Below are 115,343 nucleotides of genomic sequence, written 5' to 3' on the forward strand. Positions count from 1 at the left end.
TGGCTGGTGTGATTATTTTGATGGCATACCCGTCGACCTGGTCTTAGCTCCGGTAGAAACCTCCCGCCATCCCGGGGATCCAAAGGAAGCCTGGCTTGCAGCAGCATTAAAGGACATTACAAAAGACGAAAATCTCACAGCAATTTCATCGGTTACTTATTTTCCGTTGCCAGCAGACGAAAATTTGCTACTTAAAACAAACTTTAGGTTAAAGTAGTTAGGAGCAATCCGAGTTTAGATGTTAATATTAAAAATGTGATTATCAGTATGGAAAATCACATTCCGCATTACCGGCTCAAACCAAAAGGAGGACTTAATTTTTAAAATAAACAGAGTATAAAACTGACATTCCAGCAGATATGGAATGAGACTTAACTTCATTTAATCTAGTAAAACTTATATGGCCATCATTGTAATACAATTTATCTATTCCTTTGCCAATATTGTTATAGCTAGAAAAACCAGTAAAAACGCCAATCTTTAAAAAATTAGTGAGCCTATAATTAAGCCTAACTTCATTATCCCATTCCAAGATAGGTATATCATGCTCAAAACTTTTCGGATGAGCAAAATCACTTCTTAAATTCCAATTTGCATCCGCATTATATTGGCTCATTCTAGCTTGAAAGAGGACATTGAAGTCAAAAGAACCAGAAAATGGAAGAAAAAAAATTGCTCCGATACCAGCGCCTAAAATTCGGTTATTATAAGTACTAGATAATTTCTCCATTTTATCAATAAGGAAATAACTGTTTTTTTGTAGTTGCATAACAGCGTAAATATCTAGCTCTTTACGCTGCATGTGTACATTATGCCCTAGCTTTATATTAAAGGTCTCTCCATTTCCCATATCGCTATCATAGGTTTCATTACTAGTTATTCCTTTGCGATTATCTGCAGAGTAATCGATATCCGTAACTATTCCGGATCTAGTTTTTGCAAAACCATAAGTAATTTCAGCTGTAAATTTTCTTTTTAACTTAATCCCTAATTGCAAATCAGCGCCAACACGCATGTTATTTTTCCATAACAATTCTGACAAAATATTTGGCTTCTCACCTTGGGAATTGCCAGCAATATTCCACGAGAAATTTTCGCGAGAAACTTTAGGCCTTAATGAGTAATCTAAAACTACTTGTGAAAAAGAATCTTTCCAAGTTATATTCATTAGGAGAAAACAGAGTAATATTCTAACTATCATAACTTGGAAAGATGGACAATTTAAAGCTTAAAAAGATTTTCCTATTGTAGCAGTTCCTGTACTAGAAATCTGCTTTAAATATTGTTTACTAAATCCATATCGAGCGATGTCGGCATCCGCAATTGGATATAACTTTTCAATAAAATTTTGATAATCATTTGCATTAGCCTTAGTATACTGTCTCCAACGAACATAGTACTTATTAGTAGAAGTAACTTTTACGAGATCAATTCCCCAATCTTTTTGAGGGTAGATATTAGGTTTCCACTCATTCATTAATGCAGTCGTTCCACTGGAAAGCAATAACTCTTCCCATCTATCCCAAGCTAAATTTCTTTGTACATCATTAGTACTATATTCGTTTGTCAAGAAATCATATGGCACGAGGCCAATAAGCATCGGATCAAAATAATGGTTTTTCACATTTACATCTCCACATAACTCAAATTTGCTATAATATTGTTTGTTAATAGTATACTCTCCAAACGGAGCTTTAACAACTCTGACAGATGCCTCTCTATCACTTACTGCAACTAACCTAATTCCATCCGGGAAGTTCAACAGCAAAAAATATTTCCCATCAATCCAATTATTTTGGTATATAAAGTCTCCTACATTAAAATAATCTAAGCCTAGCTTTAATTTATTGATATTCTTCATAAAATATTCTTTTACCAACACGCCTTTATAACCTGGTACTAGCTCATATATTGGTATTAAACCATCCTGTGCTATATCAATTAAATGGGAGTTATCTAGGTCAACACTATTTTGCCAAGCCGTTAAATCTATTGTAGGAGTCGTAGTTCCCGGAGCTAAATTTACAGTACCAGCAATATTTATTGAAGGGTTTCCACCCACTGCAGAATAAGTTAAGGTTTGATTTTTATTTTCGGTCAATTCACTCTCATTAATATTTGTACCACCCCCGACGGACATTCCTAAGCCAAAAACTTTAAATACACCAGCTTTTACACCAATTTCTACTTTGTGCTTTTTGTCACTACTACTTATTTGGGATCTATAGGTCGCAGAAATTTTCCCCCCTAATGTAATATCACGCAATACATGTGTCCCATAATATTTAATAATATCTTGCGGGCTCATTGTCTCACAGTCACTCAAAAAATTGGCAGAGAGATAATTACTTTTTATTTCGTCAAGCCCCATAATAATAGCCAATTTCTTTGTAATTACTAACTTATCAACCGAAGCATAAGAATAAGTGGTTTCTGTAGAATCATAATCCGTAAATGTGCTTCTCAGCGTTGAGCTAAATAGTAAATATTTCGTATCTATATTTATTTTAGTTAATATATTCTTAATATATGTTCTTGAGTCTTCAGCCGAATTGACATTAAAATTTTGATAGCTTAATGTCCCTACTTCAATTCTATTCGCTTGTTCAGACCTGATTTTCTTTACATCAATTACCAATCCTTTTCCTTCCTGCTCATTAGCAAATCTACCTAAAGCATTATATCCATGCCCTAATAAATCAAGATCTTTATCCCCTGCAGACCGTTGGCTTGTTCCAATTACATCACTAGGAATGTCCTTTTTACAAGAACTAAAACATGATAGCATAAGCAATGCTACACCAAAAAATATCCTTTTCATTGTTTAAATAATTATATGTTAACTTGGTCAAATACACACTTATTTATAATTATTCCAATTAAAAATTAAATTAAAATAACATTAAATATCACACAAATTTAATAATACTAAAAGATACATATATATATCCTATTTTATTAAAAAAAATAGTTTATTAAAAATAAAAACTCTCTTATATTAATAACATCGAATATATAACAATAATATTTCCAATTTAAATTAAAAGCGTTTTTCATAGATGATAAAGCAGAAAACAGCATAAATTTGTGGAAATAAATACGAATCTTTGTATAGAATCGTTATAAATAAAAATAAGAACATGTTAAGTCAACATATCAAAGAGCAAACGCACGCAGCTCACCAAAACGTAGAAGGAACGATCGTGCGCCAATTGAAAAATATTCGTTCTGAAGCAGATTACGCAGAAGTATTGAAAGGCTTTTATGCTTATTTCCGCGCCGTAGAAGATAGCATCGCTCCTTTTGTAACCGCAGAAGTATTGCCCGATTTGGCCGAACGCCGCAACTCATCTTACATCAAAAGCGATATCGAAGCTTTGGGTGGTAACGTAGATAACTTGCCAGAAGCAAATGCTCCAGCTGTAGCAAATATACAAGAAGCACTTGCATCATTATATGTTTTGGAAGGTTCAATCATGGGTGGTCCGTATATCGTGCAGATGCTCAACAAATATGGCCTTACCAAAGGAACTTCTTTCTTCGAAGGTTATGGCGAAAATAGCCGTGAGATGTGGGCTGGATTTACAGCGGTATTAAACAAATATTCAGAAGATCCGGCGACTTATGATCGCGCAGTAGAAATTGCAAACCAAACTTTTTATAACTTTGGCGAAGTATTCACTCCTATTGCCAGTGCGAACTAAAATTGGAGTGTTCGTGTTTAATCCCATAAATGGAGCAAAAAGACAACAAATCTAAATGGCTTAAGCGTGCCGGAATTGGAGCATTTCTCTTCTTTCTGGCTAAAGGACTCGTATGGCTCGCTGTATTCTTTTTCGCAGCGAAGTCCTGCAGCATATCTATTTAACACAGAAAAAGAAGCATTCCTCTATCGCACAAAAAGTGCATCAGAGGAGTGCTTCTTTTTTAGCCCAGACTAGCTTGTGTTTTTTTTACCTCGAGCGCTAATGTCTTCGGGTTGTGTTCGTACTGTGTTCGGACCACCTTCGGAGCTCAACAATCTGGTGATCATTATTGACCAAATTCCGACCAGTTAATTCCTGTTCAGGGTCTGTACGATAGCTGTACAGCACCTGTACAATATCTGTATCGCATCCGAATAAGGTACGAAGCAGGTACGAAGCAAGTACGAATCTGCTCCATACCGCCTGCCCTCTTACCTTATACTTTTGTAACCACTGTCCGATAAAGCTCCATCCCCTCATGGCTGATAACCTGACAAGCTATTTCTTCGCTACTGATCGAGAAAGAGAAGAACCCGTATTGATCTTTCGCAAAACGACTATACGGCAGATCGGTTTTTACAGGCGTTACCTCTGATCCTGCTCCGGAGATAAACTGATGAAACTTCTTGCCTTCTACTTTTAAGTGCTGCAGCGAATGTTCATGTCCTGAAAGGTAGATATCTACTCCCCGTTTTTCAAAGATAGACTCCAAGACTTTTCGAACCGCCAGGGTGTCGTAATTCGTCGTACGCGGCCCCGCCGTATACAGGGGATGATGACCGACGACAATTTTCCAATGGGCATCCGAATTTTCCAGTAGCTGATCTAGCCAGGCCAGCTGTTTCTCGGGTTGCTGTCCCGCAACATGTGGCCCATACGCGCTGTTACTGTAAAATTCAGGAATCATCGGATTAGTATCGATAAAGGCCATCAGTACTTTTTTTCCATCCTTAAGTGCAATTGTCTTGCTGTAATAACGCGCAGGCATCTTCCAACGTCTGCTGATCGTACTATAACGTACCTGTGCATCGGGATCTGATTTATAATCGTGGTTTCCCAAAATGGGATACCAGTCCCATTGCAGCGAAAATGCGGTATAGATATTTTCAAACGAATAATGCCACAGGGGATCATGTTCACTGACCACTCCGGAAGGGTAAAAATTATCACCGGTAGAAATGATAAAGTCATTGGGATGCTGATCGGCCCATTGACCCATCTGCTCCGCTACAGCCAACTGATGGTCGGCACCATTGCGGCCCCAGTCGCCTACAGCCATAAAATTAAGATCATAGGCATCTCTGGGTTTCAAAAGCTGTTGTATATCTTCGCTTTCAAGTTGCGTAGGTTTTGTCAGACCGAAACTACTGAGCGTAATTCCGCCCAGGCCGGCTGTAATCGCCGTGCCCAGGGAATTTTTCATAAAAGTTCTACGTTTCATCAATAGATTTTAATAACCAGGATTCTGTTGCCAGTGGGTGTTTACGTTTAATACAGTTGTTGGTACAGGGAAAATACGACGGAACTTCTCGCTCATGCCGGCAGGATACAGCGATCGGAATCCCCAGTTATCTTCAAATTTTCCGTAACGGATCAGGTCATTTCTACGCCAGGACTCATCAGCAAACTCACGTGCCCGCTCATCCAACACATCCTGCAGACTTGGGGCAGCCGTGAGCACAGGTGCATTGACATAGGCTCGGATCTGATTAACCAAAGATTGTGCGGTCTGACCATTGGTCGCGGTAGCCCCACGGAGTATAGCCTCCGCTTTCATCAACAGGATATCGGCATAGCGAAATACAGGTACATCATTGCTCTGATTACGCTGATTGGCTGATGTAACGGCTACGTCCATATAAAACTTAATGGATCTGTACCCCATTGAGCGCCCCTTTTGGTCGTTACCCACATTCAGCGTGGCCGCACCATCCGAACGCAAAGTAATTTCTTTAGTGGTCTCCAGTTGCCAATCAAACTGCGCATCTGCATCCGCAGCATTATAATCCTGATCTATGCCGCGTTTGGAAGTTCTGATCAGAAAAGGACGAGTCTTATCTTCTGTATAATTTGACCAATAATATTGCTTACCACCGATGTATGAGGCATTCCTTTCGTCGCCTGCCAGATTAAATTTCTCCAAATAACTCGGTAATACACGAAAAGTCCCCCCAACACTTTGAGGCAATGTTGCAAACTGATTTTGGGCACTGCGATGTATCCAGAAGCGCGAATAAGTCATACCCTGCTGTTTTTCACGATCATAGGGTATGGCAAATATAAAATCCTTTATCTGATAACCATTATCGGGGCGAAACTTGGCCATAAACTTGTGGCTTGTCAGGTTAAACTGTCCTGAGGAAATAATCTGGTCGCACATCGCAACCACATCATTTAATTTTTCATTTTGTGCACTTGGATTGTAATTGGCCACATCCGCAGCCGTATAAACAGCCCAGTTGAGGTACAACTTAGCCAGTAACGCTTCGGCCATATATTTCGTTGCTTTTCCATAGGTTGCTATAGAAACTGTAGTAGGTAACAAATCCTTCACAGCAAGCAATTCGGCCTCAATAAAACGGCAAATTTCAGCACGGCTTGAACGTGCGGGGACAGCATCAACAGGCCCTGTGATTAACGGGGCACCGCCAAAATTATCCATCAGTATAAAATAATAATAAGCACGGATTGCGCGGGCAGGTGCCGTCAGCTTTTCTTTATCTTCCCCGAATAATGCAATGGCATTATTGGCTAAGGTGATTCCAGTGGAAGCATCGTTCCAGATACTTGGTAAGAGGCCGTTGTCTGCATTCCAATTGTGCAGATGGAATTCGCGGTATCGACCGCCATCAAACCAGTCTGTCCCCATGGAAACACTCACTGCCTCATCCGCCGAGAGTGTTTGGGCCATCCAATGATCGCGCCCCATTGCGCCACGATAAGCGGCATATACATCGGCAAGAATTGCCTCGGCTGCACGTTCCGAATCCGGAAATTCCGTCAGCTGTGATTTTATATCAACATCCAGATCGGTACAAGATCCCAGCGAAAAACTCAATGCTGATAAGGTTAATAAACGAATTATTAGTGTTGGTTTCATATAAATTATTTCTTGTTCTATAGGCCATGTGGCATGCTCCATTTATGTCAACAGGATTGTTTCGATAAGAAGTTTTCCATCCCACAGGTCTGTCTTATAAATTAAAGTTAAGGCCAAACATAAACGTTCGCGTCCGTGGGTAGGTCTGGCGGTTATCAATTCCCGGAGTTAGGCCTCCCAAGCCCACCTCGGGATCAATACCTTTATATTTCGTCAGCACAAATACGTTGTTCATCGTTGCATATACTCTTAGGTTTTTAATCGGTATATTTTTCATCGGTATCGTATAAGCCAACGTAACATAAGCCAAGCGCAGATAGCTTCCATTCTCCAGGTAACGATCGGATAGGTAATGTGCATTGATATCCGTCATGCGTTCGGTTTCCACAACGCTGGCAAGCACGTTTTTCTGCCCAGCATTACCAACAACATTCGAATGGCGCGCCCGGGTAGCGTTCATAATTTTCTGTCCAAAAGCACCTTGGAACATTCCGTTTAAAGAAAAATTCTTATACGAAAAGCTATTGTTCCAACCCAGTGTCAACTTGGGCTGTGGACTTCCCGTCACAGCCTGATCTTTCTTCTGTGGCGTTGTGGTTGTTTCGCCTGTACGTTCGCCTGTTTTCTCATCTCGGGTATAGAATACCGACACACCTTCATCGTTATAGCCTGCCCATTCCCAGGTATAGAACTGACCTATAGGTGCTCCCGGTGTCAGCCTCTGCTGAAAAACATTGGTCTGCCCTGCCCCACCCAGATCCGACAATTCGATATAGTCCTGCGTAAACTGCTCGTTGGCAATGCTCACCACCTTATTGGTGTTGTGTGATAGCACCAATCCGGTATTCCATTTGAAATCCTCTTTATCAATGGCCTTTGCATTCAGACTCAGTTCAATCCCCTTGTTCTCTATTTCACCAACATTGGCAGTCAGCGTTGGATAAATATATTTCGATTTGCTTACCTGATAATCATAAATCAGGTCACTCGTTTTCTTTTTATAGACCTCCAAAGACCCTGTCAGGCGATTTTTTAGAAATCCGAAATCCAGGCCTAGGTTAATCATACTGGTTGTTTCCCATTTGAGGTTCGGATTGCTATTGCGCAGCACCATCAAAGTACGTAATGGGCTTACCTGGCCATCGGCACTTACATAATCGAAAAACTTGGATGAGGCACCACGTACAGACTGCGCGGTAAATGCGTCAAAGCCCAATGAGTTGCCACTCACCCCGAAACCAGCACGCAGCTTTAAGTCATCAAAAATTCCGGTTTCACGGATGAATGATTCCTCCGAAAGGCGCCACGCTGCAGACACCGAAGGAAATGTCGCCCAACGATTGTTGGTTCCGAAAGCCGAGGAACCGTCGCGTCTTACCGTCGCCTGTAGGAGATACTTGCTATTATAGGCATAATTCACACGGCCATAAACAGATATCATACGCAAGGTGGAAAGATAATAGTTCCCAAAGCCCAACAAATCAACTACATTGGCCATACCCGGGTTATAATAACTCAAATCGTCACTGTAATAATCGGAAGTCGTCAATTGAAAGCCATCGTTATTGTTGTTCTCTTCCCATGAATAACCTGCCAGTGCAGCTACCTTATGTTTTCCGGCGAATGTCTTTTCATAACTCAGGTTCATTTCCATCACTTTCCGTTCATCTTCTACAGCTGCACGGATAGATTTGCCATTCTGACCACGTGCTGCCATCGAAAACATGGAATAGTACTGTGCATTGTTAAACTGCCTATTTTGCAGCGAAAGGTCAATATTATAGGTCAACCCGGGCAAGATCTCATAGCCCAGTTTTGCATGCGCCTGGAGCACCTTAGTTTTAGAAAAATTTGTATTCTCTTCAATTAAAGAAAGTGGATTGGCATATTGCGAACGGTCGGCTTTTTCAAACCAGGAACCATCGGTATTTCGGACCGGCGATACAGGCAGGTAATAATACATCGCATCATAAACGCTGAGTCCCTGATCCAAAGCAAGCACATCATTCTGCTTGGTGATACTTGCGTTGATATTGAAAGAAGCCGTCAGCCGATCATTCAGCGCCTTGGTCTGCAAAAACGCTCGAGCAATCTGCCGCCCCATATCAGTCCCTTTGATAACGCCATTGTTTTTGATGGTATTGAGACTGATGCTATACTGTGTTTTTTCTGCTCCTCCAAGAATGGATATATTATGGTTGTTCGATATCCCTGTCCGCTCAACAGCTCTTTGCCAATCGGTATCTGCCCCCAAGTCGTCCGTTGGCTCCATCGAAAATCCATTATCATTGACATAAGACCGGTATTGCGCCGCATTCATCATCTCATAATGCTTAGCCACTTTATCGATCGCCAGATAGCCGTTGTAATTGATATTGGTCTGCCCTGATTTTCCACGCTTCGTTGTAACGATAATAACGCCATTGGCCGCTTTTGAACCATAAATTGCGGTCGCTGAGGCATCGCGAAGCACGTCAATAGAGGCAATATCATCGGGCGCTACCAAAGCCAGCGAAGCGCCCGGGACCCCATCGATCACATAGTAGGGTTCCATCGCTTCACCACTACGTAACGTTGAAGCTCCCCGGAGGCTAACGGAAGGCGTCGCATTGGGATTACTGTTATTGCTCGAAATCGTCAGGCCGGCAACTTTCCCCTGCAGCATCTGTGCTGGTGAAGTAAATACACCGACGTTCGCATCTTCTGCTTTGATGGTACTGATGGAACTCGTCAAATCCTTTCTGGATACACGGCCGTAACCAATGACGACCTCATCCAGTTTAACGGCACTCTGCTGAAGCTTCACACTCAACGACAAAGGCTTTCTTGCTTCAACGACATAACCCGATAACGTATCGGACTGAAATCCTACCGCCGAAAACACAAATCGATACCCTGCATGTTCTACTAAATTCTGAAAATGGAATAGCCCCTGGCTATTCGTACTGGTGGTCACACTTGGACCTCCATTATCCTGAATGGCCTTAACGCTGACTCCAGGGAGAAACTCGCCCTTCTCATTTTGTACAGCCCCTTTTACTTGTTGCTGCTGCGCATGTACATGGGTAAGTCCAGCGGAAAGCAACGCAAAAATAAGCAGGTTCTTTTTTTGTGGATTTTTCTTGTTGAGCATATCTGTTAGTTGTTTAGATGTTCAGTAATTGTATTTTCCTGTTTGTATAGCGTATAACTTCCATCCGCATTGGCGACAAAGCGCAATTCATTGATCAAGCAGATTGTTGTCAAGATATCCTTCAATGAATCGTGATGTACATCAATCTCACCTGTATAATGGATGGCGGAAATACCCTTGTCACCCAAATGGATCTGTTTTTTAAATGCTGTTTCTAACGCCTTTAGCACATCAGGCATCGGTGTATTTTTCAGATTTAACAAATCTGGGGCAGCCAGACCTGGCGTGTTCAATGGCTGTTTTTTATTGACGGCTTCAATTCTTGTTGCACCTCGTGAATCAACCGTCAGCTTTTGGCCCGGGTCAGCTAAAAAAATCTGTTTGAAACCGTTTGTAAGGGAGGATACAAGCACCTTACCTGTATGTAATGCCACAGTCACAGCCTGACGCTTCAATTTGGTATTAATGGTAAAGGATGTACCAAGCGCCGTTGTTTTAGTCCCGCTGGCAAACACCGAAAATGGGCGTTTCGGATCCGATGCTACATCAAAGTAGGCTTTACCGCTAAGTTCAATATCACGGGCATTGGCAACAAAATTTTTCACATAGCGAATATGGCTTTGTGCGAACAACCGCACATGGGATCCATCGGGTAGATCCAGCGTTATACTATAGGGATTTTTATTTTCTATTGAAGTCCAGGCTGTATCTTGATGCGCTATAACAGGTTTAGCTGCAGACCGCTGAGCATCTGGCTGTACAACTGAATCTTTTGTCCACCAGGTAACAAAATGGAAGGAAAAGAAAAAGAGAACTGCAGCTGCGGCACTGTATCGCAGTAGCTTTACCAAACGATATCGATGTAATGCCTTTCGATCCTGCGCTTTTTCCTGATTTTGAATGGCAGTCTGTATAAGCGTTTTCATCGTTTCAGTAGGCACAGGCTCCTCCATTGCTGTGCTATCAAATTTATCCCAATCTTCGTCCTTGAAAAGTTCGTTCACGAGGAAGGGCATTTTCCAGATCTTCTTTTTGATCTGATGCTGCTTTTTATCATGCTTCATACTCCTATTACGCAGGCCAGCACGACATCCCTTAGTTCTTAACAATTATTTAATAAAGGTCGCCGATACTTAATATAAAGGACTTATAGCATAATGGAATAGAGATGTTGTTTGAGTTGAAGAAGTGCTTTACTGATATGCTGTTCCACGGTTTTTGTGGAAATTGAAAATTGAGCGGCAATCTCTTTATGGGAAAGACCTTCTTTACGGCTCAGTTCAAAGACCTTCCGACGCATCGTCGGCATATTCTGGATATCTTTTTCCATCATACGCAAAAGGTCTTTATTTTCAATTGCCCGGATCAGACTATCGGTAAAAGGTGTCACTGCTGTCTGCCCTTCATATTTGAAACGTGTAGCCTCCTTGCGCAGCAGATCGATCATGACTTGCCGCGCCATACCGAAAAGCTGCAACAGAATACTGACCTGCTCGTCGAGCTTCTCTCTTTGGTTCCAGAGTTTGATAAAGGTCAGCTGCGTTACCTCCTCTGCAATATAATCCGATTGCGTACGCTTGAGTACAAAACCGTAAATCTGTCGATGGTACTTTTCGTATACGAGATTGAAGCTTTTCTGATTGGAAGATTTGATAGGCTGAATGTGTTCCATTGCGCTGTCAAAAATAAAAGCACAAGGTTTCCTCAGTATTAAGTTAAGATCAATATTAAATTAAACAAATTGAATATATAACCTCTTCAATTAGCAGAATTCATTTCTAATTGTACAAATTTTATTATAAAACAAGCAGAAAACTCCCTATAATTGCAGTCGGGAATATTTCATTTCATAGTGAAATCCCCAACCAGACATGACCATAACAGGTAAAACGTTACGCTATCAGCAACATGTCATATCAATAATTATATGAAATAACGATACGATGAAAAGGAATATCTTTTTTATTTTAATATGCTTTGTATTAATGGCTAACCTGGCCATCTGCCAAGAAAAAGACGTCGATTTTAGCAAAGCCTATATTGCCCAAAACGACGGTAAGACAACTGTTGAAATTAATGAGGCACAGGAACTCATCTATATTATCTTTGCGATAACTGACTTTGGTAAGGAAAATCCAAACATGACCAAGCAGAATACGGCGTATTTTGAAGAGGTCAAAGCGCATTTCACCCCATTTTCCAATCTGCCTATCGTAAAGAAATTTGACCAGCAGCTGCGAGAGAATCTAACCAACTATTTCCTCTTAGCGGCCAATGTATATGGCTTTAAGTTCAAAAACGACCAATTAGTACCTACAAACATCTATATTTTTCCAGCAAGAGGAGTTGGAAATTATCAGGTGAAATCTAATCCTATACCCGCTTACAAAAACGACCTGGAAGAATTCGCCAGACAGAGCGGATACCGGGCATTCTACAAAGAGCATCAAGGCTATTACGACAGCCTTCGTACAGCATATCAGGAGTATGCTTCCATTGCCGAGCAAAAAGAATGGTTAGAAAAGAAATTCGATTATACAATCAATAGCTATCGTGTATTGACTTCCCCCCTGATTGCCGGGATGAATGCGACCCACACCTTCAAGTACAAAGGTTTCAAAGAAATTTTGCTTTTTTTACCCACCCTCCGCGAAGACGAATCCTGGAGCCCCAAATTCAAAAAAGCACTCAATACACGCATTATTTTTACGGAGATAGACCACAACTACGTAGGTCCATTGAGCGAAAAAAACAAAAAACAGATTGATACAATATTCAATAATAGGGACTTATGGGTCGATACAGAAAACAAAAGTACAGTTCATTATCCAAGTCCGGTAAAAGTATTTGATGAGTATTTAACCTGGGGACTTTTCATCTTATATTGTTACGATAAGTTTGGAGATGATCATGATCTTTTTGGCCAAATTGTTGAAAACGTCAACGATATGATGGTCAATAAAAAAGGATTTCCCAAAGCAGATGAATTTAACGCCGAATTGTTCCGCCTGTATAAAGACAATAACCCGAAAGATATTCAGAGCTTATACAAGCCACTGCTGGACTGGTGTGAGAAAGAAAATTAGTGCCATCCCGATAATATTTAGTAAATTAAAGCTGAGAAGGAAATAAGCCGCTAGAAATGTGAATGTATACGACCATAAGGAATTAGCATAGCACAAGGGGATGATCGTCGAAATATATTTAAACACAATACGTACGGAGAAAGAATTATGAACATTAGATTTATCGGTTCTGGCAGTTATATTCCACCCCATAAAATAACCAACGCAGACTTCGCCGACCATCTTTTTTTGGATGAAAATAGGCTGCCGTTCAAGGAGCCTGCTTCTGTCATTGAAAAATTTAAGGCAATCACTGGCATTGAGGAACGTCGCTACGCCGATCCTGACCAAGTGGCTTCAGACCTTGCTTTCCTAGCTGGTCAACTTGCCATTGAAGACGCAGGTATAGCTGCGGAAACATTGGACTATATTATTGTCGCACATAATTATGGCGATGTGCAAGCTGGCAAAATCCAATCGGATACTGTACCAAGTTTAGCAAGCAGGGTGAAGAAAAAACTCGGGATCAGCAATCCAAAATGTGTGGCTTATGATCTACTATTTGGTTGTCCGGGTTGGAACGAAGGCGTGTTGCACGCCAACGCTTTCATAAAATCAGGTATGGCAAAGCGCTGTATGGTCATTGGCGCAGAAACGCTTTCCCGTGTTATAGATCCTTTTGACAGAGATTCGATGATCTATGCGGATGGCGCTGGCGCTGTAATCATCGAAGCCACCACGTCAGAGCAAGGGCTCCTATCGCATGAAAGCGCAACTTATGCGCTTGAGGAAGCGAACTATATCAATTTCGGAAGCTCTTATCAACAAGAGCAGGACCCTGATATACGGTATATTAAAATGAAAGGACGCAAAATCTATGAGTTTGCACTCAGCAAAGTTCCTTTAGCCATGCAGGCTTGCCTTCAAAAAGCGGATATCGATATCACGGCAATCAAAAAAATACTGATCCACCAGGCCAACGAGAAAATGGACGAAGCCATTCTGATGAGATTCTATGCACTATACGGTACAGTACCCCCGCCCGATATTATGCCAATGACCATACATACATTAGGAAATAGCAGCGTGGCAACCATTCCTACCCTCTATGATCTCATTGCTCGTGGTCAGATAGACAATCAATCCCTACACGAAGGCGATATCATCCTATTTGCGTCTGTTGGCGCTGGCATGAATATCAATGCTTTTACCTATCGGGTCTAATGTAATTTTGCGACTATATCGTGCAGCTATTAAGCTAATACAGAGCCTAGATGGGATTTATTTTATAAAAAATAACAAAACACTGTATATATCAATATTTTATACTTAAATTTGTATTATAATCGGCTCCGCCTTTGCTTATCTGAAATCGTCAAGTTATACTTACAACTCAGTTTTCGCATTTTCAGAAGCTTTTTTGTTAGCAAAACGGAGGTAAAGACCTTTTTGGACTTGAGTCAATTCAAGATCATCAAAATCAGATCCTATTTCTTGCAAAAAATCGATTAGCTATTGTTGATATTCATTTGTCACAATAATGTAGTACAGATTACTTTAATATAATTTATAAAACAATGCAAGAAGGAACTATTAAATTCTTCAACCAAACAAAAGGTTTTGGTTTTATCACGCCTGCTGGTGGTGGAGACGACATTTTCGTACACGTATCTGGTTTAATCAACGAAGTACGCGAAAATGACAGTGTAACATTTGATGTAGAAAACGGTAAAAAAGGCGTTAATGCAGTTAACGTACGTATCGCATAATTAAGTAAACACACAAGAGGATAATTTATTTATCTTCTTGCGAAGTGTAACGGGCAGCCGTTACACTTTTTTTTATCCATTCCATACCGAAGTAACGCCAAAAACCAGACGATCTATCGGTCCGGCATATGGAAGACTTTTACAATCCAGCCAACATCACTTCTTCCTGTCGCAGAAAATATGGACTGCTATCTTTGAATCTCCCACGCTTCCTGGAATACTTTCTGATGATATCAGCAACAATATCATCGGTGAGTTCATGTCCCTCTAACGTCGGAAAACCCTCCCAGCGTACAATGCCATCCGGATCTACTAAAATACAGTGTGGGATTCCCTGTACTTCGAGCTGTTTCTTCAACTTCGCTTTCGTATCGATCGCTGAGAAATAATCTATTTTAATCTCCTTCGCCTTTTTAATGACCTCTGCTTTTTCATCCGAAAGGCCTATGATCACGAGTTTATCACCATACTTCTTATGCCATTCATTGAGTTCGGGAATTACTTTCCGGCAGGGTCCACACCAAGTAGCCCAAAAATCAATAAGGATAAACTTACCCTTTGTATCAGGCACATCTGTGAGCCACTGCTCAACCTCAAGTTTTGGCGCCTTTTGATTCAAAATTGATTTTGCCCACAATTTCTTATTGTTGTTGCTTTCCTGCGTATGACCGATTACATAGATCAGGCAAAGCGCAAATAATAAGAAAGCTTTTAGGATAACTTTTACATTCATAAAACAGCTTGTTTAGTTCCCCTAATTTATGGATTTTTTTCCACAATCATTTCATCCTTTCATCCCACACATCGACTTTTCAAAGACACCTTAGCGGCCTTTATAAGGCAAAACAAAACCTATACTTTTAATTGACATAAAACGCACAATACACTGTATATAAACACTTAGTATATTTATTAAAAACACAAAACCTCCAACTTACTTGTTGTACGGCTCATGATTTTCCGAATGGAGCCATACCGACATCCTTATAAAATAACAGCACACCATCGACATTTTTACCACGAAAACAATACCCTAATCCCTCCTAACAAAAGCTAAATTGGGGCGCTCAGCATACAAAAACAACAAAGTGGGCCTCACCTTTATCCTATTCGTCAAGATAATGCACAAGTTGACCGCATTCTCCTGTAGAAAAGTGTAGGATACCCCTATTTACAGATTCCGCTTTTTAGAATTACAATAACTTTGTAGGGCCTATTGAGCACCTAAGTATGCAGCTGACAAACTGACACATCATCAAAAACAACAAAACATAAATCTATATTAATAAGATATTTATATAATCTAATATAAACAGATAATTAAATATCATAATCTTTATAACACATCAACTTCACCCATCGGATACCATCCATCTGTAGTTCGCCCTGCGATGGCAATATGAACTTTTGCCTGGCACCCCCTCATCTTTCCACTTCTGCATAACCCAGCAGACCTCCAGACTTATTGGAGCCTTTCTCCAGGCGTCCTGTATACCGAAACCAACAATTCCCTGTGGATAATAGTCATACATATGGGACCAGTTATCGTCAAAACCGCCCAAATCACCCAAACAATCAATACACCAGCCCACAGGTCTTTTTGAAAGGGTATATTGTTGGGTTTTACGATCGGTCAGTAAGGTGATTAACGGGGTTTCCATAAAGTTGTCGGTGTATGCATCGACCAGGCTTTCGCGCGTAGCCTTGGATAGCTTATCTTCTTGTTCTCCGAAGTAAACTATTTTTAGTATTTCTATTTTTGATAAGTTAAGATGAATGCCCTTTATAATCAGATGGCGAAAAACCCGTGATGTTTTTAAAGAATGTAGAAAATGCCGATAAAGATTCAAACCCCAAATGAAATGCAATCTGCTTTATACTTTTATCTGAAAATTTTAAGAGCCCCTTGGCCTCTTGTATTATTCGCTGATAAATTACGTTGGAAGCAGTAATATGGAGGTGTTTTCTGCACAGAATATTCAGATAATTACTCGTTACATGTAATCTCTCCGCATACCAAGTCACTCGTTTATGGGCAGCGAAATTTACATTGACAAGATCCCAAAAAGAGTCAATAATTACATTTGAAGTTCCAAGAAGATTTTCCTTTAAATAATCTCCAGCTTCCTTTTTTATCAAAGAAACTAGAATATCGATTCTTAAGCGCACTATTTCGTTCCACTTTCCATCCGATTCTTGCGCCAAGAGATCGCGTTGGATATTTTTCATTTCATTGAATATGACCTCAAATAAAGCTGTACTGAGTTTAAAAACGGGGTGCAAATTGTGACGAATGAAATAAATCTCACTAAGACTGGAGAAAGTTTCGAATACTTTCTTTCCCACGACAATTTTCTGCGCATTCGTTTCCGGACCGGTAATCCAGTGGTGATGCTGCCCTGGAAATAAAAAATGAAGCTGGTTCCCCTTGATCGGATATTCCGCAGCGTCAATGTAATGCGTACCACTTCCCTCAGAAAATAACACCATCAAAAAGTAAGTGCATTTTGTTGTCTTATTATATTCCTCGGTACCAATTATTTCTTTGTAAAACACCCCCTCTTCCGTGAGCGTAATTGGCAGTTTTTCTGTTTTCATTAAAGGTAAAATTAAAGTAAGTCTAAGTGTTTGCAATCAGCTAAAACACCACTATTATGTAGTCTCACTAGACTATTTTAGGTAGTCTCACTAGGATTATTTCTGCAATTTAAATACCAATTATATTGCTCCTAGCGTACAGGTATCTCCTCTTTCTCCCGAAAAGCACCTAAAAATTCGCTATTATATCACTATTTTCTCATTCCACATTATAGTCACAACCAGTCATCTCAATAAACTGATCCTAACTAACTGAGTCAATATTTTGCACAGACTGTAAAATTGAAGGGATAAAAATAGGGGTAAATTCCAATTTTTCAAACGCGGAAATATTAGCAACAAAATCGTAATACCATTGATCAGTATTGAATTGATGGTTGGTTAAAGATAAAAGTTTCGATTTACAGTATAGAAACGACCTTTTTCAACACAAAAACTGTAACCAACTCATTTACTGAACAAAACAAAGGTTCACCATCCGATATTTTTTAGATCGTAAGACAAGACATTGGCTGCATAAAATAAATACTGAACCTAAGATGAAAGGCAAGATGTTCAATTTTAGGCGTTATTCAGTTATAATTTTATAAAGTGATTTAATAATTATATAAAACGTTTTTTACATCAAATCTGTATCAGGCTCTTAGGGTCATCCTATCATAGCCATAATTTCTTTCTATTCGGCATTTAGCGATAGAAAAGCAACATCGAAACCGATATTGCCATCATAAGTATTGACCTGGGATATTGTCCGCTTATTATAGTGGAGATTACATACAAAAGGCCAAGAAATTATCTTGGCCCGATGCAACATATTATTTGGGGTGTTTTCGTAGCCCTATATAGCAAAAATACTGCCGAAATTACAAAATCACGCCCATTAGCTTATTTTTTCTAAAGAGTTTATGCTGCAGAAAAATAAAAAACGGCTAAAATCACTTATTCCGCGGCAACTGGGCAAGTACAGCTTTCATTTCAGGAGAATTTATAGCTCCCTGGAATAACAGATTGTCCTTTATCCTAAAATCCAAGTTAGGTATTCCCTTCCAGCCTGTAGCCACAGGATCCACAAATAGAGGCGGATAAGGAAATACTTATTCGGTATGGTTTACAACAGCAAACCGAAGTGTTCCTTGAGCGCTGTACGTGCAGCATGATATCCGCACATGCCATGCACCCCACCACCCGGAGGAGTCGATGATGAACAGAGATAAATCGTGTCGACCGAGGTTCGGTACGGATTTAGGGCCAAAATGGGCCTACTGTACAGCTGCGAAATATCCATAATACCGCCATTGATATCACCACCGATGTAATTTGGGTTGTACTCTTCGAGCTCCATGGGAGAAAAGGTATGCTTGGCCAAAATGGTTTCTTTAAAACCCGGCGCAAAGCGCTCAATCTGATTTTCGATCGCTTCGGTATAATCGACCTTACTCCCATTAGGGACATGGCAGTACGCCCATCCTGTATGCTTGCCTTCGGGAGCACGACTGGGATCGAACGCACTCTGTTGCGCAAACAGCACAAAAGGCTTATCCACTTGCTTTCCGAGATGGCTCAACCGCTCGCTTTCGGCAATTTCGGCGTAGGTATTTCCCAAATGTACTGTAGCGGCCTGCTGACAGCGCAGATCTTTAAAAGGCGTCTTTTCTGATAATGCCCAATCGACTTTAAATACCCCCATTCCCTGCCTAAAGCCTTCGAGGCGTCTGCGGTAGCCGCTAGCAAGACCTATACCTTTGAGCTGCAACAACTGCCGGGGTGTGATATCACAGAGTAGGACTTTATGGGATGGTAGATCGCGAACATCCTCTACCCAAAAGCCCGTTTGGATCTCACCGCCCAACGATTGATAATAGCCTAACAGCGCATTGGCAATGGATTGCGAGCCGCCAATCGGTATCTGCCAGCCATATTTGTTGCCTACCGCCGCTAGCACAATGGCAATTGCAGAAGTTGTCCAGTTGTTTAGGGGCTGAATTCCATGGGCTGCCATCCCGGCCCATAAAGCCTGTGCCTGCACGGAAGTAAAGCGCTTTGCTGTCCAGCTTGCCGGCTGAAGTGCATCCAGCCCAAACGAGGCTAAAGACAAAGGATGCTTCGGAAAGGATAATGGCCCCATAATATCGGCCGCAAGGCCCTCCCAATGTGTCACGACCTTTTCAACCAGCTTACGATAACTTTCGCCATCCACCCCCAACCCCTCTACCGTTTCGGCAAGACTATGGTAGAGAATTCCCGTTTCCCCTTCGTCCAAAGGGTGTGCCGCCGCATACTCAGGCTTAACAAAAGATAGCCCAAATGCTTCCAAAGGTAAACTCCTGAAAAATGGCGATGCCATAGCCATGGGATGAATCGCCGAACAGACATCATGTTTGAAGCCCGGAATTGTAAGTTCCTTGGTTCGCATTCCCCCACCGATTGTATCGGCACCTTCAATCAGCAGCGTGCTCAGCCCCTGCTGCTGAAAGGTAATGGCTGCAGCCAGTCCATTTGGTCCCGAACCAATAATAATTGCATCAAATTTTCGCATAAGCTGGTTTTTAATCACTCCTAGTCGCAGCCTGTATTGGGTTGTTCCTTTTTTGAACGCTTTGACGAAGTAGAATCGGACAACGATTTGCTATTATCCTTTTTCTTACCTGCAGATCCGCAGGAGACTGTAAATGTCGTTAAAACAAACGCTAAAAGTCCAAGATTGATTATTTTTTTCATATGTTATCCATTTAATTTTCGATGATGTTGATGTCGTGTGGTCTTATATCGTGTGTTCATCCAAAAAATATGCGCGATACCGTTGCTTTAGCTCCTTTCGCTGTATACTATCAAGCTTGATTTTCGGATCGGTCTGTGAAACGACCGTAGAAACAACCTTATGCACGCCTTTACCTTTTTCAATAAATAATACCGTCGGCGAAGAAATCCGTTTAATGGAATCAATCCCCACAGCTGTATAAGGATTTAGGACATCGTGAAATTTTGCCAATATAGCTTCATACCCCGGGCTCCCGGCCTTGGTCGTGATCACTTTGTCGTCCTTATCTTTCTCCTTAAGATCCCGGATATCGTGAATATTGAGGTAATAAATAGCCGCCTTTTCTTCCTGGGCAAATTCCAGCAGCGGCGTTATGGCATTCCGAAACCAGGGACAGCTGGGCCATCCAAAAAGGACAATACCGTTTTCAAGCTCCAGCACATCCTGTTCGGTCGCATAGACGATCCGCGGATTGTCGGGAATTTGTACCGGCACTTTGTTCGTTTTATTCAGGCTTTCAAGTTCCTGTTTAAAGCGAACTCCTTCTTGCTTTTTAAACGAAACCTGACTATTTTTTACGGCTTCCTTCGTATCCTGCCTGGATTGGCAGTTAGTCACATTGAGCAACACCGCTACCGCTAATAACATGCTAGCCAATAATTTTAAATCTTTCATATCATTTATGCATTTAAGTGTAATCCTCTTGTTAATTGACCGATTGCTTGTAGCTTTTAATATGTTCACCGATATCCCAGACCTGCGCTTTTGGCACCCATTCACTGATGAGGCTGCTTGCAATGGCCGAGCGATAACCCGAAGCGCAGTGCACCACGATAGGTTTATCCACTGGTAGCTCGGCAATATGCGCCTTCAATTCGGCCAGCGGAATATTATGTGCCCCTTTGAATACAGGCTCAGTCTTAGCTTCCTCGACCGTACGTACATCCACTATAAAATATTGATCTTGCGCCCTATCAAAAGCGGTCTGGTCAAAAGCTGTCGAAGGCTGCCCCGCGAAATCCCCATACAACACGATACCTTTAACAAACTGCTCATAGCCAATTTTGGCCAGCTTTTCGAGCTGCACCTGCCCCTGTTCTTTGGTGTCTACGGCGAGATAAAAACCGTCTTTCGGTTCAATAAAAGTTCCTACCCAAGATTCTGACTTGCTACGTTCGGGAATATTAATGGCCTCCGGAAAATGTGACGTCCTAAATTCTGAAGCGGGGCGGGTATCGAGGACAGTGCTCAGTGTATGGGGCAGCGCTGCTGCCGAAACCACTGAAATACCCGACAAAGAAGCCAATAATGGCTTTGCTCCCCGACGATTCAATTCTACATTATAAGGGAAGTAGATCGGTACAGGCGGACGATCTGCTAGAATCTGCTTGACAAACTCTTCTTCCGATTTTTGCTGAAAGGCCAAGTTGTGGGTTCTTTCCGCGCCAATGGTACTTTGCTTAGCACCCTTTATTGCATTTCCGCAAAGTGATCCAGCGCCATGTGCCGGATACAAAAGCACCTGATTGCCTAACGTTGCATAGATATCATGAACGGTATGGTAGAGCTGCCGCGCCAGTTTTTCGCGCTGCGTAGCCTGTTCTCCCGAGTACTCGCGCAGATCGGGCCTTCCAACTCCACCAATCAATACCGCATCCCCCGAAAAGATCGCCACATCGCGACCATTTTCTTTTAACAAAACAGATATGCTATCTGGTGAATGTCCGGCTGTATTGATGGCATGCAACACAATTTGGTCCGAAATCTTTAAGGTATCGCCATCGTCAAAAGTATGGTGGGGATAGGTCGCACGGACAAGCTTGCTGACATAAACCGGAACTTTCAGATCCTGATGGATCTCCAGATGGGAACTCACAAAATCAGCATGCGGATGTGTTTCCACAACCGCGATAATTTTCGCTCCCTGCTCCTTTGCATAAGCGTAATAGGGCCTTGGATCACGGGCCGGGTCTATAAGCACAATTTTCTTGTCGGCCAAGATCGCATAGGAAAACTGTGCCAGGCCTTCATCTTCAAACTGCCTGATGCTGTAGCCATTCGCAAAATTATTGGTATTTCCAAAACAGGATACCCCCTGACCTGCCGAAGCAAGGGTAAAAAGGACAGCTGAACGGTGGATAAATGATCTTCTATTCATAACATTCTTTCTTTAAGACAATTAGTAGGCAAAGAGTGTATTTTTCATATACCATTCTTTACCGGTGAGATAGGATTCTTTGACGCGATTGAGGGTAATTTCGAGGTTATTGCCACTGGCATCCAGCCCTTTGAGTTTGATCTGTTCTGCTGTTGGTCGTTCGTAAGCCCATTTCAGCACATGCAGGCTGTCGCCCTGCGCTTTTCCATACAGGGCTTTCAGTCCCACATCTAGTTTTTTATCTAGTTTTTTACGTTGTTCCTTGCTGAATTTCTGATTTTTATCGATCAGATACAGTGCATGTTCTGTCGAGTCTATTTCATAGTAGAGGTAGTTCTTCCCTCCGGCCCGGCCTGTAAACTCGTAAGTTTTGAGCACATCATTTAAAGCTGGGGTACCATTGCCAAGATCGATCGAATTGGCTTTATTGACCTTGTAGACCAAGGTTGAGTATCGTTCGAAAAAGGCCTCATGCCAGCGTACCGAATCGGCAGGTGAATAAGCCTGAGACTTTCCATTCAGCAGAAAACTCGAAACTTCATAATGTCCTGCAGCTTTTGCCAGTCCAGGAAGCACAGGCTCCTTTAGACGCCCTTCATCGTAGAATCGCTCATAGCGATAAAAGCCGTAAACGAAAATAAACAGGACCACAATGGTCGCCTTTAGGCCAAAATAAAATGGCTTATTCCACTTCCCGACAAACTTGGGCACATAGTAATAGGTGCTTACTGGTTCGCGCAGGATAAAAAGCTTCCAGATCGCAGGCAGATACTGCAGCAATAGAAAAAGGGAAAGCAATACAAAATATGAACTGTATACATGAACTGCTCCATCGTAGGCAATATTGGCGTGGGCAATGTTAAAGAGGACTCCAGCATTGATAATGGCTCCTATTACGACCGTGGGCCGAAAGAAGAGCAGGCTTCCCGCCGCTATCTCCAAAAAGCCTAAAAAGATCTCATATTTATAGGATACACCGACGATTTGCCAATACAACTTAAAGGGGGCATATTCACCGATATCGGTATTCAGATTGGCAAGGGATGGAAATGGCATCTGCATGGGAAAGAACTTGATAAATCCGAAGGCAATAAGTCCCAGTGCAATGCGGTAGCGTACCAATACCCGCAACCAATAGTACAGCGCATCATAGCGTTGCACCTTACTATTTCGGGCCAATATCGTCCAGATGGAAGCACCCAGCACAGCAATCAGGCCATTGAGCCACCAAGACGTATACGATGCGAAACCCCATTTGCCACTTTCGCTGTCTATTTCTATCCAACCCGTACGCGCCCCACCGGCGATCGTTGCCATCCAATCATATAATGATTCGGGTTTAAATACTTTTTCGTACCATTCCCAATCCAGGGGTACCACCATCAGGATAAAGAAAATAAAGGTGAATCTAAATCCTACTTTCTCCCAGTACTTCCAGCCTTGCTCCTGCTGGCTGGTAGGAATGCTTTCCAAATATTGAATCGTTGCCATAAACTTAGTCTAAATTTGAATCGTTAATAAATACGGATCGGTTTTCTGCGGCCTTCCTGCAACAGATATTTCTTGTTCACTTTCTCCAGCCGCACATGCAATGAGTCGCCCAGCTGGTTGACTCCATCAAGTAAAACTGTCCGTTTGTCGGGTCTTTTGACAATAAAGGCAAAAGTGTGGCCTTTACTCACTTTTCCGGTAAGTTTGATTGTGGTTGTACTCTTATCAGTTCCCTGCTTGCTCGTATAGCCAAAGAATTCACGCCCACCATTGCCCAGGTATTCGTAGTTACGCTCGCGATTGAAGGCGATACGCGGTTTGAGGCTATCGACCTTTACAGAACGGTTTCCACGGATGCTGAGCGTATTCCATTTTTCAAAAACCACATCCTTCCATCGCAATGTATCGGTTAGCGAATATGGAATAGTATCTCCTTTCCAGACGAAGTCTTTTACATCGTATACGCCTGCTGCTCCTTCCAATCCCTTTTCATCGGGAAATGGGTAATCGGAATTCTTCCAGCTCAGGTAAGCCTGCACGCTAAATACGGCAATCAGCAGCAGAAACAAGGCCTGCAGATAAGGGCGAATCCCCGCAACTCTGCGGCCATAGACAGGCCAAAACCCGTCGGGAATAGTTGCTGCCTTTTTAATCAAAAGCTGATAAAAACGGGGCCAGTCGTACGAGAAGATAACGACCGCAAGCAATAGTAAAAACGAACTATAGACCTGTTCACCGATCTCGTATACATAATTAACGATCACGACATTGAGCAATACGGCAATAAGTAATCCCGAACCGATGATTGCTGTACGGCGGTTCAGTAAAAAGAGTCCACCCACAATCTCTAGCGTACCAATTACCGGTAAATATCCCGCGGTTGCAATGCCGTTGGTCAGGTAATAGAGCTTCCAGAGCAGGAAATCACCGTATTCGGTATGCAACTCGCTAATGGTCGGCTCGGGAAGTTGTATAGGGATAATTTTGACAAGACCTATAAAAGTAATGGCCAATGCTAAACGATAACGCAACAGCACGCGGAGCCAGTAAAATACACGATCGTCATCGGCCTGAAAATTCTGCCTGATTTTACGGCCAAAGGCCCAAAATAACAATAGCGCGAGGGCCAGGGCGATTGCCCAGTTGTAGTATCCGCGCACATCGCTACCGACGAAAGGGCTTTCGGCGATAAAAGAAGTGCGGTAAGTCGCCAATCCAAACCAGTTCTCCAATGAAAACAAGTCAGCAAATGAACTCCCCGTGAAAAGATTGGGGTCATACGGGATGCTGAGTATCAAAAAGAAGATCAGGCCGATGTATAAAATAGCTGAGCGATAGCGCTTAAAAAAATGAGAGTCTGCAAATGTTGTCATTTCAATCCGATTAAATAAAAAAACAAATGATTCATCCGATCAATCCAAACCTGGATTTTGTTGTAGATTCGGGTCTATCGAAACCTGAGCGTACGGTATCGGCAGCAGTAGCCTATTCACGGAGGAAATATTGAGTACCTGTTGCGCGCGTCCTGTCCGCAGCAGATCATACCAGCGATGGTTTTCCAGGGCAAATTCAACGCGATTTTCATCTTCCACGGCCTGCAGGAGCGCTGCCGCTCCGAGACTTTGCAAGGGTTTGATGTTGGCGCGTGAGCGTATGGCATTTAAGTCGGCCAAAGCAGCTGTCAGATCGCCAGAGCCATTCCGTTGCGCCAATGCTTCGGCGCGGATTAGGTAAAGCTCAGCCGTACGGATCAAAAAGACGGGGTCTGTTCGGTCTGTTCGGTAATACAGATTGCCGATCAGGATATTCGGATCTGTGGATGAAGAGGTCTTGGATACCAATGCCGTCCGATCCCCACCAACAGCTGGATCTACCAGCAGGTCATAGATGGCCTGAGAAGGTCTGATCCAAGCGGTCCCCCCATTATTGCCCGACAACCATTGACTGGCCTGACCACTAGTATTGTTGATATCAAAGACCAATTCGAAGACCGATTCTTTGGTATTGGAGGTATTGTTGGCATAAAACGAGCGATATGGGCTCACCAAACTATAATTGGTATTATCATCAATAATATACGAGGCATATTTTATGGCTTCAGACCAGTTTTTCTGATACAGGTAGAATCTTGCCAGCAGTGCACGTGCGGTCTTTTTGGTCGCACGGATACGGTTGGTTTCATTGGGAAGCAGCTGTTCGGCCTTTTGCAGATCCTGCAGCACCTGTGCGTAGGTGTCAGTCAGGGAGCTCCTTTGGACCTGGGGCAGACTGCTGGCCGAAGTCGTTGGCTGCAGCACGATCTGTACACCACCCCAGGTTCTGGCTAGATCAAAATAGGCCAATGCACGCACGAAATAGGCCTCCCCAACAAGCTGGTTGCGATAGGCTTCGGTAAAAGTGGTCGTCAGCGCCAGATTGGGTACTTTGGTAATCACATGGTTGGTCCTATTGATGGTGGCATAGACCTGGTTCCATGCCGTAGCAAGCACAGCGAGGTCAGATTTTACCGTATGATTGGTCAAGGTCTGATGGACAGTTTGGCTACCGCGATACACGATATTGTCTGCCGAAAAGAATCCCAGTAGCTGAAAGCTATAGCCATAATAATCGTTGGACCGAAGTGCTGAGTAAATACCGCGCACGGCTGTTGCGGCAGAACTCCCGTCAACGATAGTCACTTCATCAGACACTGAATTCTTGGGCTCGACCTCCAAAAAAGAGCTGCAGCTACTTAGCTGAAAGGCAAGAAGCGGAAAAAGGAAATATATAATTTTTTTCATGAGCTTTACGGATTAAGGTTAACGTTTATAGGGTGACATTGAGCCCAAGCTGAAACGTGCGCGGCTGTGGTGGAGTTCCGAAGGATCCTATCCCCTGTGCATTTGGGTTGCTGGTCACATTCGATTCAGGATCACCGGTGTATTTGCTCCACACAAAGAGATTAGACCCTACAAAATAGATACGTGCAGCAGTCAATTTTGCCCGCTCGACCAGCTCTTTCGGCAATTTATAACCAAAAGACAGCTGTCTGAGCTTTAAAAACGAGGCATCTTCCAGATAGCGGCTATTGGCATCGATGGTATAGTTGAGTCCTTCCGATGTCAGTCGAGGCACATCGGTGATATCACCGGGCTGTTGCCATCTGTTTAGCACATTTTGAAATACGCCACCGCTGCTCGGGTTACGCTCCCGAAAGTAGCGGTTGAGGTTAACGGCATAGTTGCCATATTGGAAACTAAAGTCTACACCCAGATCAAAGTTTTTATAGGTAAAGGTATTGCCTATACCTCCATAAAACTTGGGATAAGCATTCCGAAAAACTTTACGTGCCGAAGTAGGCAAAGAACCATCGCTCAGCTGTCCGTCAAACACGGCTTTTCCGGTCTGTGGATCGACCGACAGCTGTTCGTAAAGCCAGAATGAGTTGAGCGAATAACCTTCTTTCAGGATAACCCAATCGCGGGTATACTGGGTAATCTGCGTGGGCAGTTTCTCTATTTTATTCTTATTTCCAGAAATGTTGAAGCTTGTATTCCAAGCAAAGTCTTTTGTTTTCACGTTGAGTGAGTTGATCAACACTTCATAGCCTTTATTGCTGATCTCGCCCACATTGGCCCAGTATTTTGAAAAACCAGAACTGCCAACAATAGGTCGCTCGAGCAGAAGATCGGAGGTATATTTATGATAAAGATCTACGGTAATGGACAGGCGGTTTTTAAATAGCGCCACATCCAGCCCAAGGTCTGCCTGCGCTGTTTTCTCCCAGCGCAGATTTTCGTTGCCCAACTGGAAAGGACCTGTACTTGGCAACACCTTGCCATAGCTGTCGGCATATTTTTCATTGCCCGACCAAAGACCTCTAGCGGCAAAATTGCTGATTCCAGCCTGATTGCCCGTCAATCCATAGGAAGCCCTAATTTTCAGATCGTTTAACCAGGTTTGATCTGCCAGAAAGGCTTCTTGGCTAATCCGCCAGCCTGCCGAAAAAGCCGGGAAATAGCCCCATCGGTTGTTGGCACCGAACTTGGACGAGCCATCTGCCCGCAGGGTTGCCTCCGCAAAATAACGGTCTGCATAGCTATAGCCTACTCTTCCAAAAAAAGATGCAATCGTATATTTAGTCCAATTGTCGGATGCAATGATATTGGCTGCCGATGAGATCTGTTTAAAGGAATCATTGGCAAAACCATTCCCCTCCAGGTATTTGTAATCAAGTACGTTGCTCTGCAAGGTATTTCCCAAAATAGCATTCAGGCTATGCTTGCCGAAGGTATTTTGGTACGTCAGGGTTTGCTCGTTTATCCAGGTAGCATTTCTCGATATTCCCGAGGTCGCCTGATTGTTATTCGCAATGCCGATACTGGTTTTACTGTTCCAGTATTGTGATTCATCGTATAGGTTATAGTCGGCACTAAAACTGGATTTGAATTTCAGTCCTTTCACTAGATCGATTTCCGCAAAGGCACTTCCTACATAACGCAGACTTGTGGTGTTGACATCGTAGTTGTCCACCAGTGTATAGGTATTATCGGTACCATTGAGCGATCCATCGGTATTGAATATCGGGACATTCGTTGCCGAAGAAACTGCGGAATTGAAAAGACTTACCTGAGGGCCATCACCTGTACGCGCCTGATTGCGGTAGGTTCTGGAAAAATTATTTGTTAGGCCGATCTTGACACGATTACTGATCTGATGGTCGAAATTAAATTTGAGATTGGTACGGGAGAAATCAATGACCTTTATAAAAGCTTCCTGTCCTGTGTAGCCTGCGCCGATATAGAACCTCGATTTGTCACCGCCCCCCTGGATACCGATGTTATAATCCTGCAGCTTCCCATGGCGTAACAGGAAACCAAGGCGATCATAGGTAGGCTGATCTTCAGGATTTCCTTTCCCGCCTTCCGAAACTGGACGATAAGGCCTGTTGGCGAAAGTCTGTTTCAATGCCGGATTGTCCAATCCGGAGTTTATCCACCACTCGTTGGCGAGGGTTGCCGTTTCGGGACCTGTAGCCAATTTTGGCAACAAGGATTTATTGGCTTCGGCCCAGCCCCCCTGCAGGTTGAGGTCAATTTTGGTACGGCTACCATAACTTCCTTTTTTTGTGGTAATGATGATGACACCATTGGCACCACGGGAACCATAGATTGCGGTTGCCGAAGCATCCTTCAGCACTTCAATAGACTCGATATCTGCTGGGTTGATATCCGTGAGCGGTGAACTGGTCCGTCCACCAAGCCCGATATTTTGGAGCGAAGTATTATTTAAGAATACGCCATCAATAATATATAAGGGATCGCTACTGGAGTTGATCGATGTCGTTCCGCGAACCCGCAGGAAGATGCTTTCTCCGGGAACTCCTGAATTGGTGGAAACCTGCACACCGGAAAGCTTGCCCTGCAACTGGGCATCAAAACTTGCTACCGGAATTTTGTTGACTTCGGCTGCGTCGATCTTGGCAACTGCGCCCGTTAGATTTCTTCGCTTTTGTACACCGTAGCCTACGACGACCACTTCATCGAGATCAGAAACGCTAGGTTGAAGCAAGATCTGAATCTGCGCTTCCCGTGCGGTTATCTTTCGACCTTTGTATCCCAAAAATGAAGTTGAGAATGTCAACGGAAGTCGTTGCCCCGTGACAAACTGAAATCTTCCCGACGCATCGGTCTTTACTTGATGGGTAACACCTTCGAGCTTTATGGTAACGCCTTCAATAGGTCGATTGGTAATCGAATCCAATACAACACCTTTTAAGGTTGCGTTAATAAGTGGCTCAGATTGCTGCGAAAATGCAGGCAATAGCAAACCATGTGACAAAAAAATCGTCACGGCGTACTTCCATACGCTATTTTTCATAGGTAAAATTTTAACAGTGAATATTTACAAGTGCCAACGCCAATTGATTACTTGTCAGAAAAGCTGCTTTTATGGAAAGAAATACTTTCCCCTAGACTTAGCTACACATTCGCCTATTGAAATCAGAACAAAAGGATTTACAGTTGCGCAGATTTGCGCTCGATTGGGAAGGGTTAAAATAAAAGTTGTAGTTCATAAATAACATATTAAGTTAAAAATTATGATGATTACTCATGGAAGAGGTTGCCTTATTCAAGCTTGTCTCCTAGGTTGATGAAACAAATATAGTAAACATAAAATAAAATCTATAATATTAGTAGACTTTATTTTTAACTATGTTTTCTTCCATAAAAAAATCGCAAGTAAATCGGCCCAGAAAAGTTGGTGGAAATATGTACATTTGAGTGCAGTCAATTACCTTTAGATCATGCAGCTATTTCCTCCAGAAATTTTATCGCCCTACATCAAGCACTATCTTTTTTTGGAAAGTGGCGGTGATCAGCACAAAAAACTGCGGTTATTTTCCGATGGCAACACTGGAATGGTATTTCTTCTCAATGAAGGCCACCTGTCCATCAACAAAAGTCAGCAGCTTCCCGCTTCATTTTTGTATGGTCAGATCAGCCATTTCCAGGATCTCGCGCTGCTGACACAGACTTCATTTGTTATTATTGTCTTCCAACCCGATGGGCTCTATAAGTTACTCGGTATCGCTGCCCATACACTAAAAGATCAAATTATTGTTACGCAAGATGTATTTGGACAGTCCGTTATCAGACTATATGACAGCCTGATGCATGCGAAGTCCTCAACTGAAAAAGTACATGCATTAAATGCCTTCTTTTATGCATATGCAGTCCGACAGAAGTCTCCAAATCAGGGATCACTATCTGCAATTCTGCAACATATCACAGCGCAAAAGGGAATGGTTACTGTAAGACAAATCGTCCAATACAGCGGTTACACCGAACGGCATATGGAAAGAATATTTGCGGAACAGGTTGGAATGAGCCCCAAAAAATTTGGCAATATTGTTCAATTCCATTCCTTTTTGAAGTTACTTCGCAACAAAGCAGCTGAAACGAACTTAACGACAATCAGCCACGAAAGTGGGTATTTTGATCAGTCTCACCTCATCAGGGCATTTAAAAAATATACCGGTATCACACCTTCGGAATATTTAAATAATACAAATCGGCTAGCGATCAACTTTATGGAATTTAAAAGCAAATCGGACCGCATGTCGGGTTTATACAATTTCAGCTAAGGCCCCGCGTGTAGCTTTGTCTATAGATCAATCAAAGAAATATGGACAACTTAAAAATTTCTACGGCACAATTTGAGCACAAAAGTGCGAACAAGGCTTATAACCTAGCCATTATCGAACGACTTGCGCAAGAGGCCGCCGCACAGGGTGCTGAGGTAATTGCATTTCACGAATGCTCCATAACAGGGTATACCTTTGCCCGAAATTTAGATAAGCAGCAAATGCTTGCGATCGCCGAACTTGTTCCCGACGGCGAAAGTACACAAAAGCTGATTTCAATAGCCGCTAAGTACAACATCACTATCCTCGCGGGCCTGTTTGAAAAGGATGAGGACGACAACCTATACAAACCTTATATCTGTGTAGACAAAAATGGCCTAATTGCAAAGCATCACAAGCTTCACCCCTTTATAAACCCCCATTTGCAAGCAGGGCAAGGCTATACTATTTTTGAAATTAACGGTTGGAAATGTGGCATTTTAATCTGTTATGATAATAATGTCATCGAAAATGTACGCGCAACAAAATTATTGGGTGCCGACATCATCTTTATGCCCCATGTAACCATGTGTACCCCTTCTTCCCGACCTGGCGCAGGTTTTGTAGATCCGCAGCTTTGGCAAAATCGCGAAAACGATCCAACCAGCTTGCGCTTAGAATTTGACGGAATGAAAGGACGCAGCTGGCTGATGAAATGGCTGCCAGCCCGGGCCTATGACAATGCGCTCTATGTTGTTTTTTCAAACCCCATCGGCATGGATGACGATCAGTTAAAAAATGGATGTTCCATGATCCTAGATCCTTTCGGGGATATTCTGACTGAATGCCGTACATTTGAAGATAGTTTTACAATAGCCACCATTACGCCCGAAAAACTGATTCAAGCCGGTGGATATCGTTACATAAATGCTCGAAGGCCAGATCTCTATGGTGACATTATCGGCCAACAGCATGAGTCCCAACAAAAAGTGGTCTGGTTGCATACCGACAATCGTTAGTTCCGCTAAACCGAATGGCTACTTTAAGACCTTTTCACATGGTCTTAAAGTAGTTGCTCCAATAATGTTACCGATCAACCTCCAGATGTTTGCCCGACGACAGCACGTCCAACTACCTTAAGAAAAGTACTTGTCTTTTCTCATAATACAAACGCCAAAAAGCCATTAGAGACCGACAAAAAAAGACATAATGGGCTATAAAAATAGGTATCTCTTACTGCAAAAGAAGACTTTCTGTACTTCTTAAAGATGCCGACAAACTTCATATCGCCAATAAATCGGAGAAGGAAAATACCACTGATCATATACATTCCATAGCGGATATACTTTGCGTCTACCGGAACATCCAAAACTCCGATGGCACATAGATTTACAAACGCAAAAATCAATAATCCGATAGCAACCAGCAAAGTGCCTACCCGGGTGGGATTAAATATTCTTCTGCCATTCATATCGGTCGGAACGGCAACATTCATTCCCCAATGTCCACCGAGCAGCCAGAAAAAATGCAACAAAGCCAAAAAAATAAAAATAGTGGCGATAACGATTGAAAGTACAAACTCCATAAGGTAAATATAACGTATTTTAACTTGCCTGTGTCAGGGTTTCTCCTGAAACAGGCAAGTTATGCAACAGCAGGAATGCGAATTATTAAATAAACAATTCATAGCATATCTTGGAAAAAATAAGTAGGACAAAAAAAGTAAAAATAAAATAACCTCAGAGCGTATGACCTCTGAGGTTATTTCCTATTGTACTAAGCAAAAGTTTAAAAACAGGTTTCTCTATTTCACATAACTCCAGCTGAAATCTTTCCCATGGACATCCACTTCGAGATGCCCAGGCGCAGTCCCCTCAAAAGCTCCATGCCACCAATTGCCCGATACTGCTCCTGCTGTAATAAACTGTACCCCTTTCACTTTAATCTCTTCATACAAATGCATATGCCCCTGCAGGACCAGCTTTAGGCTGTGGTCTTTAAAAAGATCAAACACCTGCTTTTGGTTTGTAAAAGTATCTGCAGCTGTATAACGCCCCTCCAAAACCGGATAATAAACCGATAAAAAAGGGACATGGGAGATAATCACCAAAGGCTGATCTTTGCCTGTTTTTTCGACAAGATCTTTTAGCCAAGCCAGCTGCTTGTCACCAATAACATAGTGGTTATCTTTGGTTTCCACACTATTCAACACGATAAACCTCCAGCCTTTATGGTCAAAACTGTAATAGGTCTGACCAAATGCCTTTTCAAAGAGCGCAAAGTCATTAGTGCCGTCGCGCAAATCGCGCGGCAAACGATCGTGATTGCCTATAGCCATGTGGTAAGGCTTTTTAGTGCGGTCAAAAAGTCCCTTCAACGACTTGATTCGTTGCTCGCCAGCCGATAGATCAGCCGATTTCAAATTGTCAATATCCACATTATCGCCACCGCTTAGCAGCAGTTCCACCTGAGGTGACAGCGATTTTAACCGTAGCTCCACTTGCCCCAGTGTAGAATCGCTATGCACATGCAGATCGGTTAAAAATGCAAACTTAAATTCCTGTGCAAGGATCGTATCAAGGCTACATAATGTGAGCAACAGAAAACATAAAGCCCTTGTCATTGAATTTTTCATTACCATCCAAATATTTGTTTAAGATTATCATTTAAAAGTATTTCCCCTTGCGGTATGGGGCGATAGTAGAATTTAGGCACCTCAAAGGTTCCTGTATTTTCGATCGTTTCGACTGTACCATTATTCCCTTCCGATAGGAATACGCCTACATCCTGCCCAAAACGGCCAACGCGATAATACTGCAATTCTCTCCCCAGACTGTTTTTCTCTTTCACCGCCGGAATAGACGATGAGGAAGCTAACAGTACGATATCCGGAATACCATCGCCAGTCATATCATGCTGCCCCAATCCGGAGAAGTAAATGCCCTCACGTTTGTTCTTCAACAATTCACCTACATTCCAACGCATCAGATCCGTGAAACGGAATCCCTCAAAAGCCAGCTCAACGCGACGCTCGCGTCTGATCTCCAGCACGAGATTACGCTGGTTGCTTTCGACATTGGAGTAACGCGCCGCCATAACGGGATCGATACCTACGCTTACAACCATATCCGGCATACCCGCACGTCTACGCAACAAATTGATACTACGATCAAGATCGGCTTGCGTCAACTGTCCCAGCTCGGCCTTTGCTTCGGCAAAATTCAATAAAACCTCCGCATAGCGATATAAAGGAATATCGAGATTATTGCGCGCTTCCAGACTGAGCGTATTCTGAAATCCTTTAATCTGATGGTAGCCCGAGAAATTTTTGGCCAATTGCTGCACATACAGTCCCGCCCCTTGCGCATAGGTATGCGAATAAATCAACTGCCATCCCGGATAAGCATACGTTTGTGCCAGACGTGGATCGCGGTTTTCGAACTCTTTGACGAAGGTGTTTTTTTCATAACCTGGCTGGGCCGCATAAAATGAACCATCTTTCATCAGGTAGGCCTGCACAAGATCACGCAAAGGATAGTACTCATAATTACCAAACATACCCGGCCATGAATCCGCATTGAGTACATTGTTGGCATAAAAGCGTCCAAGTACGATCTCTTTGTTGTTTTCAAGATTTTCACTAAAAAATAAAGTGCCGTAGTCCTGATTGGGCTTACCGGTATTGTATATACTGAAACCACCCTCGCGCATCTGCTGATCACTCAACGCTTGTGCTTTGTTCAAAAATTCAGTCGCCGTGGTTTTCAATTCCAGTTCGTTGTGGTATTTCCGGTAAGTTCCTTCATACAGGGCAAAGCGGCCATATTCCTGCAGCACCACCCACTTGTTGACAGTACCCAATTTTATTCGGGGCTGTACGTTTTGTGCAGCAAACTCAAAATCTTCCATGATTTTCTGCACGACTGTCGCACGCGGATCGCGCTTGGCAAAAAGATAATCGGTATCCCCAACTTCCAAGGCCTTATCTACCCACGGCACATCTGAGAAACGCTGCACTTTCTCTACGTAAAACCGAGCGCGAAAATAACGGCCTAGCCCCTCATAATGTGCCTTTTCACTCTCACTGATCTTAGCCTTGCCCATATGCTGTAAAAAGAAATTTATTTTGCGGAGCTGATCCCAGTTCCAGCCTCCTGAGATCGTCGCCGCAGAGGCATTACCGGCCATAATGGTTTTGATCTCCGTATTGCCTGTTGTACTTGCATTGTCTGTAGTAGCATCCGATTGATAGATCCCTATTCCTGAAAAATTGTACAATCCATTGATATACAACTCCAGGTCGGTCGCTGTATTGAAGAAATTTTCGTTATTGATCGCAGTCTCTGGAACACGATCCAAGTAGTTGTCGTTACAGCTTCCAAGCAGAGAAAGACCTGAACATACAACGGCTAATTTTATATATTTATTTATCATGATAAGCAATTAAAAGGTGACTTGAATACCTGCAGAAAAACTTCTTTGAAATGGATAAGTAAGCCCATTACCTACACGGTCCGAACCTGCAGTTGGATTGGTATACGTATTTTCGTTCAGTGTCTCCGGATCAAAATAGCGCTTCACAGCAGACCATTCGATGATATTTTCACCACTTAGATAAACACGTAGGTTACTGATCTTGGCGCGTGAAGTAATAGATTTGGGTAAGGTATACCCTATCGTTAGGTTTTTCAGACGTAGATAGGCCGCATTCAGCAAATAATTGGTCTGTGGAATGGCCAGTCCTTGGGCCTGATCAATCCGGGTACCCAAGTTACGGTCGGCAAGCCATGACTGTAAGATCGGATAAGCCGCATTAAGGTTTTGATCGGCCAGTCCCAAATTCAAATAAGCTTGCGAATGTTTCGCACGGTCAATGTCCGAATCACTTCCCGGACGGTAGAAATCAAGCAAGTGCCCATAAAAGTTACCATAAGGCTGTTGGTATGTCCCCCAATACAGGTAGTCCAACGGATAATAATCGCGTTTACCAATGCCTTGAAAAAATGCCCTAAGATCGAAACCTTTCCAATCTGCAGACAGGTCTATACCAAATTGATAACGTGGCGTGGAGTTACCAATGATCTTGAGGTCTTTGGTATCGCCAAGTGTATATCCTTTTTCAATCTTACCATTACCATCCTGATCCACATAGGTAGGCCATCCCGGTACAATCGACAAAGCGCCCCAGGGAATGATCGAAGTCTGGTCCAGCTTGGCAATCTCTGCCTCGTCTTTGAAAAGTCCGTTGCTTTGCAAACCCCAGATCTCCCCCATTTGCATGCCTTCATAATATTGCAGAATGCTTTTATTGGGGTTGTCAAAACGTGTAATTTTGGACTGTGAGTCCGACAGCAATAATTTGGCATTGAAGCGTAATGGTGCGTTAGCCAACTCGAAACGATCCTGAAAATTGACAGTCAATTCCCATCCATTGGTCTTTAGATCGGCAGCATTCTCAAGTGGCTCACTTGCGCCCAAAATATTGGGAAGATCTCTGCCCAGTGTCAACATCCCCAAGGTACGTCTGGAGTAATAATCAAAACTTGCCGAAAGTTTATTTTTGAGTACCGCAACATCCAAACCAAAATTTACGGTATTGACCTTCTCCCAGGTATAATTGGGAGAAACCAAAGGTGGAACACCAATATAGATTCCCCGTTCACTTCCGAACAAGTAATCGGCATCCTTTTTTTCCATCGAAGGAAGATAACCGTAGTTCGACACCGACTGATTACCCAATTGACCATAAGATACCCTCAGCTTTAATAAATCCAGTCCAGCGACAGACGACATAAACTTTTCACGGTCTATACGCCAGGCAGCTGAGCCCGAAGGGAAAAAGCCAAAACGCTTACTTTTCGGAAATCGGGACGAGCCATCGTAGCGACCATTGAATTCAACAATATATTTATCATCATAAGTATAGTTCAACCGATAAAATGCACCACGTAAGGCATAAGTATCAATAGCTTCACCCATTTTCATTGTTCCTGTTGCAAACTGAATGGTTGGAAAGGATTCTGAAATAAGTCCGGCACGTTCTGCAGTGATCACTTCATACCGATAATCCTCCTGGTTAAAACCCAGTACTGCATTGACCTGATGTTTATTAAAAGATTGCAAATAAGTACCGTAAATATTATAAACGTTGTAATAGGAAAAACCCGCTTCACGATAAGCCCCTGTTGTCCCCTCTTTACGGACATCTTCCGGACCGTATCCGATCTCGTATTGCTTGGTATACCAATTGCGGTTCAACGAATTACGTTGGAAAGTATAATCTGCATTTACTTTGAATTTATTACCAAAAAAGCGGAGCTCAGTATTGAAGGTAGATTGTACATCCAGACGTTTACGATCGCTTTTACCGCCATCAACCATTTGTGCGGCAATGATACCTGCCGAAGAATTGGCCCATGTTCCATCCGGGTTCTTATCAAAAGAAGTTGGAAAAATATTGTAGATATCGGGCAAACTCATCTGAGAAGGCGTAAGCCTACGTGTACTTCCGATCACTGTATTGTTACCAAATGAAATAAAATCGGAAAGCCTATAGTTTACTTTCGAACGCAGGTTATAGCGGTCAAAATAATCCTCTGCTAGCTTAACAGGCGAATTTTGTCGGTTGTAGCTACCACTGATATAGTATTGTACTTTTTCATTTGAGCCCGAGATTGACAGGTCGTGGGTATTGGTTGCATTCCAGTCGGATAAGAAATAACGTGTCCAGTCCCTGTTGCCCATATATTCCCAGACCTTGGAATCTGAAGGATTGATACGCACACCGGCAATGGAAGGGTTGTCAGATCGCTCTTTTGCATATTGATAAAACTGGTCCGAATAGTTGACATTATCCCAGGGTGTATTATCGGTTGACGTCTCCAATAGCCTTGAAAACACATAAGGATCCGTTATTTTATCGGGCATTACTGTCGGGGTATTCCACGTAAAGTTATTTGAATAGCTAACTTTCACATCGCCTTTCCCTGTTTTTGTCGTGATGATCAGAACCCCAAAGGAGGCACGGGCCCCGTAGATCGCCGCAGCCGACGCATCTTTGATTACCGTAAATGATTCAATATCCTGCGGCGCAATCCGAATCAATTCGGCTGCCGAAATAGGCACATTATCTACCAAAATTAATGGATCGCCGCCATTGATCGATGTAATTCCACGGATATTGATTTTAGGTTCCGCTCCCGGTGCTCCGGAGTTGAACTGTATATTCAAATTGGGTGAGATCCCTTGAAGCCCCTGCGCAGCATTGGAAATAGGCCGGCTTTCGAGCACATCGCCACTAATCTGATCTACAGCACCAGACAGGTTGGTCTTTTTCTGTGTACCATACCCCACAACGACCACCTCGTCCATTTGATTTGAAGCTGCGTCTGTGAGTTGAAAGACCACGCTCGATCTTTTACCGGAGGTAACAATATACTGGCACTCCTCTTTTGGCAGTAGTCCTGTATAAGTCACCAAAATACAATAGTTGCTATCCACCGGCAAATTATTGAACATGGCTTTCCCCTGCTGATCGGCCTGACCGGATCGTTTCAGGTTGCTATTCTTGTTTTTTATGGTCACCGTTGCATTGGCCAAACCTTTTGACTTCGCATCCTGCACGATGACAACAAGTTCCCCGCTTTGTTGGGCAAAACCCTTTTGGCCAAAAGCAATTGCTAGTAGCAGTAATAAAGCCCCCTTGGCTGGCCTTTTACCTGTTGAAAATTGTTGCATAGTTTTCATTAATAATTGAGCATAGTTTTCCCAGGCCTCCCTAAAAAGGGAGGCTCAGTAGTGTTTTTTTATGGATTTTATTGACTGTTTTTTACGATCGTATAGGTATTTGTTTCGGTATTAAACTTGAGTTCGAGCTCATTTGCAATACAGATCGTTTGCAGAATCTGCGCGACCTCATTTTCTATTGTATATGTACCGTAGAATGATAGTCCTGACACATCATCCGGAGAAAAGAGAATCGTTGTACGGTAGAAAGACGCCAAGGCAGGAAGCACTTCCGCCAGAGGCTTGTGGTGAAATTCCAATGTCGTTGGTACGATCTCTTCCACTGGTTTTTCTAGTTTCAAAACAGGTTCTTTTTTGGGTTGTACAACTTTTTCCGCCCAAGTTTGCCCTGGAGTCAAATAGGCAAGAAGCTTATCTTCCCCATTTTCGCCACGCTCCTTAATGGAAACTCTTCCTGTGATCAGGCGCACACTAGGCTTCCTATTTTTGGCTTCCTGCACAACCCAAAAAGAAGTTCCTAAAGCCGTTGTCAGGATATTGCCCGATAGAACTATAAATGGGCGCGATTTATCGTGTGACACCTCAAAAAAAGCCTTTCCTTGCAATTGAATCGCGCGCTGCTTTTCTGGAAAGGGTTGCATCAAGGAGATTGAAGAATTTGCCAAAAGACGGACTTTACTGCCATCTTCCAATACAATCGTGCTATCCTGTACAACAGCATAGGTTATCATTTTGGACTTATCGACCGTTTTTTCTACCTTAACGGACTGCTTGTGTTTGGCATCCCCGCCACTATTCCGGTCGAGTAGATACCATCCAAATGAAAAACAAAAAAGAACAACTGCGGCAACCTTACCCCATAACAGCCAAGGTGGATGTGCGATTTTAGTAGGTGTTTCGGTGCTTAGCAGACGGAGGTCTATCTTTTCTTTCATCCGCGTTTGAACCCCTTCCATATCAGTTTTGTACCCTTCTAAGACATCAAGTTCCTGCAACCAACGCATTAAATGTGCCCGTTCCTCATCCTTTATCTGTCCTGATGAATACTTTTGGATCAATTCTTCCAATTCCCTTTTTCTGTCTTGCATACACCCTATAGTTGCTCAAATTGGGTGATCGTACCATCGAAAAACCGTTAAGTTTATGTAAAGTTTATATTAAAGAATTTAATTAAGAACACCTTGGGTAAGGATTAAAAGAAGAGTAGAAAAGATAAGGACACGAAGACTGTCGGATTTAGCTGTTGCTGCTGCATGTGCTGGCGCACAAGATTCAACGCTTTACTTAATTGGTTTTTTACAGTTTGAAGCGATATGCCAAGTTGTTCCGCAATTTCATGATTACTGAGACTACGTTGGTATTTCAAATTAAAAACAACGCGCATACGGTCGGGCATTTCTACCATAGACTGTTCAATCGCAATCAGTACGCCTGTGTAATTTTCTTCATAGTCCACGATAGGAAAAATATCATGCAGACCATCTTGTACCATTAAGCTATACTGTTCAATATGTTTTTCATGCACACCTTTCTTTCTGAAATACTGAAACAACTTATGGTATAAGGCCGAAATAAGATAGGCTCGCAATCCGCTATGAATATTGATCATGGCCCTTCTTTGCCACAGATCCACAAAGAGATCCTGAACAAGATCCATAGCCACATCCACATCGCCTAACTTCTTAACTGCAATACGGAAAAGTGTGCTCCAATGATGCTCATAAATCTCATCAAAAGCACTGTAATCTGCATTTACCAGACGTTCTAATAGGATAGCGTCTATCGTTTTCACAAGCATACTCTCTAGATCAATAATTCTTCGTCAGCTGTAAAGATCATGCTTTAATACAACTACAATATTAAGGACAGGTAAAGAATACATTAACAACAAAAGCCTGTTATTTATGCATCTCCCCGACTTGGAAAGCTCCACCGAGCTATTATATAGCTCATTAAAGTGAATATATTACATATAATGTTTAAAAATGACAGTTCGTGTAGGAACCAGGCCATCGCTTCGATATAACGTGAATGTGCAAAAAGTAAAGACTCAATAAATGCAGTTTAATGTACATTTATTGAGTCTTTACTTATAAATTAACAGTTAAACAACCTATTGAGCCGATCAGAACATATAAAAGATACTTAACTGCGCCACGCTATTCTTAAAATCAGATTTTAGTGTCGTAGAATTAAACTTACCTACATCCATAAAACCCTGGTAGTATCTCGCTCCCAGGCCCAAACCTTTAGCTGGACCTTTCGTAAATTCATAGCCCAAACCTGCAACAGCGCCCGCATCAATTTTATCCGCAAAATCTACAAAGCCTGTATTTTTCGCGTCTTTTATCAATAGATTGGCCTGCGCCCCAACTTCCGCATAAAGACCGATAGCCGATCGATATTTTACGAGGATCGGAACGGACATATAGGATAACCTCAGGTCCTTATGCGTTCCGAATACATTGTCTGTGATTTTTGCACCCTGCGTTGAATACAGAAATTCCTCTTGAACAGACCACTTGTCTGTAAGCTTAAAATTGACAAGAAGTCCCCCGTTGAATCCTGCGAGTCCTTCAGTATCGAAGTTCGCACCTGTAAAGTTACTGTAGTTTCCCCCAGCCTTTAAACCAAAAGAGAGCCTTTGAAAAATTCCGCCCAAACCTTGAGCAAAGGATACCTGTGCCATTGCCAAGACCAATCCAATTAATAATAGTTTTTTCATCACGAATAATTTCATTTAAAATTTATGTGACAAATGTAGATGCATTTAAAGAGGCTGGAAAGCTCTATAAGAAGGCTAAATTGTCCAAAAAGTCGTTTTTTCAATATAAAACAATACATTTGAATAACAATACTTGACTATTATGGAAATGACGTTGCCATTTACGCACAATAAAAACTTGAAACAGCATAACCATCATGAGGATTTCATTTTATTGGAGACACCCACGATTGAACGACTTAATTTTCCGGTGAAATTGGATGTCACCATAAGTATTATTTGCTTTGAAGGTCATTTGAAAGGGCATTCAAATATGCGCTACTTTGAAACGGGTGCCCCCTCTCTTATTGTACTCCTCGCGGGGCATACTGTAACCATAGAAAATGTGAGTGCCGATTTTTCTGCACTTTTTATAGTCATGTCAAAGACATTTACCTCAAGTCTTAATATCGAAGAGCATCTACCCGTTTTTCTTTCTTTGCATAATCAACCTTTTATTGCATTAAAAGATGCAGAACTAACGAGTTTGGCTGATTATTTTAAAACAGTGCAAAAAGTGCTGGAAACAGATAATCCTTATACCACAAAAATTCTTCAACACCTAACAAAAGCCTATTTTTACGGGTTTGGTTACAATGCCCATCACATCGAACGTCATACACAACAGGAAAAAAAGCCCCGATTGGAAGAACTGGTTGAAAACTTCCTAAATCAGGTACAGGACAATTTCAAACAAGAACGGGGCATAGAATTCTACGCAGATAAGCTATGTGTAACTCCAAAGTACTTATCCAAGGTGATCAAAGAACACAATGGTCTGTCTGCCAAGCAATGGATTGATGACTATGTTGTGTGGGAAGCTAAAGCACTGTTGAAGTCTACGCCTATGACTATACAGCAGATCAGTAATGAGCTTAACTTCCCTTCACAATCTTTTTTCGGCAGATACTTTAAGCGATCAGTCGGATTGTCTCCGCTCGCGTATAGAAAAATGTAGAAATTTTCGAAGGTAGTAAGCACACTTGTGCAAACCCATCAAAAATTGGCTAAAAGGAATGCGACAGACTCAAATTGAGACGAGTTCCATTGCCTTTCACATAATTCATATTATTTGACTGCCATTGCGAGATCACCGTATAATAATCCTTATTGAATATGTTTTCGATTCCCAGGCGTATTAGCGATCGTGTGTTGATCTGATATTTACTGGAGAAATTGAAGGTTGTGAATGATCGGATAGGTCCTGTTCCATAGCTGTACAATCCATTAACAGGTTCAAAACGATTTCGGCCCGAAGTAGCGATCATTTGCGTTGTAAGCGACCATTTTTTCATTGGATTTACGGTAATAGAGCCCGTTATCTTAGGCGGATTGATGCGATCCCCACCAAGATATACACGACTTCCGTCCGTTAATTCCCTTTTCCCTTCAGTATATGAATAGCTCGCACCAAAATCGAGGATCGGATGTACGCGATAGTTTGCGGACAGCTCAAAACCGTAAATTTTCTCCGGAGAACGCGCAATCTGCGGATTTCCATCGACAAAAACATAAGATGCCCCCAATGTCGAAGTACTATAGTACGTTGCCGCTTCATAGGAGAATCGCCCAATATCACCTGAAAATCCGAACTCATAATTATTGGCTTTAACAGCCTTAATGGACGTACTACTGACTGTATTTTCCTTTGCTGCACGCAATACAAGTCCCAGATCGGCGACACTGAAACTTTGAGAAAAACTCACAAATGGTTTAAAGAACTGTATTTTGGTGTAACGCAGTCCTGCATTGAGCATCAATGCCGTAAAGTTCAGGTTCCCACCGTTGACCGCTACTCCACCGCCTACGTAATTTCCATTGACCGCATTTAAAATTCCTATCGTTGTAAAGTTCGGCACCTCAATATGTACATTTTCCAATCGGCTACCGGCTTTCAAGATAAGATCTTTGCCGATGTTTGTCTTCAACTGAAAGTAAGGGGCTAGATTACGCATATCCATATTCGGGATAACCGTGCGCCCATCTGTAAGCGTTGTGTTGGTTTTATCGGACAATAAATCCAAGCCGTAGGTAATTTCACTGGATACCACATCAGACCACTTAAAAGGACTATTGAAATTTAGGCGTAAACCTAGCTTTTTACTCCTGGTACCGGGCTGACCGTCTCCTTCAAAAAAATTGCTATAGTTGATCAAGGTCTCATAATCCTGAAAATAAATATTCGCATCGAAATCTGTTCGCCCAATTAATTCCTGTGCCGTGTATTTTAAACTGGCATTATGGTTATATGGCGTACCTTCCGGCTCTCCCGGTCTTTTCCCCAGGATACCCGTTGTCGGCGAATTAAAATCGCCATATTTCCCAGCCTTGGCAATGTAATCAGTATACTGTGTGCTTTTAAAGAAGTTGTACATCAGTTCCAGACGATTTTTAGCATCGATACGATAACCTATCTTGGCAAAAGCATTCCAATTTTTAAGATCATTCATGCCATATTCGGGCGACAATACCACACCGTCAGCGTCCTTGTAAAGACCCGTTTGTTCGTACCTTCCGCCTACGACATAATCCCAATGCCCCTGACTTCCGTTAAAAAGCTGGCTAACATTAAAGCCTCCCGTTTGCCCCGGTTTCACCAAAGAAAAATTACTACCTATTTCGGTGGTTCCACCAAACCTTCGGTCTACATTTGCATGTTTAGTGATATAATTGATGAGTCCACCATCGGCACCATTACCGTAGATTGCCGTTGCGCCTTTGATTACCTCAACCCGCTCGATTACACTTGGATCGAGCGAACGGATATCGCGGGCTCCATCTCTCAGCGGTGTAGATTGGGGAATGCCGTCAATCATAATAAGCACGCGTCTACCCCGAAGTGTCTGTCCCAAATTTTGCGTACGATTGGTCGAAAAACCAAGCCCAGGTACGGTATTCGCCAAGATATCACTTAGATTATTGCTAATACTGCGTTGTGATTCCAGTTGCTTTTGCGAAAGCACTGTTACCGAAGACGGTACCTCATCCAAGGATTCAATACGCCTGGAAGCAGATACAATCACCTCATTGATCCGGTTATTCGACCGAAGTACAGGTGCAATATTGAGGCTATCATTAGGTTGAATAGTGAGTACTGTATCGAGCATCTGATAACCGATTGCAGTAAACTGAAATCGGTGTGTTCCCGCAGATAATGACGAAGAAAACTTACCGAATGAATCGGTCTGCAGTTTTTTTGTAAGATCTATTTTCACCGTTACATGTGAAATTGCTTCTCCCTCCGCAGTACGGACAGTTCCCGACAGATGACCGTCTTGCGCATACAAGGTAGTTGTCGATAATAAGATCAGTGCTAGCGAAGAAATTATTTTATTGTTATTTGAAGGAAGGCTATTCTTGCTATCGGTTAGATCGAATGAAATAGATTTTCGGTTGTTTTTCATGATGCACAAATATATTATTATTTATAACAATTCTAAATAATTAATATAAAAGTTCTACCACTATTTTACCGAAGCCAAATACTTCTTTTAAATCGTTATCAAGTCCCCATTTTGTCTCCCGTTGTATTCAACAGGAGACAACGATACTTCCTCAAAAAAGCTGTTTATAGCTGCGTAAGCCATTCTAAATAGCAATCCATATGCCTTATAAATATAAAAAGACGGCCAAAATCTACCGAGTGACATTCATTTACGTTTCAATAAACAAAGCCGTCTGAATTCGCTCAAACGGCTTTGTGCTGCACGATATTCAGCATGGAGAAAAAAGTCAACATAGCGCGGATTTCTCCTACCAGTCGATAGCCTCTCTCCTCAGTTAGGAATTATTTCGGATATGCACATCGCGCTGCGGAAATGGAATTTCAATCCCAGCCTTATCCAAAGCTTCCTTACAGTCAATGATCAGCTGTTCCTGCATGGTCCAAAAGTTTTCATTGGAGGTTGTGACGCGTACAGAAAGGTTGATCGCACTGTCGCCAAGTTCTGTCACCACCACCTGTGGCGCAGGCTCTTTAAAGGCAAATTCATTGTTTCTAACGATGTTGAGGAGTATTTCTTTTGCCTGTTTCAGATCAGCATCGTAGGCAACGCCAATGTCAAACCATGTGCGGCGTGTTCCAAGTTTTGTATAATTGGTGATGCTACTATTTGACAATACCCCATTTGGAACAACCACCTGCTGATTTTGCGGTGTATTTAACTTGGTATTGAAGATATCAATTTCTGTCACCGTACCCGCGATATTTGTAGTGGAGGTTATGTAATCGCCCACGCGGAAAGGCTTGAGGAGTAAAATCAGTATACCGCCGGCAAAATTGGACAAGGATCCCTGCAGGGCCAGACCTATGGCCAGACCTGCTGCACCGATAATGGCCACAAATGCAGAGGTCTGCACCCCCAATTGTGTAACGACAACGATAAATAATAAGATATTTAAAATCCAGCTGATGAGATTGCTTAAAAATCGCTGCAGGGAAACATCCATTTGTCGCCGCTCAAATGCCTTGTCTATCATCCGTTTGATTAAGCGGATAATCCAGGATCCGATCAGATAAATAAGTAAAGCAGAAATTACGGCAGTAATAACACGGGGCGCCCAGGCGATGGCAGAGGAAATAAAATTATTCCAATGTTGCTGGACATCGTTCAATTCTAAATTGTTCATAGCAGTATTTATTTTATTAAAAATGTAAGGTTTAGAAACAAAAAGGGTATTATGTTGCTTTTATTCTAATTTAAAGCACATTAAATTACATTTTCTCTAATTTAAACAACTAAACAGTAGAATTGTTCTTAGGAAAATCAAACAATATGGTCTTGTATCATTCCGTATATGGAATCTGTGACAAGAAAAATAAACAAGAAAGACGCCGCAGTTGGCTAGATAAAATCATAAATCCCATTTTTCCAGCCCAATATTTTGGTGGAATCCGCATCAAGCCAGTTTTTCAGCAGTGTTGCGTATACTTTTCGAAAATCTTCCGTATACTGGAGATCCCCTTCATTGAGCTGGGTTAGGTCAGGCAAAGCATTGAGCAGCCCCTGTTTTTTCAAGCCTCCGGATAGAAAGAAAAGTTGGTTGGCCGTACCATGGTCAGTGCCATTGCTGGCATTCTGGGCCACCCTGCGACCAAACTCCGAAAAGGTCATCAGCATGACATGCTGAAAAAGCCCATTTTTCTTGAGGTCGTCCACAAAAGCCTCCACGGCATCGTTGATGGTGTGGAATAAGCTCTCTTGCCGCTGCTGCTGATTGATATGCGTATCAAAACTACCAATCTGCAGATAATATACCTGTGTATTGATATCTGATTTAATCAACGAGGATATCGTCTTCAGATCCTTTCCAAGCACCGAATCGGGGTACGCTGCCGCGGTCTTCCTAGCTTTACTCTGTTCAAAAATATAGTCGGCATTGTTGATTGTATCACCCAGGGTCTGATACAGATAGGATACTGTTTCTTCTTCATGCTGATGCTTATGTTCCTGATAGAGTGTATTAAAGTACTCTTCACGGCTGGTCTGATAAAGCTTCTTGGGGTCTTTAAACGCAAACGCTTTTTTCTGTTTTCCCTTGAGAGCAAGGCTCAGCATATCATTCACTTCGAGAGCCTGCGTCGGATGACCGCAGTCGTAACAGGCCTGATCGAGGTAGCGGCCTATCCAGCCGCTCTCCAGGTACTCGTCGCTTCGGCTCGCACTATGCCATATATCCATGCTGCGAAAATGCGATTTATTGGGCTCGGGGTAACCGACGTTGTTGAGTACAGCCAGTTCGCCACGATCATAAAGTGTCTTGAAAAAAGGTAAGGCCGGATGAATGCCCGCTTCAGCTGTGAGGGTTAGTGCATTATCGACCGCAATCGTCTGCCGTTCCCGAAAATAGATATCATTGTGCATCGGAACAATAGTATTCAGCCCATCATTGCCACCACTAAGCTGCAAGATGACCAACACCTTATGTCCCCTTTCCAGCGCTTCGGGCAAGGACATGGCTTTTAAGAAATTGGGCAGCAGCAGGGATGCTGTTGCGAGTGAACCTGCTTTGAGAAATTGGCGTCTTTTGATGATCATGGCTTCCTATTTACGATTAACAGAGTTGATATTCGGGGATACTCATTACTTCAATAATAGTCCTACGGCGGCTTCCCCCAGCGTAGCTATCGCGCAGTGTCTTACCAAAGGAAGGTTGCTGCTGCAGCAAGAGCTCAAAGGGATCCCGATCTGCAAATGCAGCCTCAACCCCAGCCCAGTCAATGGATATTTTCGGATTTTTGTAGGCCTTAGCCAGGGCCCGCGACTGCTTCATCCCCATATCGAGGTCGTCGTCATTCTGCGCGTCAAGGTCCAGCGGCCGCAGGCCGGTCCATATCTGTGGTATCTGCATCCGGAGCAACAAGGTAGAGCTGTCGATCCAGGCTTTTCCAGATGGCCATCCCGCCACATTCGGCGGATACAAGAGCATCTGCCCCAGCAACTTTTGATAAACAATAAGGTTTTCGGGATTCGCGATCTCCATGGGCAGCATGCGCATGATACCGGCCATGAGTTCCACCGGTGACTTTATTTTGTTGCCCACATTTTTGGAGTCGTAAAACCAGGCGGCCGTAAATACACGGTCTAGCAACCGCCTGACATCATATCCTGAATCGAAGAAATCTTTACTCAGCGTGTCGACGATTTTCTGATCCACTTGTTCGTTGACCAGAAAACGGTAGAGTTTATCGGTGATAAATCGGGCCGTAGCGGGCTGCTCCAGGATAATGTCCAGGATAGCATTGCCGTCGAAATTTCCGGTTCTCCCCAAAAATGTTTTGCTGCCGGAGTCATGAAACTTTTTACGTTCCAGGAACTGGGCATCCTTGTCATACGACCAACCCGTAAATGCGCGCGCAGCCTCCCTAACATCCGATTCAGTATAGTTGCCACGTCCCATCGTGAAGAGCTCCATCACTTCCCGGGCAAAGTTTTCATTGGGATGGCCTTTCTTATTCTGCTGGTTGTTGAGGAAATTGAGCATAGCCGGAGCTTTGGAAACGGCGAACAGCAGATCCCGGAAATTTCCAAGCGCATTTTTCCTGATTTCGTTGAGGATATGAGCGCTAAAATTGGAATTGATAACCCGGCTTGCAAAATGTCCGTGCCAAAAAAAAGCCATCTTCTCCCTGAGCTGATCCTCGCTATGCACCATTTCATTCAGGAAATTAAGGTTGATTTCAATATTACGCTTTCGGTTGAGCTGCTGAACCTGCTTTTTGTCTGTGGCATTCAACTTGGAAAGCGCAGTATAGTCGATGTCGGTCTGCTCCGTATTGAAACTGATGGGATGAAATTCATGTTGCTGAGCATATTGCTTCCAGAGGACTGCGGTAGACTGCTGTTCAAAAGCCGGAATCTGCTGTAGGCTCATCCCAAATCCAGCGCGATTTGCCAGGTGCATATTTTTTTTAAAATCGGACATCATCAGTTTCCATTTATACCTAAATAACGAATTATTTATAAATGTTTGCCTAGGGTAGATTCGATTTAACAAACATTAAGCTAAATTAACAAAGTGACTACCAGCCCGATACTTTTCAAACTCCGATTTTTTTCATTAAATTTAATCATATATAGGCACGCAGAGCCCCTTGTTGACGTTGCATACCTGTTTCACAAGCTACAATCATCAGTTGATAAACCTTTAAAACGAAATATAAGATGGCAAAATTAATCTACGTTTGGATTTCAGTATTCATTCTGCTCGTTTTTGTGCAATGCCTAGGAATTCAAAATGAGCCATCCGAAAACTTCGACTGGTTATTGGGAAAATGGCAACGTACCAACGAAGCCAAAGATAAACGGACTTTTGAATATTGGCAGAAAATCAAAGACACTGAATATGCAGGTTTTGCTTTTACCCTGCAAAACCTAGATACCATCCATCAGGAAAAAATGCAATTATTAAAATCCGACGGCGACTGGAATTTATTGGTTAAAACTCCCGAGGAGAAAGATTTTATCGCATTTGAGATAACCATGCTAAAAGACGGCCTGTTCGAGTGTAATAATGATTCGCTGCCCTTTCCTAAAAAGATCACCTACTGGCGTGAAGGTGAAAAGCTGAAGGCTAATGTCGCTGGCGACAGTCTCCAGATTCCCTTCGAATTTACCAAGATTTCAAAATAACAGGAAAGCCTCCCTTTTCATGAACAAAGCCGCCTAGGACTATCCAGGCGGCTTTGCATTGTGTTGAACACAGTTGTGGATAGAAAATAATCCGATGTCATTTTACTCAATCAGGAAGCTGGCGCCGCTGCTTTCATCTTCTTTCGAACGACCAAAGCAACAACCCAAACGAGGAGTAATAGGCCCAAAATAGCACCACTTTTCCCATTTATAGCCGGAAAAAAATTGTTGAGCGAATGAAATGCACTAACTGCAATCAGCGAGCCAGTCGTATCAGCAACTTTACCTATTCCCCAACTTCCCAATATCAAAACCCCAAAAAAGAAGAATTGTACAGGTGTGAAATCAAAATTCAGATGCCATAAAAACCATAACAAAGACAGTAAGAGTATGCTGTAAAGTGGCTTCAATGCTTTAAATTCTTGGTAGAGAAAGCCACGCCAGCCGATTTCCTCCAGTAGACCATAGATGAGTACCGAGGAAACAGCTAAATAGGGAATTTTACCTTGTGTCAAATACGATACGGTATTTATTAGAACGACAGGAAATACCCAATAGAGGATAATTGGCAAAATCATACTTTTGTAGTTTCCCCTGAGTGACAGCGCAGGTTTTATTTTGAAAACCAAAAACACAAAGACTGCTCCTAAAGCCGGTCCAGCGCCTGTAAGAATAGATTTTAAATAGGGGTTTTCAAGCGTGCTTAGTAATTCCGTTTTGTTGGTTAAATACCGGCACACTATCGCGATGATATAATAAATGACGACTGCCCAATAATTGACTTTTCTTTTCATAATGTTGATATAGCTTTTTTGCAATGCCCAAAAATAGCTGCATTAAAACCAAAAATACTTGACGAAAGTTAAGAAATCTTTTTCCGTATTCTGCTGAGGCTCTCAGGTGCAATACCCAAATAAGATGCGATAATTTTCAAAGGTGTCCGCTGAAAAATCTTCGGCCGCTCTTTTAATAATTTAAGATATCTTTCGGTAGGTGATAATGTCAGTAGATTGATTTGTTCGGACTGCTTTGCCGTAAACATGATATCCGAAATCGCTTTGCCAATAAGCAGCGATCGGTCCGATTTTCCGTAAAGTCCCTGAAGATTCTGATAGCTTACTGACCAGAGTTCAGTGTATTCTATGCATTCGGTTTTGATGACCGTTGGTTTCTGTGACACAAAAGAAAGGTAATCGCTGAAAATCTGGTTTTCATAATACAGATTGATACATATATCTTTATGCTGATAGGGTACAAAATGACCTACAGAACCTGAAACCAGTATATTAATAAACCGCTCGGTCCGGTCATAATCTTTAACAACTTCATTTTTAGTAAAAGTACGGCATTCCACAACTTTTGAAAATTCAACCCAAAATTTAATATCAACAGGGTAATAGGCATCAAATATCTCCTTGATGTTTTCGGGACTTGGAATTTTCATATTCAATATCGGCGATCAGTCGGCTTATTGTGTTCAAACACCTAAGATAAGGATATAGCCAAACTAATCATAGTTTACCGCAGAAAAAAAGACGTAATCCCGGATTAGCTCATCGGTCGAGCCATTTCTTAAATTCCGCCACTTTGTTTTTGCTGATCAGGATAGGCGCTGTACTTTGCGGTTTTGTTTGAATACGAAGCTGATTGCGACCGTATATCCATATACTTTCAATAGCATTGACATTGATAATATACTGCCTGTTGGCCCTATAGAAGATCAGATTGTCCAACTCTTTTATTAAGTCGTCCAGGCTGCTGTTGACGGTATACTCCTTCCCTTCAAAGGTAAGCACTGTAACAATGTTTTCATTCAAAACAATATAGGCAATGTCCGCTGTATCAATCCTTATAATCTCGTCTTTCACGTAGGTTATCAGTCGTTTTCTGTTTTTTTCCTCTAAGGAAACTATAGGTACTTCAGGCTTTTGTCTTAGCTCCAGCTGTTTATTCAGTATGGTAAGGCTGTTAACCTCAGCATTTAGTCCTCCTATCTTCAAATCGATGGCAAGCTCATATTTACGGTAAAGCAATCGGATCAAAATGTAGCAGCCTGCGGTAATGAGCACGATCAACACGATTGCACCTGTCAAAAACTGGCGGTAAAGATTTTGCAGCTGTTTTTGCATCACGTCGATATTGGTATGGCTAGCCAACATCCAGTCCGTTCCTTTGACCGGATATACACTGACAATTTCGGAACTACGGTTCATCTTCTCGGGAAATGCACGTATACCCGAGCTTCGCTGCCCCGATTCCAATACCTGCTGAAAACGCTGTTCACGTGCAATATTCGAAAAAGTAGAATTCCCGGCATCAATTTTCTTACCGACAAATGCCGGATCGGGATGACATAATTCTATTCCCGCCCTGTTATACATGCATACAAATTCACTTTGCACATCGGTATTTAATATGCTCTGCTGCAAATTGGCGATCACTTTCTCCGGCGGCAGACCGACCTCAAGTTGCTGTTCCAACAGCATACCCAGTTCACGGATCTCGCGCTGTCCCGACTGAATTTTCTGCTCGTTAAGCGTTTCTTTAGCCTGCGTATAGAAATAATGCAGGGTGGCCATGGTTGCCAGCGAGCATAGCAGCGCAATCACCGCAAAAGTGAGGATATATAATTTCGTTTTATTCACCTTAAAAAATCAAAGCTTAAAAAATCAATACGACTAAAATAGTGCTTTTAGGGCATTCATTCAAGCTAGATTATTCCCTTTTACGGGCTATTTTTCCCCTCTCATCAACATGTCTATCATCTTATCGATTCACCAACGCTATGTTTGTGTAGATAAATCTTAATGGAACAATGAAAAAAATCAGATTCGTATTATTGTCTATCGCGGTCATTATAGCACTTATGCAACTCATCAGACCCAAACAGCCGAGCAATACCCCCAGCAGCGACCTGCCCGGCATTCCGCAGGAAGTAAATGCAATCCTCCGGAGCTCCTGCTTCGATTGCCATTCAAGCCAGACGAACCTACGCTGGTATGATCAACTGACACCGGTCAATTATCTTGTCAATGACCATATCATACGCGGCCGAAAGGCTCTGGATTTTTCAAACTGGGGCCAGCTCCCGCCAGCTGTACAAAATACCAAACTCTATTATTCACTCAATAAAATCCTATGGGGCCAGATGCCATTGCCCTCCTATTTACTGGTCCATCCACAGGCTGCACTGTCCGAAAAAGAGATCCGTACCCTTAAGGATTTTGTGCGCAGCCGTAGGGCAGCCATTGGGATAGATACGATCAAAACGGACAAAATCAAACAGCAGTTTGCCGATTTCGTACAGCAGAAAATGGGGCAATCCAATCAAACCATACTGCCCGCACCAAATGGCATTCGCTATATTTCCGACTACCGCAATTGGACTATCATTAGTATAACCGACCGTTTCGACAATGGCACGCTACGCATGATCTACGGCAATGACATCGCTATCAAGGCTATCCAGGAGCGGCAGACAAATCCCTGGCCCGATGGCACCATTCTCGCCAAGGCTGCTTGGAAGCAAATCGCAAATGCAGATGGAAGCCTGTCGACCGGCGATTTTGTACAGGTCGAGTTTATGATCAAGGATGCAAAGCAGTATACAGCGACATCCGGCTGGGGTTGGGCACGCTGGCGCGGTAACGATCTGAAGCCTTATGGTGGTACAGCCCTATTTACAGCAGAATGTATTGCCTGTCACCAACCTGTCAAAGGAAATGACCTGGTCTTTACCAGACCCTTGGATCTAAAAAAATTAACTGTTAGAAATCACTAAGTCATGAAAAACACAAGCTATATCGTAGTAGCCCTGCTACTGACATTACTGGTGGGCTGCGCGCAACAGAACCCGGCCACGGATACCGCATTGGGGCTCAATGAGAGCGCCGCCATCCACGAACTGGCCGATCTACCCGAAAATCCGCTATTGCTCCACGGCATTACGAGCCGCATTCAACCCAAAGATGGTACCCTGTCCACGCTCTATGGCAATACCATCGCGTACGACCATGCCCATACAAAGGGAGCCGGCAACTACCCTGCCGGAGCGGTACTGTATTACGTCACCTGGCAATCGGAAGCCGACAAACAATGGTTTGGTGCCAATGTCCCAGCGTTGATCAAAACTGTCGAGCAAGTTAAGTTTACCGATGAGAACAAGGTACAATATGCGCTATATAGGGACAATAAACGCGAATCCGAAATCTCATCAAGCGGAATGCGAATCAACCTGATCAGAAACATGAAAATCGCCACTTTCGTGGAATAAAAGAGACGCAGTACGCAGCGATAGCTACTCAAAATAACTTGTAAAAGAATCTTTTATAAAAAAAACCGCCTAGGTAGTCCCAGGCGGCTTTGTATGGTGTGAAACAGAATTATGGAAAAATAATCCAATATTCAAAATGACAGCAAATAATCCGATAGGTAAACGATAGGCCTATGCCCTATTTTTTCGAATAACCTTCCATGATGTTCTTTGTTTTCAGACTTTGGTATTTTACCGTTTCTGGAGCATCTGATTTTATTATTTGTTCACAGGCATCGTATATGGCGCGGCGCTGATACGAAAGTGGGAACCAGCTCAGCGCTTCGAGCGCTGTTACACGTATATCCGCCGAGTTACTTTTATCCAGAACGGTCTCAATCAGCACCGGCACCATGCGGTGATACCGGTACAGACGCATGGTACGGATATCATTGAGGCGCTCCTTTTCCTTTTCTTCCTTGTCCAAGATCTTTTTGGTCAAGGTTTGGGTTGTTTTCTCGCCAGAAAGAACGATCTGGTCCAGTTTGTCCGCCAAAAGCTTCGCATTGCTCAAGCCAGGATTTTGTCGAATCTGCCGATCGATTTCCTGTTTGACCAGCGCTGGCTCCATAAAACTAAGGGAGGTACGCAGACGGTAGCCCACCCGTTCGGAGTGTGGGTCACTCAGATACAGCTGGATCATATCTTTGACAAAATCATTTCCGCCAAATTCCGCCAGATCATACACTGCCGAACGGCGGATAAACTCATACGAATCGGACTTGGCAGCATGCAATACCTCAAAATAATCCGGATTTTCCAGTTGACGCAATTGTATAAAAGCCTGCGTACGTACGGTTTCAAATGCCGATTGAAAGTAATACTCTTTCAATAAAGGGCTTACTTCTTTTTCAAGCAATATACGCGAAAGATAGACCAGGGCCAGCGCCTGCAGATCGGCATCATTTTCCTTCAGCAGCGTGCGCCAGTAGCCTGCATTCCGATCGTGTGAACCGATCGCTGTATTGATTTTCAGCCGCTGATCAGCCTTACCTGCAAAATGAAAGGTTGGGTCACCCAGAATATGTGTTTCCAGATACGCCATATGTTTCATCCAATTTCCTACACGAACACCATGCTGCAGCAAACCCATAAGCTCACCCGGCCACAAATCCTGTAACACCCCTACCGAATTGGCCACCGCCGCGATATTGTCATTGTCTGAAAAAGGATAATAGCCCGCCAGATAATTGGGCAGATGAAAGGAGCCTGTCAGACAGGAGTTGAGGTAAACCAAAGGCGCTTTGATATGGGCGTCTTTGATATCGTGGATCTGCATATCCATATCGTCATTGAACAGGGAATCTGCCGCTATACTTTTGGGGTCAAAGGCATCGGGCATCCACTTCTCGTTTACACCAAGGGATTCCATAAACGATTTTTTGACCGCTTCCACATCCCTGCCATCCTCTTTTGCAGATCGAAGCTTGGAGCGGAGGTAACGAGCCACATTCTCCATGGAAGGCTGCGGATTAGAAGCTAATGGATAGCCATTGAGTAGCTGCAGCGTGGCTGTACCATGTCCGGTCATATATGCAAAATCCAAGCCCTCCCGCTTCAGTTCATTCAATATATTGAACTTAATGAAGTTGTCGGAGCGAAAATTGATAAACTTGACTGAATTTCCCGGAAGAAACAAAGCGGGCATCTGCGATCTGAGTGCCAGCGCATCGCCGATTGTCGCGTTGACCGAATTGGAATTATAGCCATGACCGGTTGAAGCGATCATATCATTTAAGGGGGTTGCTTGTGCTTTCTGCTGAACGACCTTTTTTAAATATGCCTTGATTTTCGCAATAGGATCTTCGCCATTTTCCACGGGCGGCTTGATCCGCGCCGAATAGATATCCATCTGTATATACTGCGGCGAAGCAGCACTTAGGCTATAATAAAAATAATTGGACCTCGACTTGGCCGTATCCTGTTTGATAAAGTCAAATTGCAGATCAAAATCATCGTAGTACCTGTCGGATGGCACCGATGACTTATCCCAGCGGATATTTTGCGACATCTTAAAGGCCGAAGTCAAAAACTGTGCATCCCGTAGCATAGGAATTGGAATATCACCGATCAGCACTGTACCCTCCAGGGGCTGCTTTTTTGCATACAGGCTCTTCAATAACGTCCGGATCTCGTCCGGTTTGGCCCATTGACTCGAAATAATATAAGTGCCCAATCCATCTTTTTCCACTGCGGCACGATAAGCATCGATCTCAGGCTTTGCCTGATCGTAGGTATGCTGATCCACAATGATCGCAAAGCTGGTTGGACTTTTTACAGTAGGTTCCTGTATGGATTGTGCATGGAGCTGCTTCACAGCCAATAGACTCAATGCGAGGGATAAACCGGTAAACGTAGTATGCTTCATATTAAGATGTATTAAAATACGCATAAAGATGCATGCAAATGTACATTAACTTTATTTAAAACGATTAAAAATAATATATTTTATGCTGAAATATATTATTTAACAGCGCATTAATCGGATTTAACTGAAATAATATTTTAAAATTCACTTATTTATAATAAATCTAAATACATATATTTGCAGCATGCTAGTATCAACAAGCAAAAACAATTAGTCATTAATCGCTAAACGAATATCTATGAAACATCTTATCATCACCCTTGCGCTATCGTGGGGTACCCTGGCTGTGTTTGGACAAAAACAAGAACGCAGTCCACTCGCAAAAGATCTACAGATAAAAATTGCATTACAGGCAGCCCCGGCAGACCAACGCGAAGGCGCCAAAGTATTGGGTTATAACGAAAAAGGCGAGTTTATCACCTTACAGGAAGGCACCGCCACCAATAACCTGACCTGTCTTGCACCGGACTACAAATCTTCCGTTTTATATGCCTATGCCTATCCAAAAAGTTTGGATCCTTTTATGGCCCGCGGGCGCGAACTGATCGCCGAAGGCAAACGCAAGCAACGCGATGAAATCCGTGAAGCCGAACACAAAGCAGGCAAATTACCCATCCCGCAGACACCAACCATACTGTACGGCTATTGGGGACCATTGGCCAAACTGAACAACACAACCGGAGAAATCGAAGGTGCACAGCGGCGTTATGTGATCTATGTTCCTTATGCAAAAGCAGCCGATATCGGCTTGTCGAGCAAACCGGGTTTACCTGGAATTCCCTGGTTAATGGACGAGGGATCTTACAAAGCACACATCATGATTAACCCCGAAAATATGGGACATAGCCATGGAAAATAACGAACCAGCGTTGATAGGGCAAAGATCCATCCTATTCTTTGCCCTATTGACCTTATCTGCATCAACAACTACGTTCGCCGCTCCAACCACCAACACAAAACCGTTGACTGAACGCTCTTTTCAGGACGGCGATATCCGTGGCATAATCACAGAGAAAAGCACCGGCAAGGCACTCAAAGGAGCTACTGTACAAATCAGGGAGCTGGGTCTGTACGCCAAAACCGATGAAAACGGTCACTTTACGTTCGACCGCACTCCGAGCGGACAATACACTCTTGTTGTCAGCTACCTTGGGATGCTGACAGTAGAGCAGACCGTGACTGCCAGCAAACAGCCTATTGCAATAGCATTGGCCGAAAACTCCATTGCCCTGGCAGACGTTGTGGTCGTTGGTCAGGAAAACCGAAAAGAAGGTGCTACCTCGACCATCATCAACCGCAAGGCCATTGAACATATGCAGGCGACCAACCTGGGTGAAGTCCTACAGTTGCTACCCGGTGGAATGACAACGAATCCGAGTTTCACCAACGTCAATAAAACCGGCATACGGAATGTGGGCAATAGCAACCAGACCAACCGTTCTTCGGATTATATGAGCTCCCTGGGTACTTCGCTTATCATTAACGGGGCACCCACGTCCAACAATGCCAATTTGCAGTCTTTGGGTTCTGCGGCAATATTAAACGGTACTTCAGGATCCAGCGGTTCAATCGGCAGTTTTTCCACTTCCCAAGGTTTGGGTGCCGATATGCGACAGTACACAGCCGATAATGTCGAATCCGTTGAAGTCATCCGCGGCATTGCCGGGGTCGAATATGGCGACATGACCTCGGGCGCCATTATCGTGCAGACAAAAGCCGGAAAAGAAGACCTGCAGATCAAAGGTCGGATAAACCCGAAGCTTACCCAATTCTGGGCTGGTCAGGGTTTTGATCTCGGAAAAAACAAGGGAACTTTATTTGTCGACCTTGACTACACCCGGGCCAATGACAAGCAGACATCGGCCTATGCCGCCTATAACCGCGTAAACGGTTCAGCGCAGTACAGCAAAACCTTTGGTCAGGAAAAACCATTGTATACCAATACCTATTTCTCCTTTGGCAGCAACCTGGATAACGTCAAAATTGATCCCGATGCCAATGCTGTTCCGCAGCTCAACAAGTCGCAGGAATACAGCTACCGCTTTTCGACCAATGGAAAGTGGAAGGTCAATAAGGCCCTGGCCCGACAGTTAAACTATACGGTGTCATTGAATTATTCGCTTCAGAAATCATACATGGAAAATGCTGGAACTGCTGGTATTTCAGCTGTGGGAAGCTCGTATACCGATGGTACATTTGAAGCCCCCTATCTACCTGCAAGCTATATCAATAAAGCCTGGGTAGAGGGAAAACCGATCAATTTATTTGCCAAGATATCGGATGAGTTTTATGCCAAAACAGGCCTTTTCACACACCGCATCCTTGTCGGTACAGATTACCGCATGGATGCCAACAGTGGAAACGGAAAGACCTTTGACCCCAACTTCCCCTACCGCACCAATAACCTGAACGGATACCGTGCGCGGGCCTACAAAGATATACCCGCACTGAATCAGCTCGGTGCCTATGCCGAGGACCGTATGACGGCCCGATTTGGAAAGCGCGAACTGGCCATACAGGCCGGTGTGCGTATGGATCAGCTACAGCCTTTCAGCAGCGACGGCAAAACCGCCGTGTCGCCACGAATCAATGTGAGCTACGACCTCCTGCCCGCCTTTACCCTACGCGGAGGCTATGGCATCGCCACCAAGGCACCTACCTTGAACATGCTGTATCCCGAAAATGCCTATTTCGATGTTTTCAGTTTAAACTATTACAAGCAAGATCCCAAGGAAGCGCTAGCGCTCCTGACCACACGCGTCTATGAAACAGGCAACGATCAGCTTAAGCTGGCCAAATCCTATAAAAAAGAATTGGGTATCGACTGGAAAGTCGGCAGAGGTCAGCGTTTGAGCATTACCGCTTATCACGATAAGATCGACAATGCCTACGATTATATGACCACCTTAAACAGCTTGCAGTATGCGCTTATTCCGACGTATACCGTGCAGCAGGAAGTAGCGGGCGGAAAACCGATTTTGAGTGATGTTGTGACCAATACCCCTTATGTATTTACCTATGCCACACCTACCAACGGCAGGCAGATCATCAACAAGGGGGCCGAATTTGATTTTGATATGGGGCGCTTCGACGCTATCCGCACTTCTTTTCAGTTGACGGGGGCCTATCAGTCGACCAAATCAACGACCACCATACCTTATATCCTTGCACAGGAGGTGCCCAACAAAACGATGACACGCGTCGGTGTATTTGCGCCACGCGGGACCGACAGCGAGCGACTCATGACCACTTTAAGGGCCATACACCATATTCCCGAACTACGGTTTATCCTGACCCTGACAGCACAGACCATCTGGATCGATAAGGAGCGTAATGTCGACTACTCCAGCCTGCCGATCGGTTATATCCCTGTAGGATCCGACAAACCCATGGACATCGTCTATTTTTCAGAGGCAGAGCGCCAGCAGATCACCTCGGCCGACCGCGATATTTACCTCAGTCTCAGCGACGCAACCTTCCGCACCGAAAGCTGGAAACCACTTTGGCTGTTCAACATGAAATTGACCAAGGAGTTTGCCAAAAATATGGGCTTCTCGTTCTATGCCAACAACTTCATCAACAACAGACCGTTGGTACGGAGTACACGCAATCCCGAACAGTTCACAAAACGAAATATTGATATCTTTTTTGGAACCGAACTGTCTATTAAATTCTAAAAAAATGAAGAAAATCAATTGTTATCTCTACCTGGTTGCGTTGCTCTGTTTATTGAGTGGCTGCCGCAAAGATTTTGCGACGGTCAATACGCTTTCCTATACCCTGGCTGTCCACTACCCCAGCAATTATATTGAATCTTTTGCCGCGAATGCTACGGTAACCCTTAAAAACACATTTACAGGTCAACAGTCCCAATTGACCACCAATGCAAAGGGCGAAGTCGATCTGCAGGATATTATACCTGGTATCTACACCGTAACGGTAAGCCGGGAGGTGACCGAAGAGGAAAGCATCAGCATCAGTGGACGCCTGGGCAAAGCATTTTTGAATGCCTCCATCCCCTCCCTGCGTATTCAGGAATCCGGAAAGACAGACATTCAGCTGAGCGGCGGTGCCATCGGTGGATTTGTCATCAAGGAATTTTACTATACCGGTAGCCGCACCCCAAATAATTCGTCTTATTTATACGATGGTTTTGTAGAAATCTACAACAACTCGACCGACACCCTATACGCCGGCGGAATCTCCTTCGGAGCGACAAAAGCGGGTTCAACGCTAGCCACCAAATTTATCGACGACCAGCAAAACGTATACCTTGCCTCCCTATGGACCATTCCGGGTACCGCAGGTGTAGATCACCCTGTAGCGCCGGGCAAATCCATTGTCATTGCTGTCGACGGAATTAATCATAAGACAGATCCAAAAGGCAATCCCAATGCACCCACAGATTTAGGGGCTGGAATAGCCGATTTTGAGACCTATTTTAATCCGCCCGGAAATTCCAACGATACAGACTCGCCAGATGTACCCAACGTAACGCTGATCTATAGTTCATCGTTGACTGTTTTTGACTGGTTACCTGGCGTCAACGGCTCTGGACTTGTTATCCTTTCGCCCGACGACTATGCCAGCTACGAAACTGTTACCGAACCCGGAGCAACTGCTTCAACACGTTATGTGAAAGTTGCCGCAGACAAAGTTATCGACGGCGTGGATTGCGTTGCCAACAGCACCATTACACTCGACAAAAAGCGTTTGCCGCTCACGATTGATGCTGGAGTAGCCTTTGTTGGCGGCGGAGCCGGCACCGGAAAATCGGTTATCCGGAAAGTAAGGGAAGAAATCAATGGCATCAAAGTACTGATGGACACCAACAATTCCTCCAGCGACTTTACGATAAACGATACCCCTAGTCCCAAAAGTTATTCCAAATAAGCAGGCGCATCATGAACATAAAATATATTTTTTCCCTGGCATTTACAGCCTCTTTCATGCAGCTGCAAGCACAGGAAAATCCGAATATCAGCTACTCCAAAGAAAAGGAAAGCCTGCTGAAAGTCAAAACCAGCGCTTTACTGGGGGAGCTTGACCTACCGGCTGTGGGAAACACCACCTTAGGCTACTTCTATGAAGGCGGAGATTTTAGACATCCATTTACAGGCAAATCGAAACAGGGACTCAATTTTTCGACAGAGAAATTTCAGCGTTCCGGCGACTGGACGCTCTATGGTCGCTTTGACTTTACCACATTGAAAGAGAAGGAGCTGGCCTATGCATCCCTTGTGAATCCATTTACTGACAATCCCTATCAGCTAGTCGACTCACTAAAGGGCGACTGGAATAAGCAGTTTTATACAATGGACCTCAAAGTAGCGAGCCCCAGCTTTGCCGGTGGCCGCATGCGTGCCGGTCTCGACCTCTCCTATCAGGTCGCTACGGGAGCGCGACAAATGGACCCACGTTCCCTGGATACAGAAAATAAAATCCAGCTAGCACCGAATATTTCCTACAAAATCAGCAAGCGGCATCAGCTTGGGCTCGCAGCCATTTATAATTATCAGAAAAATGATCTGAATCTGGTACGTGCCAACGGAAGTCAACAGTACAATGTCTATAAACTCCTAGGTCTGGCCGAATACCTCGGGGCATCACCTTTCATTATGACGGCAGATATGGACCGCAGCTATCTTGCGCATGCGTATGGCAGCGAACTCAGCTTTCGTTATACCGCCGATCAGTTCAGCTGGTTGCTGTCCGGAAGCTACCTTCGTCATGAGGAAAAGGCCACCGACGGCAGCACCTATCCGATGAAAGCTGGCAAACATCAATACGATCAGTACACGGTATTATCGGCCATTGATTTAAAACGTGGCGATTACAACCATCACTTCAATTTAAACCTGCTGTATTGTGATATTTCCAATACCGAATACCAGCAATTGCAGCGCACGGACGACCGCAGTTATGAAACTATTTTTGAAGGCAGCTTGAATACGGCACTACGCAGCCAGGCTTCTTTGGGGTATATATTGGCCAAAGAAACCAGCGCCTACCGCTCAGACTGGTTTGCCAAGGCCACTGTAAGTTATTCCGGCTGGGACAACCGCTATGCCCTACCGCAGGGAAAAGAAATCGTCGATCGCATGGATATTGGCATCCGCTTTAACAAAGCCCTGTCGCGCTGGGTCTTTGATGTGGCATCCAACTACAATTTTGGCGTAAAAAACGAATGGAGTTATACAGATAAAAACTATTCGAGCAATTTTGTTGCAAACAGCATTGCCTTGCCTATCTACCAGTATTTAACACGCGATCGGGTAGTCAATGCCCTGAGCATACAATACCGGCTTGCCAACTTCGGAAAGAAAAGCAATCAACTTTATCTGAAGGGATCGGGCAGCCTAGAAACAGCGCTGTCTACATCTGGTGGATATGGTGACAACGGAAAATCCCGTTACTCGGCTAGCTTATCCTTAGGCCTACTGACGTTCTAATGGAGATCTTCAGCAAGATTACCTAAAAAACCTTCTTATTGCGGAGCCCAAGTCTAGTGCTCCGCAATTTTAATGTATTCACCTAGACGATTGAAGAACTTAAATTATTTGAGCGGTCAATTGAAGGAATTAAATTATTCGGGACAGCAAATTGAATAAAAAAAAACATATTTATGTCAAAAATCCCTCTATTTATCTTAAAAAAACCTTCAATTTTCAATAAAAATTAGTAATATCGCTTAATAAAATTAATTAACACGGACCTCGTGTTGTTTTTATTAAGATAATCAGTTGAATTTCAAAAAAAAAGCAGAAATCTTCATAAAAATCCATCTACAGAGAATACATAATCTGGACATCAACATAATTAAAAGATATGCTGACCAGATAAACAAAGAAAAACAACATCATTATAAAATAATCCTGAGCATATAATACAATCAATTAAATTCCATACGGAATTCTGCAATTAATATGGGAAAAATCACAAATATGGCCTTAGCTGAATGGATGTCCATTCGGATCTTAGAAATTCTTGACAAGACTTCAATGACATTAGCCGGCTTGGCTAATTTTAGCGAGATCCCTGAAAGCCGACTTCAGAGCTACTGCAACAAAAATTCGACGATCTCTGTGGAAGCTGTAGCACAGCTCTGCGATTCGCTGTCAATTCCGATGGCCCATTTTTTTGATGAATCAATGCCATTAAGGATAGCTACGGGTGCCCACAGTAATTTCGGCCGATTTAGGATCAAATTCTTTCCCCTAGGCAAAAAGTTGTTTACAGACGAGGTCACGGACAAAAATCAACTCCAAACGACGCGAAAACTAGATCATCGTTATCAGCGGGAATCTGTCATGCGTCTGATTTTCGACTCGGATTATTTTCAGGATCCCCGCACCATTGAACAGATTATCACTGCTGTTGAAAAAGCCTATCAGATTACTTTTAAGACTGAACGCATTACTTCACTACTCCGCAAATATGTGGCAGAAGGTTATCTGGAGCGGAAAGTCCTACCCCGTGGCTTTAGCCGTTCACGACAGTATACCTACTGCAGAACTTCAAACAAACGACAGATTGCCGCGAAAGAGGAAATCGCTGTAATCGAACGAACACACGTTTTGATCAGATAATTTTAAGCCTCCCCAATATCCAGGGCCGCAGAAATTTGCTAAATCCCACATTAGGGACCTTCGGTCGCTGATAGAAAAGATGCCTTGAAACCTCTTATGGCCAAGAGATTAAGAACAACCCCTTCGTCACGTCGTAATGTCCGGATGGTAATGGTGCATAGTTTATCCTGAAGATCTGCCGAAATGTATTTCAGGTCAGCAATATGCCGGCTAAGGTAATTGATCAGTTCAGTGCGTTTGGTGAGCACCTGAGCCGAAACAGAAAAGGTCAGTAAGTAATATTTCATATTCCGTATAAGTTTTTTAATAATTGCGCATTCCGAAATTAAAGCTAGATTTTTCCTATTATCTGCCCTATGTTCGCTAAACTGTCGTAAATATAAAAACTTCTGACCATTATATAATAATAGTCAGAAGTTAAAAAGTGTTATTATCTCCATTAATGTCCACCCTGCAGTACCATACCGCTTAGTGAATGGGTATCTCCATCGAAGTAAATTAGGTTTCCAATCCTTTAGCAGTTTGGATTTTATGCATATTAAATTTACATTTGACACATCTACTGCAATAGAATACTAACAAATTTGAACAATTACCAGGCTATATCGGATATTGAACTGCTTCATCTTGCCGCAAAGGATGATCAGACCGCTTTCGCTGAATTGTTTAACCGCTACAAAGTTTCGATCTTCCAGCATGCCTTTTTATTTTATCAGGATTATGATAAAGTCGCCTTTTTGCGCATCTGCCCGTAGGCTCCGGTATGGACAGCCATGGTAAGCGAGACACCGATTACAGCCCAGAATAATTTGTTCTTTTTCATCATACGATTAAGTTGGAAAGTTTATAATTCACCTACTTAATAGACAGGTAAGTGAGCTCCGTGTCTCAGATTTTTTTTGTATAATGAATATTAATAATTTATTAATATTCATAAAACGCTCAGGTTTAATTGCCTATTTACATTTGGTCTTTGCTTAACTATAATGGCTAATTGTGAATTGAAAACGCTTTCGGATCAGGAACTGGTAGAATTGGTCCAAATGAAAGATAATAAAGCAGCATTTTCCGAACTTTATAACCGCTATTGGGAACCTTTGATCAATCATGCCGGTAAAAGGACGGGCTCCCTGGCTATTGCCGAGGAAATCGTGCAAGGTGTTTTTGTCGATTTTTATTTGCGGCGGAAGGAGATCACGTTCAGCCATTCCCTTGCGGCTTATTTAAAGACGGCGATTAAATTTCAGGTCTTTAAATTCTATCGGGCGCAACAAGTCCAGGATAAATATATCCAAACCGCGGCCCACATCGGGTATAACGCTCCGATTCAGCCCGACAATATACTTGAAGCCAAGCAAATCCACGCGGAGATTATCCAGATCACCGAAAAAATGCCCGCAACCTGCAAAGAGGTTTTTCTATTGAGCCGTTTCGAAAAACGTTCCAATCAGGATATCGCCGACCAGCTCAACATTTCAGTGGCTATGGTCCGCAAGCACATCACCAAATCCATGAAGATCATGCGCACGGAAATCAAAGAACATCAAATGGATATTTTCTACCTGGTACTGCTGCTGTATACGCACAAAAATTAGGGAAAATTATTTTTTTTCACATTTCCATTCCCGCTTTTGCAGACTTCGGGTACTCCTTAGTATAAAGCACAGGAAATGGACGATCAACAGCTACTTGATATACTCGCTAAATACGAAGCCGGAACAATAACGGAGGACGAGCTCCAGCTTCTTGAAGAATGGTACGCTTCCTTTGAAGCTAATCCAGATCTCATCGACAATTTAAGCGCCGAAGAGCGTGTATTCCACAAAAAGCAACTGCAGGAAAAGATCTTTGATCAGATCGACGCGGAGACATCCGCATCCGCCAACCTACCAAAGAAGCGATTTTTCCTCCTTCCAGGCCCTAGGCTATGGCAAGCAGCGGCATCCCTCGTATTCCTTTGTGCCGTCTCGTTTTACATCTTCAAGAAGCAGTCTGAGCAATTGCTGATCCCTGCCCCAAAGCAAAGCAACAGCATTCATCCCGCTACGGATAAAGCCATCTTAACCCTCGGAAACGGCGAAAAAATCATGTTGGATGAGTCAAAAAATGGCGAACTCAGTACCGAAGGAAACATTCATATCAACAAACTGAAATCCGGTAATCTGGTTTATACGGCTGGCAAGAACGTCGAGAAGGTCCATGTCAATACTCTTGTTACGCCACGGGGTGGCCGATACCAATTGACATTGGCCGACGGAACCCAGGTCTGGCTCAATGCACAATCGTCGATCAGCTACCCTTCAGCCTTCCGGGGTTCTTCGCGCGAGGTGACCATCAGCGGAGAGGTGTATTTTGAAGTAGCACACAATGCGGCCATGCCTTTCCGGGTACGCTCGGAAAATCAACTGATCGAAGTACTGGGAACTCATTTTAACGTCAATACCTACAAGGCCAAATCGAAGACCAAAACAACGCTCCTGAGCGGTTCCATCGCCTTGACCAATGCCCATCAGCGCATCATTCTCAAGCCCGGTGAACAGGGTATAGTGGCTGGAGAGTCCATGTCCATCAAAAATGTGGACCCCGCGGAAGTCATCGCCTGGAAAGAGGGCTACTTTGACTTTACAGATGCCGATATCGGTAGCGTTGTGGACGAACTGGGCCGCTGGTACAATGTGGACATCCACTATCAGGGTACCGCAACAAGCGAAACCTTTACAGGAAGGATCCCGCGGTCCTGGTCTTTTGAAAAAGTACTGAATTTATTAAAAACGTTTAAAAGCATCAACGTAGAGATGCAAGGAAGGAGGCTTATCGTAGAAACAAAATAACCTAGAACTGCCATAGGTGACTGTCCAAGGACAGACCTGCTATAAAATTATACCGCATGCCCAATTCCAAAAAAAGCCAATAGTGGTCGCAACACTACTGGCCAATAGCCGGAATAGGCAAATGAATTTCTCGATCCAATTAACACATATTTCAGCTTAACAAATGTATAAAAAAAATACAAAAATACTATTGAAAATGAAGCTAAGCACCTTCATGACACTTTTTGGCATGCTACAGATCAGCTTCGGAGCAATAGGACAAAACATCAGTCTCTCCGAGAAGAACAGCTCCCTGGCCAAAGTATTCAAAAAAATAAGTACACAGACGGGTTATGGATTTCTGGTCGAAGGCAGCCTGCTGCGCATGGCCCGCCCCGTTACCATTGAAACCAGCAATACCGACATCAGGCTTGTACTGGCAGAAATTTTCAAAAACCAACCGCTCAGCTTTGTGCTAAAGGACCAGTCTGTGATTGTTTCGGCAAAAAAAATCGCCGCTATCCCGGTTCCGCTATCCGGAAGCATGGGCAACAGCACCATCCAACAACAGGGAAATATCAGCGGACGAATCATCAATGAAAATGGTGAAGCCCTTGCTGATGCAAGCATTACACTGCTCCAAGGTAGCCAATCGTTAAAAAGTAAAGCCGATGGCAGTTACAGCCTGAACCTCGCCCCTGGAACCTATACCATCGAAGTGAGTTACATTTCCCATCAGACAAAACGGATCACCGACATCGTGGTGCAGTCCGGGAAGCAGACCAATCTCAACATCGTTTTAAAGAGCGTGGTTAAAAGCCTGGAGCAGGTGGTGGTGACGGGAAGCTATAAACAGGAAAGTGTGGCTTCCTTATATGCCAAACAGAAAAATGAAGCCACCATCTCCAACGGTATCAGCCGCGAACAAATATCCGTTTTACCGGATAAAAACGTTGGTGAGACCCTGAAACGCATCTCCGGTGTCAGTACCAACGACAACCGGCGGGTGGTGATCCGCGGTATTGCCGAGCGTTACAACCTGGCCATGATGGATGGTGCTACCCTCCCCAGTACAGACGTGCAGGTGCGGGACTTCGAATTTGATATTGTCCCCAGCAACCTCATCGACAATGTCATTATCCACAAAACCTCGTCGCCCGATCTGAGCTTTGGTTTTGGCGGTGGACTGGTACAGATCAATACCCTGGCCATTCCAGTGAAAAACTTCACCTCCTTTTCGGTGGGAAGCAAATACATCAATGGCTCAACTGGGAAAGATTTCCTGGGCTATGGCCGCGGTGGCTTAGATTACCTGGCCTTTGACGATGGCACGCGGGGCAATTTCCCACGGGATTTGACCGTTTTCAACGGAATCAATTACGACCCTGCCAACCCCTATAAACTCGTGCCTGAAGGCGTAACGCCTTTCACTCCGGAAATGATCGCTGCACAGAACAAACGGATCGGCGGACTGGAACGCCTCGGTACCCGAAAATATACGGCACTACCCGGACAAAACTACCAGTTCAGCCTGGGGCGGAGTTATACCAGCACAAAAGGTATCTTTGGATTTGTAGGCTCGCTCAGTTACCGCAATGAGCAGTCTATTGATCATATCTCCAATTTTGAACGCGGCAGCTGGCAAAAAACAGACGGGGCAACTTTCGATATCAGCACCGGCAAAGAAATCCATCCGACGACCTCAACACAGTATAACTTTAATTCAAGCTTAGGCGCTTTGATCAACCTGGGCTGGAACAGCAAAAACCACAAGATAACCTCGCGGAATTTCTATTCCCGGATGTTCAACAATCAGTTTTCGGTGATCGAAGGCTGGGGAAATGATATCGGCCACGATTCGAGGCCAGCTATCCGGGAGTATGACCGTCCCAAATTTATCGACATGCTGCAGAATAAGCTGGATGGCGAGCATCGGTTCGGCAGGTTCAAGTTCGAATGGAATATTGCCCGCAACCAGCTGAACAACCGCGAGAAAGATGCAACCGAAGCCTGGCTCGCTCCTATCGGCCTGCTAAATGACACCATTTATAATGTGGTCCCGTCACACTACGCCAATGCCGGTGACGGAACATTTACACGCTCCGAATACCATTATACAGAGACAAACAAAATTGCTGAAGGTGCATTGAGCTACCAGACGAATTGGCTCGGTCAAAAGCAGACCCTGAAGGCGGGATACCAATTTATGGATCGGCATGGCTTATTCGAATGGGTTTCACTGCCCATCGTTTCGGTTGGTGCCAATAATTTTACCCCCGTGAATACCTGGTCGAAATATCTTGAGTTTACAGATCCCTTACACGGCATGTTTTATTATCCGGCGGCATTCTCTGTTAGTGCCTATGAAGGGAAAAATATAAATCAGGCGGTTTATGGCATGCTCGACAACCGCTTCAACTCGTGGATCCGACTGGTCTGGGGCGTACGTGCCGAATACTTCAAATATAAAAGCCTGCAAAACGGCGATAATGACCTGCAGATGGACGCCAGAACCATTGCCATGCGCAAGCAACGGTTTGTTGATCCCAAAACAGGGAAACTGGTGGGCATGACGGCAGATCCCGAAACCGAGGAGAAAACCTGGCGCTACCTGCCATCGGCCAGTCTGACTTTGACCCCCATACAGGATTTCAATATCCGCATGGCCTATTCACAGTCCGTAGTCCGTCCGGCGTTGATTGAAAACTCCAAGATGGTGCGTCAGGACCCTGCATTGGGCGGTGCTTACCGTCGGAATGAAGGCGTGCTCTCGACCTTAATTGACCACTATGACATGCGTTTCGAATGGTACCCTTCCATTGCGGAAGTTATTTCAATTGGGTTTTTCTACAAATATTTTCAGAACCCGATCGAATTGTACCGGCAGATGATGGATTCGTCGCACCGCATCTACGTGACCACCAATAACTCGGAATGGGCCAAAGTAAAGGGACTGGAGTTTGATATCCGCAAAAACCTGGGCTTTATAGCTCCTGGTTCCCTGCTGGAGGATTTCAATTTCAGCGGAAACATGACACTTCAAAGCTCCGAAGTGCAGTCGGCTGAATTCATGGCAAAGGGCATGGGTACCGATAAATATGGAAATACCTTTGAATACCGTGAAAAGCAATTCCTGAAAAACAAGCGCCCGCTTTATGGACAGATACCCGTTGTCTATAATGCGGCCTTACAGTATGCCGGAGACCGCTTAGGGGCCAACATAGCGTTTAACCACATGGGTTATAAAACCTTTATGACAGCCATGAGCGAAGATTTGATCGAATACGAGCGCCCGCGCAATCAGCTGGACGCACAGCTGAGCTACAAATTGCTGAAAAACAAAAACCTGGATCTTAAACTGAACCTGAGCAACCTATTGAACAGTCCGTTCCGCTTTTATGTGAACAGACCCGAAACGTTCAAAGTACAGGATCGCTGGAAAGGCCTGTCGAACTCCGAATGGCCAACGCAGGAATGGAACGAGATCTACGAATGGAAGTTTGGTTTTTCCCAAAAATATGAGGAAGGTTATTACGAGACCTCCGAAGACGGAACCAAAAAGATGCGCATAGGCGACAAAGAAACTTTTAACCGGAAAGTGGGCAGTTCCTTTAGCCTTTCCGTCGGATATACCTTTTAAATCAACCGTTATGAAAACAAAAATAATCTTAACAGCCACGGCGATCTCCTTTTTTCTGCTATCCACCTTCCTTTCGTGCGATAAAGGTGGCGACGAACTGCTCTATCATTCCAATGTGCATATGATCAATTTAAGTGGTTATAATAACAGCAATGAGGAACTTATTTTGCAACTGGATACCTTTAGCGCTACGGTAACACCAGCCTTTAGCCGTATCTCGTTCGGTGCCAACTATAATTTCAATGACCCCGCCAAGCAGCGTTTAAAATTTACCATGAAGTCCAAAGCGACCGATAAAATTCTGCTGGAAAGGGAAATCAAAGCCAACGATACGGCGGCCGTGACTGATCTCAATGTTATTTACATGGACGGAAAAGTAGCCGATTTTCCAAAAGTACCGGCACCTGTGGAGGGCAAAGTACAGTTGATCTATATGCTCCAGTCCAATGTATTAAATTACCGGGAACCTGTGGATATTGTATTTGGAAAATACTATTTCACCCCCAAAGTGTTTGAAGAGGTCATACGGATCAAAAATCTAAAACCCAACACCTTCTCCCAACCGATCGTATTTGATCCCTTCCCCTTAGGCATCCAGGATTACAAGGGCGAAAAGACCTCGGTGCTATTTCGGGCCTATATCTATAAAGCTGGGACCGATATTCCCTATACCGAAGGATCTTCCTTTGAATTTAGCCAGCTTACCTCTGGTGCTCCTGTCCCTTCACCCACAAAAGCCATTTCCAAGTTGTTTATCATCAATGAAGCGCCCATTAATAATATGATGCGGTTTAATAAGGTTTTAGAATTATAATTTATGAAAAATTTGTCAACGAAGCTATATTCCCTAGCCACTGCGCTGCTGCTGATCGGCTTTCCCTTCCTTTTCAGTGCCTGCAATAAGGACGATATTGAGGTAGAACGCGCGATGCATATTCTGATCAATGGCTATAATGGTGGTGACCATCCTTTGCAGGTCGCGATTGATACCACCGTATTTGATCATAAAAATGGTGCTTTTATCATCCAGCCCCAGAGCAATATCCATTTTGCAACGGCGTTTAGCTACAAAATACCCAAAAAGAGATTGGTTACTTTGACCGATACCGAGACCAAGAAAGTGGTTTACAGTGCCGAATTGCCTGAAAACACCATCAGAGTCAATTTTAACTACGTTTATTTTGATGGAAAGGTGCAGGAAGTGAACCCACCCGCTGCTGACCCCAATGTCAATAAACTGGGCTTTTATATTTATGATAAAAGTATTGATTTCCCCATTGATATTTCATTGCAGAAGATCAATGCAACTACGGGTGATGTCCGTAAGGAGTATATCGCAAAAAATGTGCTTCCCGGAAGATGGGTGTATGTCGACTATCTACCACTCAAGGATTTTGACAAAAGCGCCGATCTGCGGAGCGCTACGGTTAATTTTACCAAGGCCAATACGGACAGTGAATGGGCTTTTGATAGCGATGAAACAAAAAGTAAACTGGGTGCTGAAGGTTTCTTTTTACCGAAATTGAACGATAAAGGAAAGGTTCAACCCTATTTTATTGCACCAAAAGTACCGAATCAAACATTCAGCAGACTTTTCTTCTATTTGGATTAGGGTCGTAAAAAAAGGAAGCAGGGTTGTCCTGCTTCCTTTCCCTTAACCCAATTTCCGCCAAAAATTGAGAAAACCGTCGCATGCCGTATACTCCAGATCAAAATTACAGGGAATCTCTTCCCAACCGCTCCAATAGGAAACCACACGGGTACCAATAGGCAATAGCGCAAGCCGATTCCTCAGACACTCGGTATACGCATGATAAAGTTCTGGATCAGGCAGTATCGAATAATCAATTGGACTTGATGTATCTATATTTTCATAAAAGGAGTTATAGAAATAGAACGCGTCATAGTCGGAAAAACAGATCTCGTCAATATTGGCATGAATAAACGCTACATTCTGCACCTGATGTTTCTCGGCCAATCCATTGGAAAGCTTCACCAGTGATTCGCGCTGTTCCACACCATAAAACATTCCATTGGTACACGAAGCTCCTACAAGACAGAATTTTCCTGCTCCGGCACCAATATCCAGCACTTTGTCCATCGGAGATTCAACCAGGTACTCTGCGGCCATTTTTGCGACATGAACAGGTGTCCAGTGACGTTCAGCCAATTTTTTTATTTTGGGCGGGTATATATCATTAAATAAACTGTCATCAACATCAATATTCGATCGAAGAGCTTTAAAAATCATTCGTTTTCACTTATTTAATCTTTCGTACTGCATGTACAAACCATTGAAAATAAAACCCCTAGATCATTGCCATCCGAACAACAATATGCGGGGCAAAAATAAGGTCTAGTAATGCGCTAAGGTAAGGGTTTAAAAATAGAAAGGCAAAAGAGTTGAGCATTAATCCAACGAGATAAACTTTCTAATGCTCATCATATAACCCAAATGCAGACCTTCATGAAAGTTATTCCATTCGAAAGCATCGTAAATGGAAGTGAGATGGAAGCCCGTTCCTGTTGTGCGTTCCTGATAGGTCACAAACTTTTTGTTGTTAAAATCACGGATGGTCGGTTCAATCTGATCGAGGAGCAATCTTTTCAGCAGATCTGCTTCCTGCTGCGATACCGCTGCTGAAGGCCTTGTCCCGGACTGGTAGCTATTGAAGATTTCATCAGGGATATGTCCCTTTACCTCAGATCCGATATAAATTAATTTATGCTGTGTGGCAATGATATGGCCGATATTCCAGATCAAGTTGTTACTGAAGCCATCAGGAATGCGATTGAGCTGTTCCAAAGAATAGTTTTCAAAGAACTTGAGGTAAGCCATCCGGCTCGTTTTCCATGCGCGAAAGAGTGATTCCATGTCTTATTAACTGTCTGTGTTTTGTACACAAAAATAAGCTGAATCTTTAAAACTGTCAAAGCTTATTTACGGCAATCGGATGCTATACACAAATTTCCCCCGAGGGGACCAGAAGTTGCTGATTCTTTTTTTGTTGAACTTTTTGATTTGAGTATTGTTCATTTTAAAAGGAAATGGTTCAATTCTTAAAGAAGAACGTATGAAAGCACAAATCGGACTCGTTATCACAGCAGTTGCCGGAGCAGCACTGCTCGTTTACAGACGCTGGAAACAGCGTTCTGTACAGGAATCAACAGAAAAAACAGATCGCAAAGAGACGGGCAATCTAACGAACCCACCTTCTTGGTACCGCCCGCTTAAAATGCCCGAAATCGACAGCATGGATATTGTATCATTGCAATATGCCCCCGTCAGGATATCGCCCGACAGAAATGATGCGGCGCAAGGAATCAACAAACACATTTCGTATTACCATAAAGGCAATAGACATCAATAAGGTAGTGATACGAAAACAGTTGCAAGTTGGCGATCTCTACAGTTGAAAAAGTGCCTAAGGATAGCATACTGCGCTGGAAAGCGATAGTAAACTATGCACTGTTCTCTGTGGTTCAGTCAGATCAAAAATACGCGCCCTGCTATCTTTTGCACTGATTATTTCCTCAGCAGGGATTTATACGGGTTTTTAATTTAGACATTCCAAAATTCGCTTCAATCTCAGAATTATAGATTATTTTGGGGACACCTTAATTAATATGGGAGTTTAAAATATATGAGAAAAAATGCTTCCGGCATCGACAATTCAAAGCAACGTATTGAAAACAAGAACAATGATCTAGATCTTTATCTAAAAGCATTGAATTCTGCCTATTCGGGTATTATAATTACAGACAATCTGCAGTATGATAATCCCATCATTTATTGCAATAAAGCTTTCGAAACCATCAGTGGTTATGCCCATGACGAAATTATTGGCCACAACTGCCGATTTTTACAGGCTCAGGACCGTTCGCAAGCCGAACGTAGTATGATCAAAGAATCTATTGAGCGCGGCGAAGAATGTAAGATTGAAATTCGAAATTATCGTAAGGATGGAACGCTTTTTTGGAACGAACTTTTTATTTCACCAGTGAAGAATGATGAAGGTCAGGTAACTCATTTTATTGGTGTTCAAAATGACATCAGTGATCGAAAAAAAGCGGAGCATGATCTTCGGGAAGAGAAGTCCCATGTGGAGCTCAAAATACAGCAAAGAACCAAAGAACTGCAAGATAAAGAAAGTTTTCTGTCCAGTATAATTGAAACAGTACGAGAAAGTCTCTTGGTGCTAGATTCCAATTACATCGTCCTGAGCGCCAATAGACATTTTTTAAACTCGTTTAAAGTCACCACAGAAGAAACGGTAGGAAATTTATTATTTGACCTCGGTAATCAGCAGTGGGATATTTCTTCTTTAAAAGAGATGCTCACTCGGATACTGCCCACCAATAACCCGGTTATCGATTATGAGGTAGATCATATCTTTCCTCATATTGGTCGAAAAGTCATGCTGCTAAATGCTTATCGTATTGAATTCGAGGGCCAGTACAAAGACCGGATCCTGATCGCCATTGAAGATATTACAGAAAAGAAGGAGCAGGATCGGCGTAAAGATGATTTCCTGTCCATTGCGAGCCACGAACTTAAGACTCCGCTCACAACAATCAAAGGTCTCTTCCAGATCTTGCAGCGATTGAGTGCCGAAAACATCGATCCGAAATATGTCTCAACTTTAGATAAAATCACAGCTTATATCGATCGCTTGAATCTGTTGATTTCAAAACTCTTAGATACGTCTAAGATTCAATCTGGCAATCTTGAATTGCACATGGACCCTTTTGAGATCGATAAGACCATTCAAGATGCCGTTGAAAGCATGCGATTGGCGGCACCAGATTCTGACATCCACCTTACAGGAAATACAGGTAGTATCGTCGAGGGCGACGAGTTACAGATTATCCAAGTGCTGAACAATCTGCTATCGAATGCTATTAAATATTCACCCGAGTCGAAAAAAGTTGAAGTTAGTATCCACAGGGTAGCCAACTTTGTTAAAATCTCCGTCCGTGATTATGGTATGGGCATAAACTATCAGGATAGACTAAAAATTTTCGAACGATTTTTTCGCGTCAGCCATATACAGAAAAAGTTTCCGGGTTTAGGCATTGGGCTCTATGTTTCGCATGAGATTATCTTACACCACAAAGGAACACTGTGGGTCGAAAGCGAGCCAGGAGAAGGATCCACATTTAATTTTACGTTACCCATTGTAATCAACAAATAAAAAATATGCAGCCTAAAAAGATAATGATCTGTGATGACGACCGAGGGATACTCGAAATGCTGGAGCTATTTTTAGAACTAGAAGGATATAATGTCATATGCGAAATAAATAGCACACACCTGACAAAGCAATTAATTTCGCATAAGCCGGACCTCTTGCTGCTAGACCTCTGGATGCCCATAATTTCTGGTGACCAGCTGATTAAAATTATCCGCAGTACACCCGAAATTAAAGAAATTCCTATCATTGTCCTATCAGCAAGCGTCGATGGGCCTGAAATAGCAGGGAACTTAGGCGCAAATGGCTTTATCGCCAAACCCTTTGATTTAACCGATATCACAGATAAAATTAATAGCATACTGAAAAACTAGTCGGCAAGTACACGCTCACTAGGCACACATAAAAGCACTTTTTAAAGAAAAAGTGCTTTTATACAGCTGATGTGATCATCCTTAGACAAACGCTTACGCTTGGCCCAATTTATCCACGAGAAGTAATAGATCGTCCAGTTCAAATGGTTTAGCCAAAAAAGCGTCAGCTCCGCATTCAGATGCAATCTGCTTTCCACGTGAACTTGCAGACATCATAATCACCGGAATATTTTGATGTTTTTCCGAACTTCGGAGTTCCAGAAGGATATCGTCTCCTGACAACCATGGCATTTCAATATCCAATAGTATAATATCAGGGTCAATTTCTTCGACAGATGCGATAAGTTCTCTGCTTTTTGACACTAAATAAACTTCACTAAATTCATTCTTTAGAGCCAGCTCCAAAACGTTAAGGATGGCGGCATCATCATCACAAACAACAATTTTCTTTTTCATTTTTTGATTGTTTAAAAACACTGCAATGATTGAAAAATATGGTCTTGTGGGAGATTTAAAATATAGACCTAAGCTGGGCAGATAGTTGGTTACCAAACCGTTTATATAATCTTTCTTTGAGATTTTACAAGATAGACAATTTATTGGATAAAAGTCTACGCTCCTTTCTTTAAGATACTAAATGCATACGATCGGGTTCTGGTACATCTTTGAAGACGACTGAAAATGAAGTACCGACATCTAATTCGCTTTCTACGTGAATAGCTGCGTTGAGCTTACTCGCAATTTGTTTAACAATGGAAAGGCCAACTCCCGAACCCTCAAAGCCTTCTGTATTGGACATTCGGCTAAAGATTTCAAAAATTTTGTCACCATCCTTCAAATCAATTCCGATTCCATTATCCTTGATATCATACCGAACCTTATTTCCTTGCCGCATGCTCTTAACGGACACTTGCGGGTTTTGCCTCTTGCTGCTGTATTTTATGGCATTGCCAACAAGGTTCAGAAATAATTGATAGATCAATGTTCTCTCGCCCAAAACAGGCAGTGTTTCGCCCATTATAAATTCTAAATGCGGGACCTTGTATTGCTGTTTGCAATTTTCAACGATATTGACAATCTTGGACTGTGGATTAATTGGTTCGAACACAAAGTCTACATGATTTACCTTTGACATTTGGTAGACTTTATCCATCATATCCCGCATCAGCTGCGTCCCCTCCAAGATATTTTTCATTGACTTTGCAAGCAGTTCGCCAGAGATGTCTTTTTTGTGGAGCAACATTTGTGCAGTGAGCTGTATTGTCGTCAGCGGATTTTTAAGATCATGGGTCAGCGTATAGCCAAACGTATCAAGCGCATTATTAGAGCGTACCAGTTTCTTGTTCAATTCATCAATCTCTCCCCCACGCTGTGCTACCGCTTGCTGAATAATCTGTGTAATATTTTCAATAAAAGCGAGTTCAGAAGATTGCCATTTTTCGGCTTTGCCTTTTGTAATTTTTTTCCATGCCTCGAAAGAAGAACGTGGCGAAGGAAAGGTAATCTTTCTATCTTCGTCAACCTGCATCACTTTTTCCGGCTTCCCTGCCCAGGTCTCTTCGATCAGGCGTTCTTTCCTAAAAACATATAAGTACCAGTTATTTGCTGGCAGAATACTGATGCGTAGCACACCGGGATACATTTCAACATCTTCGGAAGGACCATCGCACTTAAATCTATCTGTCGCAAAAAACTCTGCAGTAGCTATTTTTTTATCAATTTCTCGGAGCATTTTTTTATCAGGCACCTCACCCACCATCATGATCGCGCGATCACGTTTAATAATTAGCCCCTGCCCATTCATTACCTCCATAATACGCACGGCATACTTTTCCAACACGTCATACAAGTCGCGCTTGACCAACAAATCACTTTTTAGATCATGCTTCAGCTGCGATAGATTTTTCTGAACTTTTACCTGTTTCTTCTGAAAATCTGCCAGATAATTGTTTACAGCGTATTGTGTAAGAAAGGTACATAGATGGCGCTGTGAAAGATCTACATGCATTGGCTCCCGATTCTGACAGGCTACAAGCCCCCAGAGCTCATCGTCCACGATAATGCTAAAACTTGCACTCGCCTTTACGCCTGCATTTTTAAGGTATTCTAAATGCATGGGTGAAAGCGCCCGAAGGCTGCAGCGTGTAAGATCGAGATCATCGGCACTCCGCCCCATCAGCGGAATCGCTTCCGCACTAACATCCGCCGTATGGCGGGCATGAAAAATACGGTAAAGCTCGCGCGCCTGTGCCGGAATATCGAATTCCGGATAACGGTAATTCATCAACGATTCCAGATCAGCACTCTTGCTCTCTGCAATAACTTGTCCACTATTATCTTCCAAAAAGCGATACACCATCACTCGATCATAGTGAATAATGTCCTTAATCAATTCAGTCAATGCCTGCCAGCAAGAGTTGCCGCTGCTTCGGTCATCTAAATGCTTCGCATAATAATATAATTTGGTCGTTTTGACAGCGAGAGGATTGCAGGCCTCTATTTCAAGATAAATTTTGCCATCATACTTATAGAGACTTAAAAAATAATCGTTTTGAAGGATAGTCACCCGATCGGCATACCTGGCAAACATGCTGTCGGAAACAGCTTGGTTAATGTTCTCTCCACGAAGTTCAAATGAAGGAACTATCCGATGAAGAACATCATCTACAGTCATGCCAAGCATTGCGGAGTATTCTTCACCTGCAATAGCTGCACAGTTTTCGCTTACCCCGATACACTTATCGTCTTCGAAGATAAATAAATACCCAAAAGACTGTATATTTCCACACAGGTGAATTTTTTCCTCATGACAATTGATTTCACGCATAAAGCTACTGATATATTAAATAAAAATATGGTAAAATCAACAGTCCTGTCCTCCATCAACGCTATCATATGGTTACTAATTTACTAAAATAATCTGACCTATCGAAACTTGCGTCTTTCACTTTGAAATCTGAGTAAAAACGAACTGTATATTTCCTTAGCGCGTTCCGCTTACCATATTCAGCTGGCAATAGTCATTGCCTGTGATTTTCCACTTTAGCCCCCAGTGATGCAGGTCAAGGATAATCTTCAACAGTTCCCTACCTTTTTCTGTTGGGATATAGCGAATCTGAGGCGGTATTGTATTTTCAATATCTTCGGTAACGACAAGCGCTTCTTCTTTCAGCTCCTTTAAACGTTTGCTCAGTACCTGATCGGAAAGTGTTGGAAACATTTTTTTTAACGTACTGAATTGCGATACGTCCTCTGCAATACAATATAAAATCTGCATTTTCCAACGCAATGATATTTGCAGCAATACTTCATTCACATCGCATGCCTGTGCCAAAGTTTGCAGATTTTCCGTGTTGGTCGATTGTTCTTTTCGGGGTGTTGCCATTTTAAATCATCAATTTCTAGCCACTCACTTCAGGATGAGTTATTGTACCAACAAAAGCTTGCCTATACCTTTGTCAGGTATTAAAAAACAGTATAAAATTATAAAAAAATGAAACAACTGAGAACTTTATTTCTGCTACTCCTGCTATTAGGCGGTATGTTATCCGGTTACGCTCAAAACCAAGAGCGCCGTCCGACCTATGTGCTAGTGCATGGCGCCTGGCATGGCGGCTGGTGCTGGCAGGCCGTCGCACAGAGGCTAACTGATGCACACAACAAGGTCTACGCCCCTACGCTGACAGGACTTGGCGAGCGCAAACATCTGATCGATCCGTCGGTCGATATTGACACCCATATCCAGGACATTGTCAACCTGATCGAGATGGAAGATTTGCATGATGTGTATCTCGTGGGGCACAGCTATGCCGGTGCTGTGATTGCCGGAGTGGCCGATCGCATTCCGTCACGATTGCACAAATTGATTTTTCTCGACGCTATGATTATTGAAGATGGACAGAGCCCCATTTCGTTGCAACCCAAGACTGTGCAAGAAGTTCAGCTCAAAAACATTCAGCGGAAAGAAAATTTCGCTCCTTTTGATGTTGCTTTGTTTGGTGTTACAGCGCCTAGCATGGTCTCTTGGGTCAAGGATAGGCTCAGCCCCCAGCCCTTTGGCACATTCGCGCAACAGCTGCACCTAAAAAATCCCTATGGAAATGGATTACCCTTAGTCTATATCGCATGCACGAATCCGCAACTGCCCATTATGAAGGAGATGAGTGAGAAGGTGCGAAGCGACCACAAGCTCAACTGGCACTATCGAGAGATTGCTACAGGGCATGATGCCATGCTCACAGAACCGAAAAAATTGGCCGATATGCTTATGGCGCTCGTCGATTGAATTTTGATTGATTGCCAAGAAAATAGACTTGGCAATCAATCAAACTAAGCAAGCGCTGCGAAAGCCTTTTGGCCTTCAATATAAAAGGTTGGATGCTCCATCATCATCGTTAAGCATAAGGATCAGTGCCTATACCGCTCGAAGAATTCATAAGTGCGCAACAGCTGATCGAGGCGTTGGCCGACATCTCCAGAGCGCGTGATCTCATGATCTGCGTGCGGGTGTCGGACGTATTCCGTATCGCGGCCCAAATATTTGAGCTGCTTGTACAGAAAATCACTCTGCACAGGACCTGTACGATTGTCCTGCTCCCCATGAAAAATGAGTAATGGTGTTTTTATCTTCTCGGCATAAGTGGTAGGCGATTGCGCCAAAAGGATATCCCGCATCCCCTTTTCCCATGGAAATCCATCAAAATAGCGTTTCAACATGGGCCACACATTAGCACTACCAAAAAAGACATAGAGATCGTACACCCCTCGCTGACTGGATGCAGCACGGAACCTAGACTCATGCGCCAATATCCAAGTGGTTAGATATGCCCCATAAGATCCGCCGGTGATAAACAGCTGCGTGCTGTCGACGACACCGGTCGCGAGCGACAGATCCACGGCCTTAAGCACATCACGTGATGGCCCTGGCCCCCAGTCTTTAAAATTAGCTTTTAAAAAACTTTCTCCATAACCACTCGAACCGCGTGGATTCGAAAACAACACCGCATAGCCACGTGCGCGAAAGTACTGATACTCGTGCCACATACTGGCATCCGCAGGACCGAACATCGAAGCTGGCCCGCCATGGATCTCAACCAGAAGCGGATAACGTTTGTCCGCCTGGTAATTTGCGGGCTTCAAGAGCCAATAGTCGACCTCCAGCCCCTTTTCATTTCGGAAACTGCTTTTCTGTGCAATACCAATATTTTTTTCCGAGAGCCAAGCTGAATTGATTGCCGTAATGGCGGTCCCCACTTTAAAGTTGGGGTCTGCGCGGTACAGTTCTGATGGGTTTGCAAAGGTGGTTTTTGTGTAGAACGCTTTCTGCCCATTTACCCAATAATCGCCAATCCCCCCGTCCACCGAACTCAAGGTTTGTATAGTTCGGCTTTTTATATCCGCACGATTCAGGGTGCGCCCGCCTCTATCTGAGGCAATAAAGTAGACAGATTTTTCATCTGCCGCAAACTGTACATTGCTCAGGCTACGGTCCACGCCCAAGCTATTCCCTTTCCAGTTCTGGGTATCATAGATAAACAATTCACCTACCGTCAATGAATTTTGCCGGTTTCGATTCACGGCCACCCATCTTCCCGATGCAGATACCGCAGCCACCTGAAAACGATGTATGCTATCCCCCAAAATTACCTGTCTTTTGTTGTTGGACAGATCAAATAGAACAAGGTCAGTAGATGCTACACGATCCGGATGAAGACCATTTTCGGTCTCTATGCTTAAAAGAACCTTGTTGTTTCCAATAAATTCCGCTCCTGTATGACTTCGAAAGCCGCGGGTTAAAGGGACAGGCGGTGTTTTAGCGGCGAGATCCAAAACGTACCAATGCGTGAAGCGGATTTCGCCCGTCGTAGAATTTTCTGTCTGAAACTGCAATTTGTTGGTCACCTTGGCGATATCCTGCTTTTCATCATGTTTGAGGTAGGCAATTATTTGGGGTAGGCTACCATCGCGATCTTCTTGTGCAGGCTCGGCTAGTAAGGATGCATTACCCTTATCGGCAGGTTTCTCCAAAGACCATGGCGGCACTTGGCCTGCAGGATTGAAATCTTTACTTTTTACCAGGTCGCCAATCGTCAAACTACTTGATAAAAGCAACTTTGTACCGTCTGGACTGAATCGTACAGTGCCCAGCCCCTGCTCGAGCGTGGTTAACTGCTGCGGCTCTTGACCCGCTGATGGCCATAAAAAAAGCTGCGAACGTTTGTTACTCCCCTTGCCAACAGCCCATCGGCGTCCATCAGGGCTATAGAAGATTTGTGTAAATTGCGGGTCCAATTTCTGCGGATCAGCTTTCGCTGTCGATGCCGTCCTGTTTACATACCAGAGCGTTTCATAGCGAAAACCGGCATGCTTGGTCGTATCGGCAACAATGCCGCGCACGGCATAAGCCAGTTCACTTCCGTCCGGTTTCACCTGCAGGTCAACGATATTTTTTATCCGAACCAGATCACTCGCCACGATCAAACTGTCCGTAGCCGATGCCCCGGCAAAAGCTGGAGAAATACTCCCCAGCAGCAGTAGACAAATTAGGGGGTGCTTCCAGCGGTTGTATTGACTAGCTTTCATTGAGTTTTTCGATTAGTTTTTGTGCAGAAATACGGGCTTTGCGCTGAATAAAATCAGCGTCGGTGTTGTCGCCAATTTCGTAAACCAATGCTTCGGCATGATACGTTTTATACAAATAACTATACGCCGTGAAGGTCGGGCCGCCTAAATACAGGGGCTTCACCAGCGGTTCATACCCTGGAATAGCTTGTTTGACTGTGCTTATCCAATTGGATACAAAGCCCGGAAAACGACTGGGCAAAGCAGGATCTACCGTGTAATAGATATCACTTCCTGTCGAATGAAAATCGATGGCAAAATAAAGCTCGCGGCCCTGCTTTTCGATTTCTTGCTTAAAGTAATCACGTAACGCTATTGTCTCTGGCTGGTTAAATTCGGCCCAGTCACGGTTGAGATCAACCCCGTTCGCATTGGTACGCCAATGCCCTAGGTCCACTCCGTCGGGATTAACGATAGGGATCAGGTAAATACGATATTTCTCCCGAAAGCGCTTTGCATCTTCGCTGTTTCCCAAGAGGTATTCGACAAAGCTGGCATAAGCATAATGCCCTGTAATTTCGGGCGGATGCTGTCTCCCCAACACTGCTATTGTTTTTTTACTTTGCGGATTGCCCGCCACATATACGTTAACTGGCTTGCCAAGTGCCGTTTTTCCCACTTCCTTTTTTTCGAGTTGAACAGCAGGACTTACCTGTTCAATCCAGCTGTACACTGCGCTAGAAGGAATATTTGCCTGTGCCGAGATCCATGTTCTCTTACTGGAGATCGGCAGGTCAAAAGAAGCTCCGCTGAGCTTATTCCAGTTCGTCCCGTCTGTGCTCACTTTCGGATCATAGCGATGACGTACACCGGAAGGATAATCAAGCTGGATTTTTATCGTCGTATCGCGGGCGGACCAGACCTGAAAACCATACCAGGGACTAGGATTGATCGGCGTGCGTTCCGGTACGACCTGCAAGTGATACACGCCTTCACTGGATTTTGTGAGTCCATTCAGCCGGGCACCATCATAGTCATTGCTAAAAAAGACCCGTTGATCCACGGTAAAAGTGCCGCGTTCCTGTTGGCTGATCGCCTGGGATTGGGTCGATTCATAACTGATCGGATTCTGCCCTTTGAAATCCTTTTTCAGTCCACCGATCTCGGTTTTCCCTTGATTAAACAAACTGTCCAACACCTTCCCCAGTTCTTCACCACGGACATTCTTGGCAATGATTGTCCCCTTATCATCCACCAAAAAATTGGCCGGAATGGCACGAACAGCATAGGCAGCGGCAATTTCGCTATTCCAGTAGTTTAATTCAGAGACATGCTGCCAGGTCAGGTGATCGTCGGCAATACCTTTGAGCCAAGCTTCTTTTTTCTTGTCCAGTGAAATGGCATAGATTTTAAAACCCTGGGATTTATATTTTTGGTAATTGGCCACAATATTCGGATTCTCCTTTCGGCAAGGAGGACACCATGAAGCCCAAAAATCAATCAGTGTATATTTCCCCAAATGATCGTAGAGCGCCTGCGGATTACCATCAGGGTCATTGGCGACAATGGCCGGAGCTTTCTTGCCTATGGCGACCTGCCGTGCGACGGCAATAATTTTTCGGAGATCCTGTATATAACGTGATTGCTGTTGAGAACCGGAAAGCAGGGCGATATGCGCTTCCAGTTCTTCCGGAGACAGGCGATAGGACCATTCCCTGTAAAGCAGGTAGCTTGAAACGATATTATCCGGATATTTTTGGATGAAGGATCGTATATCGGGCTTGCGCTGCGCCCGATACTCATCAAAGAGTTCCTGGCTTTTTGACCCAGATAAGGATACCAACTGTCTGTTGTCATCTTTCGCATCGATCGTCACCTTAATATCCCCTACATCCAGGAAAACATAGCTCGGAACCCCATCCCGCTCTGTAGAAATGCCGTACAGATCAGGCAGCGGAAGTTGCTTTCGGAAAGCAAAGGCGCCCTTTTTCACCTGTGCAGAATCAATTACTGTAAATATTTTATTTTCAAAACGTTGCAGATAAACAACTGTAGCATTGCCATTCTTGACCGTTCCTTTGAGCGACAGGGTCTGCTGCTGTGCCTGTAAAGATCCTACACTGGCCAGCAGTAAAGGAATAAGGAGTTTACTTGTCTTAATCATGTTTGACTAGTTTAGTTAAAAAGTTTGTTGGCCGCCAATTCGGTGTTAGGCGCCGGAAAAATATAGTTCTGTGCTGTTGTAGGAACCGAAGGTGTCTGTATATTCGCATCACCTTTTGCGGGCAGCTCTTTCAATTGACGAAGCAAATCGTGCCCCCGCAAGCCCTCACCTAGCAATTCTATTCGTCGTTCTTTGGCAATGGCTTCCAAGATGGCCGTTTTGCTTACCAGAGCGGCCACAGGAAATTCAAAACTCGCATCAGACCGTTGGTGCACAGCCTTTAAGAGTGCGCCTGCAATCGTTAGCTGTTCGGCCTGCGCAGCAGCTTCTGCATAATTTAACAAGACCTCAGCATAGCGAATAACCGGAATATAGTCTACGTAAGGAGAAGCCTTAGCATACTTTTTCAGGTACTGTTTGTCCCCAGTGGCCTGCAGGAGGCTACGTCTTTTGTCTGCCTGACGCCACTGCATGTCGTTTAAAATGCCATTTGGATTAAGATAATATTCTTTATTGACAAGATAGATATATCCTATCGCAGACTGTCCCGAAAGCGCATCTGTGGTGCTCGCGGGCATACTGAGAATGGATTCTGTGCTGGTAAAACTACCCCCAAAAATCGTTGTAATATCCGGCTGCAACTCATGCGCGACGCCTTGCTGCGCCTTAAATGGAGCAGTTTGCTGTGGGACGATTTTTTTGGCTTCCTCCAGTACCTTGGCATAATTGTTTATCGTCAGGTACACCCTGGTTTTGAATGCCCGGGCGCTATTTTTATGCGCCCGCGTCGTATTGAGCAGTGCGGTTGCATAGTTTTCCGGCAGGTCTTTTTCAGCTTCATCAAGATCGCTCAAGATCTGTTTGTACACCTGAGCAACGGTGCTGCGCGCCAGATCGTTATTGTTTCCGTCCACTTCCGCCTGCAGGCGTAAAGGTAAGCCCGGCGATGCCCCCTGATCCTTGTTGTAGGGTTGCGCAAATACCGTCACCAAACTAAAATAAGATACCGCACGCAAGAACTTAGCTTCCGCAACATACGCTTTGGAAAGTTCAGCACTGATGACATCAGTGCCCGGACTAAGCGCGGCAATCAGGATATTTGCGCCGTTAATGGTTGTATAAGCCGCAGACCAGAGGTTGTTGATATCATTGGATCCCGAACTATAGGAATTATTCCAGCTTTCATAAGCTGTGTAGCTGTTGGCCGTGACATTGATAAAATCCTCACCCCGCACATCCTGGTAAAGAAGATAACGCCCACCATACAAGTTGGCGCCCTTTAAACTTTTATAAATGCCATTTACGACACCTTCAATGCGAGCAGGTGTGTCGAAGACATTTTTATCCGATATCGCGGTCGTCGGCACAGGAAATAATCCGTCATCCCTTTTGCAGGAATTCAGGGTTGACACCAGGAATAAAGCGCTGATCAAGTAGATATTTCTTTTTGTATTAATTTTCATGTTTTCAGATTTTTAAAATGATACATTTAAACCAGCTGTCCAGGTACGTCCCTGTCCGATCGAGTTCTTTTCCACACCGATGGAAGTATTGGAATTTCCATTGGAGGAAGACTCCGGATCCGTACCCGAATATCCCGTGATCAAGAAAAGATTCGATGCCTGACCATAGATGCGAATACTGGAAAGACCGATCTTATTAAACAGGTTACCACGTAAGGTGTAGCCCAGGGTGAGCTGTTGCAAACGTAAGAAATCAGCTTTCTCGGCATTCTGGTCGATGGAAAACCCAGAAGAACCGTTTGAGATCACATCGTTGTAGACCAGGCGTGGAATGTCTGTCTGTTGCCCTGGGCTCGTCCATCGATTGAGCACTTCGACTGAATTGTTGTAAAACCGCTGATCCAGCAGTGTACCTCGAGTACCATTCATGACTTTGTTGCCACCTGCAAAGGTGAAATTGACCGCAGCATCAAAAGCTTTATAACGGAATGCATTATTAAAGCCGCCATAATAAGTTGGCAATGCCGTCCCTAAGACCTGGTAGTCGGCTACTGTAATCGGATTCGCCGTGCGGCCATCCAGGTAGGTCCAATTGCTCTGACCAGAAGCTACCGCAGCACTGTATTGTACACGTTCGCCACTTTTATTGATAAATATGCGCTGCCCATTTTCAGGATTTACGCCATCGGTTACTGCACCGTATAAGCTGCCCACAGCATAGCCCACCCGTGTAATGTTGTTGGCTTCAGTCGTGGTATGCGTATAACCGATAATATCAGCATTGCCATCAGAAAGTGCTGTAACCTTATTTTTTACATGTGTCAAATTAAGCGATGCATTCCAGGTAAAATCTTTCTTTTTGACAACATCACCACTGATCGCAAATTCGATCCCGCGGTTATACATGCTGCCAACATTTTTAAGGATACTATTCCCGGGGATACCCTTGGATGGCGACTGCGGTACATCCAAAATAAGTCCATTCACATTGTTTCTAAAGTAATCGACATCCACATGCAAGCGCTTGTGGGCCAGGTCCAAGCTTAGGCCCAAATTGGTCTGTCCGGAAGTCTCCCAGCCCAGATTGGGATCGCCCGCTTGCGACATGCTCCAGGTAGGCACCGTGCCATAGAGCGAGGAACTATACAAGTTGAGCGATTCATAAGCCGATAGATTGCCATTGCCGACTTTACCCCAACTGCCACGGAAACGTAGATCGCCCAAGAGGTTTGCCAAGCGACTATTCTTATAGAAACCTTCTTCAAAAACAGACCAGCCCAGGGACACGCCACCAAAATCACCATATTTGCTGTTCGCTCCCAAAGCCGAATTACCATCCCTTCTAAAATTGGCCGTCAGGAAATAGCGCTTGTTGTAGTTGTATGTTGTACGCACAAAGGTAGAGCGGTAAAAGCGTTCCGTAACACTCCCGCCGGCTCCCGATAGTGTTGTCCAATTGCCTTGGAAATTTTCAAAAAACGGATCAGATGCATTGTTTTGCGATGCATTCCAGCTATCGTTGTCGTATTTTTGAATATCGTAACCGACTAAGAGCGTCAGCGCATGTTTTTCGGCAAACACCTGATCATAACTGAGGCTGTTGGTAAAATTCCAGTTGTTGCGCAGACTGCTCACATTGGTAACCGAGCCACCATTTGTGTAGCCCGATGAACCCAAGCTGGGGCTCAAATACGTCTTTGTCGTCGATAGGTTACGGTCTACCGCATAGGTCGTCGTAAATTTTAAGTTTTTCAACAGATTGAGCGAAGCATGCAGGTTCCCCAAAATATGATCGTTACCGGTGGTGTATTTGCTGTAGGCAAATAATGCTTCCGGATTGTATAATGTGTTCGTAAATAAGTTGGCTCCAGGTCCCAACAAACCTGTGCTGCTTAAATTGTAGCTCCCGTCATCCTTAAATGCTGAGACATTGGGTGGCAATACCAGCGCCAGTCGAGCGCCGCCGATCAACAGCAGCTGGCTGCTGGGCAAGGAACCCGAATTTTTAGCATCGTTGAAGGTATTGTTATACGTCAGGTTACTCCCCAGCGAGAACCAATCGTTCACTTTATGCTCGATATTAAAGCGGAGGCCTTTGCGATCGAAACTGTTTTTTGCAAAAAAACCTTCTTGATCCGAGTAATTTCCCGAAAAATAATACTGTGTATTGGCGTTGGCACCACTTACAGCAAGGCTATGGTTGTGGCTATAGCCGGTGTTATAGACATGATCGTGCCAGTTGGTTTCAACCAACTTACCATTGGCATCATACTGCGGAAAGAATAGCGCACTTGCCACCTTATCGTTGCTGGCATTTCCCGACAAGATCTTGTTGTTCAGGACAGCTTCATTTTTGATATCGATATACTGACTGGAATTCAGCAGCTTAGGCAAACGTGTCGCGGATACCGCAGAACCCCAGACATCGTAGGTGACTTTTGCACGGCCCTGCTTACCTTTTTTGGTTGTTACGATCAGTACACCGCCCGCTGCCCTTGAACCATAAATTGAAGTAGAAGCCGCATCTTTCAAGACATCAATCGATTCGATATCTGAGGGATTGATATCTGCGAGCGGATTATTGGCCACATTGGAAGAACCAATATTACCCGTATTGACGGGAATACCATCGATGACAATTAAAGGGTACGAACTGAGGGATATCGAATTTAAGCCCCGCACCCGGATGACAGGCGGATTGTTGAGCAAGCCATTGGGCAAAGATATGCTCACCCCCGAGGCTTTACCCGCCAGGGCCTGGTCAAAACTTTGTACCGGGATATCTTTGATCGCATCGGCCGAAATCGTGGCTGCCGCACCTGTGAAGTCTTTTCGTTTTTGCGTTCCATAACCCACGACGACGACTTCTTCCAGCGTGCGGTCTTCAGGCACCAAACGTACGGTGTCCCCCTGTTCATTGATAAGGGCAATCTGCTCCTTATAGCCGACGGATGATACGACAACGCGTGCCGGAAGCTTTTGTCCCGTGACAAAAGCAAAGTTGCCCTTATTGTCAGTCGTCACAGCATGAGTAACACCATAAAGTTTAACCGTAGCACCTTCAATGGGCTGGCCACTTTCGGCATCAATCACCTGTCCTCGGAAAGATGCATTTATAATTGTTTTTGGAGTTTCCTGTGCGTAAGTTAATAAAGGCTTTTCTGCCAGGCCTGCCAATAATAGATAGGCCGAATAGTGCAATATTCTTCTCTTATTCATCGGTAGAATCGTTTAGTTTAAAAAATAGATGTGCTGGCCATAAACAAGTTTATAGCAAAAGGATGGTGCGTAATTTGGAGAAAATTATTAGCTACACATTCGTGGCGCGGAGCAGGCCCGATCAGCTTTTGGAAAAGATAAAATACTTACTTTGAAAAGGTGGTTTAGATAATGTTGTTTCATTTTTTAGTTGTTTTAATAGTGATTAACTCGTAGCCAACGCCAATTGAAATACGGTTAAACAAATGTAAGCATTAAAACAAATAATGTATACCAGTTTAGTAGTTTTTTTTTAAATATTTATTGCTAAATCAGCTTTTTCGGTTCCTACCCTATTTTTTAGACCCTTCCACAATACCGCTGTCGCAGTTATTGAAAACTTTTTTTTGCTTTGAAACGGTCCATATACAATGAAATAAAAAAAAATCTACAAAAACGGTAGACTTTATTGCTTTCTATTTTTTATATTTGCTCAACGTTTCTCAATTGGCGTTGGTAACGTTTTTTTTAAATGTAGTTTTAACAATTTAAATTTCTATGAGCAAGTATTATTTTAGACAAGCGATCTCTCCCCAAAACAGTCCCCTATTGAAAACCTTCTTTTTCAAGAAAGAACGAATGTGCATGGCATGATGCCCCGCTAGCTGAAAAGCTTTCGTTTTTTTAGAATTCAAAATCAACCTAATCTACTGTTTTAATCATGAGTATAAACAATTGGAAACGATTGTCTGTGGCTCTATTTGCCTCATTTCAGGCAAGTGTAGTTGTTGCACAGCAGCCCGTTTCACCTATTATCAATGCAGATCTTATTGGTACACTACTTGATGCACGAACCAATAAACCCATCGCCGGGGCAACCGTGCAGCTAGACGCCGTCACACACAGCGTACAAACCGACACCTGGGGCCGTTTTTCTTTCCGAACTGGTCAAAAATTACCTTTTAAAATTATTGTGAGCCACCTGGGGTATGTCTCGGATACCCTCGTTGTGCAACGCTCGCCCGTAGAGATCAAATTGCAACCCAATGACCGTCAACTCGACGAAATTGTCGTCGTCGGCTACGGAACGACAAAAAAAGGCGATATTACAGGTGCCCTCTCCCAGATCAAGGGGCAGGATCTCAATGATCGACCCATAGCAAATATCGTTCAAGGGATACAGGGTAAAGCAAGCGGCGTGGACATTACATCAAATAACCGTCCCGGTGGCATAGGAACCATACGCATTCGCGGTAACCGCTCCATAAATGCCTCCAATGAACCCCTATATGTGGTCGACGGAATTCCGATATCCGCAAGTGAAGCAGCGATTATTAATCCCAAAGACATTGCCTCGATTGAAATTCTCAAAGACGCCTCTGCAACGGCAATATACGGTTCACGTGGTGCAAATGGCGTGATACTGGTTTCTCTTTTAGAAGGAAAAAAAGGACAGGTCGCTGTGCAGTACAATGGGTCAATATCTTTCGATCAGATCCATTCGACCACAGATTGGATGGATTCAAAGGCACTTTTGGACTGGCAACGGCAGAGCCACATCAACGGGGGGACCTATACGGGAAAATATGGCACAGCCCCCGATCCTGATTTTTATATTCAAAATTTTGGTGGTGGCGAAACTTATGGTATCGAGTCAATCCGAAATGCCTTCAGCTGGGGAACAGACGGCAAACCGCTACTCCGTGATGCAACAGCGGAGGAAATTGCCAAGGGATATGCCGCGCGAGTGCCTCTATATAACGGCGACAATCTCCTCAACCAGGGTTGGACAGATTTAGTGACACGCCTGGCAAAAACCAATAATCATAGCCTCTCCCTCTCTTCGGGCAATGAAAAATCGAGTCTTTATCTCTCGGCAGGACTGCTCGATCAGCAGGGTGCAATGATCGATCAGGATTATAAACGGTATACCACAACATTAAAAGGTGATGTTTCACCACGAACATGGTTGAATCTGGGCATATCCACAATAGGAAGCTACGCTGTTCAAAACTATGGAATGGCCGATAATTCCGCCAATTCGGGCGGAAAAGATTCCTACAGCCAAGCCCTTGCACTCCAACCCTACGCGCCGGCTTATGACGAAAATGGCCTTCTCTTAAACACCAATCGTACCGGTCTGTCAGCACATAATGTCTTGCTGAATATTGAAAACAGCAAAAATGAGTACACCCAGTATAGTGTACTTTCCAATGCCTTTGCGCAGCTCAATTTTACCCCCTGGCTAAAATATCAGCTTAAATTTGGGGTACAGTATACCGGGGTAGAAAATGGTTCCTTCTATGGCCCTGACTACACAAACCCATTTTCGGCCGTAGGTACCGCTCCGCTGATTGGCTATAATTCCCACAGCAAACGGCTATCCTGGGTGTTTGAGAATATGTTAACGTTCGATAAGAAATGGGCTGATCAATCGCTGAAAGTGGATGCCTTGCAGTCATCGCAGGAAAATCGATCCAATGGTATTAATATCCGGGCACAGGATATCACCTTTCCTTCCTCCCTCTGGTACAATTTGGGGGCAAATGATCTGGGCCGCCCCATGAGCTATGGTACATCCTATAGCAAATACACGCTGCTTTCGTATATGCTACGTGCCAATTATGCCCTGAAAAATAAGTACCTCCTTACAGCTACTGGCCGCTGGGATGGCGCATCGGTACTTGCACAAGGGCACAAGTTTGACTTTTTCCCCTCTTTGGCAGTCGCCTATAAACTGGAAGAAGAACCCTGGCTGAAACAGGTCAGTTGGATTAATCAGCTCAAATTCCGCTATGGAATCGGTGTAACGGGAAATTCTTCAGTATCTCCCTACACCACTTCGGGAACAATCGCAGGTGCAGCCTATGTTTTTGACGAAACCCAATATCCGGGCTATAAATCATCGTCTATGCCGAATGCCAATCTTGGCTGGGAAAAAACTGTGCAGCATAATGTGGGACTGGATTTTGGATTTCTGAACAACAGGATATCGGGTTCGATCGAATGGTATCGGGCGAATACAAAAGATCTCCTGCTCAATCGATCCATCCCCCCAGTATTAGGTTACAACAGCATATTGGGCAATATCGGAAAAACGAGTAACAGCGGGCTTGAAATCTCGTTATCAAGTAAAAATATCGACCGCCCAGATTTTTCCTGGAACACCACCTTGACCTGGAGTAGAAACCGCGAGAAGATCGTCGAATTGGTCGATGGCAAGGTAGACGATGTCGCCAATGGTTGGTTTATCGGGCAACCGATAGCGGTATTTAGGGACTATGTATACGACCGCTTGTGGCAGCAAACTCCCGAAGACCTCCGGCTGATTGAACTGTATCGGAAAATTGGCAATATCACGGCGCTACCGGGGCAAGTAAAGATTAAAGACCAGCAACTGGTGGAAGTGCAGCCCGGTACCGAGGGCGCAAAATCTGTCACACTCGCATCAGGCGAAACAGTGACTTATCTTGACAACGGATTTGGAACCATAAACGACAATGATAAAGAACTGCTGGGCAGCAACAGACCCAAATGGAGCGGCGGAATTGTCAACGCTTTCCGTTACAAAAACTGGGATCTTTCTTTCTTTGTCTATGCGCGCATCGGTAGCCGTTATTATGGTGCACTTCAGACGTACGGACGACGGATTGAAAACGATGTTTGGAGTCCTGAAAACACTGCGGCTTCTTTCCCACAGCAGACAACAGCAACGTTTACCAACTACAATGCCGCACGGAATTATACCAATGGCAGTTTGGTCTCTTTACGCTATATCTCACTAGGTTACACATTCAAACAGTCCCTGTTGGATAGGCTCAATATCGGAAGCCTGCAAGTATATGCACAGATCCTAAATCCCGTGATCTGGGGCGGCGAAGCTGTAAAAATAGGCCTCAATCCAGACGATGTGAATGGCTGGGATAATGCTGCTGCAGCCCAGCGTGGTGGTCAGACCGCCAATACCATCTTATTGCGCAGTGCCGTGCTCGGCTTGAGAATCGGTCTTTAAATCAATAGCATCAACAACACATGAGACTTGAAAAAAACACTATAAAAAAAGGTGCCCTTTGGGCCTTAACTATACTATCGACAGGAATAGGATTAAGTTCCTGCAAAGACTTTCTCAAAGAAGAAATGGTCTCTACGATTACTCAAAACTATTTTGAATCTGAAAAAGGACTTGACGAACTGGTCGTCGCAAACTACAACATCTTACGTTTTAAATATGGGTTTATGGAAGGCCCCTTTCTTTTTGAAACAGGCAACGATATCGTCGAACCACTTGATAATGCCTGGGCTACCTTCAGTCCCGCAGTGTGGTCGCCATCAGGAGCCGCAGGCGAATATGCCAATAACCTGATCGGCTATTATCAAACCCAACTATTGGGGGCCTACCCCATTATAAATGACTGCAACAAAGCCATCGAAATTATCACCGAAAGAGCACCAGGAAAGTATGCAAATGACGCGGCATATGCCAATCAAAAGCTTTCCGAACTCTATTTTCTACGGGCCTATGCCTATTACTTGCTGGTTACCCAACTGGGCGATGTTCCTTTTCCTCTGAAAAGCAACAACAGTCTTCCGGCCAATTTTTATCTGCCCAAAACAAATTCGGCGACCATTTATGCCAAATTAATTTCAGACCTGCGATTTGCCGAGCAGCATTTACCTATTGCCATACAGACGCAGCGCGGACGGATTACCCGCAATGCAGCCCAGCATTTCCTGGCGAAACTTTACCTGCAGCGCCATCAGGCCGCAGCCTTTAAATCCTACCGGAATGCGGACGGCACTGTAGACCCCACAAGTCCCAATGCCTACCAGGGGCTATTATATAAAGGGGAAGGAATAGCGGATTTGGATTCTACCATTTATTATTCCTCGCAGGTCATAAATTCCGGGATCAGCCTGGCCTCAAATTATTGGGACCTTTTTACCATTGAGAAAGGCAATTGGGCGAATGAAACAAATCCAGAGATCATCCTTCAGGCCTCCTATGGCAATAATTTGGACAATGGTCGATACGGTATGCGTACCAATGCAGCCTTTACCGCCGATTACCGCAATGCCGCCTGGAATATCCCGAGCTGGACCTGGTCCTATGGACTACTGAAAGGTCAGGGATTTTTACCCTCGGACTGGGGTTATGATGTATTTACGGATAAAATAAATGATTCCCGTTTTGAAAAATCATTCCAGCTCGAATATCAGAGTGCTTCTTTCGATAATGCGTCCCAATCGGACGGCCCCGGTCTTGCCTATACCGACGCTAAGAATGCTTCCCTGGCCTGGCAAGCTAATGAAGCCGATTTCTTTAATGCCAATATCAAGCCGAACTATACACGTCCATCCTGGAAAGGGCGGAATGCGCAGGCCGGACAGCGGAAAATTGGAACAGCCGACCTGGGACTTGTTTTCCTTGAAAACAGCAAAGAAACGGCCATTGATATCAATGAGGCCCTAGCACAGCCCTATGTACTCTATCCACGATGGATCAAGGACAATGGAAAGTATTATTACCGAAAGACAGGTGCAGACAGATACAGTGGAAACGCGGGACTTCTATTGAACCGGAAAGTCCGTCCATCCTCGCGAAAATTTATCGATCCGAATCGCAGTACGGTAGACAACCATTTTGGTACGCGTGATGTTGCCATTTTCCGACTCGCCGAAACGCTCCTGATCCGTGCAGAAGCGTATGGCCGAAAAGGAGACTATGCCAATGCCATTGCCGATATCAATAAATTAAGAAACCGAGCCGCCTACAAAGCCGGAGAAAACCGAGCCGAGGTATTGGCCCGCTTATACCCTGGAGCCGAATCATTGGGCGCCGAAGAACGCAGCTACCCTTACAGCTCCGCGACGGCCACCTTTGATAAAATCAGCGTCGACGCTTCCTATTGGGACGGAAGCTCCGCGAAATCCAAGGCCGAACAATATCCGTCTGAGGCGAATACCGAATTGAAACGTTTTGTCCATTTTATCTACAATGAATACTCGCGCGAGTTTAATACGGAGCAGGTCTTATACGAAGGGATACACCATGCAGGAATACAGCTGGAGCGTATGTTGCATCATGCCCAGCTTGCTTCGAGCCGAAATGCGGGATGGCCCAAATCGGATAATCCATCCGGAGTGAATGGTCAGGACGGCAACGGAAAGGGAACCTTTTCGGCAACCCATACTTTCAAACCTTTTCCGCAATCGTATATCAGTATGTTAACCGATAAAGATGGTGTGCTCCTGGATGAAACAGCCCGCCGTGCCTATCAGAATCCTGGATATTAACCCTTTTAACATGACATTGAACAGACGGAAATTTATAAAAAACACCGGCCTCTTCGGTTTGGGCATCGGACCGCTCGCCAGCCTCAACTTATATGGCGGTCCAAACCGGACTGCACATAAAAGCGGTGATGACCACTCAGAAGCTGCGTTGGCTGTTCCTTTGAACTGGATCGACCGGCAACAGGGAGCACCCTATTTGGGGACAACTTTCGGTGTCCCCTGGCCAAAAGGAAAGGTCAGGAAACAGCAGCAATTCGAGCTGCGCGATAACCATGGCCATACGGCCCCCATCCAAAGTTGGCCCTTGGCTTTCTGGCCAGATGGTTCCGTGAAATGGTCGGCATGCGCCGCGGCTGATTTAACTACACTGCTCCAGGATGAACTTTTTTTGACAACGAGTGAGCGCCTACAGTCAGGTATCCAAGTGCAGGAGCACGATGAGTCCATCACAGTCGATAATGGGCTTTTAAAAGTGACTTTCGGAAAGAAGGGAACTAAGCTGCTACAGGAAATCCGACAAAATGGCCGGCTCGTTGCTAGCGCTGTTATCTTGCAGATTTTGTTGCAGGATGCTCCTGACGCAGAACCTGGAGAAAATTTAAATAGGACTACATGGCAGTCCCATATTGAAAAAACTGTAGTCGAAAACAGTGGCAGCCAGCGTGTCCTCATTCGCGTGGCGGGAACACATCGGCATGGCGAGCAAAAAAAAATCCCGTTTATCGTCCGTTTTTATCTTTACGACAAGTCGCCCACGATAAAAGTAATACACACCTTTTTATATGACGGCGATGAACAGCGCGATTTTATCAAGGGAATAGGCCTATCTGTGGTAATGCCATTGCATGATACGCCGACCTACAATCGTTACATTCGTTTTGTCGGGGAAAACGGCGAAGTCTTTTCCGAAGCGGTGAAAGGGCTTACGGGACTTCGCCGTGATCCAGGCAGCGCGGTACGGAAGCAACAGCTGGAAGGAAAGGAAGTCAAATGGGAGAACATTACGGAGACTGCAAAAAAAGGACTGCCTTTTATTCCCGAATTTGGCGATTATACCTTGCTGCAGGCCCATCCCTCTGCGAGCAGCATCGAAAAACGAACCAAAGCCGGCCATGCTTGGATTCATAGCCAAGACGGTGGCCGCGCTATGGGAACCGCATACTTAGGGACACCTTCCGCTGGAGTCGCTTTGGGTATCCGTAACTTTTGGCAAAGTTATCCGGGCCAGCTTGATATCCGTGGTGCCGCATCCGATGCAGCTACCCTGACAGCCTGGTTGTGGGCTCCGAAGGCCGAAGCAATGGACCTGCGATTCTACCACGACGGCATGGGACAGGACAGCTATGAAAAACAATGGGAAGGCCTCGAGATCACCTACGAAGACTACGAGGCAGGATACGGAAGTCCAATCGGTGTCGCACGCAGCTCCGAATTATATTTGTCCATCTTCGACCAGAGCCCTTCGCCTGAAAAATTGGGGCAACTAGCGCAGGCATACCAGCAACCACCACTACTATCGGCCAGTCCATCCTATCTCTTCGAGCAGCAGGTGTTTGGCGCCAACTGGGGGCTTCCAGACCGCAGCTCGGCCCTGAAAGCGGCGCTGGAAGATAAATTGGATGCACTCGTTACCTTCTATCAGGGAGAGGTTGATCGTAGAGGTTGGTACGGATTCTGGAACTACGGCGACGTCATGCATAGTTATGATGCAGATCGACATGTGTGGAAATACGATGTGGGCGGTTTTGCCTGGGATAACTCCGAACTTGGCACCGATCTTTGGCTCTGGTACTATTACCTCCGTTCGGGCAATCGCAATTGCTTTCGTTTTGCCGAAGCCATGTGCAGACACACGGGAGAAGTAGATGTACATCATCTTGGGCGGTTTGCCCCTTTGGGAAGCCGCCACAATGTGATGCATTGGGGCTGCAGTGCCAAGCAGCTCCGTATCAGTACAGCGCTCAACAGACGGTTTTATTATTACCTCACCGCAGATGAACGTACAGGCGATTTGTTGCGTGAGCAGGTGGAAGCCGCTTATAGGCTTCAAGATATCGTGGCCCTTCGCAAGCGAGTGGATGAACCTGTTGTCACAGAAAAAGGCAAAGCGCTGGTAGGTTTTGGTACCGACTGGGGAGCGATTGCGGCAGCATGGTTTACAGAATGGGAACGAACCCTCGACCCTACGCTATTGGCCCGCCTCAAAGCCAGCATGCAAAGCATCGCCGACCAACCGCAAGGTTTTTTCACAGGGCTGAGCCTGCTGGATATTGCTACCGGAAAATTTGACCGCCAAAAAGATAAAACTGTGCGGGTATCACATCTGAATGCTGTGTTTGGACTTGTCGAAATCTGTCAGGAAATACTGCAGGTCATTCCCGACAAAAGATTTGAAACGGCCTGGTTGCAATACTGCCGTTTATACAACGCTTCCGATGAAGCGCGGATACGTGAACTAGGCACCAAAGAAGGCAAATTTAATCTACGGAGCAGCCATGCCAGGCTCACGGCTTATGCCGCATTCAAATTGGGTGATGACTTGCTGGGAGAACGGACATGGCAGGAACTACTTGGCACCAAGGCCGGATCCTTCGTGCAGGCGCCCACTATACCGCTCATAAAGCTGGCAAACAATCAGCAGGAATGGAAAGATCTATCAACAAACGAAGCGGCCCAATGGAGCCTAAGTACGATTCAGTGCCTACATTACGTCGGTAAGTTTCAAAAATAATACGTTATGCACAAATTTATTAAAAGGCGCTATTTCACATTATCTTGGCTGCTGTTGATTTATTTTATTAGTCCAGCGCAAGAAAAGTACACCTGGAAAGTGCCATTAAACGAAATAAACCGATGGATCATCGAACTGGAGTATCCCGACAAGTCGCATGTTGAAGCGAGCAACGAAGGATTAGTTATTGACTCCTATGGCGGAGCCACTTTATGGCTAGACACCTTGCTGACCGGCGATTACCTCATCCAATACGAAAGGGAAATAAGTATCGACAAAGGCGAGAACAAACGGCTTTCCGATCTGAACCAGTTCTGGCTCGCACAGGAGCCACACAACGAAATAAAATTGAAACCCAGGGATGGTCGCTTAGATAGCTATAATGACCTGATACTTTTCTATGTGGGTATTGGGGGCAACAACAACAGTACAACCCGGTTTCGCCGGTACGACGGATCTGGCGAAAGGATACTTTTGGCAGAGAAAAATGAAAAACCTTTTTTACTGGAACCAGGCCGCACCGACACCATCAGTACATGGGTCCGCGCATCAAAGAAGCAAACAGAAGTCTGGATGAACGGCAGGCGCCTATTTGTTGAAGAAGGGATCCAAAATACCAAAGGCTATTTTGGGCTGCGGCTTACCGCGAGCCGGCAGGTGATAAAATGGCTCACCTTAACCAAATTATAGAAAATCCACTCGATGACCAACAGCATACGGCTAACGAAAACAAATCAAAATGAAAATATCTCTTAACCTTACACTATGCTTTCTGCAGCTTGCCCTATGTCTACAGGGGCAAGCACAACACCAGAAAGCTGTAGATTCAGTTCCCAAAAAATACAATGTATTGTTTCTGATTGCGGACGACCTGCGAACAGATATGGGCATCTATGGCCATTCTTTGGCACATACCCCCCACCTCGATAAGCTCGCGGCAAAAGGCGTATGGTTTGAACATGCCTATTGTCAATACCCATTGTGCAACCCCTCCAGGTCATCGCTGTTAACAGGGAAACGCCCAACAACCAGTGGCCTGTACGGAAATAGAGAATGGTTTAATGCATCTTTTCCGGACTGGATCAGCCTGCCTAAATATTTTAAGCAAAACGGTTACACGACTATTCGGAGTGGCAAAGTCTTTCATGGCGGAATAGATGACACCGAGGCCTGGGATATTGGCGGCGAGAAACGACAATACGGCACCGTGATCAATGCTGCGGCTCCATCTGCGGTTGGCTCACAATCGTATTGGCAGGCATACAGCAATTCAGCTCCCCGTATAGAACCCTACGCAGCGACAGTAGCATCCGATAAATGGGCAGCCCTGACAGGAGAAGATGCAAGGCAAATAGGCGACACGAAAGTGGCGGACAGAGCCATTGAATATTTGGAAGACCTCAAACGTGCCAAAGAACCCTTCTTTTTGGCCTGCGGCTTTTCAAAACCGCATACACCATTTGTAGCCCCCAAGGAATTCTTTGACCTGTATGACCTGGACAGTATTGCGCTCCCGCCCGATTTTTCATCGATACCCGGCATACCGGTGGGATTTCCGGCCGGATCCATCCGCCGGAGAAATGCCGATTTCTTTGTCAACCGCACGGCATCGACACAAGAAGCCAAGGAATATATCAGAGCCTACCTTGCCTGCATAAGTTACATGGACTGGAATGTGGGCCGGGTACTACAGAAACTGGAAGAATCCGGATTGAAAGAAAACACCATTGTGGTTTTTTGGAGCGATCATGGCTATCAACTGGGTGAAAAAGGGAAATGGTCCAAAGCCGGTTCCTTGTGGGAACAAGGCACCCGAGTGCCCTTTATTATTTACGATCCACGGGCACAAGGTAACGGGCAGTCTTCCCCTCGTGTGGTGGAGCTGCTAGACATTTACCCAACTTTAGTCGACCTATGTGGACTACCCAGCTATAAGAACCTAGAAGGAAAAAGTTTAAAGCCATTGCTTTATGAACCTGATAAAACCTGGGAAAGACCTGCTTATACCGTTTGGAACGAAAATGGAAAAGGTGTTACAGGAATCACCGTACGAACTGAAAAATGGCGATATGCGGAATTTTTCGGACATGGTACCGGAAAATCGCTGACAGATGTGGTTCGCGATCCCCATCAATTGATTAATCTCGCCAACGATCAGCAGTATGCAGACATTGTTGATTATTTCCACCAGCTGGTTATGCAACAGGTTAAGGGCAAGGTTGAGCTCCCTCCTTCAAAATAAGATCTCGATTTTGCTAATAACAAAGGGTCTTCAATCATTAAACCCTTTGTTATTCACGTCTTTTTTAATGCCCGAACAGCTGCCATGGACGCATCCAACAAATTAGTGCTCCAGTTCTTTCAGGTATTCGATCATGGCATCGAGGCTCTGCAGTAGCTTTTCACCTTCAAATCCCACCTTTCGAAAACGGATGTTTCCTTTTTTGTCCAGGATCAATGTTGTCGGAATGGATGTGATATCCAGTTTACTACTGAGCTTTTTATCTTGATTGTAATAAAATGGAAAGTCAAATTCGGGATTGGCCTTTGCCCATTTGTAGGCATCGTCCCAGCTGTTTCCACTGCCCGAATTGAGTATCACGAACTTCACCTGCGGATCATCCGCATATTTTTTGTACACCTGATGCAAATAGGGAAATGAAGCGATGCATGGCTTACACCAGGTTGCCCAAAAATCAATGATGACAATCTTGTCCTGGAGATCCGCTTTAAGCAAAGGTTTCTTGTCCATATCAACTATGCTGATATCTTCTGGAAATGGCGTATTGCCGATGATCTTTTGAAACTCCTGGTAATACCCTTGTTTCCATTGCTTGTCAAGCTTGCTAAAATAAGCCTGCCGTTCGGCAGCATTGTCCATTCCGTTTTTAAGGATCGCTTTGTCGAGAAGCTGCCTGATCGCTGGATCAAAAGGAGCATACCGATAGGCAGCCTCCAATACAGGTATAGCGCTGGCCGGATCATTCCACTGCTGATACTGCATGGCCACTGTGCGGAGCAGTGCCGCCGATTGGAGTGTAGGGATACTTTTATCGAACCACTTCCGGGCCGCTTCAGGCTGGTTTAACTGAGCAGCGATAAGTCCCTGATTGGCCATAATTTCTGCTTTTACCGCAGCAAGCTTATCCGCCTTGGCCGGATCATGGGCCACCAGATAGCCCGTTTCGGGGAAATAGCGTATTAAACTCACGGGATAGGCTGCAACACTGTCAAGTAAATATAAATTGAGTTTGGACGCATCCTGCAGCATCAGCTTATGATCCAAGAGCAGCTGCACATACTGATTGTATGCGCGCCATTTGTAGGGATCCTGCTCCCAACGGGTAATCAGCGGCAGGTATTTCTTGGCCTGTACGCTATCACCATGCCGCACATAGTAGGTAAAAAGATAGTCATAGGCACTGCCATAGGCCGCCTCATTATCGGCCGTCTTGAGGGAAAGAAGCTGCCCTATCTTGGCGACCACGGCGGTGGAATCCTGCTCGCGGAACAACTTATTGAGCCGATAACTTATCCCGATCTTCTTGTTGGGAAACTCGTTGATCACCACCTGGCGGATCGAATCCACTTTTTGGTTCTGCCCGAGTATCAGATAACCCATGGTCACCTTATTGAGGTTCCCTTCAAAAAATGGATTGCTCCTGAATTTCTTTTCCACCACGGCCAAGCCCTTTTTCAAGAGCCGTTCCTGCTGGGCCGGACCAGCGGTTTTCATCTGGAGCACAATCAGCCGGAGCTGTGCCTCATAATTGTCGGGATACAGGCTCAGCTCTTTTTTGAGGTAATATTCCTGTGTAGCCAGGATATGATCCGAGGTTTTATCCTGGACCGGCACGCTGTATGATTTTCCCAGGTAATTGCCGGCAATCAGTTTCCCCTGTTTATAGACGTAGATCTCATACTGACTGCTATCGCTTGCCTGCTGTACAAATTTCTTGTCTTTGTCGGCGATCGTAAAGCAGGAAAAGTTGGCGTAGGCAGGCAGTTTAAAACGTACACGCCACAATTTACCTTCTTGCTGCATGGGCATGCGGCTCGGGAACTCGTAAAAATTTGAATAGTTGAAATCTACGAAAAATGGCCCTTCCTTATGGGTAGCTGCAGATTTAGACGGATCAAAGCTGATGGTCACGGTATCTCCGGCCGCTGCTTTTTGCGGCAAAATGCTCACTTGTGCCCGCAACAGCAGGTTTGCCTGTAGCAGGCACAGCAGCAATGCGTATTTGAATAGCTTAATCATTCTGTTGGAGATTAGCATTTGTGATTAGAATAGCACTTGCGATCGGTATTTTGATATCGCTTTCACTAAAGTCTGTTTTGACTTTTGAAAGTACAGGCAGGGCCCTATTTGTGCGCACCAGGTCAAACCAACGGTGGCCCCATTCACCGAGCAGCTCCAGCTGGCGTTCTTTCTCAAGCGCCAGGGCAATACCCGCCTTGTCCATCGTTTGTGGCAACGCAGCGAGGCCTGCACGTTCACGGATCTGATTGATATCTTGTAATGCCGCCTGCAACTTATTCTGGTTGAGCCGCGCTTCGGCACGGATCAGATACTGCTCGGCAAGGCGCAGAACGGTATTGTATTCGGTTACAGGTGTGCCCGTACGCAGCTTATATTTATATGGCATATAAAGCGTCTTATTACTTACCACATAAGGCTTTAACCACATTGCTTTACGTAAGTCATTCTCTTCATAGGCTGCTACCGAGGAATCATACACCTGATAATAACTCCGTGCTGTAGCTACTGTCGGAACGATGCTGAAACCTTCCCAGGTGTTGACCCCGGCAGTAGAAAGATTAACGGTCTGCAGCTGCCAGATGGCCTCTTTGCTCGTTTTCAAAAAAACGGTATTGAGGTCGCGCGACAGTTCGTACCGGTTATCCGCGATAACTTTGTCGGCCATTGCTTCGGCATTGGCCCAGTCGCCATGATACAGATAGACCCTGGCCAATAGCGCGTCAACCGCTTTTCTGTTGGGGCGGGTACGCTCATTGCCCTGATAGTCATCCGCAATATCGACAGCAGCTTTCTGCAGATCATCCACCATGAAAGCATAGAGCTCTTCCCTGGAGGCCGGACCTTTTCGGTTGTTGGCTTCCAGATCCTTGGTATCGGTGATGAGGGGCACTTTATTGAAGAGGTTGCTCAGGTAAAAGTAATTGAATACCCGCGTAAAACGGGCCTCGGCCGAAAGCTGTGCTTTTACCGTACTGCTGAGCGCCGAGGCTTCAACCCCCTCGATAATCTTATTGCTGTGGTTGATATAGCTATAAGGTTGCGACCAGAGCCGATCGAGATAAGAGGTTGCCGGACTTAGTTTATTGTATTTGTACTCATCATAGCTTGTAAAGGCTGAATTGTAATCGTCGGCCAGACTGGACAGTACAATGGTCATCAGTCCACTGGCAAACTGGTTATTGTAATTGTTCATACTGGTATAGAGTCCGCCCACGGTTGCTGTGGCTGTCTTTTCGTCACTGAAGGCCGACTCTGCTGCTACTTCTGTCTTGGGTGGGTCCACGGCCAGAAATTTATTGCAGGAGATGTTAAGCAGTGGTGTTGCAAAAAGGCTGTAGATAATATATTTGTTCATGGGATAAGTCTTTAGTTTTATGATCATTAAAAAGTGAGCTGAACCGCAAATGTATACGTGCGCATGGATGGTGTGGCACTGTTCCGTACCGAACCAAAGGGATTGACATCCGAAACATAAGTACGGTCAAAACCAGGCATCTCGGGATCCATACCTCTGAAGCTTGTCCAGGTAAAGAGGTTCTGTGCATTGAACTGTACCACAGCGCGGCTCATATTGATCTTCTGTGCCCATTTGGAGATATCGTAACTGAGCGATACATTTTTTAAGCGAATAAAAGAAGCATCGTCCCATACGGCCGTAGAATACCGGTAATAATTACGGTAAGCCAGGTTGGCTTCGTTGGCGCTGTTAGCCGTAGCGCGTGGCACATCGGTCACATCTCCGGGCTGCTGCCAACGGTTTAACACATATTCATCCAGATTGCCCAATCCGCCAATGGTCGTTGCCTGTGGACCATATCCAATGGATGGTCCCTCCTGTTTGACAAACTGAAATAGAAATCCAAGACTCACATTACCATAACTTAGATTATTGCCGATACCACCATAGTACTTGGGCAGCAGTGATCCCAAGGTTACATAATCATTGAAATCACTGATTTTCCCATCGCCATCCACATCCCGGAATTGGGCGACCCCGGTTTGTGGATCCACTCCCGTAAACTGAAATCCACGGACGATACGTGTGGACTCGCCAATGACGTACCGCCGCACATCACTGCTACTCGCCAGGCCGGGATATTCTAGCAGGGTATTGGACGGGAAAGTGATATTGAAATTTGTTTTCCAGCTGAACTTTTCCTTTTGGATATTCACACTGCTCAGCTCAAACTCCAAGCCTTTATTTTCGATCAGGGCCGGCATATTACCAAAATACGAACTGAAGCCCGTCTGCGGTGCTAGCACAATATTGATCAACTGATTATCCGATCTATTGTTGTAATAATTGGCCGTGAGGAAAATACGGTCCCTGAAAAAGCCAAGGTCGAGCCCCAGTTCTTTCTTTTTGATTTCTTCCCATCCAAAATTGGGATTAAACACCCGTGTCGGATAAAGCCCCGTGATGCCCTGGTAGGCAAAGCCTGTGCCCCAGGTATCCAGGTACTGGTAATCACCGATCTGGTCATTGCCCGTCACCCCCCAGCTGGCACGTAGCTTACCGAAGCTTAAGATAGACTGATCCTGGAGAAATTCTTCGCTGCTGAACACCCAGGCTGCACCGATCGACCCAAAATTACCGTACTTATTGTTGGGCCCAAAGCGGGAAGAGCCATCCCTTCGGTAGCTGAAATTCAACAGATATTTATCGGCATAGGCATAATTTAGACGACCAAATGCAGACTGGTAACGGTAATCTGCATACTGATTGTTGCGGTTCACAAGGATACCTGCAGCACCGATATTGTTTAGCTGCGAATCACTCGGGTAACTGCTGCCATCGAAGTATTTCCCTTCGCTGACCCTTTGCTGCCAGGTGCCGCCTAAAAGCAGTTTAAAATCATGTTTACCAATTGTTTTGCTGTAGTTTAATTGCGGTTCAATGATATAGGACTGATAATCCGAATTCCCGTAAGAGGCCATTGAACCCGTGCTCGTCAATGGATTAAATCCCGCATTGGGCAGCAAGCGCGTCTGGTCCATGCTTTTGAGGTTGTAGCCCACATTGACTTTTGCGACCAGTTCGGGTAAGATCGCGTATTCGGCAGAAAAGTTGGCCAGCAGGGATTTTGATTTCGAAACACTCGAGCGCTCCATATAGGCGGCGGGGTTCTGTAAGCTCTGCTGAAACCAATAATAGTCTCCCTTTTCATCATATAAAGGATAATTGGGCGCCAGGTTGTAAAACTGTGCTATATCTGTAGGCACGGTATTATTACGGTCCAGGTTGAGGTTGAAACTGCTGTTTAGTTTAAATCGCTGATCTTTGGACTGCGTAGACAAGTTCAACAGCGCACCACCGCGCTGATAATTCTTATTAGCGGGCAAGGGATCCCCCTGCCGATTGAAATTGGCACTGGCCAGGTATTGGGTATTTTCGTTTCCCCCGGAAAATGACAGCTGATAGGTGGAGAAAGGGGCCGATGCACCATAAAACTCCTTTTGCCAGTCGCTGTAGGCGGACTGATCCCAAGTGAGCAGATCCGGCGCATTGTCTGCTGTCGCCGTCCAGTTATCGTTTTTAAAGCCTTCCTTCCGGATGTCCAAATATTGTTCCGTATTGAGCATCTTCAAGTTGCGAATGGCCTTGCCAGAGCCCACATTGGCATTAAAGTCTATTTTAAGTCCGCCCTTATTTCCTTTTTTCGTTGTGATCAGGATCACACCATTCCCACCCCGGGAGCCATAGATGGCTGTCGCATCCGCATCTTTAAGTACATCGATTCGTTCAATATCCTTGGGATTGATCAGGCTGAGCGGGCTTTGGTTGCCATTGGCAGCGGTAAACTGATTCATGCTTTCGTCCGAAAATGGAATACCGTCGATAATGTACAGCGGGCTGCTGCCATTGCTCAAAGAATTGACACCACGCAGCTGCACCTGAAAGGAGCTGCCCGGCAAGCCCGAATTGGATGCGATATTGAGTCCCGCAACGCGCCCCTGCAATGCAGCCAGAGGATCTAGTACCGGTTGTGTTTCGATCTCCCTGCTGGTGACGCTGGATACCGAACCCGTATTTTTGCGTATCGAAGATGTCCCGTAACCGATAACCACCACTTCATCCAGGTTGCCCGGATCTAGCTCAAGGCTTATTTCCATAATGCCCTTGTCCGCCACCTTCACTTCCTTGCTGCGGTAGCCCACATAACTCAAAAGTAAGATATCATCCTGTTGCAGCCCATTTAAACTAAAGCGTCCACTGGCATCGGTGACCGTACTGGCTATCTTGTTTTTAACCCGAACACTAACCCCTTCAAGCGCTGCACCGGTAGCATTGCTGACACGGCCACTTAGGGTTACCTGCAGTGTTTTGGCAGCGGCTTTCCCCTGGAGCACGATGGTGTTTTTGACAATTTGATAGCGGATGCCCTTAGCCGAGAATGCCTGTTTAAGCAGCTCGGGGATACTGGCATTGTTTAAATTGACATCAATATTCAGATCGGGGTTAATTTCATGGGGATCATACACAAAGCGGTAATCGCTGCGCTGCTCAATGGCTTTGACGAGCTGTTTAAATTGAACATGGTCAGCTGCCTTGTCTGCCTGCTGGCTAAAGGCATAGCCATTGACATGCATCAGCATCAATAGCAGTGTTTTAACGGATTGTTTCATAGGGTATTTAGATTGAATATTCGTTTGTTTTGGGTTTGGTTAGGGCACAAGGACGAGTCGGTCCTTGTCGATGGTATAATTTATGCCGGCGAAACGCAATATCTTGAGCACTTCTTCAAAGGACTCTTTTTTGCTGATTTTCCCGCTAAGGACCTTGTTTTTATAGACCGGCGACAGGCTATAGGTAAAATTGTACCAACGGGAAAGATCGGCCAAAATCTCGGGAAGCGGTGTCTGGTCAAATTCAAAGTAACCGTCTTTCCAATTAGCAGCATCCTGTTGTGTATTTTGCTGCTTTCGCTGGAAGGCACCGTTCAGCACATTCAGTTCGATCGACTGTCCAGGTAGCAGAATCTCCTGAAGATCCGCATTGCTGACCCGTATTTTACCTTCGTCGAGCTGTGTGGTTAAGAGCTGGCTATCGTTTGCGTATAACTTCACGTTGAAAGCGGTTCCCAAGGCTTCAATGCTGGTGTTGCCGACATGAACAATAAAAGGTTTGGCTTTATTTTTTGCCACTTTAAAATAGGCTTCACCCGTCAGGAATACCGAGCGTTCGTTGACGTCGTATCCCGGTCCTATTTCCAGCTTGCTGTCTGCATTTAGCCACACCGTGGTCCCATCAGGAAGCTCCATCTTGAATTCTTGCCCCTTTTTGGTTTTGACCGCCAGGTTATCCCCCTTCCCCTGCGCCATGTAGGCCGGGTTAAACGGTTTCTTTTCGTCCAGGCTAACCACTTCATTGCCAATCAGCAGATCGGCCTGGAATTGACCGACACTAAAAGGCAGTGGCTGTGGCGACTGTTGGTGCTGAGAAAAGAAGTACAGCGCTGCACCTGCCATCATAAAGAATACAATACTGGCAGCCACCTTCAAATAGGCCCTGCGGTGGCGATTAGCCCTTAATTCGGGTCCAAAAATATGCTGTTGGAAATACCGGTCTTCGGCAGCCAGATCAAGTTCCGGGATATCCTTGTCGTTGTTTTTCTGACTGAGCTGATTGTACCAACTTTCGACAAGTGCAATTTCCTCGGCGCTGCACATCCCCTGCTGATACCTCTGCAGTAATTGTTTCGATAATCGTTGTTTCATAGGTTCTATCCTGTTTACCGTTTAGAAGACAGGATAGTACCCCTTTAGTGGTAGAAAAAAATGAAAATAGTTCGAATTTTTTTTCTCAAAAGCGTCAACGCATTGTAAATCTGCTTTTTGACAGTCTGTTCGGAGATCTCAAGTTCCGCGGCAATCTCCCGATAACTCCGCTGCTCGAAACGACTTTTTTTGAAGATCAAAGCCATTTTGCGGGGCAGCTTTTCAATCGCTTGATCGATCTGCTTGGCCAATTCTTTCTCGCGCAGCAACTCGTCGGGCATAATTTCAGGAGTTGATGCGGCATGCTCCAGGTAATGTTCATATTTCCGGCCCACATCCTGGCTGGCGATACGATTGATGACCAGATTACGGGCCGAACGAAAAAGATAAGCCTGATAAGAATGCTCAATTTCGAGCCGTTCCATGCGGTCCCAGAGATTGGTAAAAATTTCCTGTACAATATCACGGGCTTCGTCACGATCGTCTAACATCCGAAACACATGCACATACAACTTCACCCAATTTTCTTCGTAAAGTTGGGTAAACAATTGTCGGACATGTGTTACATTCATATTGATGGTTTGGTTGTTGTTGACCATTCAAAATTAGGCTTTATTTTTAGGAAAGTCAATTTATGATGGATTTCAAGTGAAACCTGTAGAATAATGCAACCAAGATGCTCTTGTATGTCAGTAAAATTTTGAGTTTATCAATAGGCTCAATATTCTTTACTCAATTGTCCGCATTCGAACAAAGATCGTTCGATTTCGAACATGCAGTTGATGACAAAAAACGCTTTAACTACTTATTTTCAACACTTTATTTTATTGGCAATGAATTAGCAAACGTTAATCCATAACAATTTCATATGCTTACGAATTATTTTCAAATTGCCTTTCGTCATTTAGCAAAAAATAAAGGTTTTACAGCGATAAACATTGTAGGATTAGCTTCTGGAATGACAGCTGCCATATTGATCATGCTATGGGTAAAAAGCGAATTTAGCTTTGACCGCTTTTATTCTAATACCAATCAGATCTATGCAGTAGGGATGAAAGATGTATGGGAAGGCGAAGCCGTCGAACATTTTTATACGCCTAAGCCAATGGCTGTGGCTTTAAAAACCGACTTTCCTGAGATAAATGCGATTACAAGAGTGGATAAGGGCACTGGATTTCTTTTAACCCATCAAGAAACAAAACTTGCGAAAGAACAAGGTGTTTTCGTAGACAGCACATTCTTAAAAATATTTGATTACAAAGTTATAGCTGGCAATCCCCTCGAGGCATTAAAAAATCCCAACCAGATCGTTCTCACGAAATCTTTGGCTGAAAGATTATTTGGGCATTCCGACCCGATCAACAAGACCATCCGATTAGACAGCTCCCAAATTTCAACTGTATCTGCGATTATTGAGGACCTGCCAGATAATTCGTTTATGAAAGGAAGCACTTATCTCGTACCCTGGACACTAATGGAGAAAATAGGCTATTCAGACGACTATTGGGGAAATAATTCCATTCAGACCTACATACAACTGCATAAAAGTGCGAATGTCGATCAATTTGAAACAAATATAAAATATTTCTTAAGAAAGCATACCGATACAAAAGTAGCCAATTTTATTAAACCTATCGGCGATAAATGGCTTTATAGCAACTTTACTGAGCAGGGAAAGCCAAGCTCGCAACGAATTGGCATGGTAGGTTCATTTATCGCCATTGCTTGTTTTATTCTTATTATTGCCTGCATTAATTTCATGAATCTAAGCACGGCACAGAGCGAAAAACGGGCGAAGGAAGTAGGTGTCAGAAAAGTCGTCGGTGCAAATAAAAAGCTGTTGGTCGGTCAGTTCCTGACTGAATCCATGGTGATTTCATGCATTTCTGGCCTATTATCCCTGTTGATTACACTGATAGCGCTCCCCTACTTTAATGATCTGGTCTCCAGAAAGCTATCTATCCAGTTTGACGATCTCCTTTTCTGGGCAATGTTTGCAGGATTTATTGTAGTGACCGGAATTCTTTCAGGGAGCTATCCTGCGTTTTATCTGTCTTCCTTCCTGCCGACGAAAGTACTGAAAGGCAAATATCTTCATGTTCAACAGAAATTTAACCATCGGAAAATCCTCGTCATTTCCCAATTTTGTATTGCTATCATACTGATCATAACAACATTATCCATTCAGCGCCAAATCAGATACGCTCAAAATAGAGAAATCGGATATAACAAGGAAAGGTTGGTTAGTATTATCGATCAGGGAGAAATCAGCAAAAATAGATTACTCATAAAAAATAAACTATTGTCCTCTGGTATTGCCACACAGATTTCAAGGACTTCGTCCCCCCTTACGGAGAACAGAAGCAGCAACTACATGGACTGGGCTGGGAAGCCCAAAGATAATAACACCATTTTTGCCAGAATTGGTGCCGATGAAAATTTGGTCAACACGGCAGAGCTGCAATTAGTTGCAGGGCGGGATTTTGATTTGGCTAAATTTCCAACTGATTCTGCCGCGATGATTATTAATGAATCCGCCGCCAAGGCATTTAATTTTGATGATCCGATCGGCAAAACGGTTGTCGATGGCAGGAATTGGCATATCGTCGGAGTCATCAAGGATTTTATTCAGGAATCGCCTTTCAGTCCCATTACTCCAATGGTCATTCAGGGTGCTTATGCAGGTACTCAGGTTACAAACATACGCATAAACGATCATATGAATACCTCAGAAGCACTTGCTGCAATGGAGAAGATTTTTAAAGAATATAATCCCGACTATCCTTTTGAATATTCCTTTGTAGACAGCAAGTACGCCGAAAAATTTAAAGATTTTCAACAATTGGGTACACTTTCGAGTCTTTTTGCACTATTGACAATTTTTATTTCATGCCTTGGCTTATATGGCCTGATAGCCTATATAGCCGAGAACCGGACTAAGGAAATCGGTATCCACAAAGTACTGGGAGCCTCTAATTTTAAGATCATAAGGATGCTGTCTCAAGATTTTGTGCTAATGGTCCTTTTCTCATGCCTAGTCGCATTTCCGATAGCCTATTATATCGCTGATGACATGCTCAGCGCATATACTTACCGTATTAAAATCACCTGGGATATCTTCATTGCTGCCGGTATGGGTACGCTAATAATAGCGTTGCTCACGATCAGCTATCATGCGATCAAAGCAGCCTTGATCAACCCGGCTGTCAGCCTGAGGGATGAGTAAGGAGAAGAAACTTTCTAATGTAAAAGAATGCCAGCCATAGATCGCCTTTTGTTACATTTAATTTATTTTGCGATCTGCTTCACGCTAGATATACCGATCGCTGAACATTCAAATTTTACGCCCGGATCCCATAAAGAAGGTATATTTTCGTTCAATTGTCAGGATGTTGACAAGGCCATCGGCTGAACGAAGCAGACCCTGTTTCGTATTTTTTTTTGTAAATTATCTCACTATGAAAATAGTAGACATCACAAAAGACACTTTAATCAGTGCTCAGAAAGAAGGATTTACCGTATTAATCACCAAATTTAGTTCAGATCCGTTAAACCCAACCTGGATTGTCGATAAGGTTGAAAACGACAAAATAGAAGCTAGCAAAAAAGCACTGAGCGAAAGCTACCAGCTATGCTATTCCATTAAAGAAGCTATACTGACGATTGATAATCGCCCTTTCATCGGAAAGTTACAGCTAAGCCATTAATTGCGTTTGATCAATCAATCATGCAATACGCAATCGGAAGACTGTGTTGTTTCGCTACCCCATTACGAGGATGCCCAATAAAGCAGAATTTCTGCAAAAACATGCGTAAGAATTACTAAAACCACAATTATAGCAAAGAGGACCAAACTATCGTTAAGTTTGGTCCTCTTACTATTTCTATTAATCCAAATCAAATACTTTGGATAAAAATTCCCCTTGACAATAATCAGTAGACTATACAGAATTTCATAATTGACAGTATTTTCAAAACTATACCTAAAGATAGTACGAATTCAATCACCTGGTAACCGGACGATCAATAGAGGCTAGCGCGAGCTACATGACTTTCTCTACTAACGGATATAAATCAACAAGGTCAAACGGCTTTGCTAGAAAGGCATCTGCTCCCCATCCGGAGGCAACTCTTTGCCCTTTACCACTTGCTGGCATCATGATAATGGGCAAGTGTCTATGTTGTTGCGCTGTTTTTAGCTCGCGCACAACCTCGTCACCTGTTAACCAGGGCATCTGTAGGTCAATTATTAGGAGATCGGGTTGAGTACTATTAATTAGGGGAATAAGTTCCGTACTTTTTGACGTGCTGATACCTAGTCAAGAGCCAGAAGTTCAAAATACGGATTTTTTGAAAAAATTTTATACTATTTCAAGGATTTATTATAATTGTAATTCGTATTCAAACGCATTTTAAAGATGCAATTCTAAATTTTAACGGATTATTATGTCATTCTTGGATCATGTGCTCCAACCGCCTTCTTATGGGTGGAAAGATTCAAATGGAGAACTTGTCAAACCAACACGTAGCGAAATACTACGTGAATTTTTTAAACGATTAAATGTTTTTAGAGACAGGAAAAACTGGCTACCCTTTTTTAGCTGGTTAAAAGTGCTATGCCTCATTCCCTTCTTTTTCATATTTATCACAAGCTACTTTACCTGGTGGACCTTACTGGCCACTTTCATCTATAGTATGATTATTATGGGTACCCATGGGACGATATGGCACCATCGGTACTGTACACATCGGGCTTATAAATTCAGAAATCCGCTCTGGCGCTTCCTTACGCAGAATCTTACCATTAATGTGATTCCTGAAGAGATCTATGTCATATCGCACCATGTGCACCACGCCAAATCGGATCAACCGGGCGACCCTTATAATGCGGAGGCTGGATTTCTTTATTGCTTTCTAGCAGATGTCAATCATCAACCGATATCAAAGACCTTGAGCGAAAGCGAGTATAATCGGGTGAAATTACTCATGCAGCATACCGGCGTGCCCGCCAATTCATATGCGCAGTACAAAGTCTGGGGATCCTATGTCAACCCTTTATATGCTGTAATCTCATGGGTTTTGAACTGGTCTTTTTGGTACTTATTATTCTACCTTATTGGCGGGCATGCACTCGCTTGCAGTCTTTTTGGTGCCGCCGGATTTTGGGCTATCGGTGTACGTACATTCAATTATGAAGGGCATGCCAAAGGAAAAGATAAACAACGACAGGGAATCGATTACAGTGTTAACGATAAGTCCATCAATCAGCTCTGGCCAGGAATAGTCGCGGGTGAATGGCACAATAATCACCACTTATTTCCAAAAAGCGCGCGCAGCGGATTTAAACCTCATCAGGTCGATCTTGCATGGTATTATATCAAGCTGATGCATATGCTAGGAGCGGTGACCGCCTATCGTGATGACAAGAAACGTTTTTATGAACAATACCATAATCCCTATCTTAAATCAGTTAGAAAATAGAAGTCTTCGGCAGAAGAAAATAAAAAACTTTGTTTTTCAATAATTTATAACTACATTTGAATAATAATCAGGCTTCTGCCATTACTTCTTCTGACACTTTTGAGTTTACTCTTTCTTCTCAGTCTTCGTTTTTCCAGCTGCTATTTTGTTATCAACATATGAAGTTAATTGCCTTTTTCAGATTGATAGTGTCAATACGAAAAATTACAAACTTCATTTTTTGTTGACAGATCGATTTATCCTTTACCAACGCGTAGGGTTAAAGGAAAGGTATGCAGCAAAAGCGTTCTAATAAATACATAATTTAATACATATATACAATGCAACAAGGAACAGTAAAATTCTTTAATGACACCAAAGGTTTTGGTTTTATTACACCAACAGATGGCGGTCAAGATGTTTTCGTACACTCGTCAGGTTTAATCAATCATGTACGTGAAAACGATACTGTAACATTCGATCTAGAGAACGGTAAAAAGGGCATTAACGCAGTTAATGTGCGAATAGCATAATTAAGTAGGAAGTTTAAAAACTTCTTTAAGTTAAGTTCAGCAGATAACATTTATGTTATCTGTTTTTTTTGTTAAAAAATTAGGCAAAAATGACGGCCTAAGCCCCCTACTAGCCTACATTGCTATCAGCTCACTGATAGCATTACTTTTGTTCTGTTTCTCCTAACTGAAAATTGCGCGTTCCCCTGTTTTTTGTATCCGCTTTTTTCCTATATTTACGCGATAAATTTCAATAGAAATGACGAAAAAGAAGGCTATAGTTATTCAAGATAATGAAGATATCTTGAATATCATGGATGAGGTCTTAGTTGATGAGGGTTTTGATGTGATCCCATCGCTTACAACTGAACCAATAGAAGAGCTTGCAGATATTGATCCCGACATTCTTATTGTGGATGACCATATTAAAGGAAGTAAAAAAGGATCCGAAGTGATCAAGGAACTCAAAGCTGATCCAGATACCGAAGAACTTCCATCTGTCCTGACATCGACAGCCAACGATATTGCAAAAGTTGCTGCGGACTGTAAAGCCGACGATTTTATTCAAAAACCCTTTGATTTAGATCATATGGTCGATGTGGTTAAAAAAAATAGTTAAAACAGCATAAAAATATACGTGACGTACGGAGCGCTTCAAAAGGAACTAAAATTGAAACGCAAGTTAAAAAGACGATGTTAATGATTCATGATTTTCTCAGCATGTCGGGGTTGAGCAGGCCATCAACACTTTATTGAGCAATTCAGTCAACTTCGTTAAGTCATCTTCCTTCAAGATTTTAGCAGCTTCTTTGGCCACTGTTTCCCTAAAATTCTCCGAATTATCGATGATGAATCTACCTTTTTCCGTTACACTTAAGTTGAAAATCCTGCGGTCGGCAGCGGACTGTTGCTGTTCGACGAGATCATTTGCTATTAAAAATTTGAGCTGCTTGGAAACAGCAGGCGGACTTACATTAAACGCCTGCGCAATCTCCTTTACGATACAATGATCGTGGCGGTAAATATATTCGATCATATTATAGTGCGTAGCCGTAACGCCATTGATGTCGCCCCTATTCATATTTGCCAAGATGAAGCATTGTAAATCGGTAAACACTTCATAAAATT

Annotated in this window: 86 protein-coding genes (2 of these 86 only partly in view); 35 read left to right on the forward strand and 51 right to left on the reverse strand. The window is 44.0% G+C overall.

Going from position 1 to position 115,343, the window contains the following annotated elements; translation table 11 throughout:
* Positions 1-217, forward strand: partial view of a S41 family peptidase gene (locus tag HS960_RS09095; RefSeq protein ID WP_182332230.1) — the end only. 1,031 nt of this gene lie to the left of the window's left edge; 217 of the gene's 1,248 nt are visible here — the last part of the coding sequence; its start codon lies beyond the left edge, outside the window; the stop codon is at positions 215-217.
* Between the two features lie 96 nt (positions 218-313).
* Here the strand turns inward: HS960_RS09095 and HS960_RS09100 are convergent, their stop codons facing one another.
* Positions 314-1,168 carry a hypothetical protein gene (locus HS960_RS09100; RefSeq protein ID WP_182332232.1) on the reverse strand — a complete coding sequence of 285 codons (855 nt, stop codon included), beginning with the start codon at positions 1,166-1,168 and terminating at the stop codon, positions 314-316.
* A gap of 60 nt (positions 1,169-1,228) precedes the next feature.
* Positions 1,229-2,821 carry an MAC/perforin domain-containing protein gene (locus tag HS960_RS09105; protein WP_182332234.1) on the reverse strand — a complete coding sequence of 531 codons (1,593 nt, stop codon included), beginning with the start codon at positions 2,819-2,821 and terminating at the stop codon, positions 1,229-1,231.
* A 319-nt stretch (positions 2,822-3,140) separates the two neighbouring features.
* Between HS960_RS09105 and HS960_RS09110 the strand changes: the two genes are divergently transcribed.
* Positions 3,141-3,704, forward strand: coding sequence for a biliverdin-producing heme oxygenase (locus HS960_RS09110; RefSeq protein WP_153847562.1), 564 nt, complete (start codon positions 3,141-3,143; stop codon positions 3,702-3,704).
* 261 nt (positions 3,705-3,965) lie between these two features.
* On the opposite strand, the gene HS960_RS09115 is transcribed toward HS960_RS09110, so the two are convergent.
* The 6 genes from HS960_RS09115 to HS960_RS09140 all read right to left on the reverse strand — a co-directional run bounded on the left by HS960_RS09115 (position 3,966) and on the right by HS960_RS09140 (position 11,651).
* A complete protein-coding gene (locus tag HS960_RS09115) occupies positions 3,966-4,226 on the reverse strand; it encodes a hypothetical protein (protein ID WP_182332236.1) in 261 nt (86 codons plus the stop codon).
* A complete protein-coding gene (locus HS960_RS09120) occupies positions 4,183-5,187 on the reverse strand; it encodes a metallophosphoesterase (RefSeq protein WP_182332238.1) in 1,005 nt (334 codons plus the stop codon). The genes HS960_RS09115 and HS960_RS09120 overlap by 44 nt, the downstream gene beginning before the upstream one ends.
* Before the next feature lie 9 nt (positions 5,188-5,196).
* Complete coding sequence (locus HS960_RS09125) at positions 5,197-6,846, reverse strand: RagB/SusD family nutrient uptake outer membrane protein (protein ID WP_182332241.1); 1,650 nt, start codon at positions 6,844-6,846, stop codon at positions 5,197-5,199.
* Between the two features lie 94 nt (positions 6,847-6,940).
* Complete coding sequence (locus HS960_RS09130) at positions 6,941-9,979, reverse strand: SusC/RagA family TonB-linked outer membrane protein (protein WP_153847566.1); 3,039 nt, start codon at positions 9,977-9,979, stop codon at positions 6,941-6,943.
* Between the two features lie 5 nt (positions 9,980-9,984).
* A complete protein-coding gene (locus HS960_RS09135) occupies positions 9,985-11,043 on the reverse strand; it encodes a FecR family protein (protein ID WP_182332243.1) in 1,059 nt (352 codons plus the stop codon).
* A gap of 83 nt (positions 11,044-11,126) precedes the next feature.
* Positions 11,127-11,651 (reverse strand): RNA polymerase sigma factor, encoded by a 525-nt coding sequence (locus tag HS960_RS09140; RefSeq protein WP_153847568.1) that lies wholly within the window; start codon positions 11,649-11,651, stop codon positions 11,127-11,129.
* Between the two features lie 271 nt (positions 11,652-11,922).
* Here HS960_RS09140 and HS960_RS09145 point away from each other — a divergent pair, with 271 nt between their 5' ends.
* The 3 genes from HS960_RS09145 (at position 11,923) to HS960_RS09155 (ending at position 14,813) form a co-directional block, all read left to right on the forward strand.
* A complete protein-coding gene (locus tag HS960_RS09145) occupies positions 11,923-13,065 on the forward strand; it encodes a DUF4932 domain-containing protein (protein WP_159726952.1) in 1,143 nt (380 codons plus the stop codon).
* 147 nt (positions 13,066-13,212) lie between these two features.
* Positions 13,213-14,268, forward strand: a complete 1,056-nt coding sequence (locus tag HS960_RS09150; RefSeq protein ID WP_159726954.1) for a 3-oxoacyl-ACP synthase III family protein — start codon at positions 13,213-13,215, stop codon at positions 14,266-14,268.
* 353 nt (positions 14,269-14,621) lie between these two features.
* Positions 14,622-14,813 carry a cold-shock protein gene (locus HS960_RS09155; protein WP_070566486.1) on the forward strand — a complete coding sequence of 64 codons (192 nt, stop codon included), beginning with the start codon at positions 14,622-14,624 and terminating at the stop codon, positions 14,811-14,813.
* A 139-nt stretch (positions 14,814-14,952) separates the two neighbouring features.
* Here HS960_RS09155 and HS960_RS09160 read toward each other — a convergent pair whose 3' ends face one another.
* The 11 genes from HS960_RS09160 to HS960_RS09210 form a co-directional block, all read right to left on the reverse strand.
* A complete protein-coding gene (locus tag HS960_RS09160) occupies positions 14,953-15,546 on the reverse strand; it encodes a TlpA family protein disulfide reductase (protein WP_159726956.1) in 594 nt (197 codons plus the stop codon).
* Between the two features lie 619 nt (positions 15,547-16,165).
* Positions 16,166-16,474, reverse strand: coding sequence for a hypothetical protein (locus HS960_RS09165; protein ID WP_182332245.1), 309 nt, complete (start codon positions 16,472-16,474; stop codon positions 16,166-16,168).
* 106 nt (positions 16,475-16,580) lie between these two features.
* Positions 16,581-17,411, reverse strand: a complete 831-nt coding sequence (locus HS960_RS09170; RefSeq protein WP_159726960.1) for a helix-turn-helix domain-containing protein — start codon at positions 17,409-17,411, stop codon at positions 16,581-16,583.
* A gap of 1,108 nt (positions 17,412-18,519) precedes the next feature.
* Positions 18,520-19,947, reverse strand: a complete 1,428-nt coding sequence (locus HS960_RS09175; RefSeq protein ID WP_182332247.1) for a phytoene desaturase family protein — start codon at positions 19,945-19,947, stop codon at positions 18,520-18,522.
* Positions 19,948-19,967: 20 nt separating this feature from the next.
* Entirely contained in the window at positions 19,968-20,129 is a 162-nt protein-coding gene (locus HS960_RS09180) for a hypothetical protein (RefSeq protein ID WP_153847574.1), read from the reverse strand.
* Between the two features lie 43 nt (positions 20,130-20,172).
* A complete protein-coding gene (locus HS960_RS09185) occupies positions 20,173-20,844 on the reverse strand; it encodes a hypothetical protein (protein ID WP_182332249.1) in 672 nt (223 codons plus the stop codon).
* Between the two features lie 31 nt (positions 20,845-20,875).
* Entirely contained in the window at positions 20,876-22,327 is a 1,452-nt protein-coding gene (locus HS960_RS09190; protein ID WP_159726966.1) for an MBL fold metallo-hydrolase, read from the reverse strand.
* A 21-nt stretch (positions 22,328-22,348) separates the two neighbouring features.
* Positions 22,349-23,818 (reverse strand): hypothetical protein, encoded by a 1,470-nt coding sequence (locus tag HS960_RS09195; protein WP_159726968.1) that lies wholly within the window; start codon positions 23,816-23,818, stop codon positions 22,349-22,351.
* Between the two features lie 23 nt (positions 23,819-23,841).
* Positions 23,842-25,191: a beta-carotene 15,15'-monooxygenase gene (locus tag HS960_RS09200; protein ID WP_159726970.1), complete on the reverse strand. Its 1,350-nt coding sequence runs from the start codon at positions 25,189-25,191 to the stop codon at positions 23,842-23,844.
* 39 nt (positions 25,192-25,230) lie between these two features.
* The gene (locus HS960_RS09205; protein ID WP_182332251.1) at positions 25,231-26,598 is read right to left on the reverse strand and encodes a RagB/SusD family nutrient uptake outer membrane protein; all 1,368 of its coding nucleotides are present in this window, start codon (positions 26,596-26,598) and stop codon (positions 25,231-25,233) included.
* 25 nt (positions 26,599-26,623) lie between these two features.
* On the reverse strand, positions 26,624-29,677 hold the full coding sequence (locus HS960_RS09210; protein WP_182332253.1) for a SusC/RagA family TonB-linked outer membrane protein: 3,054 nt from the start codon (positions 29,675-29,677) through the stop codon (positions 26,624-26,626).
* A gap of 427 nt (positions 29,678-30,104) precedes the next feature.
* On the opposite strand from HS960_RS09210, the gene HS960_RS09215 reads away from it, so the two are divergent.
* A complete protein-coding gene (locus tag HS960_RS09215) occupies positions 30,105-30,944 on the forward strand; it encodes a helix-turn-helix transcriptional regulator (RefSeq protein ID WP_159726976.1) in 840 nt (279 codons plus the stop codon).
* Positions 30,945-30,985: 41 nt separating this feature from the next.
* Positions 30,986-31,942: a nitrilase family protein gene (locus HS960_RS09220; protein WP_182332255.1), complete on the forward strand. Its 957-nt coding sequence runs from the start codon at positions 30,986-30,988 to the stop codon at positions 31,940-31,942.
* A 140-nt stretch (positions 31,943-32,082) separates the two neighbouring features.
* Here HS960_RS09220 and HS960_RS09225 read toward each other — a convergent pair whose 3' ends face one another.
* From HS960_RS09225 to HS960_RS09255, 7 genes are all read right to left on the reverse strand, one after another.
* A complete protein-coding gene (locus HS960_RS09225; RefSeq protein ID WP_182332257.1) occupies positions 32,083-32,508 on the reverse strand; it encodes a DUF3995 domain-containing protein in 426 nt (141 codons plus the stop codon).
* Between the two features lie 219 nt (positions 32,509-32,727).
* Positions 32,728-33,558, reverse strand: coding sequence for a metallophosphoesterase family protein (locus tag HS960_RS09230; protein ID WP_182332258.1), 831 nt, complete (start codon positions 33,556-33,558; stop codon positions 32,728-32,730).
* Positions 33,558-35,357 carry a RagB/SusD family nutrient uptake outer membrane protein gene (locus HS960_RS09235; RefSeq protein WP_153847584.1) on the reverse strand — a complete coding sequence of 600 codons (1,800 nt, stop codon included), beginning with the start codon at positions 35,355-35,357 and terminating at the stop codon, positions 33,558-33,560. The genes HS960_RS09230 and HS960_RS09235 overlap by 1 nt, the downstream gene beginning before the upstream one ends.
* Positions 35,358-35,366: 9 nt before the next feature.
* Positions 35,367-38,660 carry a SusC/RagA family TonB-linked outer membrane protein gene (locus HS960_RS09240; RefSeq protein ID WP_228280265.1) on the reverse strand — a complete coding sequence of 1,098 codons (3,294 nt, stop codon included), beginning with the start codon at positions 38,658-38,660 and terminating at the stop codon, positions 35,367-35,369.
* Positions 38,661-38,737: 77 nt separating this feature from the next.
* Positions 38,738-39,757 carry a FecR family protein gene (locus HS960_RS09245; protein WP_182332260.1) on the reverse strand — a complete coding sequence of 340 codons (1,020 nt, stop codon included), beginning with the start codon at positions 39,755-39,757 and terminating at the stop codon, positions 38,738-38,740.
* A 104-nt stretch (positions 39,758-39,861) separates the two neighbouring features.
* Positions 39,862-40,461: an RNA polymerase sigma factor gene (locus tag HS960_RS09250; RefSeq protein WP_182332263.1), complete on the reverse strand. Its 600-nt coding sequence runs from the start codon at positions 40,459-40,461 to the stop codon at positions 39,862-39,864.
* A 333-nt stretch (positions 40,462-40,794) separates the two neighbouring features.
* A complete protein-coding gene (locus tag HS960_RS09255) occupies positions 40,795-41,394 on the reverse strand; it encodes a porin family protein (protein WP_153847588.1) in 600 nt (199 codons plus the stop codon).
* A 142-nt stretch (positions 41,395-41,536) separates the two neighbouring features.
* Between HS960_RS09255 and HS960_RS09260 the strand changes: the two genes are divergently transcribed.
* The gene (locus HS960_RS09260; RefSeq protein WP_182332265.1) at positions 41,537-42,391 is read left to right on the forward strand and encodes a helix-turn-helix domain-containing protein; all 855 of its coding nucleotides are present in this window, start codon (positions 41,537-41,539) and stop codon (positions 42,389-42,391) included.
* 49 nt (positions 42,392-42,440) lie between these two features.
* Here the strand turns inward: HS960_RS09260 and HS960_RS27000 are convergent, their stop codons facing one another.
* From HS960_RS27000 to HS960_RS09280, 4 genes are all read right to left on the reverse strand, one after another.
* Positions 42,441-44,837, reverse strand: a complete 2,397-nt coding sequence (locus HS960_RS27000; RefSeq protein ID WP_182332267.1) for a TonB-dependent receptor — start codon at positions 44,835-44,837, stop codon at positions 42,441-42,443.
* Positions 44,838-45,213: 376 nt separating this feature from the next.
* Positions 45,214-46,062: a mechanosensitive ion channel family protein gene (locus tag HS960_RS09270; protein ID WP_159726997.1), complete on the reverse strand. Its 849-nt coding sequence runs from the start codon at positions 46,060-46,062 to the stop codon at positions 45,214-45,216.
* Positions 46,063-46,277: 215 nt separating this feature from the next.
* Positions 46,278-47,471, reverse strand: coding sequence for a DUF1501 domain-containing protein (locus HS960_RS09275; protein ID WP_182332269.1), 1,194 nt, complete (start codon positions 47,469-47,471; stop codon positions 46,278-46,280).
* A 16-nt stretch (positions 47,472-47,487) separates the two neighbouring features.
* On the reverse strand, positions 47,488-48,861 hold the full coding sequence (locus HS960_RS09280) for a DUF1800 domain-containing protein (protein WP_159727001.1): 1,374 nt from the start codon (positions 48,859-48,861) through the stop codon (positions 47,488-47,490).
* 236 nt (positions 48,862-49,097) lie between these two features.
* Here HS960_RS09280 and HS960_RS09285 point away from each other — a divergent pair, with 236 nt between their 5' ends.
* Positions 49,098-49,565 (forward strand): DUF6265 family protein, encoded by a 468-nt coding sequence (locus tag HS960_RS09285; protein WP_200845527.1) that lies wholly within the window; start codon positions 49,098-49,100, stop codon positions 49,563-49,565.
* A gap of 110 nt (positions 49,566-49,675) precedes the next feature.
* Here HS960_RS09285 and HS960_RS09290 read toward each other — a convergent pair whose 3' ends face one another.
* From HS960_RS09290 to HS960_RS09300, 3 genes are all read right to left on the reverse strand, one after another.
* On the reverse strand, positions 49,676-50,359 hold the full coding sequence (locus HS960_RS09290) for a CPBP family glutamic-type intramembrane protease (protein WP_159727003.1): 684 nt from the start codon (positions 50,357-50,359) through the stop codon (positions 49,676-49,678).
* 68 nt (positions 50,360-50,427) lie between these two features.
* Positions 50,428-51,009 carry a Crp/Fnr family transcriptional regulator gene (locus HS960_RS09295; RefSeq protein WP_159727005.1) on the reverse strand — a complete coding sequence of 194 codons (582 nt, stop codon included), beginning with the start codon at positions 51,007-51,009 and terminating at the stop codon, positions 50,428-50,430.
* Positions 51,010-51,118: 109 nt separating this feature from the next.
* Positions 51,119-52,210, reverse strand: coding sequence for a LytTR family transcriptional regulator (locus HS960_RS09300; RefSeq protein ID WP_159727007.1), 1,092 nt, complete (start codon positions 52,208-52,210; stop codon positions 51,119-51,121).
* A 170-nt stretch (positions 52,211-52,380) separates the two neighbouring features.
* Here HS960_RS09300 and HS960_RS09305 point away from each other — a divergent pair, with 170 nt between their 5' ends.
* Together HS960_RS09305 and HS960_RS09310 are read left to right on the forward strand one after the other, a co-directional pair.
* Entirely contained in the window at positions 52,381-53,346 is a 966-nt protein-coding gene (locus HS960_RS09305; RefSeq protein WP_153847596.1) for a cytochrome P460 family protein, read from the forward strand.
* A gap of 3 nt (positions 53,347-53,349) precedes the next feature.
* Positions 53,350-53,838, forward strand: a complete 489-nt coding sequence (locus tag HS960_RS09310) for a hypothetical protein (RefSeq protein ID WP_153847597.1) — start codon at positions 53,350-53,352, stop codon at positions 53,836-53,838.
* A gap of 178 nt (positions 53,839-54,016) precedes the next feature.
* On the opposite strand, the gene HS960_RS09315 is transcribed toward HS960_RS09310, so the two are convergent.
* Positions 54,017-56,245 carry a HEAT repeat domain-containing protein gene (locus HS960_RS09315; protein ID WP_228280267.1) on the reverse strand — a complete coding sequence of 743 codons (2,229 nt, stop codon included), beginning with the start codon at positions 56,243-56,245 and terminating at the stop codon, positions 54,017-54,019.
* A 238-nt stretch (positions 56,246-56,483) separates the two neighbouring features.
* On the opposite strand from HS960_RS09315, the gene HS960_RS09320 reads away from it, so the two are divergent.
* The 5 genes from HS960_RS09320 (at position 56,484) to HS960_RS09340 (ending at position 63,834) form a co-directional block, all read left to right on the forward strand.
* Positions 56,484-57,104, forward strand: coding sequence for a hypothetical protein (locus HS960_RS09320; protein WP_182332271.1), 621 nt, complete (start codon positions 56,484-56,486; stop codon positions 57,102-57,104).
* Positions 57,094-59,922, forward strand: a complete 2,829-nt coding sequence (locus tag HS960_RS09325) for a TonB-dependent receptor (RefSeq protein WP_182332273.1) — start codon at positions 57,094-57,096, stop codon at positions 59,920-59,922. The genes HS960_RS09320 and HS960_RS09325 overlap by 11 nt, the downstream gene beginning before the upstream one ends.
* 4 nt (positions 59,923-59,926) lie before the next feature.
* Positions 59,927-61,138 carry a DUF4876 domain-containing protein gene (locus HS960_RS09330; RefSeq protein WP_182332275.1) on the forward strand — a complete coding sequence of 404 codons (1,212 nt, stop codon included), beginning with the start codon at positions 59,927-59,929 and terminating at the stop codon, positions 61,136-61,138.
* 11 nt (positions 61,139-61,149) lie between these two features.
* Positions 61,150-62,697 carry a DUF6850 family outer membrane beta-barrel protein gene (locus HS960_RS09335; RefSeq protein WP_182332277.1) on the forward strand — a complete coding sequence of 516 codons (1,548 nt, stop codon included), beginning with the start codon at positions 61,150-61,152 and terminating at the stop codon, positions 62,695-62,697.
* A gap of 474 nt (positions 62,698-63,171) precedes the next feature.
* The gene (locus HS960_RS09340; protein WP_182332279.1) at positions 63,172-63,834 is read left to right on the forward strand and encodes a hypothetical protein; all 663 of its coding nucleotides are present in this window, start codon (positions 63,172-63,174) and stop codon (positions 63,832-63,834) included.
* Between the two features lie 50 nt (positions 63,835-63,884).
* Here the strand turns inward: HS960_RS09340 and HS960_RS09345 are convergent, their stop codons facing one another.
* On the reverse strand, positions 63,885-64,121 hold the full coding sequence (locus tag HS960_RS09345; protein WP_046676052.1) for a hypothetical protein: 237 nt from the start codon (positions 64,119-64,121) through the stop codon (positions 63,885-63,887).
* Between the two features lie 699 nt (positions 64,122-64,820).
* On the opposite strand from HS960_RS09345, the gene HS960_RS09350 reads away from it, so the two are divergent.
* The 5 genes from HS960_RS09350 to HS960_RS09370 all read left to right on the forward strand — a co-directional run bounded on the left by HS960_RS09350 (position 64,821) and on the right by HS960_RS09370 (position 71,896).
* Positions 64,821-65,429 carry an RNA polymerase sigma factor gene (locus tag HS960_RS09350; RefSeq protein ID WP_182332281.1) on the forward strand — a complete coding sequence of 203 codons (609 nt, stop codon included), beginning with the start codon at positions 64,821-64,823 and terminating at the stop codon, positions 65,427-65,429.
* A 492-nt stretch (positions 65,430-65,921) separates the two neighbouring features.
* Complete coding sequence (locus HS960_RS09355; protein WP_182332283.1) at positions 65,922-66,665, forward strand: FecR family protein; 744 nt, start codon at positions 65,922-65,924, stop codon at positions 66,663-66,665.
* A 196-nt stretch (positions 66,666-66,861) separates the two neighbouring features.
* A complete protein-coding gene (locus HS960_RS09360; RefSeq protein WP_182332285.1) occupies positions 66,862-70,284 on the forward strand; it encodes a TonB-dependent receptor in 3,423 nt (1,140 codons plus the stop codon).
* A 10-nt stretch (positions 70,285-70,294) separates the two neighbouring features.
* Positions 70,295-71,098 carry a hypothetical protein gene (locus HS960_RS09365; RefSeq protein WP_153847754.1) on the forward strand — a complete coding sequence of 268 codons (804 nt, stop codon included), beginning with the start codon at positions 70,295-70,297 and terminating at the stop codon, positions 71,096-71,098.
* Positions 71,099-71,101: 3 nt separating this feature from the next.
* On the forward strand, positions 71,102-71,896 hold the full coding sequence (locus HS960_RS09370) for a hypothetical protein (protein WP_182332287.1): 795 nt from the start codon (positions 71,102-71,104) through the stop codon (positions 71,894-71,896).
* 42 nt (positions 71,897-71,938) lie between these two features.
* Here HS960_RS09370 and HS960_RS09375 read toward each other — a convergent pair whose 3' ends face one another.
* Together HS960_RS09375 and HS960_RS09380 are read right to left on the reverse strand one after the other, a co-directional pair.
* Positions 71,939-72,535, reverse strand: coding sequence for a methyltransferase domain-containing protein (locus tag HS960_RS09375; RefSeq protein ID WP_153847756.1), 597 nt, complete (start codon positions 72,533-72,535; stop codon positions 71,939-71,941).
* A 159-nt stretch (positions 72,536-72,694) separates the two neighbouring features.
* Positions 72,695-73,159, reverse strand: a complete 465-nt coding sequence (locus HS960_RS09380; protein ID WP_153847757.1) for a DinB family protein — start codon at positions 73,157-73,159, stop codon at positions 72,695-72,697.
* A 199-nt stretch (positions 73,160-73,358) separates the two neighbouring features.
* On the opposite strand from HS960_RS09380, the gene HS960_RS09385 reads away from it, so the two are divergent.
* The 3 genes from HS960_RS09385 to HS960_RS09395 all read left to right on the forward strand — a co-directional run bounded on the left by HS960_RS09385 (position 73,359) and on the right by HS960_RS09395 (position 75,850).
* Complete coding sequence (locus tag HS960_RS09385; RefSeq protein ID WP_153847758.1) at positions 73,359-73,655, forward strand: hypothetical protein; 297 nt, start codon at positions 73,359-73,361, stop codon at positions 73,653-73,655.
* 273 nt (positions 73,656-73,928) lie between these two features.
* Positions 73,929-75,479, forward strand: coding sequence for a PAS domain-containing sensor histidine kinase (locus HS960_RS09390; RefSeq protein WP_182332289.1), 1,551 nt, complete (start codon positions 73,929-73,931; stop codon positions 75,477-75,479).
* Positions 75,480-75,484: 5 nt separating this feature from the next.
* The gene (locus HS960_RS09395) at positions 75,485-75,850 is read left to right on the forward strand and encodes a response regulator (RefSeq protein ID WP_182332291.1); all 366 of its coding nucleotides are present in this window, start codon (positions 75,485-75,487) and stop codon (positions 75,848-75,850) included.
* 93 nt (positions 75,851-75,943) lie between these two features.
* On the opposite strand, the gene HS960_RS09400 is transcribed toward HS960_RS09395, so the two are convergent.
* The 3 genes from HS960_RS09400 to HS960_RS09410 all read right to left on the reverse strand — a co-directional run bounded on the left by HS960_RS09400 (position 75,944) and on the right by HS960_RS09410 (position 79,235).
* On the reverse strand, positions 75,944-76,306 hold the full coding sequence (locus HS960_RS09400) for a response regulator transcription factor (protein WP_182332293.1): 363 nt from the start codon (positions 76,304-76,306) through the stop codon (positions 75,944-75,946).
* A 169-nt stretch (positions 76,307-76,475) separates the two neighbouring features.
* A complete protein-coding gene (locus HS960_RS09405) occupies positions 76,476-78,677 on the reverse strand; it encodes an ATP-binding protein (RefSeq protein ID WP_182332295.1) in 2,202 nt (733 codons plus the stop codon).
* Positions 78,678-78,833: 156 nt separating this feature from the next.
* Positions 78,834-79,235 (reverse strand): winged helix-turn-helix transcriptional regulator, encoded by a 402-nt coding sequence (locus tag HS960_RS09410; RefSeq protein WP_182332297.1) that lies wholly within the window; start codon positions 79,233-79,235, stop codon positions 78,834-78,836.
* Positions 79,236-79,343: 108 nt separating this feature from the next.
* On the opposite strand from HS960_RS09410, the gene HS960_RS09415 reads away from it, so the two are divergent.
* On the forward strand, positions 79,344-80,135 hold the full coding sequence (locus HS960_RS09415) for an alpha/beta hydrolase (RefSeq protein WP_182332299.1): 792 nt from the start codon (positions 79,344-79,346) through the stop codon (positions 80,133-80,135).
* A 122-nt stretch (positions 80,136-80,257) separates the two neighbouring features.
* Here HS960_RS09415 and HS960_RS09420 read toward each other — a convergent pair whose 3' ends face one another.
* The 4 genes from HS960_RS09420 to HS960_RS09435 are packed head-to-tail and all read right to left on the reverse strand — an operon-like array spanning position 80,258 to position 89,257.
* Entirely contained in the window at positions 80,258-82,432 is a 2,175-nt protein-coding gene (locus tag HS960_RS09420) for a S9 family peptidase (RefSeq protein ID WP_182332300.1), read from the reverse strand.
* Positions 82,422-84,575, reverse strand: a complete 2,154-nt coding sequence (locus HS960_RS09425; protein WP_182332302.1) for a M14 family zinc carboxypeptidase — start codon at positions 84,573-84,575, stop codon at positions 82,422-82,424. Before HS960_RS09425 ends, HS960_RS09420 begins: the two co-directional genes overlap by 11 nt.
* Before the next feature lie 11 nt (positions 84,576-84,586).
* Positions 84,587-86,038, reverse strand: a complete 1,452-nt coding sequence (locus HS960_RS09430; protein ID WP_182332304.1) for a RagB/SusD family nutrient uptake outer membrane protein — start codon at positions 86,036-86,038, stop codon at positions 84,587-84,589.
* A gap of 12 nt (positions 86,039-86,050) precedes the next feature.
* Positions 86,051-89,257, reverse strand: coding sequence for a SusC/RagA family TonB-linked outer membrane protein (locus HS960_RS09435; RefSeq protein WP_182332306.1), 3,207 nt, complete (start codon positions 89,255-89,257; stop codon positions 86,051-86,053).
* 700 nt (positions 89,258-89,957) lie between these two features.
* On the opposite strand from HS960_RS09435, the gene HS960_RS09440 reads away from it, so the two are divergent.
* Genes HS960_RS09440 through HS960_RS09460 form a run of 5 tightly spaced genes read left to right on the forward strand, consistent with a single transcriptional unit; the run spans position 89,958 to position 100,503 of the window.
* Positions 89,958-93,248, forward strand: coding sequence for a SusC/RagA family TonB-linked outer membrane protein (locus tag HS960_RS09440; RefSeq protein WP_182332308.1), 3,291 nt, complete (start codon positions 89,958-89,960; stop codon positions 93,246-93,248).
* 20 nt (positions 93,249-93,268) lie between these two features.
* Positions 93,269-95,530, forward strand: a complete 2,262-nt coding sequence (locus HS960_RS09445) for a RagB/SusD family nutrient uptake outer membrane protein (protein WP_182332310.1) — start codon at positions 93,269-93,271, stop codon at positions 95,528-95,530.
* Positions 95,505-98,261: an exo-rhamnogalacturonan lyase family protein gene (locus HS960_RS09450; RefSeq protein WP_202883776.1), complete on the forward strand. Its 2,757-nt coding sequence runs from the start codon at positions 95,505-95,507 to the stop codon at positions 98,259-98,261. The genes HS960_RS09445 and HS960_RS09450 overlap by 26 nt, the downstream gene beginning before the upstream one ends.
* Before the next feature lie 6 nt (positions 98,262-98,267).
* Entirely contained in the window at positions 98,268-98,951 is a 684-nt protein-coding gene (locus HS960_RS09455; RefSeq protein ID WP_182332312.1) for a DUF6250 domain-containing protein, read from the forward strand.
* Between the two features lie 49 nt (positions 98,952-99,000).
* Positions 99,001-100,503: a sulfatase gene (locus tag HS960_RS09460; RefSeq protein WP_182332314.1), complete on the forward strand. Its 1,503-nt coding sequence runs from the start codon at positions 99,001-99,003 to the stop codon at positions 100,501-100,503.
* Between the two features lie 102 nt (positions 100,504-100,605).
* Here HS960_RS09460 and HS960_RS09465 read toward each other — a convergent pair whose 3' ends face one another.
* The 5 genes from HS960_RS09465 to HS960_RS09485 form a co-directional block, all read right to left on the reverse strand.
* Positions 100,606-102,522 (reverse strand): TlpA disulfide reductase family protein, encoded by a 1,917-nt coding sequence (locus tag HS960_RS09465; protein ID WP_182332316.1) that lies wholly within the window; start codon positions 102,520-102,522, stop codon positions 100,606-100,608.
* On the reverse strand, positions 102,515-103,879 hold the full coding sequence (locus tag HS960_RS09470; RefSeq protein ID WP_159727053.1) for a RagB/SusD family nutrient uptake outer membrane protein: 1,365 nt from the start codon (positions 103,877-103,879) through the stop codon (positions 102,515-102,517). The genes HS960_RS09465 and HS960_RS09470 overlap by 8 nt, the downstream gene beginning before the upstream one ends.
* 26 nt (positions 103,880-103,905) lie before the next feature.
* Positions 103,906-107,151, reverse strand: coding sequence for a TonB-dependent receptor (locus tag HS960_RS09475; protein ID WP_182332318.1), 3,246 nt, complete (start codon positions 107,149-107,151; stop codon positions 103,906-103,908).
* Positions 107,152-107,190: 39 nt separating this feature from the next.
* On the reverse strand, positions 107,191-108,195 hold the full coding sequence (locus HS960_RS09480; RefSeq protein ID WP_182332319.1) for a FecR family protein: 1,005 nt from the start codon (positions 108,193-108,195) through the stop codon (positions 107,191-107,193).
* A 92-nt stretch (positions 108,196-108,287) separates the two neighbouring features.
* Positions 108,288-108,842 carry an RNA polymerase sigma-70 factor gene (locus HS960_RS09485; RefSeq protein ID WP_182332321.1) on the reverse strand — a complete coding sequence of 185 codons (555 nt, stop codon included), beginning with the start codon at positions 108,840-108,842 and terminating at the stop codon, positions 108,288-108,290.
* A gap of 269 nt (positions 108,843-109,111) precedes the next feature.
* Here HS960_RS09485 and HS960_RS09490 point away from each other — a divergent pair, with 269 nt between their 5' ends.
* The gene (locus HS960_RS09490) at positions 109,112-111,469 is read left to right on the forward strand and encodes an ABC transporter permease (protein WP_182332323.1); all 2,358 of its coding nucleotides are present in this window, start codon (positions 109,112-109,114) and stop codon (positions 111,467-111,469) included.
* A 232-nt stretch (positions 111,470-111,701) separates the two neighbouring features.
* Positions 111,702-111,950, forward strand: coding sequence for a hypothetical protein (locus HS960_RS09495; RefSeq protein ID WP_120336124.1), 249 nt, complete (start codon positions 111,702-111,704; stop codon positions 111,948-111,950).
* Between the two features lie 336 nt (positions 111,951-112,286).
* On the opposite strand, the gene HS960_RS09500 is transcribed toward HS960_RS09495, so the two are convergent.
* Complete coding sequence (locus HS960_RS09500; RefSeq protein WP_182333166.1) at positions 112,287-112,556, reverse strand: response regulator; 270 nt, start codon at positions 112,554-112,556, stop codon at positions 112,287-112,289.
* Positions 112,557-112,689: 133 nt separating this feature from the next.
* On the opposite strand from HS960_RS09500, the gene HS960_RS09505 reads away from it, so the two are divergent.
* The 3 genes from HS960_RS09505 to HS960_RS09515 all read left to right on the forward strand — a co-directional run bounded on the left by HS960_RS09505 (position 112,690) and on the right by HS960_RS09515 (position 114,834).
* On the forward strand, positions 112,690-113,724 hold the full coding sequence (locus HS960_RS09505) for a fatty acid desaturase (protein WP_153847778.1): 1,035 nt from the start codon (positions 112,690-112,692) through the stop codon (positions 113,722-113,724).
* Between the two features lie 320 nt (positions 113,725-114,044).
* Entirely contained in the window at positions 114,045-114,236 is a 192-nt protein-coding gene (locus tag HS960_RS09510; protein ID WP_070566563.1) for a cold-shock protein, read from the forward strand.
* A gap of 238 nt (positions 114,237-114,474) precedes the next feature.
* On the forward strand, positions 114,475-114,834 hold the full coding sequence (locus HS960_RS09515; protein WP_153847779.1) for a response regulator: 360 nt from the start codon (positions 114,475-114,477) through the stop codon (positions 114,832-114,834).
* A 96-nt stretch (positions 114,835-114,930) separates the two neighbouring features.
* Here the strand turns inward: HS960_RS09515 and HS960_RS09520 are convergent, their stop codons facing one another.
* On the reverse strand, positions 114,931-115,343 hold the 3' portion of the coding sequence (locus HS960_RS09520; RefSeq protein WP_153847780.1) for a MarR family winged helix-turn-helix transcriptional regulator. Its footprint extends 19 nt past the window's final position; the window shows 413 of its 432 coding nt (coding positions 20-432); its start codon lies beyond the right edge, outside the window — the gene reads right to left on this strand; it ends in the stop codon at positions 114,931-114,933.

It is taken from the genome of Sphingobacterium paramultivorum, assembly GCF_014109745.1.
In the GTDB taxonomy this organism is placed as follows: domain Bacteria; phylum Bacteroidota; class Bacteroidia; order Sphingobacteriales; family Sphingobacteriaceae; genus Sphingobacterium; species Sphingobacterium paramultivorum.

Excerpts from the sequence above, each read along its gene's own strand:
- HS960_RS09100 (WP_182332232.1), bottom strand. The coding sequence starts at position 1,168 with ATGAATATAACTTGGAAAGATTCTTTTTCACAAGTAGTTTTAGATTAC.
- HS960_RS09105 (WP_182332234.1), bottom strand. The coding sequence starts at position 2,821 with ATGAAAAGGATATTTTTTGGTGTAGCATTGCTTATGCTATCATGTTTT.
- HS960_RS09110 (WP_153847562.1), top strand. The coding sequence starts at position 3,141 with ATGTTAAGTCAACATATCAAAGAGCAAACGCACGCAGCTCACCAAAAC.
- HS960_RS09115 (WP_182332236.1), bottom strand. The coding sequence starts at position 4,226 with ATGAGGGGATGGAGCTTTATCGGACAGTGGTTACAAAAGTATAAGGTA.
- HS960_RS09120 (WP_182332238.1), bottom strand. The coding sequence starts at position 5,187 with ATGAAACGTAGAACTTTTATGAAAAATTCCCTGGGCACGGCGATTACA.
- HS960_RS09125 (WP_182332241.1), bottom strand. The coding sequence starts at position 6,846 with ATGAAACCAACACTAATAATTCGTTTATTAACCTTATCAGCATTGAGT.
- HS960_RS09130 (WP_153847566.1), bottom strand. The coding sequence starts at position 9,979 with ATGCTCAACAAGAAAAATCCACAAAAAAAGAACCTGCTTATTTTTGCG.
- HS960_RS09135 (WP_182332243.1), bottom strand. The coding sequence starts at position 11,043 with ATGAAGCATGATAAAAAGCAGCATCAGATCAAAAAGAAGATCTGGAAA.
- HS960_RS09140 (WP_153847568.1), bottom strand. The coding sequence starts at position 11,651 with ATGGAACACATTCAGCCTATCAAATCTTCCAATCAGAAAAGCTTCAAT.
- HS960_RS09145 (WP_159726952.1), top strand. The coding sequence starts at position 11,923 with ATGAAAAGGAATATCTTTTTTATTTTAATATGCTTTGTATTAATGGCT.
- HS960_RS09150 (WP_159726954.1), top strand. The coding sequence starts at position 13,213 with ATGAACATTAGATTTATCGGTTCTGGCAGTTATATTCCACCCCATAAA.
- HS960_RS09155 (WP_070566486.1), top strand. The coding sequence starts at position 14,622 with ATGCAAGAAGGAACTATTAAATTCTTCAACCAAACAAAAGGTTTTGGT.
- HS960_RS09160 (WP_159726956.1), bottom strand. The coding sequence starts at position 15,546 with ATGAATGTAAAAGTTATCCTAAAAGCTTTCTTATTATTTGCGCTTTGC.
- HS960_RS09165 (WP_182332245.1), bottom strand. The coding sequence starts at position 16,474 with ATGGAAACCCCGTTAATCACCTTACTGACCGATCGTAAAACCCAACAA.
- HS960_RS09170 (WP_159726960.1), bottom strand. The coding sequence starts at position 17,411 with ATGAAAACAGAAAAACTGCCAATTACGCTCACGGAAGAGGGGGTGTTT.
- HS960_RS09175 (WP_182332247.1), bottom strand. The coding sequence starts at position 19,947 with ATGCGAAAATTTGATGCAATTATTATTGGTTCGGGACCAAATGGACTG.
- HS960_RS09180 (WP_153847574.1), bottom strand. The coding sequence starts at position 20,129 with ATGAAAAAAATAATCAATCTTGGACTTTTAGCGTTTGTTTTAACGACA.
- HS960_RS09185 (WP_182332249.1), bottom strand. The coding sequence starts at position 20,844 with ATGAAAGATTTAAAATTATTGGCTAGCATGTTATTAGCGGTAGCGGTG.
- HS960_RS09190 (WP_159726966.1), bottom strand. The coding sequence starts at position 22,327 with ATGAATAGAAGATCATTTATCCACCGTTCAGCTGTCCTTTTTACCCTT.
- HS960_RS09195 (WP_159726968.1), bottom strand. The coding sequence starts at position 23,818 with ATGGCAACGATTCAATATTTGGAAAGCATTCCTACCAGCCAGCAGGAG.
- HS960_RS09200 (WP_159726970.1), bottom strand. The coding sequence starts at position 25,191 with ATGACAACATTTGCAGACTCTCATTTTTTTAAGCGCTATCGCTCAGCT.
- HS960_RS09205 (WP_182332251.1), bottom strand. The coding sequence starts at position 26,598 with ATGAAAAAAATTATATATTTCCTTTTTCCGCTTCTTGCCTTTCAGCTA.
- HS960_RS09210 (WP_182332253.1), bottom strand. The coding sequence starts at position 29,677 with ATGAAAAATAGCGTATGGAAGTACGCCGTGACGATTTTTTTGTCACAT.
- HS960_RS09215 (WP_159726976.1), top strand. The coding sequence starts at position 30,105 with ATGCAGCTATTTCCTCCAGAAATTTTATCGCCCTACATCAAGCACTAT.
- HS960_RS09220 (WP_182332255.1), top strand. The coding sequence starts at position 30,986 with ATGGACAACTTAAAAATTTCTACGGCACAATTTGAGCACAAAAGTGCG.
- HS960_RS09225 (WP_182332257.1), bottom strand. The coding sequence starts at position 32,508 with ATGGAGTTTGTACTTTCAATCGTTATCGCCACTATTTTTATTTTTTTG.
- HS960_RS09230 (WP_182332258.1), bottom strand. The coding sequence starts at position 33,558 with ATGAAAAATTCAATGACAAGGGCTTTATGTTTTCTGTTGCTCACATTA.
- HS960_RS09235 (WP_153847584.1), bottom strand. The coding sequence starts at position 35,357 with ATGATAAATAAATATATAAAATTAGCCGTTGTATGTTCAGGTCTTTCT.
- HS960_RS09240 (WP_228280265.1), bottom strand. The coding sequence starts at position 38,660 with ATGCAACAATTTTCAACAGGTAAAAGGCCAGCCAAGGGGGCTTTATTA.
- HS960_RS09245 (WP_182332260.1), bottom strand. The coding sequence starts at position 39,757 with ATGCAAGACAGAAAAAGGGAATTGGAAGAATTGATCCAAAAGTATTCA.
- HS960_RS09255 (WP_153847588.1), bottom strand. The coding sequence starts at position 41,394 with ATGAAAAAACTATTATTAATTGGATTGGTCTTGGCAATGGCACAGGTA.
- HS960_RS09260 (WP_182332265.1), top strand. The coding sequence starts at position 41,537 with ATGGAAATGACGTTGCCATTTACGCACAATAAAAACTTGAAACAGCAT.
- HS960_RS27000 (WP_182332267.1), bottom strand. The coding sequence starts at position 44,837 with ATGAAAAACAACCGAAAATCTATTTCATTCGATCTAACCGATAGCAAG.
- HS960_RS09270 (WP_159726997.1), bottom strand. The coding sequence starts at position 46,062 with ATGAACAATTTAGAATTGAACGATGTCCAGCAACATTGGAATAATTTT.
- HS960_RS09275 (WP_182332269.1), bottom strand. The coding sequence starts at position 47,471 with ATGATCATCAAAAGACGCCAATTTCTCAAAGCAGGTTCACTCGCAACA.
- HS960_RS09280 (WP_159727001.1), bottom strand. The coding sequence starts at position 48,861 with ATGATGTCCGATTTTAAAAAAAATATGCACCTGGCAAATCGCGCTGGA.
- HS960_RS09285 (WP_200845527.1), top strand. The coding sequence starts at position 49,098 with ATGGCAAAATTAATCTACGTTTGGATTTCAGTATTCATTCTGCTCGTT.
- HS960_RS09290 (WP_159727003.1), bottom strand. The coding sequence starts at position 50,359 with ATGAAAAGAAAAGTCAATTATTGGGCAGTCGTCATTTATTATATCATC.
- HS960_RS09295 (WP_159727005.1), bottom strand. The coding sequence starts at position 51,009 with ATGAAAATTCCAAGTCCCGAAAACATCAAGGAGATATTTGATGCCTAT.
- HS960_RS09305 (WP_153847596.1), top strand. The coding sequence starts at position 52,381 with ATGAAAAAAATCAGATTCGTATTATTGTCTATCGCGGTCATTATAGCA.
- HS960_RS09310 (WP_153847597.1), top strand. The coding sequence starts at position 53,350 with ATGAAAAACACAAGCTATATCGTAGTAGCCCTGCTACTGACATTACTG.
- HS960_RS09315 (WP_228280267.1), bottom strand. The coding sequence starts at position 56,245 with ATGAAGCATACTACGTTTACCGGTTTATCCCTCGCATTGAGTCTATTG.
- HS960_RS09320 (WP_182332271.1), top strand. The coding sequence starts at position 56,484 with ATGAAACATCTTATCATCACCCTTGCGCTATCGTGGGGTACCCTGGCT.
- HS960_RS09325 (WP_182332273.1), top strand. The coding sequence starts at position 57,094 with ATGGAAAATAACGAACCAGCGTTGATAGGGCAAAGATCCATCCTATTC.
- HS960_RS09330 (WP_182332275.1), top strand. The coding sequence starts at position 59,927 with ATGAAGAAAATCAATTGTTATCTCTACCTGGTTGCGTTGCTCTGTTTA.
- HS960_RS09335 (WP_182332277.1), top strand. The coding sequence starts at position 61,150 with ATGAACATAAAATATATTTTTTCCCTGGCATTTACAGCCTCTTTCATG.
- HS960_RS09340 (WP_182332279.1), top strand. The coding sequence starts at position 63,172 with ATGGGAAAAATCACAAATATGGCCTTAGCTGAATGGATGTCCATTCGG.
- HS960_RS09345 (WP_046676052.1), bottom strand. The coding sequence starts at position 64,121 with ATGAAATATTACTTACTGACCTTTTCTGTTTCGGCTCAGGTGCTCACC.
- HS960_RS09350 (WP_182332281.1), top strand. The coding sequence starts at position 64,821 with ATGGCTAATTGTGAATTGAAAACGCTTTCGGATCAGGAACTGGTAGAA.
- HS960_RS09355 (WP_182332283.1), top strand. The coding sequence starts at position 65,922 with ATGTTGGATGAGTCAAAAAATGGCGAACTCAGTACCGAAGGAAACATT.
- HS960_RS09360 (WP_182332285.1), top strand. The coding sequence starts at position 66,862 with ATGAAGCTAAGCACCTTCATGACACTTTTTGGCATGCTACAGATCAGC.
- HS960_RS09365 (WP_153847754.1), top strand. The coding sequence starts at position 70,295 with ATGAAAACAAAAATAATCTTAACAGCCACGGCGATCTCCTTTTTTCTG.
- HS960_RS09370 (WP_182332287.1), top strand. The coding sequence starts at position 71,102 with ATGAAAAATTTGTCAACGAAGCTATATTCCCTAGCCACTGCGCTGCTG.
- HS960_RS09375 (WP_153847756.1), bottom strand. The coding sequence starts at position 72,535 with ATGATTTTTAAAGCTCTTCGATCGAATATTGATGTTGATGACAGTTTA.
- HS960_RS09380 (WP_153847757.1), bottom strand. The coding sequence starts at position 73,159 with ATGGAATCACTCTTTCGCGCATGGAAAACGAGCCGGATGGCTTACCTC.
- HS960_RS09385 (WP_153847758.1), top strand. The coding sequence starts at position 73,359 with ATGAAAGCACAAATCGGACTCGTTATCACAGCAGTTGCCGGAGCAGCA.
- HS960_RS09390 (WP_182332289.1), top strand. The coding sequence starts at position 73,929 with ATGAGAAAAAATGCTTCCGGCATCGACAATTCAAAGCAACGTATTGAA.
- HS960_RS09395 (WP_182332291.1), top strand. The coding sequence starts at position 75,485 with ATGCAGCCTAAAAAGATAATGATCTGTGATGACGACCGAGGGATACTC.
- HS960_RS09400 (WP_182332293.1), bottom strand. The coding sequence starts at position 76,306 with ATGAAAAAGAAAATTGTTGTTTGTGATGATGATGCCGCCATCCTTAAC.
- HS960_RS09405 (WP_182332295.1), bottom strand. The coding sequence starts at position 78,677 with ATGCGTGAAATCAATTGTCATGAGGAAAAAATTCACCTGTGTGGAAAT.
- HS960_RS09410 (WP_182332297.1), bottom strand. The coding sequence starts at position 79,235 with ATGGCAACACCCCGAAAAGAACAATCGACCAACACGGAAAATCTGCAA.
- HS960_RS09415 (WP_182332299.1), top strand. The coding sequence starts at position 79,344 with ATGAAACAACTGAGAACTTTATTTCTGCTACTCCTGCTATTAGGCGGT.
- HS960_RS09420 (WP_182332300.1), bottom strand. The coding sequence starts at position 82,432 with ATGAAAGCTAGTCAATACAACCGCTGGAAGCACCCCCTAATTTGTCTA.
- HS960_RS09425 (WP_182332302.1), bottom strand. The coding sequence starts at position 84,575 with ATGATTAAGACAAGTAAACTCCTTATTCCTTTACTGCTGGCCAGTGTA.
- HS960_RS09430 (WP_182332304.1), bottom strand. The coding sequence starts at position 86,038 with ATGAAAATTAATACAAAAAGAAATATCTACTTGATCAGCGCTTTATTC.
- HS960_RS09435 (WP_182332306.1), bottom strand. The coding sequence starts at position 89,257 with ATGAATAAGAGAAGAATATTGCACTATTCGGCCTATCTATTATTGGCA.
- HS960_RS09440 (WP_182332308.1), top strand. The coding sequence starts at position 89,958 with ATGAGTATAAACAATTGGAAACGATTGTCTGTGGCTCTATTTGCCTCA.
- HS960_RS09445 (WP_182332310.1), top strand. The coding sequence starts at position 93,269 with ATGAGACTTGAAAAAAACACTATAAAAAAAGGTGCCCTTTGGGCCTTA.
- HS960_RS09455 (WP_182332312.1), top strand. The coding sequence starts at position 98,268 with ATGCACAAATTTATTAAAAGGCGCTATTTCACATTATCTTGGCTGCTG.
- HS960_RS09460 (WP_182332314.1), top strand. The coding sequence starts at position 99,001 with ATGAAAATATCTCTTAACCTTACACTATGCTTTCTGCAGCTTGCCCTA.
- HS960_RS09465 (WP_182332316.1), bottom strand. The coding sequence starts at position 102,522 with ATGATTAAGCTATTCAAATACGCATTGCTGCTGTGCCTGCTACAGGCA.
- HS960_RS09470 (WP_159727053.1), bottom strand. The coding sequence starts at position 103,879 with ATGAACAAATATATTATCTACAGCCTTTTTGCAACACCACTGCTTAAC.
- HS960_RS09475 (WP_182332318.1), bottom strand. The coding sequence starts at position 107,151 with ATGAAACAATCCGTTAAAACACTGCTATTGATGCTGATGCATGTCAAT.
- HS960_RS09480 (WP_182332319.1), bottom strand. The coding sequence starts at position 108,195 with ATGTGCAGCGCCGAGGAAATTGCACTTGTCGAAAGTTGGTACAATCAG.
- HS960_RS09485 (WP_182332321.1), bottom strand. The coding sequence starts at position 108,842 with ATGGTCAACAACAACCAAACCATCAATATGAATGTAACACATGTCCGA.
- HS960_RS09490 (WP_182332323.1), top strand. The coding sequence starts at position 109,112 with ATGCTTACGAATTATTTTCAAATTGCCTTTCGTCATTTAGCAAAAAAT.
- HS960_RS09495 (WP_120336124.1), top strand. The coding sequence starts at position 111,702 with ATGAAAATAGTAGACATCACAAAAGACACTTTAATCAGTGCTCAGAAA.
- HS960_RS09505 (WP_153847778.1), top strand. The coding sequence starts at position 112,690 with ATGTCATTCTTGGATCATGTGCTCCAACCGCCTTCTTATGGGTGGAAA.
- HS960_RS09510 (WP_070566563.1), top strand. The coding sequence starts at position 114,045 with ATGCAACAAGGAACAGTAAAATTCTTTAATGACACCAAAGGTTTTGGT.
- HS960_RS09515 (WP_153847779.1), top strand. The coding sequence starts at position 114,475 with ATGACGAAAAAGAAGGCTATAGTTATTCAAGATAATGAAGATATCTTG.